A 113331-nucleotide genomic window follows, 5' to 3' on the forward strand; every position below is an offset into this window, starting at 1 on the left:
GCAAGCCATTGCACAAGCCAGCCAGTCGCTGGGCCAGGACCTGGCTCAGTTGATGGCACAAGGGCCTGCCGAGGCTCTGAACCTGACTACCAATACTCAACCTGTCATGCTGGCTAGCGCTGTGGCCATGTACCAGGCCTGGATTCAGGCCGGTGGCCCCGCTCCTGCCGTAATGGCCGGTCATAGCCTGGGTGAATACTCGGCCCTGACTGCTGCCGGTGCTCTGAGCCTGGAACAAGCAGTTCCGCTGGTTCGCATTCGTGCCGATGCCATGCAAGCTGCCGTACCTGTGGGTGTCGGTACCATGGCCGCCGTGCTGGGTCTGGATGACGATCAAGTGCGCGATGTGTGTGCTCGTGCCTCTGAGGGACAGCAGATTGTTCAGGCTGTTAACTACAATGCGCCTGCTCAGGTTGTGATAGCCGGGAATGTGGAAGCGGTAGATCGTGCATGTGCGCTGGCTAAAGAGGCCGGTGCCAAGCGTGCCTTGGTGCTGCCTGTATCGGCTCCTTTCCACTCCAGTCTGTTGGAGCCGGCAGCTGCTGTGCTGGCCCAGGCTCTGGCCTCGGTTCAAGTGCAGACGCTTGCTATTTCCGTGATCAATAACGTGGACGTAGCCGCGCCTACCGACCCCGAACAGATTAAAGATGCTTTGGTCCGTCAGGCCTGGCATCCCGTACGCTGGGTTGAGACAATCCAGGCCATGAAGGCCCAGGGAGTCACCCACGTGGTCGAGTGTGGTCCAGGCAAAGTGCTGACGGGTCTGGTCAAGCGTATTGACCGTGATCTGGTCGCCTTGTCGATCAGCGACCCTGCGTCCTTGCAGGCCACTTTGGAAGCCCTGGAGGGAGCATAAATGCAAGAGTTGGATCTAAGCGGCAAGACTGCCCTGGTAACCGGCGCATCGCGTGGTATCGGTCAGGCGATTGCTAAAGAGTTGATGGCACGTGGTGCCAAGGTGGTTGGTACCGCTACTTCCGAGTCCGGCGCACAGGCGATTTCCGCTGTGCTGGATCAGAATGGCAGCTACGGCCATGTTTTGAACGTGGACGACCCGGCTGCTTGCGAAGCGCTGATTTCGGCTTTGAGCAAAGAAGACGGTGGCCCGCACATTCTGGTTAATAATGCCGGTATTACGCGTGACAATCTGGCCATGCGCTTGAAAGATGAAGACTGGGATGCCGTTATCCAGACCAATCTAAGTGCCGTGTTCCGCCTGTCGCGTGCCGTTATCCGCCCCATGATGAAAGCCCGCTGGGGCCGTATCATCAGCATCACTTCGGTGGTGGGCGAGAGCGGTAACCCCGGTCAAGCCAACTACGCAGCTGCCAAAGCCGGTGTCGCCGGCATGAGCCGTGCCTTGGCGCGCGAGCTCGGTAGCCGTAACATTACAGTTAATTGTGTCGCTCCGGGCTTTATTGATACGGACATGACACGCTCTCTGACCCCTGAGCAGTCGGCGGCAATTTTGTCGCAAATCCCCCTGGGACGACTGGGCGCTGCTGAAGATATCGCTAATGCGGTAGCCTTCCTGGCCGGGTCGCAAGCGCAATATATTACGGGCAGCACCATCCATGTGAATGGTGGTATGCACATGTAAGGCTTGGCATCGCGCCCGGCTGAGGTAAAATTGCGGGATTATTTGGGGCCTATTGCTTGAGCCGGCGTTGTAAGAATAACGTTGGGCCTCATACAAGAACGCCGTTTTTTGTCATAGCTTATCCCTCTTAGCAGTATGGATTGGCTATAATTTGCGGGAATTTTTCCCAACTTGGAGAATCTGCATGGAAAGCATCGAACAGCGCGTCAAGAAGATCGTCGCTGAACAACTTGGCGTTAACGAAGCCGAGATCAAAAACGAATCTTCTTTTCTCGACGACCTCGGTGCCGACTCGCTCGACATGGTCGAGCTCGTGATGGCGCTCGAAGACGAATTCGAAACCGAAATACCAGACGAAGAAGCTGAGAAAATCACGACGGTCCAGCAAGCTGTGGACTACATCAATTCTCACAGCAAGCAGTAAGTTCAATTAAGAGGGTGGGCGGCATTGTGCACGCCCTCGCTCCAGAGCGGTTTCCAGAGAGTAGCCTGTGCCCGGCGGCTTTAGCTTGCAAGACGCAGTTATTCCCTTTAAACCGCTTTTTTTGTGTTTAGGAGTCATCCGTGAAACGACGTGTCGTGATTACCGGGCTGGGTATTGTTTCCCCGGTCGGCAACGATATTCCTACCGCGTGGGATAACATCGTCAATGGGCGTTCGGGCATCGGGCGTATTACCCGTTTCGATCCTTCGGCCCTAACAGCCCAGATAGCGGGTGAGGTCAAGGATTTTGATTTAACACCATACATTTCGTCCAAAGAAGCCAAGCAGATGGATACCTTTATCCATTACGGCGTGGTGGCAGGTATGCAAGCCTGGAAGGACTGCGGCCTGGACATCAACAGCATCAATGCTGAGCGTGTCGGCGTTATCGTAGGTTCGGGGATTGGTGGTTTGCCCCGCATTGAAGAAACCCAAAAAGATTATCTGGAACGGGGCCCACGTCGGATTTCCCCGTTCTTTGTGCCTGGCTCCCTGGTCAATCTGGTGTCTGGCCAACTGTCCATCGGCCTGGGCCTGAAAGGTCCTAGCTACGCTGTTGTGTCGGCATGTACAACCGGCCTGCACTCCATTGGTGACGCTGCTCGCTTGATCGAGTATGGCGACGCCGATGTGATGATTGCCGGCGGTGCCGAGTCCACCGTGTCCCCGCTGGGTATTGGCGGTTTTGCTGCCATGCGTGCTCTGTCCACCCGTAACGACGATCCTGAAACGGCATCGCGTCCCTGGGATATGGACCGCGACGGCTTTGTGCTGGGTGAGGGCGCTGGTGTGCTGGTGCTGGAAGAGTACGAACACGCCAAAAAACGTGGCGCACGCATTTACGGCGAGTTCTCCGGCTACGGCATGAGCTCTGACGCTCACCATATCACTTCGCCCGACCGTGACGGTCCGCGTCGTGGCGTGATGAATGCCTTGCGTAACGGTGGCATCAACGCTGACGAAGTTCAGTACGTCAACGCACACGGTACTTCCACGCCATTGGGCGATGTGAACGAGTCCGAAGCATTGAAACTGGCTTTTGGCGATCACGCTTACAAGCTGGTGGTCAACTCCACCAAGTCCATGACGGGTCACCTGCTGGGTGCGGCCGGTGGTATTGAAGCGGTGTTCACCACCTTGGCGGTGTATAACCAGATCTCGCCCCCAACCATCAACATCTTCAACCAGGACCCTGCCTGCGACCTGGATTACTGCGCCAACCAGGCGCGTGACATGAAGATTGATGTCGCTCTGTCCAACTCCTTCGGGTTTGGCGGCACTAACGGTTCGATGGTGGTTCGTCGTCTTCGCTAAGCTGGACTGCCCCACTCGTAACGCCCAGTCCTGGTCGATCGGAGCTCCGGCTCCGGTGCGCCGACTGGGCGCTTTTGTCTGTGCCTTGCTTGCAGCAGCCCTGGCCTGGACAATGTCTAGCTGGCAATGGCCCTGGGCCCTGGCAATATTGGCAGGTGCTTTGTGGGCTTATTTTTTGTATGCTCGCAGTCGTGGGGCATGGGATGAGCGCGCTACACTAGCGTATCGTGCAGGGCTATACTCCTTGAAGTGCGAGGGGGCTGCAAAGGAGTCCGTGCAAATAGAGCAGATCTGGCGTTGTGCCTGGTTCATGACCTTGCGTTTGCGCCGTGATTGCTCCAAGGCTTGCCGTACCGTGACCGTATGGCGCCGCGCCCAGTCGCAGCAGGACTGGTGGGCCTTGTCTTTATGTGCCAACCGACTGTCTCATCAGGTCCGTGCTCAGAATAAGGATTCTTAATGAGTGAACGCGATACCGATGCCGAACTAGTTGCACGTGTTCAGCGTGGGGATAAGCGAGCCTTTGACCTGCTGGTACTGAAGTACCAGCGCAAGATCATGCGTCTGCTCAGCCGCATGGTACGTGACCCGTCTGAAGTCGAGGACGTGGCTCAGGAAACCTTCATCAAAGCGTACCGAGCTCTTCCCCAGTTCCGGGGCGAGAGTGCTTTTTACACCTGGCTGTACCGCATTGCGATCAACACGGCCCGTAACTGGCAGGCCTCGGCCGCCCGACGTCCCAATACTTTGCAGAACGTCGAAACTGAAGAAGGTGAAACTTTTGACCGAATCGACAACCTAAGCGATATAAGCACGCCAGAATCGATGATGGTCAGTCGCCAGATTGCTGAAACGGTAAATACAGCGATCCAGGCACTGCCCGAAGAGTTGCGGACGGCTATCGTGCTACGTGAAATAGAAGGTATGAGCTACGAAGATATTGCTCAGACCATGGACTGCCCTATAGGAACTGTACGCTCACGCATCTTTCGAGCCCGTGACGCCATTGCTGCGCAATTGCGTCCCATACTCGATGGTGAAGATAGTGAACGACGGTGGTAAGGATTGATGATGCAAGCCCTGAAATCCCATTCCGATGATGATCAACTCAATGCCTGGGAGGCCGCCGTGTCTTCCTGGGTGGATGGCGAGGCTGAAATACGCCCCGAGGAACTGGACTCCCCCTACGGGCGTCAAGTCTGGGATACCTACCATTTGATTGGTGACGTCATGCGTACCGATGCGCTGGCGATCCGTACGTCGGATCGCTTTTACGCGCGTCTGTCCAAAGCAATTGACGAAGAGCCTACCGTGCTCGCCCCGAATGCCATGAAACGACCCTTGGTGCAGCGCTATGGTGTCAGCGGCCTGGCCGTGGTGGCTGCCGTGGCTGCCGCCTTGTGGGTAGGCCTGCCGTATATGGGGGTGAACTCCGTGCCAGGCACGCTGGTGGCCAGCGCCCAGGATGATCAGCTCTGGAATGATTACGCGGATTTGCACCGCGACTTTGTTGGTACCGGTCCGGTACGCCATGTTTCCTTTGAAAGTGGAGCCCTGGGTCAATGAGGTCTGTACGTATGCCGTCGCAGATGGGCTTGGCGCGTCTCTATAAGGGCTTGTTTGCCCTTTCTCTGGCGGTGCTGTGCACACCTGTACTGGCTCAGGATGCCAGCGGGCTGGAGCCCCTGGATCTGCCCTGGTTGCAGAAAGTCCATAAAGCGGCGCGTGACCTGGATTATTCCGGGGTCATTATTTACACCCAGGATCAGGCCAGCCAGTCCATGAAACTGGTCCACATTATTGATGGTACCGGCGAGCGCGAGCGTCTGGAGATTCTGGACGGCGAGCCGCGCGAGTTTCTGCGTCAGAACGAAGTCACCCAATGCCTGATTCCCGAAAAGAAAATGGTGGTGATCGAGCGTCGTGAAAACGAACGCTTTCCCAGTTTTCTGGTTGGTGATGTCAGCCAATTACCCAATTTTTACGATATGCGCCGCTTGCCATCGCGCGAGCGCGTGGCCGGTCGCCCTTGCGACCTGATCGAGCTGGTTCCCAAGGATGATCAGCGTTACGGCTACCGCGTGTGTGCCGATACCGATCATCATTTGCTATTGAAAATGCAGACTCTGGACCCACAACAAGAGGTAGTGGATCAGATCGCTTTTGCCTCTGTTGCCTTTGGCGAGCAGGTGGATTTGCAGGAACTGCGTACCAGTTGGAACCCCAGCAAGTGGGAAGTGGTCGAACCCGAAGTACGAAAAATAGATTTGAACGAGCTGGGTTGGCATCTGGCCATGCCTGCCGGTTTTACCTTGCGGTCCGAAATGCTCCGGCCCATGCGTGCGGGGCGTCAGGTTACCCATTTGATGTTGTCTGATGGTCTGGCTGCCATTTCCGTGTTTCTGGAGAAGGTAGGGACCCCTGAAGCAGAAGAAAACAGCCTGGGTGCCTTTCACCGTGGCTCCATGAATATGTACCGCAGTCGCATTAATGATTATGTTTTGACCAGCACGGGTGCCGTACCTGTACAGACCTTGCGCGCCTTGCTGGAAGGTACCCAGTTCACCCCTCTATCCCGGACACATTGACTATCGTCCACCAGGAGTCTTTGAATGGAAAAATCGAGTCAAAAAATGCGTATTCCTGTTCTCTCGGCCTTGACGGCGGCCGTGATGCTGGCGGCGGGTGCGCCTATGGCCTACGCGCAGGCTCAGCCTGTCACGACAACCGAGCAAGTCCAGAGCACGACGCTGGGGCTGCCTGACTTTACTGGCGTTGTTGCCAAGACCGAGGATGGAGTAGTCAATATCCGTACCACCGAGGCCGTCCGGGTGCGCTCCCCCGCCATGGGTCCGGGTTCGGATCCTTATGATATGTTCCGCTGGTTCTTTGGGCCCGATTTCATGCCGCCCGGCATGGCGCCGCAGCGCCCTCGTGGCGGTGGCAATGAAGGCCAGCAGCCTCAAGAGCGCACAGTGCCACGTGGTGTGGGTTCGGGTTTCATCATCTCTGCTGACGGCTACATCCTGACCAATAACCATGTGGTGGCCGACTCCAATGGCATTTTCGTCACGCTGAGCAATGGCAAGGAATATCCAGCCAAGATCATCGGGACGGACGAGCGCACCGACGTGGCCCTGATCAAGATCGAAGCCAAAGACCTGAAGCCCATGGTGATCGGTGATTCCAAGCAGCTCAAGAAAGGACAGTGGGTTCTGGCTATTGGCTCGCCCTTCGGTCTGGAATCCACCGTGACTTCCGGGATTGTCAGCGCCATCAACCGTGAAACCGGCGATTACCTGCCTTTCATTCAGACCGACGTGGCTGTGAACCCTGGTAACTCCGGTGGTCCGCTGATCAACCTGAATGGTGAAGTAGTGGGTGTGAACTCCCAGATCATTTCGCGTAGCGGTGGCTTCATGGGTATTTCCCTGGCCATTCCTATCGACGAAGCCATGAATGTGGTCGAGCAGCTCAAGTCTGACGGCAAGGTGACTCGCGGTCGTATCGGTGTGCAGATCACTCCGGTAGCCGATGATGTCGCTACCGCACTGGGTCTGAAAGACAGCAAGGGAGCCTTGGTCAGCAGCGTGGAAGAGGGCGGTCCTGCCGCCAAGGCCGGTATTCAGTCTGGCGACGTGATCCTGAAGTTCAACGGTCGCACCATTGATCAAATGACAGACTTGCCCCGTATTGTGGGAAGCACCAAACCAGGTCAAAGCTCCACACTGGAAATCTGGCGCAAGGGCAAGTTGCAGACCATCAAGATTGATGTCGAAGAAATGCCTTCCAGCAGCCCAACTGCTGCCGCCAAGGACGAGAAAGACAGTTCTGCTGCCAGCACGGCCGATGCCTTTGGCTTGAAAGTGACGGCAGTTCCTGCTGCTGATCTGAAGCGTTTGGGCGTTGAAAGTGCGGTTCAGGTAACAGAGGCCACGGCCCCTGCCAGCGAAGCCGGTCTGCAGCCTGGTGACCTGATTTTGCGTGTCAACGATAAAGACGTAGGGACGCCGGATCAATACGCTAAAATGGTGGCTTCCTTGGATAAATCCAAAGCAGCAGCCTTGCTGGTCCTGCGTGCAGGGCAGTCGCAATGGGTTTTGATTACGCCATCGAAATAAAAATTCTGTAAAACGGCTAAAATGGTAGTCATTGATGAACTCCGGCCAGGGGCCGGAGTTTTTCCGCCGCTATTCGCGGGGGCAGTTTGCCCCGAATGGATACTGGCTCCACGTGCGCCCGTCTGACAGGACGGGTCTTGCGTTTTCGGCGCGTGGACTGAAAAGGGGCGTCATGGGCGCCCCTTTCTTGTGCCGTCTCTCTGGCATTGCGCCTCAACATTTTCTTTGTTTATTAACGGGTTTATGGATCACATCCGCAATTTCTCTATTATTGCCCATATCGATCATGGCAAATCGACCTTGGCTGACCGCCTGATCCAACGCTGTGGTGGCCTGGCCGACCGCGAGATGTCGACCCAGGTTCTGGATTCGATGGACATCGAGAAAGAGCGTGGCATCACGATTAAGGCCCAGACCGCCGCTTTGCACTACAAGGCTCAGGATGGCAAGGTATACAACCTGAACCTGATCGACACTCCCGGCCACGTTGACTTCTCCTATGAAGTCAGCCGTTCCTTGTCGGCCTGTGAAGGTGCCTTGCTGGTCGTGGACGCTTCCCAAGGTGTGGAAGCGCAGACTGTAGCCAACTGCTATACCGCTTTGGATCAGGGCGTGGAAGTGATCCCAGTGCTCAACAAAATGGACTTGCCTTCGGCTGACCCGGATGCAGCTCGCCAGGAAGTGGAAGACGTGATTGGCATTGATGCCAGTGACGCAATTGCCGCCAGTGCGAAAACCGGCCTGGGTATCGACGAGATTCTGGAAACCATCGTGGCGCGTGTTCCGCCGCCAGTGGGTGACCCGACTGCTCCCTTGCAAGCCCTGATCATTGACTCCTGGTTTGACAATTACGTGGGCGTGGTCATGCTGGTGCGCATCGTCAACGGTGTGCTCAAGCCCAAGGAAAAAATTCTGCTGATGGCTACTCGTGCGACGCACCTTGTCGAGCATATCGGTGTCTTTACCCCCAAGTCTGAAAACCGTCCTCATCTGTCTGCAGGCGAGGTGGGTTTCATCATTGCCGGTATTAAAGAGCTGGAACACGCCAAGGTTGGTGACACCATCACTCTGGCCGGCAAACCGGCTGAAAAAGCCTTGCCGGGCTTCAAGGAAGTGAAGCCTCAGGTGTTTGCCGGTTTGTACCCGGTGGAAAGCAGTGAGTACGACCAGCTGCGCGACTCTCTGGAAAAGCTCAAGCTGAACGACTCGTCCCTGATGTTCGAGCCCGAAGTGTCCCAGGCGCTGGGTTTTGGTTTCCGTTGCGGCTTCCTGGGCCTGCTTCATATGGAAATCGTCCAGGAGCGTCTGGAGCGCGAATTCGACATGGATATCATCACCACCGCACCGTCGGTGGTGTACGAGGTCGAGCGTCGTGACGGCGAAGTCTTGATGATTGAAAGCCCTTCCCGCATGCCGGAAGTGGCCCATATCGAAGACGTACGCGAGCCTATTGTTGTGGTTTCGCTGCTAATGCCGCAGGAATACGTAGGCCCGGTCATGACCCTGTGTACAGCCAAGCGCGGTTTGCAGTTAAATATGACCTATCATGGCCGTCAGGTGAACCTGGTCTATGAGATGCCTCTGGCCGAGATCGTGCTGGACTTCTTTGACCGACTCAAATCGGTATCGCGCGGCTACGCTTCCATGGACTACGAGTTCAAGGAATACCGTTCGGCCGATGTGGTCAAGGTTGATATCCTGATCAACGGCGACCGGGTTGATGCCCTGTCCATGATTGTGCACCGTAGCAACGCCCGTTACCGTGGACGCGAAGTGGTCGCCAAGATGCGCTCTCTGATTCCGCGGCAGATGTTTGATATTGCGATTCAGGCTGCCATTGGCGCCGAAGTTATTTCTCGCGAAAACGTCAAGGCATTGCGCAAGAACGTGCTGGCCAAGTGTTATGGCGGCGATATTTCTCGTAAGAAAAAGCTGCTTGAGAAGCAAAAAGCCGGTAAGAAGCGGATGAAGCAAGTTGGGAACGTGGAAATTCCGCAGGAAGCCTTTTTGGCAATTTTGCAGGTCGAGGATAAGTAATGCTCTGGTCGGCAGCTCAAGCCGACCACAGCCAGGACTGCTTTAATTTCTTTAAAGGAAACCGATGAGCTGGGATTTCGCTCTGATTTTGTTTGTACTGCTGATATTGACCGGCGCAATCTGGTTTTTGGATCGTTTCTCCCTGCGCTCGCGCCGTCTGGCGCGTGCGCAGGCCGCGATGCAGGCGGTACCGGAAACGGCAGCTCAAGACCCTGAGCACTTGCAGCAACTGCGCCAGGACGCTTATGACCAGGCCAACCGCATGCCGTGGTGGATTGAGTATGGCGTCAGTTTTTTCCCAGTCATTCTGTTCGTGTTTGTATTGCGCTCTTTTATCATTGAGCCGTTTCGCATCCCGTCAGGCTCCATGTTGCCCACGCTGAAAAATGGCGATCTGATTCTGGTGAACAAATACGAGTACGGCATTCGCCTGCCCGTTAGCGGCACCAAGGTTGTGCCTTTGGGCCATCCCGAGCGTGGTGATGTGATTGTGTTCCGTTACCCCGTTGATACCACGGTGGACTACATCAAACGTGTGGTCGGTGTGCCGGGTGACCGTGTGGAGTACCGCGACAAGGTGCTGTCCGTCAATGGTCAAGTCATTACCCAAGTGCGCAGTGGCGATTACTACGAACCGGATCGCTCCGCCTACATTGGGCGCTATCTGGAAGAGCTGGGCAAAGTGCAGCACAACATCTTGCTGAACAAGACTCAGCCTCAGGGTTTGATGCCTATCGTGGCGTTCCCCAACCGCGACTCCTGTGAGTATTTCTCCAACGGTATCTCTTGTGTGGTGCCCGAAGGTAATTACTTCGTCATGGGAGACAATCGCGACAATAGTCTGGACAGTCGTTATTGGGGCTTTGTGCCCGATGAGAATATTGTGGGACGCGCCTTCTTTATCTGGATGAATTTCCGCGAACTTAGCCGTATAGGTCGCTTCCATTAATGAAACGTCTTGCTTTGCTTGAAGCCGCTATCGGCTACTCCTTCAAAGACACAGGCCTGCTTGAGCAGGCCTTGACCCATCGTAGCCACAGCGCTCGCCATAACGAGCGGCTGGAGTTCCTGGGGGATTCGGTCTTGAACTTCACGGTTGCGGCCTTGTTGTTCGACCGTTTCCAACGCATTGATGAAGGCGATCTGTCCCGCCTGCGAGCGAATCTGGTCAAACAGGCCGCTCTGGCGGAAATTGCTACTCGTCTGGGTTTGTCGGATTATTTGCGTCTGGGGGAAGGGGAGCTGAAAAGCGGTGGTTTCCGTCGTCCCTCCATTCTGGCAGACGCGCTGGAAGCCATTTTTGGCGCTGTCTTTCTGGACGCGGGCTTTACGCAAGCCCAAACCGTCATCACCCAGCTCTATGAGCCCATGCTGGTAGATGTGGACCCCAAAACCTTGGGGAAAGATCCCAAGACCTTGCTGCAGGAGCTGCTGCAAGGTCGCAAGCTGGATTTGCCGGTGTATACCGTGGTGGCCACCCATGGCGCAGCCCACGATCAGCTCTTCGATATCGAATGCACGATCGCCAAGCTCAACATCCATGTTCGTGCCAGTGGCAGCAGCCGTCGTGCGGCTGAACAAGCCGCCGCTACGCAGGCCATTGCTATTTTAGAAGCTGAATTTCCAGCCAAGACGACGCGCGCCAGTCGCCATCGTCGCCCCTCACAATTGACACTGCCTGTGGCAGTGTCGCAGGAAACAGAATGACAGAGACCCCTTTTCGCTGCGGCTTCGTGGCTATTGTTGGACGACCGAATGTCGGCAAGTCCACGCTGGCCAATGCCCTGATCGGCAGCAAGATTTCGATCGTGTCGCGCAAGGCGCAGACCACGCGTCACCGCATCAACAGTGTGCTGACGCGTGATCACGATCAAATGGTGTTTGTGGACACCCCCGGTTTTCAGACCAAGCACGGTGGGGCCATGAACCGCATGATGAACCGCGTCGTGACCCAGGCCCTGGCCGATGTGGACGTGGTGGTGCATGTGGTCGAAGCCGGCAAGTGGTCCGCTTCGGACGCCGAATTGCTGCCCATGCTGCCTAAAGGTGGCAAGACCATTCTGGTCATCAACAAGGTGGATGCCTTGAAAAGCAAGAATGACTTGCTGCCCTATATCGCCCGCCTGTCGCAGGAATTCGACTATGGTGCCGTGATTCCGGTCAGTGCTGCCAAGCGTCTGCAACTGGACCCTTTGCTGAACGAGATCGCCTCCCGCCTGCCTGAAGGCGAGGCCATGTTTGACGCTGACACCATTACCGACCGCTCGGTGCGCTTCATTACCTCGGAGCTGCTGCGCGAGAAGATCTTCCGCCTGGTGGGTGACGAGCTGCCGTACGGGTGTACCGTGGTTATCGAACAATGGGACGAGAACGAGCAGGGCGCGCGTATTTCGGCATGCGTGGTGGTGGAGCGTGAAAGCCACCGTCCGATTCTGTTGGGAGCGGGTGGCATGCACATGAAGCGCATTGCAACCGAGGCTCGCCAAGATATTGCCAAGCTGATCGACAAGCCTGTGTTCCTGGATGTGTATATCAAGGTGCGCAAGGGCTGGTCCGATCGTGAAGCGGTCCTGCGCGACCTGGGGTATGAGTAATCCCCGTCATCGCTTTCAGGACGAAGCGGGCTACATACTGCACACCAGTGCCTGGCGTGAAACGTCCCTGATCTGTCATGCCTTTACGCGTAACCACGGGCTGGTGCCCCTGGTCGCGAAAGGCGCTAAAAGGCCGCATTCCATTTTGCGGCCTGCTTTGTCTGTGTTTCAGCCTTTGTTATTGGCCTGGTCGGGCAAGAATGAAGTCAAAACGCTGACACGGGCGGACTGCGCCGGGATTCGCCCCTTGAAAGGTCGTGCCCTGATGTCGGCCTGGTACATGAACGAATTGCTGATTCGTTTGTTGCCGCGTGAAGACCCACATCCTGTTCTGTTCGATGCCTACGAAGAGGCTCTGGTGCACTTGGCCCAGATTCCTCGTCCACCCGTGGCGGGGGCCTTGCGGCGCTTTGAGTGGGTGCTGCTGACCGAAACCGGCTATGGCTTTGATGAAGCCACGCCGGACTTTGACGATCCTGTCGGCGAGCCGGAGTTGCGCATACGCTTGCGCGAACGCCTGAACAGCTTGCTGGGTCGCCCCTTGCATACCCGCTCCGTTCTCATGCAGCTGCAACGCTATTGATATGGCCGTCTCCCTTCCTTCCGTGCTGGTTCTGGATACCTGCGTACTGATCTCCAACGTACTGCGCCGCTTGCTCCTGGCCCTGGCTGACGAGCAGTTGTTCAAGCCTGTCTGGAGTCCGGTGATCGGGGACGAATGGCGGCGTAATGCGGGCAGGTTGTGGAAAGTCATGCCCACCTCTATCGAGGAGCAGTGGGAAGCGCTGCAACAGCGTTACCCCGAAGCCGATTTAGGCGATAGCAGCGAGTTCAAGAAGGACTTGCGCTACTCCGATGCCAAGGACTGGCATGTGATCGCCACTGCCCGTTTGGCACAGCAGCGTTATCACGGTCAGCCGGTGGGAATCTTGACCCGTAATCTGAAAGACTTTAATCGTTCCGAGCTGCGACGTCTGGGAATCAGCCTGTGGGAGCCGGATCAGTTTTTGGGTTTGCTCATGGCCGCTCATCCGGATGTGATGCAGCGCTTGCTGGATGGTTTGCCCGCTTTGATGCTGACGCCCGAAGCGCAGGCACTGGATACGCATACTTTGTTAAAGCGTGATCGTTTGTTCAGTGTGGGGCAGGCTTATTTGCGGCGTCAGAAAATGGATGAGGCGCACTCATGAAGCAAGGTGTATTGCTGTCGGTCCTGGCCTCCGCTTTATTTGCCTGCCTGTACTACTACGCTACCGTCTTGCACCCGCTCAGTGGCGAGCAGATTTTTGCCTGGCGCATTGTGCTGGGCTTGCCTGCCTTGGCTTTGGTGATCACGCGCGCACGACGCTGGCGGGAGGTACGTTGGGTTCTGCGACACTGGCCCGGTAATTGGCGCTATTTTGCCTTGCTCTTGCTGGCTGCAGCCCTGGTCGGGGTACAGCTCTGGATTTTTGTCTGGGCGCCTTTGCACCAGATGGCGCTGGACGTGTCCCTGGGCTACTTCCTCTTGCCGCTGATGATGGTGCTGGTAGGGCGGGTGATCTACAAAGACAGATTGAGCACTATTCAGTGGATTGCTGTGGCATTGGCCGGCGTGGGTGTGCTGCACGAGCTGTTCCGCGTAGGGAGCGTCTCCTGGGCGACAGCGGTGGTGGTTGTGGGTTATCCACCTTATTTCATGCTGCGCCGTTATCTGCGTCTGGGCTCGCTGGCTTCACTCTGGTTTGATCTGAGCTTCTTGTTCCTGCCAGCTTGCTGGCTGCTCTTTGTTCAAGACACGCAGATGTGGGGCCTGTTCGCGGATCAGCCTCGCTTGATCTGGCAGGTCCCGGTTCTGGGCCTGATCAGTTCCGTTGCACTGGTCAGCTATCTGTCTGCCAGTCGTCAGTTGCCTTTGGCCTTGTTTGGCATTCTGGGTTATGTGGAGCCGGTGCTCTTGTTCTGGGTGGCGTATTTGCTGCTGGACGAGCCCATGAGCGCGAATCAGTGGTGGACCTATATTCCGATCTGGATTGCCATTTCCTTGATGGCGATGGAAGGTTTCATCAAAATGTGGCGACCCGGACCCCCTGTGCCGCCTCCCAAGGCGTAAATTCTGCTAGTTAGTACCAGCCAGTGCCGAAGGGCAGTTAGCGTCTGCCCAGACGTTCTGGGGGCTTCCTGAATGAAGCAGAACTCCGATAGAAAACGACTCCTGAAAGACCCTCTCCAAAGTTGGATAGCTATCCATGCTTTTTGGAAGGACATGACAGGAGTTTTTTTTCTACATGGCTTTTCTAGAGGAGATAGTCCGGGCCGTACCAGACTGGGTCCTGCGCGATATAAGCAGGCTGCTTAGCGCAGTTTCTCCGGGCAGTCAGGTTGATTGCGCAACAAATTTGCCTGGGTCACCGAACAACCCGCTGGTACGTCTTCCGTAATCCAGACATTACCGCCAATCGTAGAACCTGCACCCAGAGTGACGCGCCCCAAGATGGTGGCACCCGCGTAAATAACCACGTCGTCTTCCACGATGGGGTGACGTGGCTGACCTTTCAGCAGCAAGCCTTTTTCGTCCTTGCTAAAGCGCTTGGCACCCAGGGTGACGGCCTGATAAATACGAACCCGCTTGCCGATGATGGCGGTCTCGCCAATCACAACGCCGGTGCCGTGGTCGATGAAACAGGAATGGTCAATTTGCGCGCCGGGGTGAATATCAATACCGGTCTGACTATGGGCCAGTTCTGCAATAATGCGCGCCGTCAGGGGCAGTCCCAGATTGGTCAGAGCATGGGCGATGCGGTGATGGATCATGGCCAGCAGACCGGGATAGCACAGCAGTACCTCGTCCACATTGCGGGCAGCCGGGTCGCCTTGATAGGCGGCGACCACGTCCAGATCCAGGGTGCGGCGCAGGTCTGGCAGCTTGTTGGCAAAAGCCTGTATGGCCTTGTGTGCCTGCTCTTCAATGGTTTCGCGATCGTACTTGTCACCACGGAGCAGGGCAGCGCGTTGCAGCTCGATACGCGCCTGTTGCAGCAGCGTATTGAGCGCCTGGCCCAGGTGGTGGCCGACAAAGTGGTCTTCATACTCGCGACGCAGCTCCGGGCTGCCCAGACGCATGGGAAACAGAATGCCTTTGAGCTGCTCGGTCACTTGAATCAAAGCTTGTACCGACGGAAATTCCTGGCCTTCAAGCTCGTTCAAGCGTTGATGCGCCTGTCGCCACTCTTCGCGGGCCCCGCGCAGATTGTCGACGATATGTTGAGTTTCAAAGACTGCCACCAGTGTTCTCCAAAGGGGAAATTTTCTACAAGGTTTACTATACCCGCGCGTCTGAGCAAGGACACGAAAAACAGGGCGCTGCGTCAGGGTGATTCCCTTTGCCATGGCTCAGGCCTGGTCGTGCCGCTTCAAGGCCCCATGAGCTTGGGGCAAGACCAAGCAGATGAGGGGCATGGTCAGGTTTTCAAGCCAAAGTGCTTGAGCGTGCGGATAATAAAAAAAGCCCCCTTCGAAAAGGGGGCTTGGGGAGTGTGGGGTTCGCGATCTTATTCGCGGTTACCGCCCAGCACGCCTAAAAGCACCAGCAGGTTGCTGAAAATGTTGTAGACGTCTAGATAGATCGCCAGGGTGGCCGACACGTAGTTGGTTTCACCACCGTTGATGACGCGCTGCAGATCAACCAGCAAGAAGGCCGAGAAGATACCGATAGCCATCACGGAGATGGTCAGCATCAGCGCAGGCAGTTGCAGGAAGATGTTGGCCAAGGCCGCAACCAGCAAGATAACGGCACCGACAAACAGGAATTTCTGCATGCCGGAGAAATCACGCTTGGTGGTGCTGGCAATAGTTGCCATGGCGCCAAAGACCGCAGCGGTACCGCCAAAGGCCAGCATGATCAGTTGTGCGCCATTACCCATGCCCAGGACAAAGCCCAGCAGACGGGACAGCATCACACCCATGAAGAAGGTAAAGGCCATCAGCAGGGCGACACCCAGCGAGCTGTTCTTGTTCTTTTCGATCAGGAACATCAGGCCAAAGGCACCGACCAGGAAAACAATGGCGCTCAGGCCTGGGCTGGCGCCCATAACCCGGTTAATGCCGGAGGACAGGCCCAGCAAGGCTCCCAGCACGGTGGGAATCATGGACAGGGCCAGCAGCCAGTAGGTGTTGCGCAGGACGCGATTGCGAGCAATCAGCGACTGGGCGCCCAGGGTGCCGTTATGCTCAGGCAAGCTTGATTGACGAAATTCGCTCATGATGAGTCCTTAGAATACAGAGAGATCAGTGGTCAAGAATAACTGACAACTACCTGAATAATCAAGAATCTTCTTTATTATTCAAGCACCCAGTTTATGGGCATGCACTTGGCAGCCCTGTGCCTGGTACACACGCCAGCGTTCGCGAGCCTGGGTACGGTCAGCTTCCCGTTCGGAGACAATTTCCAATATACGCGGGAATTGTTCAAAACCGGGCGGGCATTGGGCATCCAGATTCAACAGCCAGCTTTGCTCACCTGCGGGCACGGGGGCGGCACTGGTCAACAAAACAGGGGTGGTGGCTGCCAAGGGGTCTTCCACACCGACGTGCGGGACAAAAGCCGTGGATTCAAAACCCCAGAGCAGGCGATCGAAACGGGCCAGTTGGCGGGCATCGGAAAGATACACCACCACCTGACGGCCCGCCTCGTAGTGCTTGCGCACGACCTCGCAGGCCATACGCAAGCGATCTGGCGCGCCGAAAGCGAAATCGACGCGGCTCATGCTTAGCGACACTGATTAAGCAGGTACTGAACCAGCAAAGGCACGGGACGGCCTGTGGCGCCCTTGTCCTTGCCGCTGCGCCAGGCAGTGCCGGCGATGTCCAGGTGAGCCCAGCGGTACGCTTTGGTGAAGCGGGACAGGAAGCAGGCGGCGGTTACCGAACCGGCTGGTGGGCCACCAATATTGGCCATATCAGCAAAGTTCGAGCGCAGTTGCTCCTGGTAGGCGTCGTCCATGGGCATGCGCCATGCCGTGTCACCCGTTTGCTTGCCAGCTTGCATCAGTTCATCAGCCAGGTCGTCGTCGGTCGAGAACAGGCCGGTGTTGACGTGGCCCAGAGCGACCACGCAAGCGCCGGTCAGGGTGGCCATATCAATCACGGCAGCGGGTTTGAAGCGCTCGACGTAGGTCAGGGCATCGCACAGGACCAGACGGCCTTCGGCGTCCGTGTTCAGGATCTCGATGGTCTGGCCAGACATGCTGGTCACGACGTCGCCCGGTTTATTGGCGCGGCCGCTGGGCATGTTCTCGCAAGAAGCCACTACAGCGATCACTTCACGGTCGATGTTCAGTTCGGCAATGGCGCGCATGGTGCCTAGAACGCTGGCAGCACCGCCCATGTCGTACTTCATTTCGTCCATATTGCCGGCTGGCTTGATGGAGATACCGCCCGAGTCGAAGGTCAGGCCCTTACCCACCAGAACGATAGGACCGTCCTCGTGTTTGGTCTTGGTGTTGGGGGTATGGCGCAGCACGATGAACGCAGGCGGTTCATCCGAGCCCTTGGCCACCGACAGGAACGAACCCATCTTCAAGGCTTCGATCTGCTTGCGCTCCAGCACTTCGGCCTTCAGCGTCTTGAATTCCTTGGCCAACTGCTTGGCGGTTTTGCCCAGGTAGGTAGGAGTGCAGATATTGCCGGGCAGGTCGGCCAGCAAGCGAGTCAGGTTGACGCCGTTACCAATGGCCTGACCTTGCTCCAGACCGGCCTTGGCTTCGCTGGCTTGGGTGCGGGCCGTCCACAGCAGGAACTGGCTCAGCTGGGGAGCAGGTTCGGGCTTGCTGAACGTGGCGGTGTAGCGGTAGCTGGCGCGGCATACGGCCACGGCAGCGTCCTGAGCGCGGCTGCGCAAGGTGGTGCCTTTGCAATCAATGCTGGCCAGGGCAGAAACGGCTTCTTTCAGGTCTGCTTTCAGGCAGTAAGAAGCAAGGCAGGCCTGGGCTTGCGTATGAGTTGCTGCTTTGTATTCCTCTTGAGCGCCTAAGCCGACTAAAATAACGCGTTCGGCCTTAACACCGGGCAGATTGCGCAGCACCAGGTGGGTATTGGGCTTGCCTTTAAACTCGGCTTTGACAGCAGCGCTCACAGCTCCGTTGCTGGCGCGGTCGATAAGTTCCGCTGCGGGGCTTAGAATGCCCTCGGCAAAGACGCCTACGCCTAGTGCGGCCGTCTTAATTTGGTGCAAAGAAGCGGATGTCTGTGTGCTAAATTCCATTCAACTATCCTCAGTGTGTCGCAAATCGTACCTGCGATTATCTCGCAAATTCTCATATGTCTCTATTTAAACGCTCTGCGGTATCCGAAATCTTAAGTCACAGTGGCGTTGTACTGTCCACTTTGCTGATTGTGTGGCTTAGTGTACTTCTGGTGCGTTTGTTAGGCGAAGCGGCCAATGGCACGATTGGCCCTGACGTGGTGCTGGGTCTGGCCGCCTTTTCCAGTATTACCGCCTTGCCGATTATTCTGGCCGTTTCCCTGTTCATTGCCGTGCTCACTACGGTGACGCGCAGCTTTCGGGAATCCGAAATGGTGGTCTGGTTTGCCAGCGGCCTGTCCTTGAAAAACTGGGTAACGCCCGTTTTGCAGTGTGCAGTGCCGGTTGCCATTCTGATTGCCGTTCTGACCTTGCAGGCTTCGCCATGGGCTTATCGTCAGATTGCCGAGTACCGCCAGCGTTTTGAGCAGCGCTCGGACCTGAGTAAGGTGACCGCCGGGCAGTTTATCGAGTCCGATGATGGTGCCCGTGTGTTTTACGCCGACTCCCCAGAAAAAGAAGGGGATGAGCTGGGTAATGTGATCGCCCGCGTGATCGACCCGCAGTGGCTCAGCATTGTGACTGCGCAAAGTGCCCGCATGGAAGAGCAGCCCAATGGCGATCGCTTTCTGGTCTTGAGCGAAGGCCATCGCTACGACTTGAAGCCCGGTCAGGCTGAATTCCGTATGGTGGACTTTGAAAGTTATGGCATGCGTCTGGAGAGCCGTGATGCAGGCAATACCGCTGAAACGATCCGCGCCCGTGCCGAGCAGCAGATCAAGGCTCGTCAAACCACCTTGTTACTCAGTGATGACGATGCCGAGGCGCGCTCACAGATCATGTGGCGCTTGGCTTTGCCCCTGGCGGCACTGAATCTGGCCTTGCTGGCGATTCCTCTGGGAGCGGTGAATCCCAGGATGGGACGCTCAGGCAATATTCTGGTGGCTGGTCTGGTAGGTCTGCTCTATATGAACCTGATCAACCTCTCGCGCGGCTGGATTCGTAATGGCCAATTGGGTTTTGAAATCGGTTTGTGGCTGGTTCATGCCATCTTCTTGCTGATCATGCTCTTCATGATGTGGCGTAAATTGCGCATCAAGGCACCTAAACCGCCAGCAGTAAGCTGATCGGCAAAAGGGGGCGTCCAGCCCCCTTTTTGTGCCTGTCGAATGGCTTTTTGATCGGTTTGGCGGCTCAAGCCCCATCCAGCAAATCCTGCCGCTCTTCCACTGACTGCTTCAGAAAGTGCCACAGCCGAGTCAGGCTGGGGTTCTGGCGTTGCTCTTCATGACAGAACATCCAGAAGCGTCGACGCAATTGCACCTGGTCGGGTAGAACACAACGCAGGCGCGGATCGGTTTTTGCCAGGAAGCAGGGCAGAACGGCAATTCCTTGCCCCTGCAAGGTGGCCTGGTACTGCGCAATCACGCTGGTGCTGCGAAAGCGTACGGCGGCGGATCTGACGATTTCTTCCAGATAGCGCAGGCTGTCGCTGAACACCAGATCATCCACATAGGCAATAAAGCGATGCTGGGACAAATCCTGCACGCTTTCTATGGGCGGATGGCTGTTCAAATAATCCTGATGGGCATAGAGCCGCAAGCTGTAGTCTGCCAGGCGCGTACACCAGTAAGGGCCGCGTTGGGGGCGCTCCAGTGCAATGGCCAAGTCGGCATCCCGGCGTGACAGACTGATAGGGCGGGGTACAGGCAAAAGCTCCAGGGTCAGCTCTGGGTATTGGGCCTGGAAAATGCTGAGCAAGGGCGTCAGCACATAGCTGCCAAAGGCTTCGGTGCAGCCCAGGCGCAGCTTGCCGGTCAAGGGTCTGGCCTTGCCCGTAATCGCATCGCGAGCCGCCAGCAAGCGGCTCTCTACCGGCTCCATGCGTTGCTGCAGATTCTGCCCTTCGCTGGTCAGGCTATAGCCGCTGACCGTGGATTTGTGGAACAGCCGCAAGCCCAGCTCCTGCTCCAGCGCCTGGATACGGCGTGCCACGGTGCTGTGTTGAACGCCCAGCCGTTGAGCGGCAACGCTGATACGCTGGCAGCGGGCCACTTCCAGAAAGTAACGCAGATTATCCCAGTCCATCGTGATGGGCCCGCCCTGAAAAAGACTTGTGCATAAATGCCCAGCTCCTGTGCATTTTTCAACATGGTAAACGGGTCTTGAGGCTTCTACACTCGATGAGAACCCTCATACAAGTGGGATAACAAATAAGGCTTAGCCGCCTGAGCAATTCATTGGAGACATGCTATGACGGAAGTGGTTCGTGTACCTTTGCTGATCGATGGACAACATGTTCAATCCAAGAGCACCCGTTGGGACGATGTGCTCAATCCAGCCACCCAGGAAGTCGTGGCCCAAGTGCCTTACGCCACGATGGAAGAGCTGGAAACCATTATTGCCAGCTCGGCCAAGGCTTATGAGAGCTGGCGTCATTCCAGCCAGGGCGCGCGCATGCGCGTCATGCTGAATCTGCAGCGTCTGGTGCGTGAAAACAGTGCCAAGCTGGCTGAAGCCATCTCGCGTGAACACGGCAAGACTATGCCTGACGCTGAAGGTGAAGTAGGCCGCGGCCTGGAAGTGATCGAATACGCGTGTTCCATTGCTTCGATGCAATTGGGCGAATACGCAGAAAACGCTGCGGGCGGTATTGATGTCTACACCCTGATCCAGCCCTTGGGCGTGTGTGCCGGTGTGACCGCGTTCAACTTCCCGGTGATGCTGCCCTGCTTCATGTTCCCGCTGGCTGTGGCTTGCGGTAATACCTTCGTGCTCAAGCCTTCCGAGCAGGATCCTAGCGCCAGTCTGATGCTGGCTGAACTGGCTCTGGAAGCTGGCCTGCCTCCAGGAGTGCTGAACGTGGTCCACGGCGGTGCAGATATTGCCAATGCCCTGGTGACCCATCCTGAAGTCAAGGCTGTGTCCTTTATTGGTTCGACGGCCGTTGGCACCGAAATTCACCGTCGTGCCACTGAAGCAGGCAAGCGCTCGCAAGCCATGATGGGCGCCAAGAACCACTGCATTGTGATGCCTGATGCGGATCGTGATGTGGCGATCAACCAATTGCTGGGCGCTGCTTTTGGCGCGGCCGGCCAGCGCTGCATGGCGATCTCGGTAGCCGTGATGGTCGGCGAAACTGGCGAGTGGGTTGATGAACTGGTCAAACGTGCTGCCACCATGAAGGTCAACGTAGGTACGGACCGTCAGGCCGATCTGGGCCCCTTGGTCTCGCCGCGTGCTCGCCAGCGTGTGGAATCCTTGATTGAAGCCGGTGTACAGGAAGGTGCCAGCCTCTTGCTGGATGGTCGTGGCGTGAAAGTGCCTGGCTATGAAAGCGGTAACTTTGTCGGCCCAACCATCTTCAATGATGTGAAAGCCGATATGCGCATTTACGAAGAAGAAATCTTCGGACCCGTGCTGTGCATTGTGCGTGTCAATACGCTGGAAGAGGCGGTGCAGTTCATCAACCGCAACCCCAACGGTAATGGCGTGTCCATCTTCACCCAGGACGGCGGCCATGCGCGCTACTTCCAGAACCGTATTGACGTAGGCCAGATCGGTATCAATATTCCTATCCCTGTGCCGGTGGCCTGGTTCAGTTTTACTGGCTCGCGTGCGTCCAAGCTGGGTGATCTGGGTCCGAACGGCAAACAAGCCGTTCAGTTCTGGACACAGACCAAAACCGTGACGGCCCGCTGGCAAGCTCATGCCAATACGATGAATACAACAATCAGCATGACGTAATTGTTGAATCTATATATATAACTTAATGCAATAAGCGAGCTGTTCCTTATTACATATAATAGCCCTGTACCTGGGGCTATTAACATATGAATATTCAACAATTCCGCTTTGTCCGAGAGACCATCCGACGTAACTTCAATCTGACTGAAGCCGCTCGCTCGCTCTATACCTCCCAGCCGGGGGTGTCCAAAGCGATCATCGAGTTTGAAGATGAACTGGGCATCAAGATTTTTGAACGTCATGGAAAACGCATTAAGGGCTTGACCCGACCGGGCGAAGCTGTCGCCGAGGTGATCGACCGCATCATGCGCGAGATCGACAACCTCAAGCGTGTCAGCGACGACTTCGCCCGCCGTGATGAAGGCACCTTGGTGATCGCTTGTACCCACGCCCAGGCACGATATTTGCTGCCCAAGGTGATCCCTGAATTCCGCCGTCGCTTTCCCAAGGTCCATATGTCCTTGGCTGAAGGCAGCCCGCCTGTGCTGGCCCAGATGGTGATACACGAGCAGGCTGACGTGGCCATCGCTACCGAAACCCTGGCATTGACGCCGGGCCTGGTCGCTTTGCCGGTCTACACCTGGGAGCATACGGTGGTGGTGACGCCGGATCATCCACTGGCTGATCTGCCTGCCAACAAGCAGCTGTCCATTGAAACCCTGGCGCAGTACCCCATCGTGACTTATGACCATGCTTTCTCGGGTCGAGGTTCGATCGACGAGGCCTTTGCCAAGCATGGCATCACTCCGGATATTGTGCTGGAAGCTATTGATGCTGACGTGATCAAAACCTACGTTGATGTCGGTCTGGGTATCGGTATCATCGCAGGCATCGCGTTCGATCCGCGTCGTGACAAAGGTCTGGTGGGCCTGCCAGCGGGGCATTTGTTTGGCGCACACCACACCAAGGTGGCGGTGAAAGCCGGGGCTTTCCTGCGTGACTATATTTTTGAACTGCTGGAGATGCTGGCACCGGAATTGACCCGGGATGTGGTGCTGAGCGCTCTGGATGAGAAACAAGCTGGTGGCCCGTTGTAGAGCTAGCCGCTGTTTAGTTGGAAATACGGGCCATCGTGATTACACGGTGGCCCTTATTGTTTGTGCGGTCGGCGTGGTTTTGCAGGGCAGGTGAGAGCTTATGGTCAAAGGCTATAAGTAAAAACTGAAACAAGCTATCGACTCAATTGACTATGATAATAAGAATGATTATCATTATCCAACTTTCTTAGCCAATGGAGCTTCCTGTGTCTCAATACGTCAGTGCAGTCGTGGTTGGAGCAGACCGTCTGGGGAACATTCCCGACTTGCTCAAGATCCACAATATCTCGATCAAACATCATATTAGCGGGCGTGATCCAGCCCACCAGAAAAAAACCCTGCAGTTGCCTTCCGGCACCGATTTGCTGATTTTGCTGACCGACTTCCTGGGTCACAACGTCATGAAAACCTTCCGGGCTGCTGCCTTGAAGTCCGGTATTCGAGTAGTTGCCTGCCGACGCTCGGTTTGTAGCATGAAGCAAGCCTTAACCCAATGCGGCTATTGTGAATCTTGTCCGCTCGGTAAGTCCAAGAGCCACTAGATTGGCGGCATGACTTACTGGGGCAAAGAAGGAATCTTTACAGATCAAAAAAAAGCCACTGTTATGAAACAGTGGCTTTTTTGTGTGCTGCCGGTTTGGCAGCAGGGCGGTCTTATTTGACGCTACGCAAACGAGCTTCCGACTGCTGCGTATCGGCAGCCGCCAGACGGCGTGCGCCGTTATAGCGTTTTTTCCAGTAACCCACTTCCATGTTCTCGACGCGGACAACAGCGCCAGTGCGAGGGGCGTGGACAAATTTGTCATCACCCAGGTAAATGCCTACGTGAGAGAAACGAGCGCCACGAGTATTGAAGAAGACCAGGTCACCTTTGCGCAGCTCGCTACGGTTAACCGAAGTGCCTTCTTTGGCAATGTCCTTGGATTGGCGGGGTAGCTTCAGACCCAGGGACTTTTCAGCCACGTAGGACACCAGACCGCTGCAATCAAAGCCAGTGCTGGGAGCATCGCCACCAAAACTGTACTTCACGCCCAGGAAGTCCAGGGCGGCGTTGGCAAGGCCGTGGGTAGAGGAAGAAGCTTGGCTACTGCGGCTTTCGGCGCGCCCTTGGCGACGATCGCTGCTGTAAGCAATATTGATGTCGTTACGAGCGCGGTTGGCTAGATATGTACCCAGCGGGTCGGACTCGGTCTGGAATTCGTAGTCGGCGTAATAGCCGTGATCCAGTTCTGCACGATCTTTGTTCTGGCTGGACTGTTGAGTTCCAGTGGTGGCACACCCTGTCAGAGCGAGCGCGCCGGCTAACAAAAGATACTTGGCGCTGCGATAGGTAATGTGCAAAAGTGCGGGTGGATTCAGGTAATGTGGCGGCATGACCAGGGCTTTTTTAAGGACTTGGTGGGCAGCAGCACAACCTTGATGCCTATTTTTGCTGAAATTAGCAGCAATTGATGGGTATCAGGGCTGTAAGTATGGCTAAAAGCACCATACTTTGCCGGACGTTGCTGTGCGTTGAATGTTTGGCAGTGTACCGGATGATAATTGCACCGTAAAGCATTGTAGGAGTGTATTTTGCGATTGAATCATACTGTTGCAAAGTGCGGCTGACAGCGGTTTTCAGGCCCTGTGCATGGGTCCAGTGCTCTTCTTGCTGACTTGTTGAAAGTTAGCCGAAATAGAGCGAAGTTTTACTGTTTATAGGGATTGAATGATGCGATTTATGGGACAAGCCCTAGGGAAAGCCCTGAACGAAGGAGTACGGCTGCGCGAGTTGTGGGCTTGGGCTATGTATGATTTCGCAAACTCTGGCTACACCACCGTCATTTTGACCAGTGTTTACAGTGCCTATTTTGTTGGTGTCGTCGCCGAAGGCCGCAGCTGGGCTACCTTGGCGTGGACCTTGGCCTTGTCCGCTTCGTATTTGAGCATCATGTTGACCATGCCGGGGCTCGGTGCAAAAGCCGATGCACGTCAAGGCAAAAGGCGACTTTTGTTCAGCAGCACCATAGGCTGTGTGTCGGCAACCGTGATGCTGTATTGGGCCGGTCCCAATGACATCGTCTGGGCCCTGGTTTTTATCGCTTTATCCAATTATTGCTACTGCATAGGCGAGTCCATCATCGGCGCTTTCTTGCCGGAAATTGCCCGGCCTGACGCCTTGGGGCGTGTCTCCGGTTGGGGCTGGGGTTTTGGCTATTTTGGTGGCATGTTGGCCTTGGGCCTTTCCCTGGCTTTTCTTACCTGGGCGACATCGCAAGGATGGACGGCTCAAGAGTATGTGCCCGGTATCGCCCTGATTACGGCTGCCTTGTTTGCCTTGTCGGCCTTGCCTTCTTTTCTGTTTCTGCGCGAACGCAGTGCACCCAGCGGGGCAGAGCAGCAGGGCATGTTGTCGCGCCTGATTGCATCGGCGCGGGATGTGCATCAGCATTTTCCCGATTTCCGCACCTTGTTGTTATGTGGTGCTGCTTATCAAGCCGGGATTGCCGTCATTATTACCTTGTCGGCGGTGTACGCCACCGAGGCCATGGGTTTCACCATGGCGCAAACCATGACGCTGATCTTTACCGTCAATATTGCGGCCGCTGTGGGGGCTTTGTTGTTTGGTCATGTGCAGGATCGCATCGGCCATAGACGTGCTCTGGCACTGACGCTGTGTGCCTGGCTGGTCATGGTGGGCATTGCTGTCAGCACGCGTTCCCTGGCGGGGTTCTGGGCGGCGGCAGCCGTCGCCGGGCTATGCATAGGGAGTAGCCAAAGTGCGGGGCGAGCCATGGTTGGCCTGCTGGCTCCCAAGAGTCGTCTGGCTGAATTTTTCGCCTTGTGGACCTTTGCCATTCAACTGGCCGCAGTATGTGGTCCGCTGTCTTACGGTCTGGTGACTTGGCTAAGCGGCGGGAACCACCGCTTGGCTCTGGCCTGCACGGGATTATTCTTTCTGGCGGGCCTGCTGATCCTGTCGCGTTTGAATTTTCAGCGCGGCATTTTGGCCAAGAATCAAGCCGATCTCAGTTGTCAGGATTGAGTAAGTAAGGCGCGTTACGTTTATATAAAATTAAGCTGGGCTGCCCATGCGCGGCCCAAAAAAAACACCAAATCTGGAAAATAAAGGAGCCAACACCATGAGCGGTCCAACGTCTATTGAATCCGTCCTGTCGGAAAGCCGAGTCTTTCCCGTGTTCCCTAAACTGGAACGCGAAGCAAGCATTGCTGGCATGGCGGCCTACCAGGAGCTTTGCCAGAAAGCCGAGCAGGACAACCCCGGTTTCTGGGCGGAGTTGGCCCGTGATCGTCTGGTCTGGACCAAGCCTTTTACCCAGGTTCTGGACGACAGCAAGCCCCCGTTTTACAAGTGGTTCCATGATGGCGAGCTGAACGTCTCGGCCAACTGTCTGGACAAGCACCTTGGCACCCCCACTGAAAACAAAACTGCACTGATCTTTGAAGCCGACGGCGGTGAAGTCACCAAAGTGACCTTCCGCGAACTGTATGAACAGGTTTGCCAGTTTGCCAATGGTTTGAAAGCCCTGGGTTACAAGACGGGCGAACGTGCCCTGATCTACATGCCCATGTCGGTGCAGGCCATTGTGGCCATGCAAGCATGTGCCCGTTTGGGTATTACTCACTCCGTCGTGTTTGGTGGTTTCTCGGCCAAGAGCCTGCACGAACGTGCCGTGGACGTGGGTGCCTCCCTGGTCATTACCGCTGACGAACAGCGTCGTGGTGGCCGTGCCATCCCCCTGAAAAATGCAGTTGACGAAGCCCTGAGCGGCGGTGACTGCGAAGCCGTGCGTCACGTCATTGTGTACAAACGCACGGGCGGCCCCGTTGCCTGGCATGAAGGTCGCGATCTGTGGTGGGAAGATGCTGTCAAAGGTCAAGGCAGCGAGTGCCCAGCCGTGTCCGTGAATGCAGAGCACCCTCTGTTTGTTCTGTACACCTCCGGCTCTACGGGCAAGCCTAAAGGCGTGCAGCACTCCTCGGCAGGTTATCTGCTGGGTGCCATGCTGAGCGTGCAGTGGACCTTCGATGCCAAGGACAGCGATGTGTTCTGGTGTACCGCCGATATCGGTTGGGTAACAGGCCACACCTTCATCACTTACGGCCCTCTGGCTGCTGGCGTGACGCAGGTTGTGTTTGAAGGCGTGCCTACCTACCCGGATGCTGGCCGTTTCTGGAACATGATTGAACGCCACGGCGTGACGGTGTTCTACACCGCACCTACCGCTATTCGCTCCTTGACCAAGGCAGCCGAAGCGGACGAGGCCATTCATCCCAAGCAATACAATCTGGATACCCTGCGCATCATCGGTTCGGTGGGTGAACCCATCAACCCCGAAGCCTGGATGTGGTATTTCAAGAATGTGGGCCGCGAGCGTTGCCCTATTGTGGATACCTGGTGGCAAACGGAGACCGGCGGTCACGTCATTACTCCCTTGCCTGGCGCCACTCCCCTGAAACCCGGTTCCTGCGGCCTGCCGTTCCCCGGCATGGACGTTGCCATTGTGGACGAGGTGGGTGAAGAAGCGGAACGCGGCAATGGCGGCTTCCTGGTCATTCGCAAGCCTTGGCCCAATATGATCCGTACCATCTGGGGCGATCCAGACCGTTTCGTGAAAAGCTACTTCCCCCCCGAGCTGAAAGGCTATTACCTGGCCGGTGACGGCGCACAGCGTGATACTGACGGTTACTTCTGGGTCATGGGCCGTATCGACGACGTGCTGAACGTTTCGGGTCACCGCTTGGGCACGATGGAAGTGGAGTCTGCCCTGGTGGCACACCCGCTGGTCGCTGAAGCCGCTGTTGTGGGCAAGCCTGACCCAACGACAGGTGAAGCCATTGTGGCCTTTGTGGTGCTGAATGGCGATCTGCCTTCCGGCGAAGAGGCCGACAAGGTTGCCACTGAGCTGCGCAATTGGGTAGGCAAGGAAATCGGTCCTATCGCCAAGCCTCGTGAGATCCGCTTTGGTGAAAACCTGCCCAAGACACGTTCGGGCAAGATCATGCGTCGTTTGCTGCGCTTTGTTGCCAATAACGAGCCGATCACCCAAGACGTATCCACGCTGGAGAATCCGGCCATTCTGGATCAGTTGTCCGAAGCACACTAATTTTTTTGGTAGTTCCTGTTTGACCCTGGTTTCTTTGCAGAGCCAGGGTTTTTTTATTTCTCCTGATTATTTTGTTACTGAAAACCTGCGCAGTGTGGAATTAGCCTAGCATTGAGTCCGTGGCCAAAACATCGGTCCATGAATTCAAAGAAAAGGGGAAAGGTTTGAGCGGGGAACAGCAGGCAGACAGGGGTGCTTTGGCGCTGATGGGCTTGGTGGTACTGACCTGGGGCATGAGCTGGGTCGTGATGAAGGCGATGACTGTCTACATCGGGCCAGTGGATCTGATTGCAGCACGTTATGCGGTGGCATTTGTTTTTTTATGGCTGGTGCTGCGTCTTAAAGGCGGGCATTTACGGCCTACGCCATGGAAGCTGAGCCTGGGTGTTGCCATTTTCCAGACTACCGGCTTTCAACTGCTTAGCCAGTTTTCCTTGCAAGCCGGTGGGGCAGGCAAGATGGTGGCCCTGGCCTACACCATGCCAATCTGGATTCTGCTGTTGTCCTGGCCCATGTTGGGGCAACGACCTCAGAAACGTCACGTAATGGGTATGGTGCCCGCGATTTTGGGCTTGATGCTTCTGATTGCGCCCTGGGAAGGAATGGGCGGCATACTTGGTTCGGTTCTGGCGACATTGAGTGGCGTGAGCTGGGCCTTGGGGGCGGTTTTCTCCAAACAGCTATTTGAGCGTCATCGAGTGGAGCTGCTCAATGCCACAGTCTGGCAGTGTCTTCTGGGGATTGTGATTGTTCTGCCCTTGAGCTTCCTGATTTCCCAGCGTCCTATCGTGATGGAATGGCAGATGTTCAGTGGCGTTCTGTACCTGGGCGTGATTGCAACTGGGGTAGGTTGGCTGCTGTGGATGGCGGTAGTCAGTCGTGTCAGCGCGACCTTGGCGGGGATGTCCAGTCTGGGCGTGCCTGCACTGACTGTTTTGCTGGCCTGGCTGTTGTTGGACGAATGGCCAACTCAACTGGAGTTAATGGGGACAGGCCTGATTCTATTGGGGCTGTTCGTAGTGAACTGGCCCAGCCGATCTCGCAAGTCATAGAGCAAAAAAAAAGCCACCCTGAGGGGTGGCTTTTTCGACATTAATACTTCTGGCCTTGGCGGTGACACCAAGGCCAGATTTGTTTTTACATGCCGTTGTACACCGGACCTTCGCCGCCTTGCGGGGGAACCCAGACGATATTCTGGGTGGGGTCCTTGATGTCACAGGTTTTGCAGTGCACGCAGTTCTGTGCATTGATCTGCAGCTTGTCGTCGCCGGTTTCAGTCTTGATGAACTCGTATACGCCAGCCGGACAGAAACGGGCTTCGGGGCCACCGTAGCGAGCTAGGTTCACCGCCACAGGAACGGACGGATCTTTCAGCGTCAGGTGGACAGGTTCGTCTTCTTCGTGGTTGGTGTTTGAAATAAACACGGAGCTGAGACGATCGAAGGTGATCTTGCCATCTGGCTTGGGGTAGTCGATACGCGCGCATTCGGCTGCAGGCTGCAAACAGGCGTGGTCAGGCTTGTTGTTGCGCAGTGTCCAAGGCATTTTTCCTTTGAACAGGCCTTGCTCCACAAAGGTCATGACGGATGCAATCGAGCGGCCTTTCTTGAACCATTGCTTGAAGTTGCGGGCCTTGTTCAGCTCCTCATGCAGCCAGGACTGTTTGAACTTTTCGGCAAATTGTGACAGCTCGTCTTGCTTGCGTCCGGCTTGCAAGGCTTCAAAAGCGGCCTCAGCGGCCAGGGAGCCGGATTTGATCGCAGCGTGGCTACCCTTGATGCGCGAAGCATTCAGGAAACCGGCATCACAACCGACCAAAGCACCACCGGGGAAGCTGAGCTTGGGCAGCGCCAGCAGACCACCGGCGGTCAGGGAGCGAGCCCCGTAAGCAATGCGCTTGCCGCCTTCAAACGTGGCGCGCAGGGCAGGGTGGGTTTTGTAGCGCTGAAATTCTTCAAAGGGAGACAGCCAGGGGTTGGCGTAATCCAGACCGACTACCATCCCGACCATGACCAGATTGTTATCCAGGTGGTACAGGAAAGAGCCGCCGTAGGTGTCCGAATCCAGTGGCCAGCCAGCGGTGTGGATCACCAGGCCGGGCTGCGATTGGGAGGGGTCTACTTCCCATAATTCTTTAATGCCAATGCCGTAGCTTTGGGCATTGCGGGACTCGTCCAGCTTGAAACGCTCGGTCAGCTCACGGCCCAGGTGGCCACGCGAACCTTCGGCAAAAATGGTGTAGGACGCCAGCAGTTCCATGCCGGGTTGATAGTGGGCGGTGTGCGTGCCGTCGCGGGCCACACCCATATCGCCCGTCAGGACGCCACGGACCGCGCCGTTGTCGTCATACAGAATGTGGGCAGCGGCAAAGCCGGGGAAAATATCCACGCCCAGGGCCTCGGCCTGTTCACCCATCCATTGCACGACATTGCCCAGGCGAACAATGTAATTGCCATGGTTTTTAAAACAGTCAGGCAGCAACCACATCGGGGTGCTGCGTGCGCCTTTTTCGGTCAGGAAAAGGAATTTGTCTTCAGTCACTTCTACCGAAATAGGAGCGCCTTGCGCTTTCCAGTCTGGCAGCAGCTCGTCCAGGGCGCGCGTGTCCATGACAGCGCCTGACAGGATATGGGCACCCACTTCAGCGCCTTTTTCCAGGACACAGACGCTGATTTCTTGTTCTTTTTCTTGGGCGAGCTGTTTAAGACGTATCGCGGTGGCCAGGCCTGCAGGGCCAGCGCCGACGATAATAACGTCATATTCCATCGATTCACGTTCAGACATTGCTGCTGATCTCCTATTACGGCTTAGCGCTTTGTTCTTGATTGTTGGCGGGTGAAATTCGTGTACTGTGCGTACGGTCGATTGTATTGTAGTCTGAGCAATCCCGTTTTGAGTTCAGAGGCCAGAGGCAGTGCCCCTTGGCTTCCGGCTTCATCAGTAAATATCAGTAAGGAGAGCATGTAATGACACAAGTAGTAGATTCTGGTGCAGGAGCCACTTTTGATATTGCCGTGCGCTGGGGCGATCTGGATGCCATGAATCATGTTAACAATACGGTCTACTTTCGCTACATCGAGGAAGCCCGTGTCCAGTTAATGATGAAGCTGGGCATGGTGCCACCTTCTCCACGTACCGGGGTGCTGGCGCACGCCAGCCTGGATTTCCTGCGTTCGGTCCTGTATCCGGCCACTGTGCGGATTGTGCACAAATTGCTGAAAGTCGGTGGCAGCAGCATTGAGTTGGAAGTCTTTGTATGTGACGCAAATCAAGCTGATGTCATTTATGCACGTGGCCGCTGTGTGCTCGTGTCCATTAACCCCCAAGGCGGCTCACAACCTTGGACCGAAGATGAGCGTAAACAGATACACTCGGTTTTTCAGGGTTAAGCTTTACGTATACGGAAAGCATAGTCAAGTCGTAGAATGCCTGATAGCACTGTATGGTGCATAGCGGCATTATTGGACAAAGTTTGCTGTTTAGGCCAATTAAAGAGTTATTGGAGAGTCAATTGAATAAAGTCTATCCAAGCGCCAAGGAGGCGTTGCAGGGGGTCGTTGCCGACGGACAGACAGTCGCTGTAGGTGGATTCGGCCTGTGCGGAATTCCCGAAGCGCTGATTGCTGCGCTGCGCGATAGCGGAGTCAAAAACCTGACCTGCATTAGCAATAATGCCGGGGTGGATGGCTTTGGTCTGGGTCAGTTGCTGGAAACACGCCAGATCCGCAAGATGATTTCCTCCTATGTGGGCGAAAACAAGGAGTTCGAGCGCCAGTATCTGGCGGGCGAGCTGGAACTGGAGTTCACTCCTCAGGGCACACTGGCTGAAAAGCTGCGTGCCGGTGGCGCAGGCATCCCTGCGTTCTTTACCGCAACGGGTGTGGGCACTATCGTGGCTGACGGTAAGGAAATCCGCGAGTTCAACGGTCAGCAATACGTGATGGAAGAGGCCCTGGTGCCCGATGTATCGCTGGTTAAAGCTTACAAGGCCGACCGCAGCGGCAACCTGGTGTTTCGCAAGACCGCGCGCAACTTCAACCCGAACGTGGCCATGGCTGGAAAAATCACCATTGTCGAGGTCGAGGAAATTGTCGAGACCGGCAGCCTGGACCCGGATGATGTGCATTTGCCCGGTATTTATGTGCACCGTATCGTGCTCAATGCCCAGCCCGAAAAGCGCATTGAACAGCGTACCGTTCGTTCTTCCTGATTAGCGAGGCAAGATAATAATGGCTTGGAATAGAGATCAAATGGCGGCACGCGCCGCTCTGGAGCTTCAGGACGGCTTTTACGTCAACCTGGGTATCGGTTTGCCTACGCTGGTTGCCAACCACGTGCCCGAAGGTATTGAGGTCTGGCTGCAGTCGGAAAACGGTTTGCTGGGTATCGGCCCCTTTCCGACTGAGGACAAGATTGACGCTGACCTGATCAACGCAGGCAAGCAAACCATCACCACCTTGCCCGGTTCGTCCATCTTTTCCTCGGCAGACTCGTTTGCCATGATTCGCGGCGGCAAGATCAATATCGCGATTCTGGGTGCCATGCAGGTGTCGGAAAAGGGTGATCTGGCCAACTGGATGATCCCCGGCAAGATGATCAAGGGTATGGGTGGTGCCATGGACCTGGTCGCTGGCGTTGGCCGTGTCGTGGTTCTGATGGAACACGTGGCCACCAAGAAAGACGGCACAGAAGACCTGAAAATTCTGCCTTCTTGCACCTTGCCCCTGACGGGCGTGGGGGTAGTTGACCTCATCATTACCGATCTGGGGGTGATGGAAGTGACGGAAAATGGTTTAAAGTTGCTTGAGTTGGCACCAGAAGTCAGCCTTGAGTACATTCAGTCCAAGACAGGCGTCCCGCTGGACGTCAGTGCTTTGGCCTGATCGGTCTCTCTGGCTAAAAAAGCTTCGGCGCGAGTCGGAGCTTTTTTTATGCTTGATCGGTGCGTGAACGCTGTTTATGTAAAGGAAGTTGGCATGGCCCATCCCCCCGTTGCCGCACGCTTGCAGGCGCTGCGCGAACAAATGCAATTTCAGTCCGTGCAGGCAAGTATCTGGCCTACATCTGACCCCCATCTGTCTGAATACCTGCCCGATCGCTGGAAAAGCCGTCAGTGGCTAAGCGGATTTGTCGGGTCGGCCGGGCTCCTGGTGGTGACGGCAGATTGGGCCGGTTTGTGGACCGATAGCCGTTATTGGGAACAGGCTGCCAAGGAGCTGGAAGGTAGCGGCATTCAATTGCAACGTGCGGGCGAGGCCGGGGTGCCGGAGCCAGCCAACTGGCTGGCGGAACATTTGCCTGCCCAGTCGCGAGTCGCACTGGATAGCCAGTCGGTGTCGGCACAAAGTCTGCTGGCCTGGCAAAAAGCGACGCCAGAGCTGGAATGGGTTCTGGAGGCTGACTTGCTCAGCCCTATCTGGACGGAGCGACCTGCTGCACCTGTTGGTCAGGTGGTGGAGCATTTACCCCCGTTTGCCTGCCGCACTCGTCAGGAAAACTTGAGCAGCACGCGGGCGGCCATGCAGGAGCAGGGGGCACATTGGCATTTGCTGAGTGCGCTCGATGATATTGCCTGGACCTTGAATTTACGCGGCAGCGATGTGTCCTATAACCCGGTGTTCCTGTCGTACCTGCTGATAGGCCCGGATCAGGCGTTTCTGTTTGTGGATAGCAACAAGCTGTCAGCAGGCATACAGGAGGCGCTGGCTGTGGATGGCGTGCAAGTTCAAGGCTATACCGAACTGTCCTCCTTCATGCGCGCCTTGCCGGCATCCATGCCCATCTTGCTGGATATGGCTCGGACCACGGCCTGGGCCGCCCAACTGGCTGCGCATTTGAATGTGGTCGAACACATCAATCCCGCTCAATTGCTCAAGTCCTGCAAGACCGATGCCGAGCTGGATCATGTGCGTGAAACCATGGAAAAAGACGGCGCTGCCTTGTGCGAGTTCTTTGCCTGGTTTGAACAGCAAAGCGATGTCAATGAGCTGGATGTGGACGAACATATCTGCGCGGCGCGTGCTCGTCAGGAAGGTTTTGTCAGCCCCAGCTTTGGCACGATTGCCGCCTATAACGCCAATGGTGCCATGCCGCACTATCAGGCTTCCCAGCAGTCCCATGCCCACATCGACGGCAATGGTTTATTGCTGATCGACTCGGGTGGGCAGTATCAGGGCGGGACGACCGACATTACCCGTGTAGTGCCGGTAGGTCAGGTGTCTGCCGAGCAGATTCGTGACTTCACGCTGGTGCTCAAAGGCATGGTGTCCTTGTCCATGCTGGTGTTCCCGGAAGGCATTGCCGGTCAGCAAATTGATGTACTGGCCCGTCAGCCTTTGTGGGAGCAGGGCCTGGACTTTGGTCATGGCACTGGCCATGGCGTGGGTTACTTCATGAATGTGCATGAAGGCCCGCAGTCCATTTCCTGGCGCGGTCGTATCGGGCCTCATTCCGCCATGCGTGCCGGCATGATTACCTCCAACGAGCCTGGCTTGTACCGTCCCGGCCAATGGGGCATTCGCATCGAGAATCTGGTGGCGGCGGTTCCGGCCCTGCGCAGCGAGTACGGGCAGTTCCTGCGTTTTGAAACCCTGACCCTGTGCCCCATTGATACGCGTTGTATAGATGCCGCACTACTGACGGCTGCCGAGCGTAACTGGCTCAATGAATATCATCAGCAAGTGCGTGAACGTCTCTTGCCTCGTGTTCAGGGGGATGCACGCAAGTGGCTTGAGCAAAGGACGCAGGCGATCTGATCGCCACCCTCTGCTCTTGTCAATAGCTGCAAGGGCTAGTGGTATTTCCGCTGTGAAATGCCACTAGTCGGGTCGCCAAGCATGGGCGCTTGCCGTTATAATCCAAATTTCCCGCTATCGCCTGATTTGACCTCAGGCGCCTTTTATAATGACCACCAAATATGTATTCGTAACGGGAGGCGTTGTGTCCTCCCTGGGCAAAGGTATTGCGGCTGCATCCCTGGCTGCCATCCTGGAGTCCCGCGGTTTGCGCGTGACTATGCTCAAGCTGGATCCCTACATCAACGTAGATCCGGGCACCATGAGCCCCTTCCAGCACGGTGAAGTGTTTGTTACTGAGGATGGTGCGGAAACCGACCTGGACCTGGGCCACTACGAGCGCTTTATTTCCGCTCGCATGCGCAAGGTCAACAACTTCACCACGGGCCAGATTTACGAATCCGTGCTGCGCAAAGAGCGTCGCGGGGACTATCTGGGCAAGACCGTGCAGGTTATCCCGCACATCACCAACGAAATCCAGGATTTCATCATTCGTGGCGCCAAGGCTGCCTACAATGGTGAGGCCGATGTTGCCATCGTCGAGATCGGCGGCACAGTGGGTGATATCGAATCCCAACCTTTCCTGGAAGCTGCTCGCCAGATGAATCTGCGTCTGGGCCGCAACAACACCGCTTTTGTTCACCTGACGCTGGTGCCTTTCATTGCATCGGCAGGCGAGCTGAAAACCAAACCTACCCAGCACTCGGTGCAAAAGCTGCGTGAAATCGGTATTCACCCACACGCTTTGCTGTGCCGTGCGGATCGCGTCATTCCTGACGACGAACTGGCCAAGATTTCGCTGTTCTCCAACGTGCCCATGGACGCCGTGATTTCGGTGTGGGACGCGGATTCCATCTACAAGATTCCAGCCATGCTGCACAAGCAAGGTCTGGACAGCCTGGTGTGCGATGCACTGGCGCTGTCGCCTCCACCGGCTGATCTGTCCATGTGGGATCGTCTGGTACAGGCCCTGGAAAATCCGGAGCACGAAGTGCGTATCGGTATGGTCGGCAAGTACGTAGACCTGACCGAATCCTACAAGTCGCTCAGCGAAGCACTGGTTCACGCCGGTATTCACACCCGTACCCGTATCAATATCGAGTACCTGGATTCCGAAGTCATCGAGAACGAAGGCACCGATTGCCTGAAAGGTCTGGACGCCATTCTGGTGCCAGGCGGCTTTGGCAAACGCGGTACCGAAGGCAAGATTCGCGCCATTCAATACGCTCGTGAAAACGGCGTGCCATTCCTGGGTATCTGCCTGGGCATGCAATTGGCGGTGGTTGAATTTGCTCGCAATGTGGGCAATCTGGTGGGCGCGAACTCGACCGAATTCGATCCATCGGCCGTGCACCCGGTTGTGGCCTTGATTACCGAATGGGCAGACCGCGAAGGCAAGATTGAGCACCGTGATGGTTCCTCCGATTTGGGCGGCACCATGCGCAAGGGCGCACAGCGTTGCCCAGTGAAGCCAGGTTCGCGTGCTGAAGCCATTTACGGTCCGGAAGTAAATGAACGTCACCGCCACCGTTTCGAAGTGAATACCTTGTATGTGCCACGTCTGGAAGAAGTGGGCATGGTGATTTCCGCTCGTACTCCTACCGAGAACCTGCCAGAAATCATGGAATTGCCTGATCATCCCTGGTTCATGGGCGTGCAATTCCATCCGGAATTCACTTCCACTCCGCGTGATGGCCATCCGCTGTTTACCAGCTATATCAAAGCTGCTCTGGACTACCAGAAAAAATCAGCCTGATAATTTGGTATGACTGAAAAGGCCCGCGCTACGCGGGCTTTTTCATTCGGGGCGACAGAGTGTGTTGCCCGCTTTCCTGGGGGTTGTCATGATCGAACAGCTGGATCATTTGGTGCTCACCTGTACCGACCCGCAAGCCACAACCCATTTCTATACACAAGTGTTGGGCATGAAGCAGGAAGTCTTTGGGCAAGGACGCATTGCCTTCAGCTTTGGCTCGCAAAAGATCAATTTGCATGTGCGTGGGCAGGAGTTCGAGCCCAAGGCGCATTTGCCGGTGCCGGGGGCGCTGGACCTGTGCTTTATTGCCAGCATTCCGCTGGAGCAGGTGATCGCGCATCTGCAGTCACAAGCTTGGCCCATTATTGAAGGGCCGGTGCAGCGTACAGGAGCTACCGGCCCGATTCGCTCAGTCTATGTGCGCGACCCGGACTTGAACCTGATCGAAATCTCCGAACGATTGGGCTGACAGGCTTGCTGCACTGCGGTGCAGCAGCGCCGTCAGGAATGTGGGAGAATGCAGAAATACTGAAACGAGGTCTATTATGGATTTATGCGGTTACGACGTTGGCCTGGATCGGCCCTTTTTTCTGATCGCTGGCCCTTGTGTGATTGAATCGCGTCAAATGGCGTTTGATACAGCGGGCCAGCTTGCTGAGATTACTTCGGCTCTGGGTATCCCCTTTATCTACAAAAGCTCGTTTGACAAGGCCAACCGGAGTTCGGACAAGTCTTATCGTGGCCCCGGCATGGCCGAAGGCCTGCAGATTCTGGCGGATGTGCGCTCGCACTACAAAGTGCCGGTCCTGACCGATGTGCACGACAAGGACCAGGTCGATGATGTGGCGGCCGTCGTGGATGTGCTGCAAACCCCGGCTTTCCTGTGCCGTCAGACCGACTTTATTCAGGCCTGCGCTGCTACCCTGAAACCCGTGAATATCAAGAAGGGCCAGTTCCTGGCTCCTCAGGATATGGTGCAGGTGGTGGCAAAAGCACGTGCGGCAGCGATGGAAATGGGCGGAGATGGCTCCACCATCATGGTCTGTGAGCGTGGTGCTTCCTTTGGCTACAACAACCTGGTGTCCGATATGCGGTCCCTGGCGATCATGCGCGCCACGGATTGCCCGGTCGTGTTTGATGCCACGCACTCGGTACAGTTGCCGGGCGGGCAGGGCACGACATCGGGTGGTCAGCGTGAGTTTGTGCCCGTCCTGGCGCGTGCTGCTGTCGCAGCGGGTGTGTCGGGCGTGTTCATGGAAACTCACCCTAACCCGGACAAGGCCTTGTCTGACGGCCCGAATGCTGTCCCTCTGTCGCAGATGGCAGACTTGCTGCGGACATTGCAGCAGATCGATTCGATTGTTAAAAACAGCGGTGCCTTGCAGCACGGCTATTAAAAGTAGTTTGGAGACACTATGTCCGCATTTTTGATTGCTAATGTCGAAGTAACCAACCCCGAGCAGTACAAGCAGTACCAGGAGTTTTCCAGCATTGCCATGAAAACCCACAACGTGAAAGTGTTGGTACGTGGCGGTGAAACGGTCACTCTGGAAGGCAATGCGCCTTTGCGTACCGTGGTTATGGAGTTCGACACACTGGAACAGGCCCAGGCGTTCCACGATTCCGAGGAATACCGCCGTGCTCGTCAAGCACGTGAGGGTGCTGCCAACATGACGATGTACGTGGTGCAGGGTCTGTAAGAAGCGGACTACGCCATGTAGTCAGGCAGGAAAAAGGGAGTGTGAAAACACTCCCTTTTTTGATGCTTGCAGGGACACAGCCCGACCTTCTTGAGCACGATGGCAGGAAGGAGTTGTGTGGCTGTTTAGAAACGCGGATCACGCAGGGCTGGTAGGGTCAGCTCGCGTATGAAGCTGGCGGGAGACAGTTGCAGCAGGCTACGCACAATCGTGAGCACGTCATGCACTGGAATCGTCTCGCCCTGGTCACGCTCTGCGGCGGCGTGCAGTGGCACATCCAGGCCGTCTTCCGTATTCAGGTAGCCCAGTTGCAGGCAAGTGACGGCCAGGCCTTGATCTCTATAGCCTTCACGCAGACTGTCTGCCAAACCATTCAAGGCAAATTTTGTTGCTCCGAAGGCAACTTCTGGGCGACCGCTTTGACGCAGACCCGAGGTGGAGCCAGTCAGAATCAGGCGGGGCTGTTTGCTGCGCAGTAAATGAGGCAGCAGATGACGTATGGCCAATAAGGCTCCAGTCAGATTCACATCGATCAGACGACGGATGGCCTGATCGTTTTGCGACAGAAAATCGTAATCCTCACTGAAGGCAGTGTCTTCCCAAATCCCAAGGTTATAAATCAGCACGTCCAGTGATTCCGGGCAGGCGGCTGCTAATTGGCTGGCGGCGTCAGGCTGGGACAAGTCGGCACTGATCCAGTGTTGATTGATGCCGGGATCGGGACTGAGCGGGCTGGCCGATGGCGCGGGTGTCCGGCGAGCCACGCCATAAAGCGTGTTGCCGTCTTGGGCCAGGCCGTCCATCAAGGCGCGTCCCAGCCCCATGCTGGCACCGACAATCATGATATTCATACTGTTTTCCTGTGGGGGGGATGTGCTTGGAAAGCGGTGCTTTCCGGATGGTCGCTATTGTGTACCGGGATGCCGGGATATGGGTTGATTCAGACAGCGCTTGTCAGGTTTTTATCACTCTCGTAAAATTGTTGACTAGGCAATAGTTGCATGGTCAATGGAAATGGTAAACGTATCGGAAACAGCACAAAAGACGCCGGGGCGGGTCTTGTCAGTCACAGAATCCATACTGGCGATGATGGGGCTGTGCTTTGTGGTGATGTTGGTGGCAATTGATCAGACCGTGGTCGGGACAGCCTTGCCCACCATTGTCTCCGAGCTGCATGGTTTTGAACTGTATGCCTGGGTGGCAACGGCGTATTTGCTGACTTCAGTGATTACCGTGCCTATCTTTGGCCGTCTGGGAGATTTTTATGGACGCCGCCGTTTTGTGCTGGTGTCCATCGTTTTGTTTACCCTGGCTTCCGTGCTCTGCGGCATGGCGCAAAGCATGTTGCAGCTGGTACTGGCACGTGCCTTGCAAGGGATTGCGGGGGGCATGCTGGTGGGGACCGCATTTGCCTGTGTGCCTGATCTGTTTCCTGACCCCCGTGTGCGTTTGCGCTGGCAAGTCATGCTGAGCGCTTCCTTTGGGATTGCGAACGGGATAGGGCCCTTTCTGGGCGGAATTCTGACCGAGCATTATGGCTGGCGCTCCGTGTTTTATGTGAATCTGCCCGTGGGTTTGTTAAGCCTGTATTTTGTCTATCGCTATTTGCCGCAGATCCGTCATTTTCGTCAAACCCAGGTCCGCATGGATTACTTGGGTGCTTTCTTGTTGATGGTCGGTTTGGCCTGTATCCAGTTGCTGGTAGAGTTGCTGCCGCAATATGGGGGCAGCTATTTGATGGTTTTGCTTGGCCTGTGCAGTGTGGCTGCTTTTGTTCTGCTGGTGACCTGGGAGCGACGGGTGGCAGAACCTTTGCTGCCCCTGGTCTTGTTCAGTAGCCCAGCCCAATTCTCTTTGCTTGTTTTGTCTGCGGGCTTGGGCTTTATTCTGTTTGGTCTCTTGTTCTATGCGCCCTTGTTGTTGCAAGGGGGGTATGGCCTGCGACCACAAACCGCCGGTTTGTTGATCACACCCTTGGTCGTGTTCATTACGGTGGGCAGTATCATTAATGGCCGTACGATTACACGCCTGCGTCGTCCTACCTTGATGCTGTATCTGGGCCTGGTGCTGTTGACGATTGCCTGCCTAGGTATGGTGTTCATCAAGAAGACCGATCCGCACTGGCATTTTGTGATCTATGCCACTATTGCTGGCACCGGGGTCGGTTGCATCATGCCCAATCTGACGGTATTTGCGCAGGAAATTGTGGAACGCTCCATGCTGGGCATTGCCACGGCCATGCTACAGTCCATGCGCATGGTGGGTGGCATGTTGGGTACTGCTGTGGTCGGAACCCTGATCAATTATCAGTATGGGGAGACCATCCGCACGCAATTGGCGGCTTTGCCCACAAGCCTGGTCAACTCCCTGCAAGATCCGCAAGTTCTGATGAGCGCGAGTCAGCAGACGCAGTTTCTGGAGCAGGCCGGGCAGGAAGGGCTGGTGTATCTGGGCTTGGCCCGCGACGCCCTGGCACATGCCGTCAATATGGGGATGGCCGTGACCTTGCTGCTGATAGTCTGGTGTTTTTATTGGGTACGCAAAGTGCCACCGATACGTTTTAATCGTCAAGAACAGTCTTGAACATGATGAATGAATTTCCGCAACTTCAAGCGGCTCAGCAGCTGGGGCGCACGTATCGCAGCCTGATGGCGGCATTTGACCAGCAGTTGGGGATGCCCTTGCCACGCTGGCGCATCCTGATTTCCCTGTACCAGGAAGAGGGCAGTCTGTCTCAAAAGCAGTTGGTGCGTCTGCTGCGCATTGATCCGGCTGCAGTGACACGGCAGCTTAAAAGCATCGAGTCCCTGGGACTGGTCGAGCGTTTCACGGATGAGCAGGACAACCGGCTGACCAATGTGCGTCTAAGCCCCGCTGGCCGCGAGCTGGTGGAAGCTACCTTGCCCCGGCGTCGTCGTCTGGTGGAAGCCATGCTGCAAGACTTCTCTGATCAGGATCTGAATCAGTTGATCACCTTGCTGGGCAACTGGGAAAGCGCCTTGTTGAAAGCGGCCGACAAAGATTTACTTTGAGACGTATCGGTACTTTTTGTATTTACAGAGACGCCGCCTAGTCTCGGAGTTTCTGGTGATAATAAACACGTGCCGGTTTCGATCCGGATGAAGGCAGGGTCTTGAATCCAGGCTTTTTTCCAGCTTTCGGGACCAGACATGGCACGGCTGTGTCATGGGCAGGTACAATCCTGTTTTAGCAGGAGGGCAGGGGGCGCTGATTGCACTATAGCTGTCGCGCTTGCTGATCTTTTCAACTTCCAGGCTAGGCGCCTTTTCAAGCTGATTTTCACATCGGCTTACGGCGATATGCCCGGCAGCAGGATTGTTTAACTTATCTAGCTTAATGCTACTTCAGGCAGGACTGTCAAAATCATGAGTGCAATCGTAGATATTATTGGCCGCGAGATTCTGGACTCCCGTGGTAATCCAACGGTGGAGTGTGATGTATTGCTCGAATCGGGCGCTATGGGGCGTGCCTCCGTTCCATCTGGTGCATCCACTGGCGCTCGCGAAGCGTTGGAGCTGCGTGATGGTGACAAGAGCCGTTACCTGGGCAAAGGTGTTTTGCGCGCTGTCGAGAACCTGAACACAGAAATCTCCGAAGCCTTGATGGGCTTGGATGCTCAAGAACAAACCTTTATCGATCGTACCCTGATCGAGCTGGACGGCACCGAAGACAAGAGCCGCTTGGGCGCTAACGCCATGCTGGCTGCCAGTATGGCTGTGGCCCGTGCCGCTGCTGATGATTCGGGTCTGTCCCTGTACCGCTACTTCGGTGGCAGTGGTGCCATGGCCATGCCCGTGCCAATGATGAACGTCATCAACGGTGGTGCACACGCCAACAACACCCTGGATCTGCAAGAATTCATGATCATGCCCGTGGGTGCCAAGAGCTTCCGCGAATCGCTGCGCATGGGTGCAGAAGTATTCCACACCCTGAAAGGCCTGATCCACGATCAAGGCATGTCCACCGCTGTGGGCGATGAGGGTGGTTTTGCTCCTAACGTGGCCAACCACGAAGCCGCTATCGAACTGATCCTGCGCGCTATCGAACAAGCTGGCTACGAACCCGGCACCCAGATCGCTCTGGCCCTGGACTGCGCCGCTTCCGAGTTCTACCGCGACGGCAAATACCACCTGGCCGGCGAAGGCGGCGTGTCCCTGAGCTCGCAAGACTTTGCCAATCTGTTGGCCAACTGGTGCGACAAGTACCCCATCATCTCCATTGAAGATGGTATGGCCGAAGACGATTGGGATGGCTGGCGCATTCTGAGCCAGCAACTGGGCGACAAGATCCAGTTGGTTGGTGACGATTTGTTTGTAACCAACACCAAGATCTTGAAGAAGGGCATCGAGCTGGGTATCGGCAACTCCATTCTGATCAAGATCAACCAGATCGGCACCCTGACCGAAACCTTTGCTGCCATCGAAATGGCCAAGCGCGCTGGTTACACCGCCGTGATTTCGCACCGCTCGGGTGAAACCGAAGACTCCACGATTGCGGATATCGCTGTGGCTACGAATGCCATGCAGATCAAAACAGGCTCCCTGTCCCGTTCCGATCGCATGTCCAAGTACAACCAGTTGTTGCGTATTGAAGAAGAATTGGCAGAAGTTGCTACCTTCCCAGGTCGCGAAGCGTTCTATAATCTGCGCTAATTCTGTTTGATGAACCGGGTCGGAAGACCCGGTTCTTATATCGCCATGCGCCTTATCGTCCTGCTTCTGCTGTGCCTGACCCTGGTAACCCATTACGCTTTATGGTGGGGCAAAGGCGGTTGGCTGGATGTACGGCAAATGCAGACCAAGCTGGTTGCGCAAAAAGAAACCAATGAAGCCCTGACGGCGCGTAATAACGCCTTGCTGGCCGAGGTTCAGGATTTACGCTCGGGTACCCACGCAGTCGAAGAGCGCGCCCGTAGCGAGTTTGGCATGATGCGTGAAGGCGAGATCTTTGTGCAAATCGTGCCTCCCGGTGGTTCGGCTGCCACGACAAGCAGCCCACGTTAAGAAGTAGCGCGCAAGGCGCTGCTGGAACTGCCGATCGGCCAGTTCATTTCTGATTACTCTTCTACCTTATGTTTGGATCGTTGATCCGGGCTTTGTTGCGCCCTTTGTATGTGGGCCTGGATCGGGCTTGGTTATAAGTCGCAGGCATTTCAGGGTCGGAGTGGTGGCAGAGTAGCTATCGAGTTCCTTTGGCTTTGTTGGTTTTGTGACGGCCTTATCCGTGCTTTCCTTCTCCTTGTTCCCTTCACTGCCCCGACTACGGCCACAAGAGGCTGTAACTCTGTCTACCACTTGTGGCAGGAATGCGTTTATAGCGTCCTATGCTGCCGACTCCTGAAGCCGCCCCGAATAGCGCGGCAGTTAGTAGCAGGCAGGGTTTGGGGGCGGGGATTCAGCTCCTCCTGAGTCTGGGGTGGGTACGGCTGGTTCTGGAGAGGAGGCGCTAGCACCAGGCCCTTGAATAGAGTCACTCCATGAGGGAAGACGAGCACTCCCGTCCGTTGATGGTATTTCCGCTGGCTCTATATCTGCTGACCAGCCTGTTTGGGAAACTGGCAAGGCTAGCTCGTTTTCAGTCTGCTGGGCATAGACGACCCGACCGTCAGCCAAGTCATCCCACTGCACGGCATCGGACTGCATAGGGTGTCTGATTTCCAGGCGTAGCCAGACCGCTGCCGAACCTGAAGGGCCAGGCATGCTGGCAGCAAGCTTGGGTAGCAGGCGAAGCAAGGAAAGAGGGCCCGGCTTATGGGCATAGAGCAGGTACAAGTGCAATGTGTTGGCCTGGTAGATGCTGGGGCCGCCGTGGCTGGCTTGATCCGCTTGTTGTGCCTGCCAGCCCTGGGTAATGCTTGTACGCCCCTCATGAAGCCGGGAAGGCCTGCCATGCAGCATAAAAGCCTGTGGTGAGGGCGACAGAATCTGGATCTGCCATTGATCGTGCAGTGGCACTTTGGCAGCAGCCAGGGTTTGGCTGAATGCCAGGGCAATGGTTTCAGGCCGGGCATGCTGCACACTGGCCTGGCGAGCCGCCTGCAACAGGCCATGCTGCAGGCGTACGCGCAAGGAGTACAGCGTCAGCACGTCCAGCACCAGCCAGCTCAGCAGGATGATTGCAAGCAGGGCTCCCATGATGTGAGCGCCAGCCAAACCAGATTGAGGATGGGGTGAGGAAAAAGAATCAGCCATGATGTTGCCATCATGGCTGAGTGTCTTTTAGCTTGGTAGAAGGACTTGTGCGGGTGTAGTCCTTCGTAGCGGTTTCTGCTTAGTGCAGGGTATCGTCACCAGGCTGGGTATCGCCCTTGTCGACAAACAGGGACGCGCAGTCAATTGCATCGTACTGATAGGGCTTGCCGCAGAAGTTGCAGGACACATTGATGGTGTCTTGTTCTGCCAGCATTTGCTCGATTTCTGCCCGGCCCAGCATGCGCAGCATATTGCTGACGCGTTGACGGGAACAGGGGCAATGCCAGCGCACGGACTGAGGTTCAAAGACTTGCAGGTCTTCTTCCCAGAACAGGCGATGAATCAAGGTGTCGCTATCGAGTTGCAGCAATTCTTGTGTCTGGACGGTGGAGCCCAGCGCCAGGGCGCGTTCCCAGGTGTCCAGATTTTGCGCCAGGCTGTGGCCGCCTTGGGGCGGGATACGTTGCAGCAACAGCCCTGCACAACGGTTTTCGTCGGCGGCCAGCCACAGGTGGGTATCCAACTGCTCGGAGGTGCGCATATAGGTTTGCAGAACCTCGGCAACGGTCTCGCCTTCCAGAGGCACCACGCCTTGGTAGGGGCGGAAATCCTTGCTGCTTTGACGCGGGGCCAGTACTACGGTGAAGCGGCCTTGGCCTTGGGGGTTGAGCAGGGTTTGCAAGGTGCCGGTTTGGGGCACGGGATGGTTCTCACGCAGCGACACCGTTGCGCGTATGTCCATGTCGGACGTGCATTCCACCACCAGCAAGGCGATCGGGCCGTCGCCCTGGATTTGCAAAATCAGGGAGCCGTCAAACTTGAGGTTGCCCGCCAGCAGTACCGAAGCGGCTACCAGCTCGCCCAGCAAGTCGCGGATGCAGGCAGGATAGTGCTGGTGTTCCAGACCCATTTGCCAGGCTTGCTCAAGATGAACAATCTGGGCTCGTGTGCTTTGGTCGGCGAACAAGTATTTTTTTAAAATGTCAGTCATGACTTTGCTGTACTACTAAAAAATGAAGAGGCAGCCTGCCTGCTCAGGTGGCTGCCGAAGTAACACGGGTAGGGCGCGCATCGATCAGGCGAGTCTTGCTAAGACGGTCGTGCAGGAACTGCTGGTCTTTGTCGAACCAGGTCCAGATGAAGTTCAGAAAAGGCGTAAACACGATAAGCAGGTCCGTGGACGCATAGCCTGTGTAGCCAGACAGAAGCTGAACCAGCAAAGCTCCCAGCAAGGGCAGGGGCCATAGCAGAATATAACGCAGCAGCAGGGTACGCAGGGCAGGAATCTGACCTTGCTCGTCTACCAGTCGCATATGCCAGGTTTTCATGGGCAGGGTCTGTCCCACTTTGCGCCAGCACAGCACGAAATAAATCCCCAGCGCAATAAATAGAACGACCTGACGCACATGACGCAGATCCAGGCCGCTACGGCTTTGGGTCAAGGTATCAAACAGATAGCCGGTGGTGAAAATAACGCCAAACAGCAGGATGGATTCATACATCATGCAGGCAAAGCGTCGCCAGCGGCCAGGAGTAGTGAAAGTGGGTGTCATGGTGCGTCTTGAGGCAGGGAAGACTGCCATTATCGCGTATATCGCTGCCTAACGGAATGCTGCCAGTTCAAGGCTGGAACAGAAGGCATGGAGTCGGGCGGGCCCCAGAAGGGTAGAAAAGTAATCAAGATATGGGGGGCTTGTCCCAATAAACAAGGGCCAAGCCATTTTCATGGACTTGGCCCTTGTCGCCTTGTGCAAGACGGCTTGACGCTTATTCGGCGCTGGCTGAGTCTTCGCTGGCGTCCGAGGCTGTCTCGTTATTGCGATAACTGGCCGGAACCATGTCAAAGCAGAACAGACGGCAATCCAGAGCACCGTTGTACAGCGGGTAACGACGCTTGGGCTTGAGGCGCATATGACGTGGCAGCTCCAGGTCGCTGCTGATCATGTTCACACTCCAGTTGGCGAAGTTTTGCTTGAGGTTGCTGGCCCAGTTGGGCCAGAAATCCTCGTCCTGATGTTCCAGGCGCTCGCCGTAAGGAGGATTGGTGACAATCCAGCCGGCTTCCGTTTCGGGACGAATCTTCAGGGCATCGCCTTGCTCGAAGCGAATCGTCTCCAGCGTCAGGTGCGAGCGTTCCAGGTTGGAACGGGCTGCATCCAGAACGGTGGGGTTGATGTCGTAGCCAATCAATGGAGTATCCAGACGAGGAGCGATCATGGAGCGCGCTTCGTCCTTGATGTCACGCCACAAGCGCTGGTCGTGGCAGCGCAGACGCTCGAAGTGGAAGGGGCGCCAGATGCCGGGAGGCGCTCCCAAAGCCATCCAGGCGGCTTCGATCAGAATCGTGCCACTACCGCAGAAGGGGTCGATCAAAGGCTTGCTGGGGTCCCAGCCAGACAGGGCCAGCAGGCCCGCTGCCAGGTTTTCACGCAAAGGCGCATCGCCCTTGTCGTGACGCCAGCCGCGCTTGAACAGAGACTCGCCACTGGTATCCAGGTAGAAGGTGGCACTGGTCTCGTCCAGGAACAAATGCACCTTAGCATCCGGGCGTACGGTATCGATGGAAGGACGTGCGCCTTCCAGATCACGCAGGCGGTCACAAATCCCGTCTTTGGCGCGCAGATTGCAGTACTGCAAGCTTTGCATGGGGCTGCGTATGGCCGAGGTGTCGACACGCAGTGTCTGCTCGGGGCCAAACCAGCGTTCCCAGGGAGTCACCCGAGCCAGGGCCAGAATGTCCTCTTCGTTGGTGACAGGAGCGTGCGAGACTTCCAGCAAAATGCGTGTCGCCAGTCGCGAGGACAGGTTGGCACGCATGACACCGATCCAGTCCGCATCAAAATGGCAGCCCGCACGGCCGGTTTGGACGTTCTCGTAACCTAGTGCTTGCAGTTCCAGCGACAGCGCTTCTTCCAGCCCTTGTGGGCAGGGAGCAAACAGACGGTAGCGTTCCCCTTGCAGAGCCTTGACCTGGACGCGCTCGTTTTGCTCGATATTGCTATCGGGCAGGCGCTGACCGGGCTTGGGGGCCTGGGGGCTGTCTACACGCTGAATAGGCGAGACATATTGAGGAAAGGCATCGGAGTCACCGGCCGGGCTAAACAGCTTGCTGGGCATTTTGCCGGCAGGGGTACGCTCCGAAGATTCCTTGTCGCCCTTGAAGGCGGGACGCTCGCGGCGTTCACCCGAGAAATTGCGGCGCTCGCCTGTTTGAGGGCGGCTGTCGCGGTCACGATTGAATGCAGGGCGTTCACGACGTTCGCCCGATTGCGGACGGCTGTCACGGTCACGGTTGAATGCGGGACGCTCACGGCGTTCGCCGTAGAATTCACGACGTTCGCCCGATTGGGGACGGCTGTCACGGTCACGGTTGAATGCGGGACGCTCACGGCGTTCACCGGAGAATTCACGACGTTCACCCGATTGCGGACGGCTGTCACGATCGCGGTTGAATGCATGACGTTCACGACGCTCGCCGGAGAATTCACGACGTTCGCCCGATTGGGGACGGCTGTCACGGTCACGGTTGAATGCAGGACGTTCACGGCGCTCGCCGGAGAACTCACGACGTTCGCCCGATTGGGGACGGCTGTCACGGTCACGGTTGAATGCAGGACGTTCGCGGCGCTCGCCGGAGAACTCACGACGTTCGCCCGATTGCGGACGGCCGTCGCGGTCACGGTTGAATGCGGGACGCTCACGGCGTTCACCGGAGAATTCACGACGTTCACCCGATTGCGGACGGCTGTCACGATCGCGGTTGAATGCAGGACGTTCACGACGTTCACCGGAGAATTCACGACGTTCGCCCGATTGGGGACGGCTGTCACGGTCACGGTTGAATGCGGGACGCTCACGGCGTTCACCGGAGAATTCACGACGCTCACCCGATTGTGGGCGGCTGTCGCGGTCACGGTTGAATGCAGGACGTTCACGGCGTTCGCCCGAGAATTCCCGGCGTTCACCTGAGAACTCACGACGCTCCCCCGATTGTGGACGGCTGTCGCGGTCACGATTGAATGCGGGTCGTTCACGACGTTCGCCCGAGAATTCCCGACGTTCACCGGAGAACTCACGACGCTCGCCCGATTGTGGGCGGCTGTCGCGGTCACGGTTGAATGCGGGTCGTTCACGACGTTCGCCCGAGAATTCCCGGCGTTCACCGGAGAACTCACGACGCTCACCCGATTGTGGGCGGCTGTCGCGATCACGGTTGAATGCGGGACGCTCACGGCGTTCGCCTGAAAATTCGCGACGCTCGCCCGATTGAGGACGATCTGCGCGGTCGCGGTTGAAAGCAGGGCGCTCGCGGCGGTCCTGGTCACGTTTCTCTACGTAGGGGCGGGCCTCGCGCTTGGGGCCGCCCAGGCGGTCTTGCTGCAGGCTGGCTGCACGTGCGCGCGCACCCGAGCGCACGCGGGGTTCCGCATTGCTGGCTTTCTTTTTAGCGCCTGGGTTCAGGCTTAGTGTCTTGCGTTCAGATTGGTCTGACATGAATAAGGTATTAGAAGGGTTTTATAACCACCAGGATGAGGACCAGCAGCAGAACGATGACCGGAATTTCATTGAACCAGCGGAAGAATACGTGTGAGCGGCTTTGTTGCCCTTGCTGGAACTGCCGCAGATAGCGTCCGCACACACCGTGAAAGGCAAACAGGATCAAGACCAGGGTCAGTTTGGCGTGCATCCAGCCCTGTCCTTTGCCTATGCCGTAATACAAAAACAATCCCAGGCCTGTCAGCAAAGTCAAAATGGCCAGAGGAGCCATAAAGCGATACAGGCGCCGGGCCATGCCCAGAAGCGTTTCATAGGTCTTGGCATCTTGCTCCTGGGCCAGATTGACATAGATGCGGGGCAAGTAGAACAGCCCTGCAAACCAGGAGGTCACAAACAAGATGTGAAATGTTTTTAGCCAAAGCATGATTTAACCACGCATTTGGCCATTGCCGTGCAAGACCCATTTGTAGGTCGTCAGGCCTTCCAGGCCGACCGGGCCACGGGCATGAAGACGGTTGGTGGAAATGCCGATTTCGGCACCCAGGCCGTACTCGAAGCCGTCGGCAAAACAGGTAGGCAGGTTCACCATGACGGAGCTGGAGTCTACTTCGCGCTGGAAGCGTTCGGCCAGGCTCAGGTTTTCCGTCACGATGGATTCGGTGTGCTCGGAGCTGTACTGGGCAATATGGTCCATGGCCTGGTCCATGGAGTCCACAATGCGGATTGCCAGAATGGCCGCGGCAAATTCGGTTTCCCAGTCTTCCTCGGTAGCAGGGGCCACATTGGCAACCAGGGCACGGGTCTGCTCACAGCCACGCAGTTCCACCCCTTTTTCCTGCAATTGGCGGGCCATTTCTGGCAGGAAAGCGGGTGCAATGCTGCGGTGAACCAGCAAGGTTTCCATGGTGCCGCAAATACCGTAGCGGTAGGTCTTGGCGTTGAATACGATGCGGGTCGCTTTTTCCAGATCGGCAAATTCGTCCACATAGACGTGGCAGTTGCCGTCCAGGTGCTTGATCAGAGGAACCGTGGCTTCGGCGCTCAGTCGTTGGATCAGGCTCTTGCCACCACGCGGGACAATGACGTCCACGTAGTCGTTCATGGTTACGAGCAGGCCAACAGCATCGCGGTCCGTGGTGGGAACCACTTGCACGGCTTCTTTGGGCAAACCAGCACGTTCCAGGCTGCTGGAGATGATCTGCGCCAGGGCCTGGTTGGAATGAAAGGCTTCGCTACCACCGCGCAGAATCGTGGCGTTGCCCGATTTCAGGCACAGGGCAGCGGCGTCAATAGTCACATTGGGGCGCGACTCGTAAATGATGCCGATGACACCCAAAGGGACACGCATCTGAGCCACGCGCATGCCATTCGGGCGGGTACGCGAGGCGCTGATCTGGCCAACCGGATCGTCCATATCGGCAATTTGACGCAGGCCGGTGGTCATGATCTCCAGGGCGCGGTCGGACAGGACCAGACGCTCGATCATGGCCGGGGCAATCTGACGTTCACGTGCCGCTTGCAAGTCCAGCTCGTTGGCTGCTTGCAACTGGGCTTTTTGCTCAATCAGGGCATCAGCCATATAGCGCAGGGCGTCGGCCTTGGCTTTGCCTGTGGCCGCGCGCATACGACGGGCAGCAAGCTGGGCGCGCTTGCCCAAATCTTGCATCATGGAAGACAGATCGCCGACCTGGGTGGCGGCAGAGGACTGGGTGATATCGTTCATAGCCGTGTAACTCTCCGGTTCAAGAGAGCATTATCGCAACAATTAAGAAGTTAAGGGGTATCGGACGCTTAGCGGCGGGGCGCTTGTGTCGCGACCGCGATACGCATGGTCAGGCGGCGCATTTCTTCCCACGGGTCTTGCTGACGTCCGTTAGGGTGCAGGCCTTTGATCAAACGGTCTATATCGTGTGCATGCAGAACCGAAGCGGGCCAGCTTTGAGGCGGGATACGGTCCAGGGCCTGACGAACGAGTTTTTCACGCGGGCCAAAAATGCGGTATTGGCGAAACAGGTTGGACAGATCCTGCCCTTGCTGACGCGCTTGTGACAAGCGGGCCAAGGTACGCACTTCTTCGCCTACAGCCCACAAGACCAGCGGTAGGGCTTCGCCTTCTGCCTGCAAGCCATCAAGCACCGTCAGGGCGCGTTGACTGTGGCCTGCCAGCATGGAGTCACGCAGATCAAACACGCTGTAGCGAGCTACGTTCAGAACCGCGTTTTCCAGTTCTTCCTGGCTAAGCTGGCCAGGTGGGTAAATCAGGGCCAGTTTCTGTATTTCCTGATGGGCGGCCAGCAGGTTGCCTTCAACCTTGTCAGCCATCCATTCCAGGCTGTTGCGCTCCAGGCTTTGGTCCTGGGCTTTCAGGCGTTGGGCAATCCAGCCTGCCAGAGAGTTGCGGTTGATGGGCTGAATGTCAACCCAACAGGCCACCTGCTCCAGAGCCTGACACCATTTACTGTTGCGCGTGGCCTTGTCCAGCCGGGGAAGTTGAATCAGAAAGCTGGTGCCATCCATTTGCCCCCCGCTGATCAGCTCGCACAGCTTTTGCAGGGCGTCGCCGCCTGGCTTGCCAGGTTTGCCGCTGGGAATATTGACATCCACCAGTTTTTGATCGCCAAACAGGGAAATGTTCTGGGCTACAGCAAACAGCTGCGACCAGTCGGCCCGTGCATCCAGGGTAAAACTGCTGCGTTCGGTAAAGCCGTCCTGGCGGGCGCGGGCGCGCACCGCATCCGCCGCTTCAACCAGCAACAGAGGCTCGTCACCGGACACCACATAAAGCGGTTGGAAAGCGGCGGTTGGCGTGGCCAGCTCGCGCAGCAAGGTGTCGTGGTCGGCCCTGCGTCCCATTCTTACAGCGGAGCCTGTTGTCGATTGGGCAGCAGTTCCATCTCTTCCATGGAGCTGGCCTCTGGTTGGCTGCTTATGTAATGGTAGGCACTGGTGACGTCGGGCGAACTCAAGCGACGCACAATGCGATTGATCAGAGACTGTTCCATGTCGCGGAAAATCATCTCGATTTCGCTATCTTTGGCTTGCACGGCCTCGGCATCGTACGGCACTTCACGAATGACATTCAGTGTTGTGGGCGGCAGGATCACGCGGCCTTTGGCGTCCAGCAGCTCGAACACAAAGGTCAGTTGCAGTTCGTACTCTTCCACCTGGCCTTTGGCGTTGATGGAAATTTCGCGTTGATTACGGCTGTGGGAGAGCTGTTGCAAGATGGCTTCAGCGTCTTGCGGGCGCTCCACAAAGCGGGTTTGCGGTGAACTGGCCGACAAGGTTCGACGCAGATTCGCGCCAAACGCACTGTTGTCCGTAATGTTGGTGTAAATCGTGTCGAACGGCAGCGGGGCCACCCCTTTCAGGTGAAAGCCACACGCTGTCAGAACAACACTGAGCAGGATCATCAAGCCCGCCAGTCCCCAGAACCTGGGTGCAGGAACAGACAAGGAGCTGGAAGGAAGCAGGCGGGCTAGGTGCATGATTAACCTACGACGTTAACGAGTTTGCCAGGCACCACAATGATGCGCTTGGCGGGGCGGCCTTCCAGATACTTGAGCACGGCAGCGTGTTCGGCTGCGGCTTGTTCAATGGCGGCTTTTTCCGCTCCCTGAGGCACGACCAATGAACCGCGCAGCTTGCCATTGACTTGCAGCATCAGCTCCACTTCGTCAGCAATCAGGGCTTGTTCATCCACAGCAGGCCATTGGGCGTCGAGCATATCGCCCAGGCTGTCTGCCCAACCCAGTTCACGCCACAACTGCCAGGTGATGTGAGGGACGACAGGGTACAGCACGCGCAACAGAATGGACGTGGTTTCAGCCAGTGCACGTTGTGCGGCGGGAGTGTCTTCCCATTGAGTCTGCTCCAGGGTGTTGAGCATCTTCATGCAAGCCGAAACCACGGTGTTGTATTGAATACGCTCGTAGTCGTAATTGGCTTGCTTGAGCAAGGAGTGAATTTCCAGACGGGTACGCTTGGCGGCCGCATCCAGATCGCTCCAGTCGGTGGCTTGTTGGGCGTTGCCAGCGCGCAGAGCATCGGCGTGGTTATAGCAGAAGGCCCACAGGCGACGCAGGAAGCGGTTGGCGCCATCCACGCCCGAATCCGACCACTCCAGGGTTTGCTCTGGGGGGCTGGCAAACATGATGAACAGGCGGGCGGTATCCGCGCCCAGCGTGTCGATCAGGGATTGGGGGTCCACGCCGTTGTTCTTGGACTTGGACATGGTGCCGATGCCGTTGTACTGCACGGGCTGACCATCGCTCTTCAAACGGGCACCGATAATCGCGCCTTTTTCGTCGTAGACGTTTTCGACGGTTTCAGGCCAGAAGTACTCGATACCACCTTGAGGTGTGCGGCGGGTGTAGCTGTGGTTCAGCACCATGCCCTGGCACAGCAGGCGGGTGAAGGGCTCGTCAATCTTGACCAGGCCCATGTCGCGCATGACTTTGGTCCAGAAGCGGGCGTACAGCAAGTGCAGCACAGCGTGTTCGATACCACCGATGTACTGATCCATGGGCATCCAGTAGTCGGTGCGTGGATCGGTCATGGAGCCGTTCAGTTTGGGCGTGGTGTAGCGCAGGAAGTACCAGGACGAGTCCACAAAGGTGTCCATGGTGTCCGTTTCGCGACGTGCAGGCTTGCCGCAAGAAGGGCAGGTGCACTTCAGGAAGGCTTCGTGCTTGTTCAGCGGGTTGCCGCTGCCATCGGGAATCAGCTCTTCGGGCAGAACCACGGGCAAGTCTTTTTCCGGAACAGGAACCGGGCCGCAATCCTCGCAGTGGATGATCGGGATCGGGGTGCCCCAGTAACGCTGACGGGAAATGCCCCAGTCGCGCAGACGGTAGGTGGTTTGTTTCTCGCCCAGCTCTTGAGCATTCAGGTCTGCCGCAATTGCGTCCACGGCGGCGGCATGCGCCAGGCCGTCGTACTTGCCGGAATTGATGGTTTGGCCTTGCTGCTTGTCGCCGTACCAGTCTTGCCATTGAGTGGCGTCGTACTCTTTGCCTTCAACGCCAATCACTTGTTGAATAGGCAATTGGTATTTCAGGGCAAAGGCGAAGTCGCGCTCGTCGTGAGCAGGCACGCCCATGACGGCACCGTCGCCGTAGCTCATCAAGACGTAGTTACCGACCCAGACAGGAACGTCTACACCGGTCAGTGGATGCTTGACGCTCAGGCCGGTAGGCAGACCTTCTTTTTCACGGGTGGCCATGTCGGCTTCCGTGGTGCCGCCTTTCTTGCATTCTTCAATAAAGGCAGTCAGCTCGGGATTGTTGCGGGCAGCCAGGGCGGCCAGCGGGTGTTCAGGAGCAACAGCACAGAAGGTAACGCCCATGATGGTGTCCACGCGGGTGGTGAACACATACAGACGACCGTCCTGAATCAGTTGGCCTTGCTCGTCACGAATATCGTGAGGGAAGGCAAAGCGTACACCCTGGCTCTTGCCGATCCAGTTTTCCTGCATCAGGCGGACGCGCTCGGGCCAGCCGGGCAGGCCGGTTTTCACGGTGTCCAGCAGCTCTTCAGCGTAGTCGGTAATGCGCAGGTAATAGCCGGGGATTTCACGCTTTTCAACCAGCGCGCCCGAGCGCCAACCTCGGCCTTCAATAACCTGTTCGTTGGCCAGAACGGTTTGATCCACCGGGTCCCAGTTCACGGTCTGGGTCTTGCGGTAGGCAATGCCTTTTTCCAGCATCTTCAGGAACAGCCACTGGTTCCATTTGTAGTATTCGGGATCGCAGGCACACATTTCACGCGACCAGTCGATGGCCAGACCCATCGCCTGCATCTGCTTTTTCATGTAGGCGATGTTGTCGTAAGTCCACTTGGCGGGCGGAACCTGCGATTTGATGGCGGCGTTTTCAGCGGGCATGCCAAAGGCATCCCAGCCCATGGGCATGAGAACGTTAAAACCGCGCATGCGTAGCTGGCGCGCCATCATGTCGTTGATGGTGTAGTTGCGCACGTGGCCCATATGTAGCTTGCCACTGGGGTAGGGCAGCATGGAGCATGCGTAAAACTTGGGTTTGAGCGAGCCATCGGGAGCGGTGGCGTTTTCGACGGCGCGATAGGCGTCCCGATCGGTCCAGTTTTGCTGAGCGAGTTGTTCAACCTCGCTGGGGTTGTAACGTTCCTGCATGAGTGGCAATACCGTTTTAGACAAAAGTAAAGGAGTATCCGCCATTATACGGGGCAAATCTCGCTGTGGACGGCTGCAAGGTGGGCAGTGTGCATGAGCGTAATGGCAGACAGGAGGCAGGCCTGTCACAGCAGCCTGTGAAGGGCAAAAAAAACCCCTGCAGGGCAGGGGTTTTTTTTGAAAACCAATTCGCTGCAGGAGCGGTGCGCGAATTAACGCAACTTGGTTTCTTTGTACTCGACGTGCTTGCGAACGACGGGGTCAAATTTCTTGATCACCATCTTTTCAGGCATATTGCGCTTGTTTTTGGTGGTGGTGTAGAAGTGACCGGTGCCGGCGGACGATTCGAGTTTGATTTTTTCGCGTATACCTTTAGCCATGATGAGCTCCTGGTTAAATGTTTAAGAAGCGCAGCTTAGTATTTTTCGCCGCGGGAGCGCATTTCGGCCAGAACGGAGTCGATACCGTTCTTGTCGATGGTGCGGATAGCGTTAGCGGAAACGCGCAGGCGAACCCAGCGGTTTTCACTTTCAACCCAGAAACGACGGGACTGCAGGTTTGGCAGGAAGCGACGCTTGGTTTTATTGTTGGCGTGCGAAACATTGTTGCCCGACATTGGGCCTTTTCCGGTCACTTGGCATACGCGTGCCATGGTCATACCCCTTGAGATCTAAATCAGCCTCCGCTAAACGAAAAAAGCCGCGGGCGATTGTAAAATTAGGATCGTGTTAACCCCAGTGCTGGGGTACAAAGAAGATTATTCTAATATGGAAAAATCACTTAGATCAAGTTTTACCGTGCTTTCCTTGCTGCGTTGCGGCCAAACAGCCACGATAAGACGGCACAACTGGCCAATACGGCGGTCAATGGCAAAGCATTGGAAGAGGACCAACTGCTGACCGCAAAACCGGCCAGTGCACCACAAAGCATTTGCAAAGCGCCCATCAGGGCTGAGGCCGTTCCCAGGCGATGGCCTTGTTCAGACAGGGCAAGGGCCGCGGAATTGGGGTTCACAAAGCCTTGGCACGCCATAAAGCCCATCAGCGTCACCATCAGCCAGGCCAGGTCCAGTACGCCCAGCAGGGTCAGAATGGCACCCAGCAGGGTAAAGATCACTTGCAGTCCCTGTGCCACGCGCAGCAAAGTGGGCGGGCTGTACGTATTGAGCAAACGGGCGCTGACTTGAGAGAAAACAATCAGACAGGCGGCATTCGCGCCAAAATAAAAACCGAAATGGCGCGGCTCGACTGCAAATAAATCAATAAAGACGCGTGGCGATCCGGCGATATAGGCAAACATGCCTGCAGAACTGAAACCGGCGGCCAGCGAATAAAACATGAAAGGCCGGTCGCGTAACAGGGCACTGTAATTATGGGCAATCAGTTTGGGTTGCAGTGGCAGGACTCGTTCGGGGGTCAGGGACTCTTTCATGGTGAAAAAAGTCAGCAGCCACAAGAGCACGCCACAGCCGGCCATGAAGTAGAAAATACCGCGCCAGTCGCTAAACAGCAGGATCTGACCACCGATCAGCGGGGCCAGAATAGGCATGACGCCCATAATCAGCATCAGCATGGACAGGGCGCGGGCGGCTTCACGGGTCTCGAAACGATCCCGGATCACGGCACGGGGAATAGCCATGCCAGCGGCACCACCAAAGGCCTGCACAATGCGCCACACGGTCAATTCATCAATATCGCTGGCGCGTGCACAGAAAAAGGAAGCGGTGGTGAAAATCAGCACGCCCAGCAGCAAGGGCAGCTTGCGCCCGAAGCGGTCGGCCATGGGGCCGTACACTAATTGAGCCACGCCCACACCCAGCAAGAAACCCGCCAGCGTGCGCTCTACCATGCCCGCCGAGGTGTTCAGGCTCTGGGCCATTGCCGGGAAGGCGGGCAGGTACATATCAATGGCCAGTGGCCCCAGGGCAGTGAGCAGCCCCATCAAGATGAGCCAAGGGGGAAATGCAGGGGAGTGGTTGCGTGTCATCGGGCCAAGTATTAAGGTGGGGCAGATCCTGGCCGAGAGCCTGAACCCACTACCCTGTGCCGAGCATCAATGCAAACCGATGCAATGGGCCAAAGGCAGGCAGTTTAGCATGGGGCAAGCTCAACTCCGGTCTAAGTGCTTTAGGTGTAAAGCATATGATTCGTGACTTTGACGCAACGGATTCAGGGGCTGATTGTATTAGGCTACAGGATTGACAGCTTACGGGCGGTGTGTCGAAAGAGGCGACACATTGTCATCTTTGTTTGTTTACATACAAGGAGGCGAAGTTGAGTTCAATTTCATCAATGGTCCAGGCCAAATTAGATCAACTCAGCATTCCGGTTCGGCTGACCTTGCCCAACGGCGAGCAAGTTGGCCCGGCTGATGCAGCGGTTCATCTGATCATTAAAGATAATGCCACCTTGGCGCAGCTGGCCGCCGGGCAATCCGGGCAGTTGGGAGAGGCCTACGTGGAAGGGCGTATGGACTTTGAGGGCTCCATGCGGGATCTGATGCAGCTGGCAGCGGATATTTTGCCGGGCTCCCCGGTTGACGCTGCCCAGGCAGGCTGGCTGACTTCCATCGTCAAGCATCTGACTTCCGTCTGGCGCCATTCCCAGGAAAGGGACGCCAAACAGATCCAGTTTCACTACGATTTATCGGATGATTTCTACGCCTTGTGGCTGGACCCGCGTCGGGTCTACTCCTGCGCCTATTACCGCGAACCGGACATGACGCTGGCGCAGGCTCAGGAAGCCAAGCTGGACCACATTTGCCGCAAGCTGCGTCTGCAATCGGGCGAGCGCTTTCTGGATGTGGGAGCCGGGTGGGGCGGGCTGCTGATATGGGCGGCTGAAAACTACGATGTGGACGTGACGGGCATCACCTTGTCCCGTAACCAGCATGCCTATGTGAACGGGCTGATCGAGCAGAAAGGTTTGTCGGGCCGGGCCCGCATGATGTTGCTGGATTATCGCGAGCTGGATGAACTCAAGCCTTATGACAAGCTGGCCTCGGTCGGGATGTTCGAGCACGTGGGCCGCGCCCAGCTTAGTGCCTATTTCGACAAGTTGCGCCGTTTGGTCAAGCCCGGTGGTTTGATTCTGAATCACGGCATTACAGCCGGTGGCGTGGACAATAGCCAGCTGGGTGCCGGGATGGGCGACTTTATCGAGAAATACATTTTCCCCGGTGGAGAGCTGACCCATATCAGCCATGTGTTGCGTCATCTGGCTGAAGGTGGTCTGGAAGGCCTGGACATTGAGAATCTGCGTCCGCACTATGCACGCACGTTGTGGGCCTGGAGCGATGCCTTGGAAAGTCAGTTGGACAAGGCCAAGGCCACGCTGGATTCCGAGCAGGGTCAAAAATCCTTGCGTGCTTACCGGGTTTATCTGGCTGGTTGCGCCATGGGCTTTGAGCATGGCTGGATTGCCTTGCACCAGGTTCTGGCTCAGGCGCAAAGTGCTGGGCGGGCACAGGAGCTGGATTACGCGCCAGACCTGGTGTATCCATGGCGTCGGGACTATATGTACCAGCGTTAGAGGGCGCGGTCTGGAGGGGCAAATGACAAGGCTTTATGCCTTGTCATTTGTCTTTTTTGGGGCTGCTTTTACGCCACTCCATCAATTCTGAATTAATAGGTAACAAAAAAAAATTTAGAAAAACGCTAAAACCACGCCAAACAAGGGTTTTGTTGCGTTTTTGCCATTGACATATTCCAGAATTTTGATGGTTTTTCGAGGTAAGAATTTGTTTTTGATTGCAAAGGCCCGTAGAATGGCCTCCTTACCAGATTCATCAATTCGATCTAGAACCGCCTGAAACTGCGTGTTCTATTCGCACCAAATCATCGCCCCGCGCGGTGTAACCCTGGCCCAGCCGTTTTGTTTCGGTCAAGGCAGCGAACAGTACAAAAAGGGCTCAGCCCTGAATATTGTTCCGGGTTTTTCGTGAGTGCCTGGCACTCGCTCTATACGTAGGTATGTATTGGCGATAAGAGCATCGTCTTCCGCACACCCCTTTAGCCTTGGCGCCGACTGATCATGCAGGACGCGTCCACAGTAACTCAAGGAGGAGCATCATGTCTTCATACTTCCCTCACGCCGGTGCCAAGTCGCGCTTGCACCGCTTTCCCCTGATTCAAGCCTCTGTGCTGACCAGCGTGTTGCTGGGTTTGTCGTCCGCCGCACAAGCCGCTACCCCGGTTGCCTGCGAACTGGACCGCACGGTTCGCTTTGGCGGCATGAATTGGGAATCCAATCTGGTCCTGACTGAAGTCGAGCGTTTTATCGCTGACAAGGGTTATGGCTGCAAGACTGAGGTCATCTCGGTCGAGACGCTTCCGGCCTTGGCCGCATTGGAGCGAGGCGACCTGGATGTCAACACTGAAATCTGGCTCAACAGTGTGGCTGATCCCTGGAAACAGGCTGAAGCCAAGGGAAACGTAAAACGTATTGGTGATATTTATATGGGTGGCGAAGCCTGGTTCATTCCACGCTACACCGCCGAGCGCCTGCCTGAACTGAAGTCCGCAGCGGACCTGCCCAAGTTCAAGGATGAATTCAAGGACCCTGAAGAACCCGGTAAAGGCCGCTTCTATGGCTGCCCGGCAGGTTGGGGTTGTGAAGTGGTCAGCGGCAATCTGTTCAATGCCCTGAAACTGGGTGATACCTTCACCTTGTTCTCGCCCGGTACTGGTGCCACGCAGAAAGCGGCTCTGACCTCTGCTTATCAGCGCAAGGAAAACGTGGTGTTCTACTACTGGTATCCGACACCGCTGGTGGGCTCCATGGATCTGGTCAAGCTGGAACTGCCCGCTTATGACGAGAAAAAGCACGGGTGTCTGACGGACCCGGATTGTGCCAATCCAGAGCCTAGCGATTACCCCGAAAATCCGGTGTTCACTGCTGTGAATACGGAGTTCTCCAAGCAGGCTCCCGAACTGACGGCCTTCCTGGCCAATGTCAGCATGCCCCTGGAGCTGATGAACGACACCATGGCCCACATGGAAAAAACCGAAGGCGAGCCTGAGGATGTGGCGCACTGGTTCCTGAAAGAGCACGAGGACACCTGGTCTAAGTGGGTGCCCATGGAAGTGGCTCAGCGCGTAAAAGCCGCTCTTTAGTATTCGTGTCGTTGTAGGGCGAGGCCGGCCTCGGTGACTGCACCCCATGCGGGTGCGGGTACTGAGTCGTACCTCGCTTTTCTGCCTGGTCCCATTGTGGCCGGCAGGCTCATGGCCGGGCGATATGCCCGCGCCGCATGCACGAGTTTTACGGAGTGTTTTTTATGTTTCCTGAGTTGATTGATCCGCGCGCCTTACGTTTGCCCATCGATCAGTTCGTGGGTGATCTGGTTGCCAATTATTCCAGTACCTTGCGCACCATGACCCAGCCTTTGCTGGACATGCTGGTCTTTATGGAGTCCATCTTGCGCAGCAGTCCCTGGTGGGCCGTTGTGCTGGTGGTGGTCGTGCTGGGCTGGGCTGCCAGCCGTCGCGTCCTGTTTTCCGTGGCCATGGGTGCCATGCTGTTCGTCATTGGTTTGATCGGCCTGTGGGATGCTGCCATGCAGACCCTGGCGCTGATGATCGTGGCCGTTTTCCTGTCTGTCCTGATAGGCATACCGCTAGGTCTGTTGATGGCCAGCTTCAACTGGCTGCGCCGCATCATGATGCCGGTGCTGGACGTGATGCAAACCATGCCCAGCTTTGTGTATCTGATTCCGGTAGTGATGCTGTTCAACCTGGGCAAGATCGCCGCCCTGATTGCCACCATTATTTACGCCATTGCGCCGGTGATTCGTCTGACCGATTTGGGTATACGCCTGGTCGACAGCGAAGTGCTGGAAGCCTCGCGTTCTTTCGGGTCCAACCGCTGGCAGCAGCTCTACGGGGTGCAATTGCCATTGGCCATGCCCAACATCATGGCGGGTATTAACCAGACAACCATGATGGCGCTGGCCATGGTAGTGATCGCCTCCATGATCGGTGTGCGAGGTCTGGGCTACGAAGTGCTGCAAGGTATCAACCGTCTGCAAGTAGGCCGTGGCCTGATGGCCGGTTTGGGTATTGTGCTGCTGGCTATTCTGTTTGACCGTATCACACAAGAATTTGGCCGCCGCTTTCAGACACGGGAGGCCTCATGAGCAAGATTGAAGTTCGCAATATCTACAAGATCTTTGGCTCCCAACCCGAGCGCTGGCTGGAAGAGGCCCGTAACGGTGTCCGCAAGGACGAGCTACTGGCCAAAAGCGGCCACACCTTGGGGCTACGTGACATCAGCCTGTCCATTGAGCATGGCAGCATTTACGTCATCATGGGTTTGTCCGGTTCGGGCAAGTCCACCCTGATCCGCCATTTCAACCGCCTGATCGAACCGACAGCCGGGCAGATTCTGGTCGATGACGTGGATGTGATGAGCCTGGATGGCAAGGCGCTGATGCAGTTCCGCCAGCAAAAGATCAGCATGGTCTTTCAGCGTTTTGGCCTGTTCCCGCATCGCACGGTGCTGGAGAACGCGGCTTACGGTCTGCAAGTGCAGGGCATAGGACGTGCCGCCCGAGAAGAGAAAGCCACTTACTGGCTGGAGCAGGTAGGGCTTCAAGGCTTCGAGAATCAGTATCCGCATCAGTTGTCTGGCGGTATGCAGCAACGTGTGGGTCTGGCGCGTGCCTTGGCCACCGATGCCGACATTCTTCTGATGGACGAAGCCTTCTCTGCGCTGGATCCGCTGATTCGACGTGAAATGCAGGACCAGTTGCTGGAACTGCAGGCCCGTCTGAACAAGACCATTGTGTTTATTACGCATGATCTGGACGAAGCGCTGCGTCTGGGCAACCGGATTGCCATTCTTAAAGATGGTGAACTGATCCAGGAAGGCTCGCCCGAGGATATTCTGCTCTCGCCCGCCAGCGATTATGTGCAGGCCTTCTTGCAGGATGTGAACCGCAGTAAAGTGCTGAACGCTGCTCATGCGGTGCGCGATTCCAGCAAGACGCTGACCTTCACCATGCGTACCCGTGCTGTTCATGCGCTGGAGCGCTTGAGCGAACGGGGCGTGCGTTATGCCCCTGTGCTCGATGGCAAGCGTCTGGCCGGTGTCTTGATGCGTTCCAGTGCTCAAGAGGCGGTGCAGCAAGGTGCACGGGATATTTCCGGCTTTGTGGACGAGATGAGTTCCGTGCCCGCCACCATGGGTTTGGATGAAATCCTGGGGCAATTGCTGCGTAGCAGCGAACCTTTGGCCGTCACTGGCGAGAACGACGAGTTCCTGGGCCTGCTCTCGCGCAGCAAGGTTGTGGACCTGGTCAGCCCGCTGATTGATGCGGTGGAGGAATCGCCAGATGCGGCTGCAGGGTCGACTCCGGATGATACGGCCAAGATCGTGGAAGCCATTGAAGGCAGTAAACCTGCTGCCTGAGTTAGCCTTGTCTTGCTAAAGCGATAAAGAAAACGGGTCCTGTTGAATAACTGGCCCCGTTTTTTTTGTTTGTGCTTTCACGGTTTGGCTTATTTTGGCCTTAGGCTTTTAGTGCTGAGCAATGAGCCGCTGGATGTCTGAGTCTGCCATGGAGCTGAATGCCAGCAGCTCATGCTTTGCTTGTTAGGACGCCCGCGCCTTGCGTCTTGCCGGATTGTAGATACGTAGAATATGGTTGTACCAGAACAGCAGCAGCAAGGCCGAGGCCCCCAGGCCCAGGCTGGACATGGTCCACAAGCTGGCCGCACCCACAGGCGCACCCGGCGCCAGCCACTGAATAACCCCTTCCAGGGATCCGGCTGCCGGTCCAAACCCTAACCACCAGCCACCGCCCAGACCCAACACGCTTAAGGCAAAGAACTGCAGCAACATGGGAACAAAAGCTACTTTATAGGCGCGCAGCAAATAGGAAATCAGGCACTGGAACGCGTCGAAAAAGTGGAAGAAGGGCAGCAGTTGCAGCAAGAGCAGGGCGCGCAGGGCTACGTCGGCATCGTCGGTATAGGCATGGGCCAAGGTAGGGCGCAGCAGAACCAGCAGGCTGATCGTCAGCGTGACCCCGGCCAACACAATCCCCAGACTTAACATTCCCACATGGCGGGCACGATGATATTGCCCGGCTCCAATGGCTTGAGCGCTGACCGAGGCCGCAGCAACACCGACGGCCATGGGCACCATAAAGCAGACAGCAGCTAGATTGGCCATGATCTGGTGTGCACCCGAAGCAAAGACCCCTTCGCGGGCTACCAGCAAAGCCATGAAGCTGAAGGCGCAGATCTCGATCAGGTAAGAGCCGCCCATGGGCAGGCCCAGGCGCAGCAGTTCTTTCTGCGCCGTCCAGCTAGGCAGGCCCAGTCGCAAGCTAAAGGGCTTGTAGAAGTGGTCGGCGCGCAGCAGCCACAGCCCAGCAGCCAGCATTAGCCAGGAAACCACGGTAGTCGCCAGGCCTGAACCGACGGCTCCCATGGCTGGCAAACCAAACTTCCCGAAAATCAGCATCCAGTTGAACAGGGCCTTGAAGGCCACGCTGAACAGATTGATCAGCATGACGGCTTTGGGGCGAGAGGTTGCCGTGCCCAGGCAGTAAATCGTTCGGAAAACCAGGGAGGCGGGCAGGGCCAGAATCAGGCTGCGCAAATACCAGGTCACCCGGTCGTGAACCTCAGGGCTCAAATCGCCCGACCAGCTTAGCCAGATATTGGGAAAGGCCAGCGCCAGGGTGCCGATCAAGGTCAGCAACAGGGCCAGCCACACGCCTTGCCCCCACCAGCGGCCTACTTCAGTCAGGCGGCGCGCGCCAAATTGCTGCGCAATGATAGGAATCAGGGCGTGGATGACACCCATCAAGCCGATAAAGACGGTGATGTAAATGGATACGCCCAGGCCCATGGCCTGCAAGTCGACCGGACTGCTGTGGCCGACCATAACGGTATCCAGCACCCCAAAGGCGATACCCGCCCAGGAGCCGACCAGCACAGGCCAGGCCTGACGCAGGATTTGGCCTGCCTGGCCTTTCCAGTTGTGATGAAACACGGAGGACATGATTGAAACTTACTGAGCTTGTACTCGCAGCAGACGGAAAGCCTCGTGACGATCTGGCCCGCGTTTACCTTGCCAGAGCTGGACCGCATTGTCAGGAATGGGGGCCTTGCCATCTTGCAGGTCGCGCAGGGAGAACTGTTCCAGCACCAAAGAGCAGCGGTTGTCGAAATTGATCTTGATGTTGTTAAACACCAGGAAGGAGGCTCGTTGTCCCGAACCCAGGCCCCAGGAGCGCAGGCATTCGCCGGGCTGTCTGTGTTCGCGCAGGGCGGCGGACAGTTCACCGGAGACGTCTCGGTAACTACGTACGTAGTCCAGCGAGGGCATCCACAGGGTAACCAGCAGGAGCCAGGTCGTAATCAGGCCACCTGCAGACAAGACCGTGCCGCGCAGCAGCCCTGGCGGGTTGGTGGACAGGCGCCAGCGTACCAGGGCGATCCAGGCGAGCGTACCTAGCGCGGCAATAATCATGACCGGCCAGGAGATAAAGGTGTCATAACCTTGAGTCTGGCGGGCGATATTGTGCGAAATCTGACGTGGCCAGCCGGTTTGTTGCGCAATCCAGCCCAGCCAGACCGTGGTTGCCGTCAGTGAGAAGCACATGATGGCAAACCAATCCAGCGTATTGACCACGCCACGCCGCAAGGTGGGCAGCGAGAACGCGGCCAGGACGGCGCAAGGTACGACCAGCAGGGCGTATTCAGGCTCGAAGGCATCGCGGATAAACAGCAGGCTCAGCAGCGGGACCAGCAGGCTGATGGCAGGCACATAAATATGCGGGGCCTTGAACCAGCTACGCCACTGCCACAGTGCCAGCAGTGCCAAAGGCCAGGTCGGCCAGAGGAACCACAGCAAGTCACGCAAATTATTCAGTTGTTCCTTGAAACCCGCCCAGCCCCAGGCGGCTAGATGCCATAGACGCCACTGTTCAGTCCAGTACACACTGACGCGTTTGGCGGGAATCCACCAGGCCATGATGATGGCCAGGGTCAGGACGGCACTGAGGGCCAGCCATTGGCTGTGCTGACGCAAGGGGCCGCGTGGAATGAAGCACAGAACGGTGGCCAGCATGATGGGGCCAGCGCCCAGCCAGCCACGGGTCAGGAAGCAGGCGCCCAAAGACAGGCCCAGCATGATCGCACCGGAAGCGGGACGGTCAAACATGCGCACCAGGCTGTACAAAGCCAGAGCCTGGAAGGCAATGATGGCTGGTACTTCCGAGGTTTCGTGCATACGCCAGAGGATGCCGACCGTGGCTACCGTCAGCAGCAAGGTGGCGTCGGCAATCATGCGCCCATAGTCCGTGGGCGAGGGCTCGCCCCCAAAGGGCAGGCGCAGCGGTTGGGCCTCAGGGCGTCGAGCCAGCCAGTAGGCGCTGTGCCAGACCGAAGCCGCCAACATGCCGAACCACAGCAGGTTAGGCAGTCGGGACGCCACAATATTGGCGTTCAGCTCAGAGGTAAAGAGTTTGAGCAGTGGCGCAAACAGCGTAATGAACAGGGCACCCAACCAGGTGGTCAGCGGCCCGTCCTGGGCATGTGCCAGATCGCCCACCTGCGGCAACAACAAGGCCTGACCGCTGGGATCTGACAAAGCGGTAAGCATGGTTGCAAGCCCGATGACATCGTCTGCCTTCCAGGGATCGCGGAAAAACAGACCCGCAAGAATGTAAATAGTCCCAACGACCAGCAGGACCAATCGGGGAAGTTTGACGGCAGCGGTAGCAGTCAGGCGAGCAGGGGTGGAGGTGGGTATGAGGCTGGATGACACGTCTAGGGTAAAACAGTCTGTTGATTCGCCCTATCTTAATGCAAAGGGGGCGCCTTGGCCGGGAAATGTGCGGTAAAAAAAAGGCAGCCGAAGCTGCCTTTTTTGCGCTGAACGCGGTATGCCGAGAAAGAGAGCTTATTCGCCTTTCTTGACGGTACCAGCCGTACGGGCAAAACGGGCGCGGAATTTTTCAACGCGGCCAGTTTCCACGATACGGGTTTGAGCGCCCGTGTAGAAGGGGTGCGACTCGGACGTCACGTCACACTTGAACAGCGGGTAAGTCTGACCGTCTTTTTCGGTGGTTTCGCGAGTCTGGACAGTGGAACGGGTGATAAAGGAGTTGCCCGTTTGCAGGTCCAGAAACACCACGTCACGGTATTCTGGGTGAATGCCTTCTTTCATGATGATTCCTGTTTTGACAAATAAGGACCGCCAGCAAGGCACGTATTTACAAAAATAAAGCTGCGCAGGGCAGATTTCCAATCTTTTGTAAGTACCGGCACTAAAAAGCTAGAGGGCTGTTTTTTTAACCGGGTTTGGGTTTTGACATCCTGCCCGATTGAATAATGCCTAAAGACTTTTTGCCACGTATCCGATGAAGCCTGAAATTTTAGCATTGAGCCGCCGCTTTTCAAAGAAAACTCCATCAAAGCGCGGCACAAGTGCAACAAGAAGCCGCCTAATGATAGGCCTCAGGTCCCGAAACCCGGAGATTGTCAGGGTTCGGGGCGTCTTGCTTGATGGTCGATAAGGTCGTCAGTCGATCTGTTTGCGCTTGCGGAAAGACAGAATCCAGATGCCGACCGCCAGCTCAAGTGCCGCAATAATCCACAAACCGCTTTGGAAATTACCGCTGGCGTCTTTCAGGGCACCCAACATGAAGGGCGCGCCAAAGCCGGCCAGGTTGGCGACCGAGTTGATGAAGGCCACGCCAATAGCTGCTGCCGAGCCTGCCAGAACGGCGTTAGGCAGTTGCCAGTACACCGGAATGCAACCCATGGTGCCGGACACGGCAATAATCAGGCTGATGAAGGCCATGCGCAAGGGTGCTGCTTGTCATGGGGTGTCTCCTTGTGTGGTACAGCGTGTTATGGCTGATCTGGGGGCAGGCGCTCGGCCATAAGCTCGCAGGCAGCAATGATGGGATTGATCACCGGCACAGCCAGCCTGCTTTGCAGGGCCTGGGCGCTTTGGGCCAGTGGGCCGCCGCCGATGATGACGGCGCGGGCACCGTCCTGTTCGATACACGCCGCGACGCTATCGGCCAGTTCCTGATCCTGACGATCAGGGGCCTGGGCCAGATCCAGCGGGGCGGTAGGGGTCAGGCGCAGGCCGGAGAATTGTTCGCTCCAGCCATAGCGCTGTACCTGATCCAGAATGGATTGCTTCAGACCGGGGGTGGTGGTGGCAATGCCAAAAGGCGTGCCTGCTCGGGCAGCCAGCATCATGGAGGCCTGACCGATGCCGATAACCGGAACCGTGAGGCGTTCAGTCAGGGCTTGCAGGCCGGGATCTCCAAAAGCGCCGACGATGATGCCGTCAACGTCTTGCGCCTGGGCTAGCACCTGCGGGTGCCTGGATATGGCGGCGGCCTGCTCCAGCTCTTCCATTTCGGTCAACATGCCCGGTCCCTCAGGGGCGGTCAGTCCCCGGACCTGGATGTCGCGGCGCTGCAGGCTCTGGAAACAAGCCTGGGCAAGCGCCACCATCATGTCCGTGGTGGGACGGGAAGTATTGGGGTTGATGAGCAGTACGGTATGAGACATAAATACAAGGGCCGCAGCAAGGCGGCTTTTCAAGTGAATCAGGTATCCAGGGGGCGACCAAAGGTTTCGGGCGCCAACTGCAGGACAGCGGCAAAGGTGATGTACATGCCCGCCATCAAGGTGAACATGCCGGCTACACCATAGCCTTCCAGCACCCAGCCGCTAAGCGTAGGGATAAATGCGCCCGCCAGGGTGCCTAGTGCCAGAATGAAGGCGGTGCCAAAGGCGCGGACGCGGGTGGGATACAGTTCGGGGGAGAAAATCCAGATCGTGGTGTTGAGCAGCAGCACGCAGAACTGGAAAGCTGCACCGAACAGCAGCACCAGGTAGATATTGAAGCTCAGGAAGCCAAAGGCCAGACCGCTGGCGCAAGCCAGTAACGCTCCGTAGGTGAAGACGCGCTTGCGAGGCACGCGGGAGCCCAGGTAAGAGGCGGTCAAGGCACCCAGCAGGCTGCCCGACTGCATCAGGATTGTGAAGGTATAGCTTTTCACCAAAGAATAGCCTTGCTCCACCAGCAGGGTAGGCATCAGGGTCAGAACCGTCAGCTGTGCGCCATAAGTCATGCACACGGCAATGCCGGTCACTAGGGTGCGCATGGCCAGCGGGCCTTGAAAAATCTCGTTCAAACGCACCCGCTCTGCTTTTTGTGCCTGCGGGCCGCTGTGCAAATAAGGATAGGGATTGGCAACGTGACGGCCCAGCTTGCCCGAGGCCAGAATATTCAAAACCTGATTGGCCTCCTCGATACGCCCTTGCGACACCAGGAAACGGGGCGTTTCAGGAATGTAGCGACGATAGAACAGCACCATGAAGGCAGGCATGACCAGCAGGCCAAACACCCAGCGCCAGCTTTCTGGGCCGGGAAAGAGGGTGAAGACCAGCAAGCCGAAGGCCGGGGCCAGCATATTGCCCAGACCGCCACCTGCGACGTTGATCGTGCCGACAGCCGTGCCGCGAAAGCGTGAGGAGCAGAACTCGGCCAGCATGGTGACGGCAATCGAGATTTCGCCACCCAGCCCAAAACCCACAATCATGCGACCCAGGCCCAGTACCCAGTAGCTGGGAGCCAGGGCGCAGATCAGGGCGCCCAGCGTGAACAGGGCCAGATTGATGGTCAGCATGACACGGCGACCGTAGTGGTCGGCGATATAGCCGGACAGCAAACGCCCCAGGGCGGCGGCAGCGAAGGTCAAGGTGTTCAGAAACCCGACATCACGAGGCGTCAGCCCCCAGTGTTCCTGCAGCAGCGGACCGACCAGGCCCACGGCATTTTGCTCGAGCACGTCAAACAGGACGCCCAGCAAAATCAGGGCCAGCACTTTGCGGTGCGAGTTGGTGACGCCTATGGTTTCCAGCGAGTTTTCCAGTTGCTGCTGAACCGTGTGATTGTTGGCCGTAGAACTGGCCTGTGCCTGCCCGGTATCGGCTGGCAAGGGTTGCTGCTTGCTAGACATGGTTTCTCCTCGTTTCAGGGCGTGTATGAGCCCAGCATTATTTTTTCAATCATTATTGTCGTGAAAAAATATTTTCAAAACTAGGGTAAACGAGAAAGATTTTGCAGTGTCTACTGATTGACTGAGCAGGGCGTTGATATACAAGGATTTTTAATAAAAAAAAAGGATCATCGCCGTTTGCGTAGGATCCTTATCTGATTCCAGCCATGAAACTTCTGGGCTGGCTTGACTACGGAGTGCCTGATATGGGCCTGCAATACGAGAGTAGCGGTCTACAGCTCCAGAAAGCTGTCGTGGAAAGCCTCCACCAAGCCTAGATGACGACGCCCGGCAGGACCGGCCTGATCCATCACCTGGCTCAGGATCAGATGGCACAGCCCGATCACCGCCACGTGGTTATCCAGCACACCGGGTGACTGGACATCACAGCGCAGAGTCCAGCGACAAGTACTTTTCTCCGGGCTGAGCTGGTCAGTGATGTGCAACACATTCGGGTTCAGCTGCGCCATCTGCCCGATCAACTGATCCATATTGCGCACCCGGCGACGCAGGGCAAAAATCACTACGACATCGTCAGCGTGTATGCCTGCCAGATGTTCCCCCATGGTCTCGCCAGGGCCGGGAATCAGTTGAGCCTCAGGGACGATTTGCAGCAACTGCCAGCGAAAGTAATTGGCCAGGGCATGGCTGGATCGAAACCCGAGAACCCATACTTTGCGCGCACCCAGAATGGCCTGGGCGATTTCTTTCAGCAACGAGTCGGGGATGCGTCTATAGGTAGCGGCCAGGTTGTTCTGACTTTGCTGCAAGTGTGTGGCCAGCGAGCGCTCGGCTTCCGTTTCAGTGGCTGCCAGCAACAGGGGTGAACCTGCTTTCTTTTCGGAGCGCACTTGTTTGCGGGCGGCCTCGTAATTGCTGTAACCCAGGCGTCGAATAAAGCGGGTGACCGTCGCATTGGACACATTGGCCAGGGAGGCCAGCTCCGAGGCGGTGTAGCCGGCCAGGTCGCCCGGAAAGTCCAGGGCAAATTCCGCCAGACGTCGCTCTGATGGGGATAGATCGTGAAGAATGTCACGTACGCGTCCAACAAAGGACTTGACGGCGGGATCAGACATGGCGCTCCGTACTCTTGTAGTGTGTTCTGGATTTTACGGGGAAGCTCATGGAACTGTATCAAAAATAAGGTGGCATTCATCGCCCTGAATCGTCTATAGATCTCCGCGCTCGGCCATGGAGACAGTCTGGCTGGGCGTGACAATAATGTGGTCCAGCAAGCGTATATCAACCAAAGCCAGTGCCTGGCGAATGTGCCGGGTCAGCCGGATATCGGAGGCGCTGGGATAGGCGGCACCGGAAGGGTGATTGTGCGCCAGAATAATGGCGCAGCTGTGGTGACGCAGGGCGGCGCGCAAAATCTCCCGTGGGTAGACTGAAGCCTGGTTGACTGTGCCCCGGCTGATCTCCTCGGCGCAGATCAGTCGCAGCTGATTGTCCAGAAACAGGGCCAGGCAATGCTCCACGGGTAAATGTCCAATATGGGCCAGACAATATTCGCGCACCTTGTCCGCCTGGTTCAGCACCGGCAAGTCCGTGAGTGATTCCAGGGCGCAGCGGCGTTGCAGTTCCCGGATAACCAACAGTTCCGCACATTTGGCCGGCCCGATGCCGTCCAGTTGGCGCAGGGCAGATGCATCAGCCGATAATAATCCTTTGAGTCCGTTAAAATGGTCCAGCAACATCTGGCCCAGCTCGACAGCATTGCGCCCGCGTGTACCGGTGCGCAGGACAATGCCTAGCAGTTCCGGGGTGCTCAGACAGGCAGGGCCGTGCGCCAACATGCGCTCACGGGGCCCTTGGCGGCGTAAAGTGGATGTGGCCATAAGAAACGCTAAAATGCGGTAATTGAATGATTTTCTATAGTGAGCGATCGTGAGTAACTCTGCTAGTTCCGAGCTTGGAATTGTCCGTCAGGATTCCTACCTGACTTTGCACTATCGTATAGAGCTGGCCAGTGGCCCGGCGGCAGGCTCTGTATTTGCGGATACCTTTACCGGCCGCCCGGCGACCTTGCAACTGGGCAATGGTCAGTGGGCCCCCGGTATGGAAGAGAAACTGCTGGGTCACCGTGAAGACGAGCGCTTTCAGCTCGACATTACTCCCGAGGATGCATACGGCGCCCGTAATCCGGACCTCTTGCAGCGCATCACTCGCGAAATGCTGGCCAGCAACGCCGCCGAAGGCGCGGAATTCGTGCCCGGTGATATGGTGGAGTTTGCCGCCCCTAATGGCAGTCGCTATTCGGGCGTGCTCAAGGAAATCGACGACAAGACTGCCTTGTTCGATTTCAATCATCCTTTGGCCGGTGTGGCTTTGCGCCTGGATGTTCATATTTTGGGGATTCTGTAATGAGTCAAGCTACTCCCGTTCAGAACGCTGAGGTTGTTCTGGCCCAGCCCCGTGGATTCTGTGCTGGGGTCGACCGCGCGATTGATATTGTCGAACGCGCTTTGGAATTGCACGGCGCACCCATTTACGTGCGCCATGAAATCGTCCATAACCGTTACGTGGTGGAAGACCTGCGCAATAAAGGGGCGATCTTTATTAAAGAGCTGGACGAGGCTCCCTCGGGTGCAATCGTTATTTTTTCGGCTCACGGCGTATCGCGTCAGGTGCGTGACGATGCCGAAAAGCGTGGTCTGAAAGTCTTTGACGCCACGTGCCCGCTGGTGACCAAAGTGCATATCGAGGTCTCTCGCATGCGCGCCGAAGGCCGGGAGATCATCATGATTGGTCACGTCGGACACCCTGAAGTCGAGGGTACGCTGGGGCAGGCTGACGGCGGCATGTACCTGGTGGAAACGCCCGAGGACGTCGCTAACCTGAAAGTGGCCGATCCCGACAAGCTGGCCTTTGTGACGCAAACCACCTTGTCCGTGGACGATGCGGCAGTTGTGGCCCAGGCCTTGCGCGAGCGCTTCCCCAATATTGTGGAACCCAAGAAAAGCGATATCTGTTATGCCACACAGAACCGTCAGGATGCGGTCAAGATCATGGCTCCACAGTGTGATCTGGTCCTGGTGGTGGGCAGTACCAATAGCTCCAACTCCAATCGTTTGCGCGAAGTCGCCGAACGCAAGGGGGCTGAAGCCTATCTGCTGGATAAACCGGAAATGATTGATCCGGCCTGGCTGGTCGGTAAAAAGCGCGTGGGTGTGACGGCCGGCGCTTCTGCTCCGGAAGTTCTGGTGAATCAGGTGATTCAGCGCTTGCAGGAACTGGGCGTAGGCAAAGTGCGGGCCTTGGATGGTGTGGAAGAAAACATTGCCTTCCCGCTGCCCCGAGAACTGTCGCGCAAGATTGAAAGCCTGAACAAATAAAAAACGATTTTTGCAGGGTGGACAGGAGACAAGATGATTCTGTATAGCTACTTTCGCAGTTCCGCCGCTTACCGGGTGCGGATTGGTCTGAACCTCAAGGGGCTGGACTACCAGATCAAGCCTGTACACCTGCTCAAGGATGGTGGTCAGCAACATCAGCCTGATTATGTGCAGGTCAATCCCGTGCAACTGCTGCCTGCTTTGGATGATGATGGTCTGATCATCACGCAATCCCTGGCCATCCTGGAATATCTGGATGAACGCTATCCTGAACTGCCTTTGTTGCCCAAAGCGTCGGCAGAGCGGGCTTGGGCACGTTCCATGGCCCAAACCGTAGCTTGTGATATTCATCCGCTGAATAATCTGCGCGTGTTGCAGTATTTGAAAAACGAACTGCACGCCCAGGAGGATGCTCGCAATCAATGGTATCGCCATTGGGTCAGCGTAGGGTTGGAAGGCCTGGAAGCCTTGGTGCAGCGCCATGGCAAAAAGGATCATGACTTTATTTTTGGTGATACTCCTGGTCTTGCCGAAATCTGCCTGATTCCTCAAATGTTCAATGCCCGTCGTTTTGACATTGATCTCAGCACATTTCCACGCCTCTTGGCTGTGGAGGAAAAATGTCTGGAGCTGTCCGCCTTTCAGGAAGCGGCCCCCGACCGCCAGCCCGACGCGGCTTGAGTATCAGCATAAGGGCGGTCCCTTGTTGGGCCGACCAGACTTCACCCGCCTGACAGGCGGGTTTTTCTTGCCCCGCTTCAATTGGCTGGATGATGTTGGGGGCGTAAAGGACGAGACATGAATATTGGTTTTTGTGGTTTGGGCCGTATGGGTCAGCCTATGGTGCACCGCTTGTTGAAGGCCGGTCATCAGGTTCGTATCTGGAATCGTTCCAAAGACAAGGGGCAAGCCCTGATCGAAGCCGGTGCCCACTGGTGCGATACCCCGGCGCAAATGGCCGAGCAGTGCGAAGCCGTTTTCCTGTGTGTCTTCGATGCACAGGCGGTGCACGACACGGTCCTGGGCGAGCAGGGCCTGGCGTCGATACAGGGAGCCTTGCGGATTGTGGTGGACCATTCCTCGATTCCTCCACAGGCCACACGCGAGATGGCTGCCCAATTGCAGCAACGTTGCGGGGCTCATTGGCTGGATGCTCCGGTATCCGGTGGTGTGGGCGGAGCAGAACAAGGCACGCTGGCCATCATGGTGGGCGGGCAGGCGGCGCAGCTGGATCGTATTCGTCCGGTGCTGGCCGCGTATTCGCAGCGCGTCACCTTGATGGGGGCGGTAGGGGCCGGCCAAGTAACAAAGTTATGCAATCAGACCATTGTGGCCACCACCTTGACCGCTATCGCCGAGGCCTTGAGCCTGGCCAATGACAATGGCGTGGACGCCTCCAAAATCAGTGAGGCCCTGGGGGGCGGTTGGGCCGATTCGGTTTTGCTGCAATTGTTCGTGCCGCGCATGACTACGCCCGACAATCAAGTAAAAGCGTCGGTCGATACCATGTTGAAGGATTTGAATACCGTGGCGGAGCTGGCCAGTGCCAGTCACACCAGCATGCCAGTGGCTCATGCAGCCCAGCAAACCTATCGTGCGGCCCATCGTTTGGGCTTGGGCGCAGACGATGTCGCTCGCATTACACATGTGAATAGTTACAATTACGGGGAATAAACTACCATCAGTCAAACTTAGTTTCGGTATTATGTCGGCTATTTGAAGTTGGGACTGTAGGTCTACAAAAGGGAAGTCATGAAGAAAAGTACAGGGCTGGTCACACTGGTTGTCGTGTTAGCGGCCGCATACGGCGGTTCGACCTGGTACACCGGTAAGAAAACTGAAGCGCTGGTGGGTGAGAAAGTGGCCCAGTTCAACACCCTGGCTGCCGAGCAGATGCAGCAAATGGGCATGAGCGAGTCGGTCGTCATGAACGTGGTGGACTACCAACGTGGCGTATTTTCCTCTACTGCTCGTTACACCATCACCATCAAGCCTTCCGACGCTGAAGAGAAGCCTCTGGAGCTGACTTTTGATGACAAGATCAGCCATGGCCCGCTGCCTATGTCGGCAATGGCTCTGGGCAACTTCACCCCTGTTGCCGCCTTGTCGCACAGCACTCTGGTCAAGACCAAAGACACCGAAGGCTGGTACAAGCTGACGGGCGACAAGACCCCTTTGTGGGCGGACAGCCTGGTCGGTTTTGACGGTGCCGTGGACTCCAATGTGCATTTTGAAGCCATCAAGCACCAAGGCGACGAAGTCAAAGTGGACTTCAGCGGTGGTCAATTGCGCACCAAAGCCGGTGGCAAGAGCAAAGATATTGTTGTGACCGGCAGCTTCCCCAAGCTGTTTGTTGACGACATCAGCGCAGATCCCTTGAAGCTTGAGGCCTCCAACTTCGTGGTGGACTTCAAGCAAGACGGTGACATCAATGTCAGCGGCACCCAGGTCGGCAAGCTGAGCGTTGATGACGTCAAGATGCAATCTGCCGAGACCGATGGCATTACCTTCAAGCAGATCGCCATCAATTCCGATGCGGTCACCAAAGACTCCGTCAGTGATACCAAGGTTGTTTACGCGCTGACTGATCTGGTGTTTGAAGACAAGGTCAAGCTGGGTTCGGTTGAGCTGTCGATGAACTTTGACCGCGTTTACGCACCTGCAATCTCCGCTCTGTCCAAGCTGATTTCCGATTCCAATCTGCAAAACGATATGGATTCGGTAGATGGCCCAACGGCTCAGAAGATGATGGAACTGGTGCTGCAGGCGCTGGAGCACAAGCCTGTGCTGCGTGTTGAGCCTCTGCGTTGGTACACCGCCGCTGGCGAGTCCAAAGCCACGCTGCGCATGGACTTCCAAAAGCCCAATGCGACCTTGCAAGAGCTGCAAACCAGCCCTGAAATGTGGATCGAAGCCATTCCTGCTGCTCAGCTGGATGTTTTGATTTCCAAGCCCATGCTGCGTGGCCTGGCTGCCGAGATGGACAAGGCTGAAGGCCTGTCGCCTGAAGAAGGCAATGCTGCCATGCTGGACATGATTCTGGATGCGGCTGTCGCTCCCTACGCCGAATCCAATATGGTCAAGAATGACGAGAACGGCATTTCCACGACCATCAAGTACGAGGGCAAGGATCGCGTGTTCGACATCAACGGTCAGCGTTTCACTTCCGAGCAATTGCTTGGTCTGGTCCTGATGGGCATGATGTAATTCGTCTGGGCCTGGTCCAGCGTAAAGCCCACCGAAGTTCGGTGGGCTTTTTTTTACTGCCGGGCCGTCCCAGGGTGGAGCGCAAGCCGAAGGCGCAGCGTGGGGGCCTTTTTTATTTAATCAGCGAAGGGAGCCAGATTTTATGGCCAGCTTATCGGATCAGCTGTCTCGGCTGGTGTACAGCACAGAACAAGGGCGTATGTGTCCTGATTGCGGGCAGCCACAAAAGCAATGTCGTTGCGAGGAAAATCGGCGCGAGCAAAGCCTGTCTCAGGCTCAGGGGCCGGTGCGCTTGAGTCTGGAAACCAAGGGGCGAAAAGGGAAGGGAGTGACCGTGGTCACGGGCCTGGTGATGCCCGAGGAGCAGCTCAAGGCGCTGGTCAAGGAACTGAAGAACGCCTGTGGAGCGGGCGGGACGCTGAAAGAGGGAACGCTGGAGATTCAGGGCGATCATCGAGCCGTTGTGCAGGCACGCCTGGAGCACAACGGCTTGACGGTCAAGCGGGTCGGCAGACCCTGACAGGAATTTAGAAGCTGTAGCCCAAGCCTACGCCACCAAAGACGCTGCTTTTCTTCTCGACCAGCGGGCTGTCTTTGGCCTCTTCACCCAAGGTGTTCACGCCTAGCAGACCTTGCAGGGACCAGCTTTCGCTGATCTTGTGGGTGTACTGGCCGTACAAGGCATAAGAGCGCAAACCAGCGTCAGGGCGGTAGGTGCGCAGTTGTCCATTGCTGCCAGCGGCTTCATGCGACTTCACGCCAAAGTAGGTGCGCATGGCTTTTTCGTTGGACCATTTCAATTCGGCACCCAGCGAGAAGCTGCTGTCCTGATCATTCCAGAGGCGGTAGCTCAAATCCAGAACGGCCGTGGCGCCATAACCGCTTTTCAGTGCCTGGTAGTAGCTGCCTTCAATCTTGGCATTGCCCAGTTGGTAAGCAGTAAATACACCCAGATTGCCGTGACGATCAATATCATCAGTTCCGTACAGGCGGTCGGCATCACCGGATTTACGGGCACGGGCCAGAGCGGCGTAAGTACCGATAGTCCAGTTGTCTGTCAGATTGGTTTGCAGACCGATGGCAGGCATGCCTGCTTTGGGGGCCAGGAAAAAATGGCCGTTACGGTGCGAGAGCAGAGGGTAGAAACGGCCGTCGTAGCTGTCAGCCCCTTCGTACTTGGGGGCAAAACCAACACCGACACCCACGGTAGTTTGCTGTGCAAGTGCCTGGCTGGTTCCTAAAGCACATAAAGCCAGTAAAAGGCAGGGACGCAGAGCAGAACGGACGAGGGTGGGCATGACAGATTCCTTGTGATACGGGTAAAAACAGGCCCGCTTGTCGCGAGCTTAGCTATCGTATCAAGGTTTGGGTGGGGGCAGGCAGAATCATGACCGGCCAGTATGGTCTGTTGTTCTGGCCCTACACCCCATCAGGCTCGAATGTAAATCCAGTTTTCCGCCTGCAGTTTCACCAGGGCAGTGATGGCCCCTTGCTCCAAGGTTTGGAAGCGTTCTGGCGCACTGAGGGACTGATTGCGCAGCGTGTTGGGGCACAGGTAGGTGTAGGCGTCGCAATCGTGTTCCGCGCCTTCTACGCAAGCTTTAACGGCCTGCGCATTGGCGATGATGCGAATCTGGGCATCCGGTATGTCCTTGAGCAAGTTGCGCGCATTGCTGCGGGCGCGCTCCAGGGCATGAACGGTGGGGGCATGCAAGAGAACACGAGTGCTCATGAATAAACGTCCTGCTTGAAATTAGCGTGGGCCAAAAACGCGTTCGGTAATATCGGGTGAAGCGCCGGTCTGCATTTGAATGCGACCTTGCTCATCCTGCCAGACCATGGCGGGGGTGGCACGCAAATCCCAGCCCATCATCAGATCTTCATTGCGGGTCAGATCGGCTTCAATATCACTGGGCACGCTGTCCAGGCCTTTCACTCCGGCGCTGCGATCTTTCAGCATGGCCAACGAGTGCTCGTTCAAGGCCTTTGTGGGATCCTTGGCAGCCAGGATGGCAGCCGATTTCAGGCTGCTGCTGGGGGCCAGAATGCCCACCATGACGTGGCGCAGCTGTACTTTGCCGGACTCAACCCAGGGGCGAGCCATTTGCCAGAACTGCATGCAGTAAGGGCAATTCGGGTCGGTAAACACGTAGACCACGCGTGGGGCCTTGTCGTCGCCATCCTTGATCCAGCGGGATTTTTCCAGTTTGCCCAGCATGTCCTTGGCAATGGCGGGTTGCACCAGTTCGTCCAGACCGGCCGGGCGTACCTCTTCACCCTTGGCATCGATCATGGTGCCCACCATCATGTGCTGCCCGTCGGGCAGGTTATAGATGGCCAATGCGCGATTCCCGCTATACGCACCCCAGGCTTTCAGACCACCGGGAGCATCAAATTCGCCCACAATGGATAGCCCTTGCTCTTCCAGGGCCTTCAGGGCAGCGGGGCGGTCGGCGGCTTGGACGACGGTGCTGACGCACAGTAAACCGGCCAAGGCAAGACGGATCGAAAAAGAGGAAAGCGGCATGGTGGTTAATCCTGCAAAACAGTCGGTGAATGTATATATCCAGAAAATATATACTAAGATCAAAATTGAATAAAAGAATGGGACTAGGCCTTGCCTGGATAGTTCCCCATTCCTGTTCTGATCAGGTTGTTTCTCTGCATTAGCCGGTCTTTAAGCGCGGATCTTCAGATTGGCCAGTTCCAGCAAGCGGTAGGTTTCGTGAACAGGCAAGCCCATTACGCCGGTATAGCTGCCACTCAAGTGGCTGATAAAGGCACCGCCCAGACCTTGAATGCCATAGGCTCCCGCTTTACCCATAGGCTCGCCGCTGGCGCAGTATTCCGCAATTTCTTGTTCGTTCAGAGTTTTGAAGCTGACTTCGCTGATGCTGATACTTTCAAACTCCACACCACCTACGCCCAGGGATAAGGCGGTCATCACTTTGTGACGGCGGCCCGAGAGCTCGCGCAAGATACGTGCGGCATCGGCCAGATCAGAAGGTTTGCCAAATATGGTCTCGTCCATGCAGACCGTGGTGTCGGCACTCAAAATAGCGCGCTCCTGATCCAGACTGCTGTACTGTGCCCGCCATTCCAGGGCGCGCAGCAGCTTGTCGCGAGCCGTGCGACGGACATAATCCAGCACCGCTTCCTGTTCCAGACGCGGTTCATCCTCGCCCGGAGGGCTGGGCACATGCAGGACTTCATGAGTGATCTGGATGCTGTTGAGCAGATCGTGGCGACGTGGACTGGCTGAGGCCAGATAAATGGGCTGAAAAGGCATAAGAAACCAGGACTAAAAGAAGGTTCAGGCGCGGTGGTAAGGATGCCCGGTCATGACGGACCAGGCGCGATACAGTTGCTCGGCCAGAAAGATACGTACCAAGGGGTGGGGCAGGGTCAGGGAGGACAGACGCAACATGCCGTGGCAGCTTTGCTTGAGTGCCGCATCCAGTCCGTCCGGGCCACCGACCAGAATGGCAATATCCTGACCGCTGCTGCGCCAACGCTCCAGCTCCTGAGCCAGCTTGACGGTGGTCAGGTCCTTGCCGCGTTCGTCCAGGGCGATGCGCATCGCCTGGGCGGGAATGGCCGCTTCAATGCGTTTGGCCTCGGCCTGCATCATCTGGGCAGGCGTCTTGCCGCTGGTACGGGGTTCGGCCTTGATTTCGCGCAGTTCTATGGCGCAGTCCTGGGGCATGCGGCGAGCATATTCCTGCCAGCCTTGTTCCACCCAGTCGGGCATGCGCTGACCTACCGCGATGACAATGAGTTTCATGGAATGTCGTAAAAGAAAAAAGGCCGCATCGTAAGCTGCGGCCCGGGTATTGCCGACAGGACAGTGGAAGGGCTTAGTCTTCGTCTTCGTCGGCGCTGGCGAAAAAGCCAGCCGGTGGAACCTGGCGCGATTGCGGCAGCAGTTCCACTTCGACAGGGCGTTCGCCCCAAAGTTCTTCCAGGTTGTAGTACTGGCGGATGGCCGGCTGCATGCAATGCACCACGATGTCACCCAAATCCAGCAACACCCATTCGCCGGTGTCCTCGCCTTCATGGGCCAGGACTTCGACCTTGTTTTGGCGTGCCTTGTCAAACACGCTCTGGGCCAGAGCGCGGGTTTGCCGGTTGGAAGTACCACTGGCAATGACCACACGATCGAACAGGCCGGTCATGTGGGTAGTGCTAAAGACCTTGATGTCTTGAGCTTTGACGTCCTCGAGGGCATCGATGACGAGTCGTTGAAGTGTTTCTATATTCATAAAAAGAACTATACAGGGCGCGCCTGTGGGTGGGAAAGATAGAGCCGTTTTTTGTCAATGTATTGAGCGACTTCTTCCGGGACCAGGGCGGTGATGTTGTCACCGCGCTGCACTCGCTCCCGAATCTGGGTGGCCGAGATGTCCATGGGCAGAAAGTCAATCTGATGCAAACGGCGCTGAAGTCGACTCAGTTCCTGCTGCAAGGCGACGGGCGTCTCCAAAGGACTGCCGGGGCGCTGGGCAACAGCCAGTTCGACGTATTCAAGAATTTCTTGCCAGTCGTTCCAGCTGCAAAAATTATGCAGTTGGTCGCTGCCTAAAATCCAGTAGTAGCGCGACCCGGCGGGCAAGCTGCGCACCGTGTCGATGGTGTAGGTTGGGCCACCGCGCTCGATCTCTACGGGGTTGACCTGCAAGCCCGGATGGCTTTGGGCGGCCAGCTCGGCCATGACCAAACGATCCTGGGTGCTGGCACCCAAGGCGTCGCGTTGCCAGGGCTGGGCAGCGGGCAGCAACTGAACCTGGTCCAGCTGCAGCTGGTCGAACGCGGCAAGCGCCAGCGCCACATGAGCTTTATGGATGGGGTCGAAACTGCCACCCAGGAGCCCGACACGCTTTAAATCCATTCGCGAGGCACCAGGTATTGCGCCAGGGCCGCTTCTGGTGTGCCGGGTTCGGGCGACCAGTTGTAGCGCCAGCTCGCCTGGGGTGGCATGGACAACAGGATGGATTCCGTACGGCCACCCGATTGCAGGCCAAACAGGGTGCCACGGTCAAAGACCAGATTGAATTCGACATAGCGGCCGCGACGAATGGCCTGGAAGTCTCGATGCGCCTGGGTGTATTCCTGATCCATGCGGGCACGCACGATAGGTGCATAGGCATCGGTAAAGGAATTGCCCACGGAGCGGGTCAGGGCAAAGCTGGCTTCAAAGCCGGGCTCGTTCAGGTCGTCGTAGAAAATGCCGCCAATGCCACGGGTCTCGTTGCGGTGCTTCAGATAAAAATATTCGTCGCACCAGCGCTTGTAGCGCGGGTAGTAATCCGCACCGTGCGGCGCCAGAGCATCGTGGCACACCTGGTGGAAATGGCGGGCATCGTCTTCGTGCAGGTAGTAGGGCGTCAAGTCCAGACCGCCACCAAACCAGAACACATCCTCTTGATCCGCTGTCTGGGCCTGGGCCACAAACATGCGCACATTCATGTGCGTGGTGGGTACAAAGGGATTGCGCGGGTGAATCACCAGTGAAACACCCATGGCCTCCCAAGGGCGTCCGGCCAGTTCAGGGCGGTGGGCGCTGGCCGATGGAGGCAGGGTGTGGCCTTTGACATGGCTGAACAGAACGGCAGCCCGTTCAAAAACAGGGCCGTTCTCCAGCAGGCGGGACAGACCGCCACCGCCTTCTGGACGATCCCACTGGTCCGACTCGAAAGGCGTGCCATCCAGCTGCTCCAGAGTGTCCACGATGTGGCTTTGCAACTGACGGAAATAAGCCTGGACGGTATCAATGGGTAAAGACATGAAAAGACCTTGCTGCGACAATCAGGATTCACTGCTGGGCAGAGCGCGCCAGCCGATATCGGTGCGAAATTGCTTGCCGTCGAAATGCGTTTGGGAAATGGCCTCGTAAGCGGCTTCCTGAGCGCGACGGATGGAGTCGGCCATGGCGGTGACACACAGTACCCGACCACCCGTGGTGACCACGGTGCCGTCTTTCATTTGCGTACCTGCATGGAAGGTGATGCACTCGTCGGTGTCTTTCGCAAATTGCGTGATGGCATCACCAGTACGAGGCTCTTCGGGGTAGTTGGCCGCGGCCAGTACCACGCCAATGGCAGTACGACGATCCCATTCGATAGTGGCCTCGTCCAACTTGCCAGCCAGAGCCAGTTCGAAGGTTTCGGTCAGATCGCTCTTGATGCGCATCATGATGGGCTGGGTTTCAGGGTCGCCCATGCGGCAGTTGAATTCCAGCACCTTGATGGGGCGGGTAGCGTCCGGGCCATCGTCAATCATCACGCCCGCGTACAGAAAGCCGGAGTAGGGCAAGCCTTCCTTGGCCATGCCTTGCATGGTGGGGTGAATGACTTCGCGCATGATTCGGTTATGCAGCGTGGGGCTGACGATAGGGGCGGGGGAGTAAGCACCCATGCCGCCTGTGTTCGGGCCCTGGTCGCCGTCTTTCAGGCGTTTGTGGTCCTGGCTGGTAGCCATGGGCAGCACATTCTTGCCGTCGCACATCACGATGAAACTGGCTTCTTCGCCGGTCAGGCATTCTTCCACGACCACGCGGGCACCGGCGGCACCAAAGCGACCATCACCCAGAATGTCGTCAATGGCGCCCAATGCTTCTTCCAGCGTGGTGGCCACAATCACGCCCTTGCCAGCGGCCAGGCCATCGGCCTTGACCACAATGGGAGCGCCTTGCTGACGGATGTAATCCTTGGCGGCGTCCGGATCGGTAAAGGTCGCGTAGGCCGCCGTCGGGATGTTGTGGCGCACCATGAAGGCTTTGGCATAGTCCTTGGAGCTTTCCAGCTGCGCGGCAGCCTGGGTGGGACCAAAGATTTTCAGACCGGCCGCACGGAAGGCGTCCACAATGCCGGCGGCCAGCGGTGCTTCCGGGCCGACGACAGTGAAGGCAATTTTTTCTTGCTTCACAAAGGCAATCAGTTCCTGGATATCGGTGATGGCCAGGTTTTCAATACGTTCGGCACGCGCGGTACCGCCATTGCCCGGGGCAACGTAGACAGTCTGCACGCGTGCAGATTGGGCCAGGCGCCATGCCAAGGCGTGTTCACGGCCGCCGCTGCCGACAACAAGTAGCTTCATAGTGATGAGTCGGGCAGGGCCCGCAAAGAGGAGTTTTCAGAAATAGCTTATTCGGCTTCGTCCATGACGGCGGTGGTGTAGACCTCTTGAACATCGTCCAGGCCTTCCAGTGCGTCCAGAAGTTTTTGCATCTTGACGGCATCGTCGCCGCTCAGTTCCGTTTCGTTCAGGGCTTTCATGACCACGCCTTCCACTTCAGGCGTCAGGCCAGCGGCCTGGAACGCGGCTTGCACAGCCGGGTAGTCCGTAGGAGCGCACAGCACTTCGATCAGGCCTTCTTCGTCGGTCACGATATCGTCGGCACCAGCTTCCAGGCCGATTTCCATAATCGTGTCTTCCGAAGTGCCCGGAGCGAACAGAAACTGACCGCAGTGGCGGAATTGAAACACGACCGAGCCGTCCAGACCCAGATTGCCGCCATTTTTTGTAAAGGCGTGACGCACATCCGAGACCGTACGCTGACGGTTGTCGGTCATGCAGTCCACAATCACGGCCGCGCCGTTAATACCGTAGCCCTCGTAGCGAATTTCTTCGTAGTTGGCATCGTCCGCGCCGCCTGCGCCGCGCTGGATGGCGCGCAGAATGTTGTCTTTGGGCATATTGGCAGCGGTTGCCTTGTCCCAGGCCATGCGCAAACGTGGGTTGGACTCGGGGTCAGGGCCGCCGGCACGTGCGGCCACGGTGACCTCACGAATGATCTTGGTCCAAAGTTTGCCCCGTTTTGCGTCTTGACGACCTTTACGGTGCTGAATATTCGCCCATTTACTATGTCCGGCCATAAAGTATTACCAATTCAGTAGACTACGTTCAAAGAAAAACAGATCTATTTTAACCTGTCTGCGCGACAAGGCCCGAGCTTGGGCGAAAGTCGCTAGAATCTAGGCACTTGGCATTCTATCCGGAAGAGAACAAACAATCATGGCTGATCCAATTTTGCTTGCTCAGAATAGCGATACTCCCATTTACCTGTTGCCTGCGCTGGCCAATCGGCATGGTTGTATTACGGGGGCTACCGGGACGGGGAAGACCGTCACCTTGCAGGTTTTGGCCGAAGCCTTTTCCCGCCTGGGAACGCCGGTTTTTCTGGCCGACGCCAAAGGCGATTTGAGTGGAATTTCTCAAGCCGCCCAGCCTAATCCGAAATTGCAGGAGCGCCTGCAAAAGCTGAGCCTGCCCGAGCCAGCCTGGGGGGCGAACCCGGTCACCTTCTGGGATATTTTTGGCGAGCAGGGTCATCCGGTCCGGGCCACGATTTCCGACATGGGGCCTTTGCTGCTGTCCCAGATTCTGGAGTTGAACGATACCCAGGAAGGGATTCTCAATATCGTCTTTCGTCTGGCAGACGACGAGGGCCAGTTGATTCTGGACCTGAAAGATTTGCGCGCCGTGCTGCAAGACGTATCGGACCGTGCTGCCGAGCTGCGCAATCAGTATGGCAATATTGCGGCAGCCAGTGTGGGGGCAATCCAACGCGCCTTGCTGCGCCTGGAAACGCAGGGGGCGGATCGCTTCTTTGGTGAGCCAGCGCTGGATGTGATGGACTGGATTCGTACCGACTCGGCCGGGCGCGGCATGATCAATGTGCTGGCAGCCGACAAGCTGATGCAGTCCCCCCGCTTGTATGCGGTCTTCCTGCTGTGGATGCTGGCCGATCTGTACGAGCGCCTGCCGGAAGTGGGCGATCTGGACAAACCGCGTCTGGTTTTCTTCTTTGACGAAGCCCACTTATTGTTTACAGGTGCACCAAAGGCCTTGCTGGAAAAAGTCGAGCAGGTTGTGCGTCTGATCCGCTCCAAAGGTGTGGGTATTTATTTCGTGACACAAAACCCGCTGGATATTCCCGATACCGTTCTGGGTCAGCTGGGTAATCGAGTACAGCACGCCTTGCGCGCCTTTACACCGCGTGATCAGAAAGCCGTCAAGACAGCAGCGCAAACCATGCGCCCCAATCCCGGTCTGGATATTGAAGCGGCCATTACCGAATTGGGTGTGGGCGAGGCCCTGGTGTCCATGCTGGATGCCAAGGGGATTCCCACGCCTACCGAGCGTGCCTGGCTGGTGGCTCCGGGTAGCCGCATTGGCCCTGCTACCGATGCGGAGCGGCAAACGGTACGACAGGCGTCCTTGTTTGGCTTGAAGTACGACCAGGCAATTGACCGCGAATCCGCCTACGAGGTGCTGGCCAAAAAAGCGGCTGATGCGGCTGCCAATGGTGCCGCGGGTGCCACGCAGCCGGGAGCGGCGGCAGGCAAGGACGAAGGCCTGATGGGTGTCGTCAATGACTTTCTGTTTGGATCAACCGGGCCGCGTGGTGGCAAGAAGGACGGCTTGGTGCAAAGCATGATCAAAACCGAGACCAAACGGGCTGCCACCAAAGTGCTGCGTGGGGTATTGGGTTCTTTATTTGGAGGTAAACGTTAATGCCCACGCAACTGCCTCATTTAATTGTTGCCACCACAAGGCCATCAGAAACAACACGTTGGGCGGATGAATTCCGCAAAGCCTATCCCGATTGGAAAGTTGATGAGTTTGTAGCGGGTCAGCCCAGCACCGGGGCGACCTACGCCATCGTCTGGCAGCCGGATGCGGCCTTGTTCAAGCAAGAACCCCATTTGCGCGCCACCTTCAATCTGGGGGCGGGCGTGGATGCCGTCGCAGGGACCATCCCGGCCGAGATGCCTTTGTACCGCTTGGAAGATGCGGGCATGGCCGAGCAAATGGCCGAATATGCCTTGTATGGCGTGCTGCGTGCGGTAGGCCGTTTTCAGCCCTACGAGGAACAGGCGCGTGAAGGAAAGTGGAAAGCCTACCGTCCGATCGACCGCCGCCAGTGGCCAGTCGCTGTGCTGGGGCTGGGCGCGATTGGCAGCAAGATTGCCAAGGTCATCGCCAGTCTGGGCTATCCCGTACATGGCTGGTCGCGTCGTCTGCACGAAGCGGACTTCCCTTGCTATACCGGTGAAAAGGGCCTGAAAGAGTGCGTCTCTGCCAGCCGTATCCTGGTCAACGCCTTGCCACTGACTCCGCAAACAGAAGGTTTGATCAACCGCGACGTATTGTCGAATTTGCAGCCTGGTGGCTATTTGATTAACGTCGCTCGCGGTGGCCACTTGGTCGATGCCGATGTGCTGGATGCTCTGAAGAGCGGTCATCTGTCAGGCGCTTTGCTGGATGCCTTTACCCAGGAGCCGTTGCCAGCCGATCATCCGTATTGGGGTATTCCTTCTGTGATGGTTACGCCTCATATTTCGGGTATCACCGTTCGTGAATTGGCATTGGAGCAAATTGGCTCGCGCATCGAGCTTTTGCAGCAAGGCAAGCCTGCGACTGGTCGGGTGAATCACAGTCAGGGCTATTAATCCTTAACCGATTTGGACTGGCCTGCCGGCACCGTGGAAGCTGGCAGGCTAATTGCTGTTTTGTGAACAGAGCAGCGTCTTTTCAGAATAAGGCCGTGGAGGCCATGTAAAACCACAAGGAAAGAGGAATGAGTAAAGTTCATCGTATTGCCGTGATCGCAGGAGATGGGATCGGCAAGGAAGTCATGCCTGAAGGGCTGCGTATTCTGGAAGTGGCCGCTCGCCGTCACGCCATCAATTTTGATTGGAAAGTTCTGGACTGGAGCTCGGACTACTACCAGAAGCACGGCACCATGATGCCTTCGGACTGGAAAGCCCAATTAATGGATACCGAGGCCATTTTCTTTGGCGCCATGGGCTGGCCTGATCTGGTTCCCGACCACGTTTCGCTGTGGGAATCTCTGTTCAAGTTCCGTCGTGAATTTGATCAATACATCAACTTGCGTCCTGTGCGTTTGATGCCTGGTGTGCGTTCGCCACTGGCAGGTCGTGAGCCCGGTGATATCGATTTCTTTATCGTGCGCGAGAACACCGAAGGTGAATACTCCAATAGCGGCGGCATCATGTTTGAGGGCACGCAGCGCGAAGTGGTGATTCAGGAAAGTGTCTTTACCCGCACGGGTACGGACCGAGTCTTGAAGTTCGCTTTTGAACTGGCTAAAAAACGCGGTAAACACGTGACTGCTGCGACCAAGTCCAACGGTATTTCGATTTCCATGCCCTGGTGGGATTCCCGCGTGGCCGCCATGGGCGAGCAATACCCGGATGTAAAGTGGGACAAGTATCACATCGATATTCTGTGTGCACACTTTGTGCAGCACCCGGACTGGTTTGATGTTGTTGTAGCTTCCAACCTGTTTGGCGATATCTTGTCCGATCTGGGCCCGGCATGTACCGGCACCATCGGCATTGCACCCTCGGCCAACCTGAACCCCGAACGCGTATTCCCCTCCTTGTTTGAGCCCGTGCACGGCTCGGCACCGGATATTTATGGCAAGGGCATTGCCAACCCGGTCGGTCAGATCTGGAGTGGTGCCTTGATGCTGGATTTCCTGGGCTACCCCCAGGCAGCCGCCGAAGTAGTGCAAGCCATTGAGCAGGTTCTGGCCAATGGCCCACGTACCCCTGATTTGGGTGGTCAGGCCAGCACAACACAAGTAGGCGAGGCTATCGCCCAAGTGTTGGAAGCGATGGCCTAAGCCATCAGTTGGACTTGGGTGGGCGCAAGCCTGCCCAAGTGATGGCTCCAATCATGATGGCGCCACCCAGCAGCGCACGGCTGCTGGGGTATTGAGCGAAAAGCAGCGCCGCAAAAGCGATGGCGTAGACAGGCTCCAAGGCGATCACAATCCCGGCACTGCGGGCATTCAAAACGCTTAGCGCAGAGACCAGCAGGTAATGCGACAAGGCCGTACAAAATACCCCCAGCAGTGCAATCCATACCCAGTCCACCAGCGTGCTGTCGCCCAGCAGCGGTATGGCAAAAGGCCAGCACATCAGGGCGACAAACAGGTTTTCCCACCAGGCCACTTGCTGTGCCGACAAGTGCTTGGCTGCGCGTCGGTTGATGAGGGTGAACATGGCGAAAGTAAAGCCGGAGGCAATGGCCCAGGCCAGGCCAATGGTGGATTGATCCTGGAAATCAAAAGAGGGGGTCACCAGCAACAAGCCCACGGTGACCAAGGCCAGAATGATCCACTCCGATACGGTAACGCGCTCGCGCAGTACGGCCCATTCACACAAGGTAATAAAGGCCGGGAAGCTGGCAAAGCCCAAGGTGGCAATGGCCACGCCGCCCACTTTAACGGCCACAAAAAAAGTGGCCCAGTGAATGGCCAGCATGATGGAGGCCATTAGCAGGGTGCGAAAGTCCGCTGCTTTCATGCCCTGACCTAAACCGCGCCCTTGAGAGCGAATGCTGATAAACAAGGCCAGGACTGCAAAGCTGGCTCGGCCCGCGGTGATCAGCATGGCGCCGACCTGAATGAGCTCACCAAAAATGCCAGTCAGTCCGAACAGAACGGCGGCCACATGAATGGCAGCCAGAGCACGTCCATGCGTCATGGAAAGCGATCCGAAAAAAAGGAGTCAATTTAGGCTATTCTGGTGTTTTATATCAGCCAGTGATAGGGCTAGTGGGTCGGGCAGGCAATAAGAGCAAGGCATTATTCTAAGACATTGCTAGGGGCCCCTCATCAAAGGAGTAAAACAATGACGCAGACGGTTAAGGCGATACGGATTGAGCGTAATGGTGGCCCGGAGGTATTGCAGTGGGCTTCGGTAGAGCTGCCCGTTCCTCAGGAGAAGGAAGTCACCATACGCCAAAAAGCAGTGGGCTTGAACTTTATCGACATTTATTTCCGTAATGGCCTCTACAGCAATCCCTTGCCGCATGGTTTGGGTTTTGAAGCGTCCGGCATTGTGGAAGCAGTCGGTTCGGGTGTCACGCATCTGAAAGTGGGTGACCGTGTTGCCTACGGTCAAAGCCCGCTGGGTGCGTATGCCGAGGCCCGTAATGTGCCTGCTGATCGTGTGGTACGCATTCCTGATGGCGTCACTTTTGAGCAGGCGGCGGCCATGATGCTCAAAGGTTTGACGTGCTGGTATTTGCTGCGCCAGACCTATCGCGTGCATGAAGGCCAGACGATTCTGTTTCATGCCGCTGCGGGTGGCGTGGGCTTGTACGCCTGCCAATGGGCACGTGCTTTGGGCGTGAAGTTGATCGGTACGGTGTCCAGTCCCGAGAAAGCCGCTTTGGCGAAAGAGAACGGTGCGTGGGAAGTGATTGATTACTCCCACGAAGACGTGGTGCAGCGCGTGCTGGAACTGACCAATGGCCAGAAAGTACCTGTCGTATATGACGGCGTGGGCAAGGATACCTGGGAGCGCTCGCTGGATTGCTTGCAGCCGCGTGGCCTGATGGTCAGCTTTGGCAATGCCTCCGGCCCGGTAACCGGTGTGAATCTGGCGACGCTGGCATCGAAGGGCTCCTTGTATGTGACCCGTCCTGTGCTGGGGGCTTATGTGCCTACACAGGAAACCATGCAAGATGCCGCTGACGAAATGTTCGAGCTGGTGCTGCAAGGCAAGATCAAGCCGCTGATCGGTCAGCGTTTCCCGCTGGATCAGGTTGCCAAGGCCCATGAGGAATTGGCAGGGCGTCGTACCACGGGCTCGACGGTGTTGACGCTGGATTAAGGCGGATTATCGGGTAAGAAGGGGGACGAACAGCTAGCCCTTGCTCAGCGCTGCGCTTGATATAACAGGTGTAAGTCAGGCATCCACTCTTCTGGCGTTGCTTGTTTTTCCTGATGTCCCGATTTGCATGTCAGGTATTTTGAAAGCCCGATAAGCACGCAGCCCCAATAGTTCTACTTATAAAAAATGGCCTCCTTAGCGGAGGCCATTTTTATTTAGCAGTGCGGCAGCCGCTGAGATTCAGCGGACAGGAATCAGCCTTGCTCGTGGTACTGACGCACGCGCTCGACTTCATTGCGCGAACCCAGAATCACGCCAATGCGCTGGTGCAGCTCGGTAGGTTGCACGTCCAGAATACGCTGTGTACCGTCAATCGACATGCCACCGGCCTGCTCGACCAGGAAGCTCATGGGGTTGGCTTCGTACATCAAACGCAGCTTGCCCTTGCGACCGGAGGCACGGGCATCGCGCGGGTACATGAAGATACCGCCACGGGTCAGGATGCGGTGTACATCGGCCACCATGGAGGCGATCCAGCGCATATTGTAGTTTTTGCCCAGTGGGCCGTCCGGGCCAGCCAGGCAGTCGTCGATATAGCGTTTTACCGGGGCTTCCCAGTGACGCATATTGGACATATTGATGGCGAACTCGGAGGTGTCCTCGGGGATGGTGATGCGCTCGGTGGTCAGCACCCAGGAGCCCATTTCCTTGTCCAGAGTGAAGGCGGCGACGCCGTCACCGACAGTCAGGACCAGCATGGTTTGCGGGCCGTAAATGGCATAGCCGGCGGCAACCTGACGCACGCCGGGTTGCAGGAAGTCTTGCTCTTCGATGACGCGATCACGTGCTTCAGGTGGGACGCTCAGGACCGAGAAGATCGTGCCGATGGACACGTTCACGTCAATATTGGACGAGCCATCCAGCGGATCGAACAAGAGCAGGTTTTCGCCCTTGGGGTAGTAATCGGGAATGCGGTGCAGGGTATCCATTTCCTCGGAGGCCATGGCCGCCAGGTTACCGCCCCATTCATTGGCTTCCAGCAGGATTTCGTTGGACAGCACATCCAGCTTTTTCTGAACTTCGCCCTGGACATTCTCGGAGTCCAGAGAACCCAGAACGCCGCCCAGCGCTCCTTTGCTGACGGCATGGCCAATGGCCTTGCATGCGCGAGCCACTGTTTCCAGCAGCAGGCGCACGTCGGCGGTGACCGTTTTCTTCTGGCGCTGTTGCTCCACCAGATACTGAGTAAGGTTTTTCTTCAAGACAGACTCCGAGGTCAAAGAGTTAATGCTTTATGTACGATTTCGGCCACATTACCCGACAGGCCAGGTTCGGCCTGAATACGCTCCAGCGCTGCCTTGAGCAGGTCGCGGGCTTCGGGTTCAAAGCGGGCCCAGTTATCAAACACACGGGCCAGACGGGCAGAGATTTCCGGGTTGAGCTTGTCCAGGGCAATGACTTGCTCAGCCCAGAAGGCATAGCCTTCCGGCGTGTGTACAGCCTGCATATTATTCATGCAGAACTGGAAAATCAGAGAGCGGGCGCGGTTGGGATTGCGCATCGAGAAAGCGGGATGCAGCATCAGGGCGCGCACCTGGGCAACTTGCGTGCTGGGGGCGGTGGCCTGCAAGCTGAACCAGCGGTCCAGCACCAGAGGATTGTCCTGCCAGCGCTGGAAAAAGTCATCCAGGCCGTCTTGACGATCCTCTGGGTCACCGTAATTCACCAGAGCGCTCAAGGCACCCATGCGATCAGTCATATTGGTGGCCTGATCGTATTGATTGCGTGCCAACTGCGGGCCGGTATTTACACCGGCAACCAGCAGGTAATTCAGGGCCAGATTGCGCAAGGAGCGCTGGCCAGCCTGCAAGGCGTCGGGGCTGTACGGGGCTTGTTCCAGGCTCAGGTACTGATACAGTTCCTGCCAGTAGGGAGTCAGGGCCAGGCCCAGCTCACGTTGCAGCTGACGACGGGCCTGAACCACGGCGCGCGGGGTCATGGGCTTGGTTTGTTCCAGCAATTCGCGCTCGCTGGGCAGGGACAGGATGCGCGCCTTGTAAGCAGGGCTCAAGGCCGGGTCTTGGACCAGCGCATGCCAGGTTTGCACCACGGTCGCCAATTGTGCGGCCGACGGTGTGCGTCCCGATGCCGAGGACAAGATCAGACGGGTCGCTAGCAGTTGAGCCGCTTCCCAACGTGCAAATGGATCCGTGTCGTGACGGGCCAGCAAAGCCAGCTCGGAATCCGGACGGTAGTAGTCCACCCGCACAGGCGCAGAGAAATTGCGCAACAAGGATAGGACGGGCGCCTCAGGAATCTGCGTGAAGGTCCAGCTTTGTTCGGCTTGCGTGAAATCCAGTACCAGCGTATCGCCTTGCTGACCATCCAGGTGCAGGGTCAGTGGTGCGCCTTGCTGATCCAGCATGCCCAAGGCAAAGGGGATGTGCAAAGGTGGCTTGGGTGTGGATTTGTTTTCGATCCCGGCGGGCGCATTGCTTTGACGCAGGGTCAGCGTAGCGGTTTGAGTGGCAGGGTCGTGCTGCAGGCTGACCTGAACGCGTGGTGTTCCCGCTTGCTGATACCAGCGGCGGAACTGTTCCAGGCTTTGGCCGGGTTTGACCTGGCGATACACGCTGTCCATGCTGTCCACGAAATCGTCGCAAGTGACTGCCTGGCCGTCATGGCGCTTGAAGTACTCACGAATACCAGCCTGGAAGTTTTCTTCACCCAGCAAGGTGTGCTGCATGCGAATGACTTCCGCACCTTTCTCGTAAATTGTGGCGGTGTAAAAGTTGCTGATTTCCTGATAGCTCTCGGGGCGGATGGGGTGAGCCATTGGGCCGGCATCTTCAGGGAACTGGGCCGCGCGCAGGACGCTGACATCATCAATGCGTTTGACGGCGCGGGCGCTGGCGGCTTGAGCGCCGTCCAGCCCTTGAGCCAGCATGTCAGCCGAAAACTCCTGATCGCGGAAAACTGTCAGACCTTCTTTCAGGGAAAGCTGGAACCAGTCGCGGCAAGTGACGCGGTTGCCGGTCCAGTTATGGAAGTACTCATGGCCAATAACTGCTTCCACGGCGTGAAAGGACGCATCGGTAGTGCTTTGTGCATCGGCCAGCACGTAGGCGGCATTAAAGATGTTCAGGCCCTTGTTTTCCATCGCGCCCATATTGAAGTCGCGAGCGGCCACAATCATGAAGCGGTCCAGATCCAGTTCCAGCCCAAAACGTTGTTCATCCCAGCGTACCGAATGTTCCAGGCATTCCATGGCCCATTCTGTTTTATCGCCGTCACCACGATCGCAATAAACCTGCAATAGGGCAGGCTGGCCATTGGCTTTTTTGATTTCGCGCTCGCGCACATCAAAGTCGCCAGCAACCAGTGCAAATAAATAAGAAGGCTTTGGAAATGGGTCTTCCCAAATGGCCTGGCTGCGTCCATCGTCCAGCGTAGTGCTTTCCAGCAAATTGCCGTTGGACAGCAGATAAGGGTAGAGCTTGGCATCGCCGCGCAGGACCACTTCATAACGGGACATCACATCAGGACGGTCCGGGAAGAAGGTAATACGACGAAAGCCCTGGGCTTCACATTGGGTAAACAGGTTCTGGCCCGAGACATACAAGCCCATCAGCATGGTGTTGTCTTGGGGGCGGCAACGGCTTACCAGCACCAGATCACATTCTGCGGTCTGGGGCGAGAGCGTCAGGCCCTGTTCATCAAGCTGGTAATCCTGGGCGGTCAGGGCGACCCCGTTGAGGCTGACTTCAAGCAGTTCAATGTCTTCGCCGTCCAGTACCAGGGGGCGGATCTGGCCGTCCCGGCTGCTGGCTCGAAAAGCCAGACGAACCAAGGTTTGCTCGGCCGCCAAATCAAATTCCAGCCGTACCTTATCTATTTGATAAGGGTAGGGCTGGTAATCGTGGCGGGAGATCGTAGGTAAGGTGTCTGTGCGCATGTGATCCTGGTCCGACAATCGAAAAAGATGGTCTATTGTAATGTTGTTTGAACGCCCACACTGGACGCCAGAAACAGGCAGTAAACTAATTGTTCGTCGGCGCTACGGCGCTGCCATTAATCGGGCTTGAACGTGCAAGCGAAAAACAAGCAAGGGTGAAACTATGACGTTATTTTCTGAAGGGTTTTCCTGGCGCGCCCTACGCCTGATGAGCCTGGTATTGGCGGTTTTGACCACGGCTTGCGCTGCGCCTAGCTGGTCCGCCAAATTGACGCGTTATCAGCAATGGCCCACGGCGACCAGTGGCGATACCTATTACATCAAGTCCTCGCCGGACAAAAGCAGTAGTCTGCAATACCAGTCTTTTGCAGATTCTGTACGGGCTTCTATTGGTGTGACCGGACTGGTGCAAGCAGCGGATCTGAAGTCTGCGCGTTTTGTGGTGCAAATGGATTATGGCAATCCGCAAGAACAAAGCTGGGTGCCTCAATTTGCAGATAGTTTTTATGGTCCATCGGCGTGGGGAATCGGGCGCGGCTATTATGCGCCAAATGATGGTTGGGGCGGAGGTTTCTTTTATTCTCCGAATGTAGTGAATGTTCCTGTCACTGTGTATAAAAATTATCTAAATGTAATCATTACAGATAATCAAAACTCGGGCGCAGAAGTGTATCGCGCCACCGCCGTGTCTTATAGCCATTCCGACAACCTGGACCAGCAGATGCCGTTTTTGTCCCAGGCCATATTTGATGGTTTCCCGGGTAATAATGGACAAGTGATTGATATCCGATATCCATTAGCTCGGGATTGAGTCGCCAGAACCCCGGCATTATGTAGGGGATTTATATCAATAAGAAAGGGACCGCTTTTTCAAGCGGTCCCTTTCTTTTGTTTGGTTCCCAAAACTTATTTGATAAGGAACTCTTCACGGCTGCGACCATTGGCTTCAGCATCGATAATCCAGCGTGGTGGGCGGCCACGGCCCGTCCAGGTGTCCTGGGTGCCGGGGTGGCGGTATTTTGGAGGCAGGCTGGTTTTAGGGCCGTTGGAACCAGCACCAGCGCCGCGGCGGGCGGAATTTTCCAGCGCTTCAGCGACTTCTTCAATCGTGATCTCGTTATCTTGCATGGACTTGACGATAGACGCGATGACAGGACGACGCTGTTTGACTCGAAGGGATTTCATCTGCTTTTGCAGACGCAGAATCTCTTTTTCTATCTTTTGCTTCGCGGAGCTGTAAGTTTCGACTGACATATGGGATTCCTGTTTCATGATTGTAGTTATCTGATAAACCCTGCCTGTACAAGCTCGTGTTTATCATGCGAAAACAGTGTACTTTGATTTTCTTGAAAAGATAAGTGGTTTGGATAAAAAATAAACGCTTAATCAAAAAGGTGTTTGGTTTTTGTAATTATTTAAGGTCATTAGACAATTCAATGGCTCTTGATTATTTAATCTAATCAGGGGTTATCATGAATTTGAATGGGTTCATATCAAAACCATATAGGTGGGTTTCTAATTAGGAAGATTTTAAAATAGTTTTAATTCCGTATCAGAAAATGTCGTAATTGGAATTTTTGAACCTATTAGTTCAACAGGCTGATTCATGGTTCTGAAAGCCAGGAAACTGCCCGATCAGTACGTCGGCATCGCATACGGGGGCACATTCTGTTTTAATGCTCAGATGGACGGAAGCCAAGTTGATGTCAGCACGTCTTTTGGTACCCATTTTCGTCCCTTGCAGCCATGGGTTTGCCGGGGATCTGTCAGTAGGAATAAACGATGAAGTTAGTTGATCCGGCTATCAATGCCCTGGAATGCGCCCGTGGACTGTTGCTTGAGCCCTGGGGCTTGAATGAAAGCCATTTGTCCGGCGCGCTCGGTGAGATCTTCACCCATCAGGCTGACTATGCCGACCTGTATTTTCAGTACACCCGCAGCGAAGGCTGGGCGCTGGACGAAGGAATCGTCAAAAGCGGCAGCTTTTCCATTGAGCAGGGCGTGGGTGTGCGCGCATTAAGTGGCGAGAAAACCGCCTTTGCCTATTCGGATTCCCTCAGCCCCGAGGCTTTGCTGTCTTCGGCCCGCGTGGTGCGCTCGATTGCCCGCCAGGGCGGTTCAGGCAAAAGCGGCATTTTGGTGCCAGCCGACATGCAGCGCCCCACCTTGTATACGGGCACAGACCCTATTGCCAGCCTGCCTGCTCCTGAGAAAGTAGCCCTGTTGGGGCGACTGGATGCCTTGGCTCGTGCAGCGGACCCGCGCGTGGTGCAGGTCATGGCCAGTCTGGGTGCGGAATACGATGTCGTGCTGGTAGCTGGTAGCGATGGTCGTCTGGCCGCCGATGTACGCCCCTTGGTGCATTTGTCCTTGTCGGTCATTGTTGAACAAAATGGCCGCCGTGAACGCGGCTCGGCGGCAGGTGGTGGACGGGTTGATCTGTCCTACTTCTCCGACGATATGTTGCGCAGCTACGTGGATAAGGCCGTGCGTTCGGCCATGACGAATCTGGAAGCCAAACCCGCACCTGCCGGTCAGATGACGGTGGTTCTGGGCCCAGGTTGGCCAGGGGTCATGCTGCACGAAGCCGTAGGCCACGGTTTGGAAGGGGACTTTAACCGTCGTGGCAGCAGCCTGTTCTCGGGTCGTATTGGCCAGCGCGTGGCGTCCAAGGGCGTGACCGTCATTGACGATGGCACCCTGGAAAACCGCCGTGGCTCCTTGAATATGGATGATGAGGGCAATGCCACACAACGTACCGTCTTGATTGAAGACGGTATTTTGAAAGGCTATTTGCAAGACACTCATAATGCGCGTCTGATGGGCGCTGCCATTACGGGCAACGGTCGACGCGAGTCCTACGCCAGCCTTCCTTTGCCACGCATGACCAACACCTTTATGTTGGGTGGCGATAAAGACCCCCAGGAAATTATTGCCTCGGTTAAAAAGGGTTTATATGCCGTAGACTTCGGTGGCGGCCAGGTCGATATTACTAGCGGTAAGTTTGTTTTCTCGGCCTCGGAAGCCTGGGTGATTGAAAACGGCAAACTGATGTATCCCGTCAAAGGCGCCACTTTGATTGGTAGCGGCCCCGATGCCATGAACCAAATCAGCATGATCGGTAATGACATGCAGTTGGATTCAGGAGTGGGGACTTGCGGTAAAGAAGGTCAAAGCGTTCCGGTTGGAGTCGGTATTCCTACCGTGCGGATGGAAAATCTGACCGTAGGTGGAACCGCCTGATTTAATTTGCTGGCTAATCAAAATAGATGAAAAGAACCGCCCCCCTTAATTCAAGGTTGGGCGGTTTTTTTATGCTGTTTTTATTGCAGTGCAGCAAATAGAATTTAATTTTGATTTTTGCTCATCAGGCACAGCCGTGCCCGGATTAATGAATAGGGTTTTTCAGGTAGCACTTTTCGTTCGCCTGGGTTTGCGGACCCGGATGGCCAGCCAGCACAACAAGGCGCCCGAACACACCATGGCCGAGCCTTGCCAGAAGCTTGGCGTCAAGGGAGCCTGCAGCAAAAAAGTAGACAGGGCGGCTGACAATACTGGAATGAAGTAGGAGGCGCCGGCCAGTATGGTGACATTGCCGTGCAAAATACCCACGTTCCAGGCCGCATAGCCAAAGCCCATCGCCATGGCCGCCAGCAGCAAGTAGATCAGTGCTGGAAGGGTAAAGGTCATTGCAGGTGCCCCTTGGCCTAGATATTTCATCCACAAGACGGTGGCTGTCAGCATGAAAAACAAGGTAATGCCATTTTTGCCCTGGCCGATGCGTGCAGTCATGGTGCTGTAGCCCGCCCAGATCAGTGCGCCACTAAAGGCCAGGCCGTAGCTCAAGGGGTTGTCCTGCACATTCAGCCAGATGCTGTGCAGACTCAAACCTTGCTCACCGCCCAGAATCCAGCTGATACCCATCATGGACAAGAGCAGGCCTGGCGCGATCAGCCAGTTGGCTCTTTGCTTGTTGAACAAAATAGCGGCCACGATGGTAAAGGTGGGCCACAGATAATTAACCATTCCCACTTCAATCGCTTGCTGGCTGTTGTGAGCGTAGCCAATAGACAGAGCCAGGCACAGCTCATAGCAGACGAACAGAACGCTGCCCCAGATCAGGTAGCGGCGCGGAAAGTCGCGCAAGCGTACCCAGCTAAGCGATAAAAGAAGAAAGACAGAGGCCAGGGTGTAGATCAGTGCGGCGCCGCCAGTCGCACCCAGGTAGTCGCTAACGCTGCGTATCAGGCCGACAATCATGCTCCAAAGAACAATGGCGATCAGACCAATCAGGGTTGCCTTATCAGATTGCTTCATGCGGGTTTCAGTGTCTGCAAGGCACGGCGAGAACAGGAGCAGACTTTACTTGGCCAAGAGACTTATGGGTTAATGGACCGGGTTTGTATCAGGCTGTGCCGGTTTGCAAGCAGGGCTGTGACGCGGCACACCCGGTCTTGAGTGAAAACCGACAGGCCCCCACGGCAAGGGCTCGTGGCAGTTTACTGTAAGCGGCGTGTCGGCTCGAGCCACTCATGGCGAAAAGGGGAGCAGGCAGGGTATTTTCTGCGCCTTGCTGGTCCGCCCCCGTAAGCCAGGATACTTACATTTTTTTGGACTTTGAGTCAGAACCTCTTGTTTATGCTCTCTATGATTTTGAGTGTAAATCGGTTTGACTTGAATCTTTTCTAGGCATATCATTTCAACACGAATTAATCGTGCTGAATTATTTTGTTTGGCTAATTAAATGACCACAGATCAACACTACGATTTACGAATTTTGCGGGCTTTGCGCCAGATCACGCGCTCGATTGCCCTGCATTCCAGGCAGCTGTCGGCGTACAGCAATATCACCGCGCCCCAGTTGATCTGCCTGCGCACCATTATCGAAAAAGGCCCGTTGACGGCCACGGCCATCAGCCGCGAAATGCACGTCAGCCCCAGCACCGTGGTTGGTATTCTGGACCGCCTGGAAGACAAGAAGCTGGTGCTGCGCGAGCGTGGTCGTGAAGATCGACGCATTGTATTTGTCAGTGCGACACCAGAAGGGGAGACCCTGGCACGCGATACGCCGTCCCCCTTGCAAAAGAAGTTGTCGGACGCCTTGAAAGAGTTGCCCGAGCTGGAACAGGCCACCATGACCTTGTCCCTGGAGCGCATTGTGCGCTTGCTCGATGCTGACCCGGATGTTGTGCTGGAGGCCGACGATACGGCCTCGCCTATTCTTGAGGTCCCGGAAGGGGATGTACCCCCCGAATCCGGGTTGGTGGTTTGACGGACCGACCTAGTCCGGGCAGCTCGGCAGGCAGCAAGACTGCCGCCGACCCTGCCCCCAGTGACCCGGCGCTGACACTGCGTGCGCCCCTGTTGCGTGATGCGGCCGCAATCCATCAGCTGATTGCCGATAGCCCGCCACTGGATCTGAATTCTGAATATCTCTATTTGCTGCTCAGCGAGCACTTTTCCCGGACCTGCGTTGTCGCGCAGCGTGGGGAACAAATAGACGGTTTCATCTCTGCCTACTTTCTCCCCGACCGTCCTGATGTGCTCTTTGTGTGGCAAGTGGCCGTGCATGAGCGCGCCCGTGGGCGTCGTCTGGGGCAGGCCATGCTGGAGCATCTGCGACAGCGTCTGCGTGGCCGCTCCCTGCGCTATCTGGAAACGACGGTCAGCCCCGGTAACCGGGCTTCGCGTGGCCTGTTTGCGGCCATGGCCCGGCGTTGGGGCGCCCCCATGCAGGAACAGGAATTCTTTGATACCGCCTTGTTTGCCGCACAGGCTCACGAGGCAGAACCTCTATTACGAATCGGCCCCTTGGACTCTGGATAAGAGGGGACTTTACGCAAATGAACGGTAGAGCCGGTCTGGTTCGCTGATTGTTGTTTGTCGGCTCAAGACACGCCGTTCTATAACCAGGAGAGGAAATATGACTGATTTAAAAATATTCGACCGGATGGAGTCTGAAGTAAGGGGCTACGTCCGGTCCTTCCCGGTCATTTTCAACAAAGCCCGAGGCTCGGTTTTGGAGGACGAGTCAGGCAGGCAATACATCGATTTTTTCAGTGGAGCCGGTACGCTCAACTATGGGCATAACAATCCCCACCTGAAAGAAAAGCTGATTGAATACCTGAACACCGACGGCTTGGTACACGGTTTGGACATGGCCACCAGCGCCAAGAAATACTTTCTTGAAACGGTGGACAAAGTGCTGCTCAAACCGCGCGGGTGGGACTACCGCTTGCAGTTTACGGGGCCTACCGGCACCAATGCCGTGGAGGCGGCGTTAAAACTGGCACGCCAGGTCAAGGGCCGCCAGAATGTGATTTCCTTTACGCACGGTTTCCACGGCGTCAGCACGGGTTCCCTGGCAGTGACGGCGAACTCCAAGTTTCGTAGTGCAGCGGGTGTGGCCCTGGGCAATACCTCGTTCATGCCCTATGACGGCTACTTGGGACCGGACGTCAATACGATGGCTTATCTGGAGCGCTTGCTGGAAGACCCCAGCAGTGGTCTGGACCATCCTGCCGCGGTCATCGTGGAAACCGTGCAAGGTGAAGGGGGCGTGAACGTTGCTACACAGCGCTGGCTGCGTGAACTGCAACGTCTGTGCCGCGAGCACGACATGCTGCTGATTGTCGATGACATTCAGGTCGGTTGTGGTCGCACGGGCCGTTTCTTCAGCTTCGAGCAGGCCGGTATCAGCCCTGACATCATCACCTTGTCCAAATCCTTGTCCGGTTTTGGCTTGCCCATGTCTCTGGTTTTGTTGCGTCCTGAACTGGACGTATGGAAACCCAGCGCCCATAACGGCACCTTCCGTGGCAATAACCTGGCTTTCGTGACTGCGGCTCAAGCTCTGGAAAGCTACTGGGCCAACGAGGACTTTGAAGCCGAGATCCAGGGTAAGGAGCGTCAAGTGCGCGACTGGCTGGAAAACCTGGTGCACAGCTATCCAGATCGTGGTTTGAGCGTACGCGGTCGCGGCCTGATCCAGGGCCTGGTGACGCCGCCCGGTGCCGGTCTGGCCAATGAAATTGCTGCACAGGCTTTCAAGCAAGGTCTGGTGATTGAAACCTCGGGCGCCCACGACGAAGTTCTGAAGCTGCTGCCTGCCCTGACGATCAGCAATGAAGAGCTGACTCAAGGCCTGGACATTATTGAACGCAGCGTGGCCCAGTGCCTGTCCAAGCGCGGCAGCCAGGCCAAGATTCTGAAGATTGGAGGAGCACGCTAATGTTGGTCAAGAACGTACAAGATGTGATTGGAACCCGTGACGAGGTGCGCACGGACACCTGGGTCAGCCGCCGTGTTCTGCTCAAGAAAGACGGCATGGGTTTTTCCTTTCATGAAACCGTTATTTTTCCTGGCACCGAGACTCACATCCACTACCAGAATCACCTGGAAGCGGTGTGGTGCATCGAGGGCGATGGCGAAATCGAAACCGTTGCCGACGGCAAGAAATACGATTTGGGCCCAGGCGTAGTCTATGCCCTGGACCAGCACGATGAGCATTATCTGCGCGGTGGCAAAGAGCCGCTGCGAGTGATCTGCGTGTTCAATCCGCCCCTGACCGGTCAGGAAGTTCACGATGAGAAAGGGGTTTACCCAGCCATCGTGGAAGACTGAAGACCTAAGGAGAGCATGATGACAGTGACCATGAGCGATCTGTACACATCCCGTACAGAACGAACGGCGGCCATCGTCAGCCGCCAGGAGCCGGTGGTGTATCCGGATCCGGTAGGTAGCCAGCCTTTGAACAAGTCCCAACTGCGGGAGTACGAGGACAATGGCTTTTTGCTGCTGCCTGATTTGTTCAATGCGCAGGAAGTGCAAGCCTTGCTGGGCAATGTGGAAGCCATGAGCACCGATCCCGGCATCTTGTCGCGTGAAGAAGCGGTGGTGGAAAAGGGCAGTCAGGCCGTGCGCTCGATCTTTCGTGTGCATGAGTTAAGTGAGCTGATTGCCCGCCTGGTGCGCGATCCGCGTGTACTGGATGTGGCCCGCCAGATTCTGGGCTCGGAGGTGTATGTGCATCAGTCCCGTGCCAACCTGAAACCGGGCTTTACCGGCAAGGAGTTTTACTGGCATTCGGATTTCGAGACCTGGCATATCGAAGATGGCATGCCGCAAATGCGCGCCTTAAGCTGCTCGGTGCTGCTGACGGACAATAATGTGTGCAATGGCCCCTTGATGCTGGTGCCGGGCTCACACCGTCAGTTCATCTCTTGCACAGGGCAGACACCGGACAACCATTACAAGGAGTCCTTGCGCAAGCAGGAGTATGGCGTACCCGATCCGATCAGCCTGCGTTTGCTGGTGGATCAGGGGGGTATTGAAGCCATTACTGCCAAGGCCGGTTCGGTGATCTTTTTTGACTGCAATACCTTGCATGGCTCGGCCAGCAATATCTCGCCCTGGCCACGAGCCAATGTGTTTACGGTCTATAACAGCGTGGAAAACTGCGTGGGTGATCCCAAGCAGGGGCTGACACCCCGTCCTGCGCATGTGGCCACTCGCGGGCAGTTCCCTGTCCTGACGCCGTTGAACGGACCGCTGCTGGAGTCCTAGGCAGAAAGAAGGTTTGCGCCTTGTGCGCAGACCTGGCCGGATAAGACGCTCCCTGGATTTATTTCAGGGGGCGTTTTTTTGTGGGCTCAGGATTGTGAAGAAGAGGGGAGCGGCCAGCGTCTGGGGGCGGGCGTTGGTAAATGACGGGTCTGCACCGTACTGATTGGCCGGCGTCCGGAAAAGCTGTTATCGGAGATGCTCATCAGATATGACTCGGCATGTCCAGGAGTCCTTGTGATGGCTGCTGGACGGGATCAACTGTGTTAATGCACCCGATTAGCAACAATCGCTTATTTATATCCGGGTAATATTGACGGATTAATATCATCCGGGTAAAAATAGAGCCTTCTTACTTGAAGCTCTGGTTTTGACATGAAAACGACTTACCCCAATACCTACACCAGCTTTATGGGCCACCGCCGTATCGCGTCCGGTCCCATGCTGACAAATGTGCTGGCCGTGAAGAAAGTGCTGGAGAGCCGGGTTAACGATCCCGTACTGATCTTTGACGATGTGACAGGCCGTTTTGTGGATGTGAACACCCAAGGGACGGACGAAGAGCTGGCGCAACGCTATGCGCCAGTGGATGCTCCTGAAGTAGAGGTCGAGCAGACAGAGAAAGAGGCTCCACGAGGCCGAGGTCGTCCTAAGCTGGGCGTTGTTCCCCGTGAAGTGACCTTATTGCCACGTCATTGGGACTGGCTGGCGACTCAACCCGGCGGCGCATCGGTTGCGCTGCGCAAGCTGGTTGAAGAGGCTCGCCGTGCCAGCTCCGCCAAAGATCAGCGTCGCCAGGCGCAGGAGCGGACCTATAACTTCATGACCGCGATTGGTGGCGATTTGCCCGGCTTTGAAGAAGCCATGCGAGCCTTGTTTGCCGATGAGCTGGAGCACTTCAAAACCCTGCTGGCTGACTGGCCGGAAGATGTGCGGGACCATGCTATCAAGCTGGCTGAAACTCCGGCGACACCCTTGGCTTAATAAGGCCTGGGGACTCCCGCCTGCTGCCTTTGCAAGAGATGGGTACCTCTTTGACAAAAGCTGCTTGAACGTGGCTCAGCTCAGAACCACGTTCAAGTGACGCAGACCGCAAGTGCTCAGGCCGCCTGAATAAAGTTGCTCAAGAACGCCTGCGTCCGCGCTTCCTGCGGATGGCAGAACACTTGTTCGGGTGGGCCGGATTCCACGATCACGCCTTTATCAAAGAAGCAGACGCGGTCCGAGACTTCCTTGGCAAACTGCATTTCGTGGGTCACCAGCAGAATCGTCAGATCCTGTTCCTGACTCAGCTTTTGAATCACGCCCAGCACTTCGCCCACCAGTTCGGGGTCCAGAGCCGAGGTAGGTTCGTCAAACAGCAGAATATTGGGTTCCATCGCCAGGGCCCGGGCGATGCCCACGCGCTGTTGCTGTCCGCCAGAGAGCTGGCTGGGGAATTTGTCGGCATGGTCGATCAGGCCCACCAGATCCAGATATTTGGTGGCCCGTTCGCGCGCCTGTTCTTTGGACAGGCCCAGCACATGGGTGGGCGCTTCAGTCACATTGCGCATCACCGTCATATGCGGGAACAGGTTGAACTGCTGGAACACCATGCCCATTTCCTTGCGCATCTCGCGCAAGTGGTTCTGGCTGGCGGGCACCAGCTTGTCATCGACCCGCTCGTGCCAGAGGGGTTTGCCCGCTACCGTGATGACACCTTCGTCGATGGTCTCCAGCGTCATCAGAATGCGCAGCACGGTGGATTTACCGGAACCGGAAGGGCCGATGATGGTGACTTTTTCACCTGGTTCCACCTGAAAGTTCAAGGCGTCCAGCACGGTGACATCACCAAATTTCTTGGTGACATTGTCAAATTGAATGATGGGGTTCGTAGAGTCAGTCATCGCAGGGGGATTCCTTGCTTGGGCAAACGCTGGTCCAGCGCTCGTACCCCAGCGGATGCCAGGAGGGTCAGCAGCAGATACAGGCCGCCCACCATGGACAGGGGAATGATGTAGTTAAAGGTACGGTCACCGATAATCTTGGCCACATTCAGAACTTCCAGTACCGATACAACAGAGAGTACAGGTACGTCCTTCATGATGGACACCAGATAATTACCCATGGCCGGAATGATGCGCGGGATGGCCTGGGGCAGAGTGATGACCATAAAGGTACGCAGCGGGGAAATATCCAGTGCGCGGGCTGCTTCAGTCTGGCCATGGGTAACGGACTCCAGACCGGCTCGGTAGACCTCGGACAGATAGGCGCTGTATTGCACACCCAGTGCCAGTGCGCCGGTCAGAAAGGCGGGCAGCACAATCCCGTAGTCCGGTAGCACGTAGTACAGGAAAAATAATTGCACCAGCAAAGGTGTGTCGCGCAGGAATTCGGTCAGCACATAGGCGGGCCAGGAAATCAGGCGCAGACGCACACTTTTCAGGCCTGCCAGAATCAGTCCCAAGATAGCCGCAACACCAAAGCCCAGCACGGCGGCCTGGATGGTGACCCATAAGCCTTTAAGCAAAATAGGCAGGATAGACAGCGCAAATGCTCCGTTGCTGCTGGTGTCCCATTCAATACCAAACAGCATGTTCAGCTCCTTTGCGCACGCCAGCGGCCGGTTGCGCGTTCCAGCAATTTCATCAGGACGGTCAGCACCAGTGCCATGCCGAAGTACATCAGCAAGAGCAGGGTATAGATGGTGGTGCTGTCCTGGGTGAAGTTGCGTATTTGTTCAGCTCTGAAGCTCAAGTCGCCCAGACTGATCAGGGAGACCAGGGCAGTGTCTTTCAGATTTTGCACGGCCAGATTCCCGAAGCTGGGCATCATCTCGGGGATGGCCTGGGGCAGGCTGATGCGCCACAGGGTTTGGCGCTCTGTAAAGTCCAGGGCCTTGGCCGCTTCCAGTTGGGAATGTGGCACGGCCTGGATGGCACCGCGCACCACTTCGGCACCGTAAGCGCCAATGTTCAGGCCCAGGGCCAGGGTGCCGGCCACGACCGGGTCCAGACGCCAGTCCAGACCCATGGACTCGCCCAGAATGGGCAGGGCAAAGTACAGCCAGAACAGCTGTACCAATAAAGAGGTGCCGCGAAAAACTTCAATAATCGTGACGGACAGCGAGCGCAAGGCGACCGAGTGGGATAGCCTGCCTATGCCCAGGGCAAAGGAGGCGATGGCTCCCACCACGGTTGAATACAGGGTGAGCTGTATGGTGACCCAGGCTCCGTCCATCAGGGCCGAGCTGTAACTTAACCAATCCATATCAGGTTCCAGACAAGGGCAGGCGGTACACCTTCAGTGCGCTGTCGGCCTTTGCAAGGGGCCGCGCAGGCCCGTGCGGCCGCCTTACCCGCAGGTGAAGGATCAGGCTTTACACAGCTGTTCCGTGGATTTCTCAAATGAGTGCTTGGCGTCTTCTTCGGTAAAGCCGTGCTTGCTCAGGATGGCTTTCCATTCATCGGTTTTCTTGAATTCGGCCAGTTCCTTGTTCACCGCGTCGCGCAAGTCTTCGGATTCCTTGGCAAAGGCAAAGCCGCCCCAGCTACGAACCGGGTTGCCATCAATGATAGGGTCCTTGAACTCGGCGGCCAGCTCGACTTTGCCGCCCCCTTTGGAGGCCAGATCACTGGCGGTCTGGCCAGTTGCGGCATAGGCATCGGCACGGCCGGTTGCCACGGTGGAGATTGCATCCGCGTTGTTGGAAATAGTGATCATGCGGTTATCGGGCACGCCCAAGGCCTGCATCATTTCCAGTTGATCGGCACCGGCCATGATGGCGATCTTGTGATCAGTCTTGGCGAAGTCTTCGTACGAGTGAATGTTCTTGGGGTTGCCCTTGGCGACCAGCAGGCCTTCACCGTAGGAGCTGTTGGGCTCGGAGAACAGCACGGTATTGCAACGTTGCGGCAGGATGGCCATTTCAGCGGCCACCATATCAAAGCGTTTGGCTTGCAGGCCGGGGATCAGGGAACCGAAATTAGCGGTTTCCCATTTGATTTCTTTGACGCCCAGACGCTCCATGATGGCCTGGGCCACTTCGGGGCCAGCGCCTTGGGCTTTGCCGGACATGTCCATGTATCCGTACGGAATTTCATTAGCAACGGCGACGCGAATCACGCCGCGCTCTTTGACTTGTTCCAGCGTGACTGCCTGGGCGCTGGAGGCGGCAGCCAGGGTGCCCAGCAGGGCAAAGGCCAACGCGCAGAGGGGCTTGGATTGTAGTTTCATCATGAGTCCTTTTCTCGCCTATACCATTTCGTTATGAATGATTTGTTTTACGAAAGATTTGCAGAGAAATCATAGCGCATAAAATCATTCGTACTCAAATTAAATGGATAGAAACTATCGCTCAAAAGAACTGATTAGAGTTTATATATAAGTGAAAAGTTTGGTCTTAGGGAAAATGCGTGGTGCCTTGAGTACGTGTTTTCACTATGCTCCCAAGGATTAAAGAGCGCTTGTCCTCTCAAAAGCGCCTGGCTTATGCCTACCCCAGATTGATTCATGAATGAGTTCGGCGCGCCTTCGGGCGCGCCGACACCCTTTTGGAAAGTGCGCTTTGGCGCTCTTTCAAACCCTGCTGGTTCGGGAAATGCACGGTACCAAACGACTGTGCTGACCCCGCAAGAACGCCTGCCACACTCGGTATTGCGTCTCTTGTGCTGGCAGCTGGCGACTTCTTCAGATCAGAAGTGCGGCCAGAAGAAAAAGTTGGTGACAGACTTACTTAATGCAAAATCGTGGAGGCTCTATGAGCAGAGAAGAGGGCGGTTTTATAAAACAGCATCTGATTTGGGTGCTGGTTGCAGTGCTGGGGGCCTTTGCCCTGGGAACGGTGGCACTAAGCCGAGGGGAGAGCATCAATGCTCTATGGATCGTAGTCGCCGCAGTCTGCGTCTATTTAATTGCCTATCGTTATTACAGCCGTTTCATTGCTCGCAAGGTTTTTGAGCTGGACGCGACCCGCATGACGCCAGCGTGGCGTCATAACGATGGTCTGGACTACGTACCGACTAATAAACACGTGCTTTTTGGGCACCATTTTGCCGCCATTGCAGGGGCTGGCCCCTTGGTCGGGCCAGTGCTGGCGGCGCAAATGGGCTACCTGCCCGGCATGCTCTGGATTCTGGCCGGTGTGGTATTTGCGGGGGCGGTGCAGGACTTCACGGTGCTGTTCATCTCCATGCGCCGCGACGGGCGTTCGCTGGGGGATCTGATCAAGTCTGAACTGGGCACGGTGCCCGGTGTGATCGCCTTGTTTGGCGCTTTCATGATCATGGTCATCATTCTGGCTGTGCTGGCGCTGATTGTGGTCAAGGCCCTGATCAATTCGCCATGGGGCACCTTCACGGTAGCAGCGACGATTCCGCTGGCTATCTTCATGGGGATTTATCTGCGTTTCCTGAGGCCGGGCCGTATTGGCGAAGTCTCGGTGATCGGACTGATCTTTCTGCTGGCCGCGATTGTGTATGGTCAGGACGTAGCGGCGCACCCGACCTGGGGCCCGTTCTTCACCCTGAATGGCGAAGAGCTGACCTGGGCACTGATTATTTACGGCTTTATTGCTGCTGTGCTGCCCGTGTGGCTGCTGCTGGCTCCACGTGACTATCTGTCCACCTTCCTGAAAATTGGCACGATTGTGGGTCTGGCCATCGGGATTGTGATTGTGGCGCCCGAGCTGAAAATGCCAGCGACCACCAAGTTTATTGATGGCACAGGTCCGGTCTGGTCCGGGAGCTTGTTCCCCTTCCTGTTCATTACCATTGCTTGTGGTGCCGTGTCCGGTTTCCACGCTTTGATTTCCTCGGGCACCACGCCCAAGATGATCGAAAACGAAACCCAGGCGCGCTATATCGGCTATGGCGGTATGTTGATGGAGTCCTTTGTGGCCATCATGGCCCTGGTTGCGGCTTGCGTGATCGAGCCTGGCATTTACTACGCCATGAACAGCCCAGCCGCTTTGATTGGCACCACGCCTGAGCAGGCCGCGCAAGTGGTGTCCAGCTGGGGCTTCCTGATTACTCCCGCTGATCTGACCCAAATGGCCAGCGACGTGGGTGAAAACAGCATTATTTCCCGTGCCGGTGGTGCTCCTACCCTGGCGGTGGGCATGGCCTTCATCTTGCATAACGTCATCGGCGGGCCGGCGATGATGAGCTTCTGGTATCACTTCGCCATTCTGTTTGAGGCCCTGTTCATTCTGACGGCGGTAGATGCCGGTACGCGTGCAGGTCGCTTCATGCTGCAAGACTTGATGGGTACTTTTGTGCCGGGCTTGCGGCGTACGGAGTCGCTAGTCGCCAACTTGATTGCCACATCCTTGTGCGTGGCGGCGTGGGGCTACTTCCTGTATCAGGGTGTGGTCGATCCACTGGGTGGTATCAACACCTTGTGGCCTTTGTTCGGTATTGCCAACCAGATGCTGGCAGCGGTGGCATTGGTACTGGGTACGGTGGTGCTCTTCAAAATGAAGAAAGACCGCTACGCATGGGTGACCGTGGTTCCCACTATCTGGCTGCTGATTTGCACGCTGGTGGCAGGCTTTCAGAAAATGTTCCACCCCGACCCCAAGATCGGCTTTTTGGCCCACGCCAAGGTTTATCAAGAAGGGTTGGCGGAACAAACTGTCATGGCGCCGGCCAAATCTCTGGAGCAGATGCAACAGGTGATTTTCAACGATTACGTGAACTCCACCTTGTGCGGTCTGTTCATCTTTGTGGTCTTGAGCATGGTGTTCTTTGGCATCCGTTGCGTGCTGAAAGCACGTCGCAGCATGGAGCCGCATTCTGCCGAGACTCCGTACGAGCCATTGCCGGCTCAAGCGGCAGCAGGAGCTTGATATGAAAGGATTATTGACAGGAGCCATTTCGCGCAGTGCCCAGGCAGGGCGGGGCACCGGGCGTTATCTGGCCACAACCTTGCGTCTGATGGTGGGCGTGCCTGATTACGAAACCTATCTGAATCATATGCGGGTGAACCACCCGGATCAGAAACCGATGGAGTACGCCGAGTTTTTCCGGGAGAGACAGCAAGCCCGGTATGGTGGCAAAGGGCGTATAGCCTGCTGCTAAATTAGGCGGCTAAGGGCCAGAACCCAGTGTTCTGGCCCTTTTGCATTTGTGCCTGGCAGTGTGCCATCAGGTTTGTATGTAGATGTAAAAATAAGACAAACAAGGCATCTAAACGATTTATCGTGGTTTTTCGCGATAACACGAAACAAAAGGGCCAATAAAAAACTCAAAACGAAACAATGATTTCGTTTGATGGTGCTTTTTAGGGTCCTGTTGGTATAAATATTTTGTTGTTCTGCGTTTTTGTGGATGAATCTTGCTGGTTTTGTTGGCGGCGCGTCAGGAACTGTGTTAGGATTTTTCCCATGACTTTCGCAACCCCCGTTTTCTTCTTTTATTTTTATGCTTTTCCGATGCCGCTGGTGGAGGAAAGGACGGGTTGCACCAAACACAAGTAAGACCTAAATCCTGAAATAAGCCGCCAGCATAGACCGGGCGGCTTTTTTTTCGTTTGCCCCCGGACCTGGCAAACCAACTGGAGTTCAATCGTGTCGCACAATACTGATGATTTACGGATTCGTGAAATTAAGGAGCTGTCTCCCCCATCCCATGTGATGCGCGAGTTCCCGTGTACCTCTGCTGTATCGACGACGGTTCACAAGGCCCGCCGCAGCATTCACAAGATCCTTCACGAACGCGATGATCGTCTGGTGGTCGTGGTCGGCCCTTGCTCCATCCACGATACCGAAGCCGCCATGGACTACGCGCGTCGCCTGACGGTCGAGCGCAAGCGCTTTGCCCCCGAGCTGGAAATTGTGATGCGCGTGTACTTCGAAAAGCCACGTACCACCGTGGGCTGGAAAGGGCTGATCAACGATCCCTTCATGGATGGCAGCTTCAACATCAATCAGGGTTTGCGTACGGCGCGTGAATTGCTGCTGGCCGTCAACCAGCTGGATTTGCCCGCTGGCTGCGAGTTCCTGGACATGATTACTCCCCAGTACATTGCTGATCTGGTTTCCTGGGGCGCCATTGGTGCTCGCACGACAGAGAGCCAGGTTCACCGCGAACTGTCCTCCGGATTGTCCTGCCCCGTCGGCTTCAAGAATGGCACGGATGGCAATATCCGTATTGCTCTGGACGCGATCAAGGCCGCTTCCCAGCCGCACCATTTCCTGTCGGTCACCAAGGGTGGTCACTCCGCCATTGTGTCCACCGTGGGCAATAACGATTGCCACGTGATTTTGCGCGGTGGCAAGACGCCGAACTACGACGCTGAAAACGTTGAGGCAACCAGCCAGGCCATGATCAAGGCCGGCATGGTGCCGCGTGTGATGGTCGATGCCAGCCACGCCAACAGTAATAAAGACTACCGCCGTCAGCCCGAAGTGCTGGCCGATGTTGCTGGTCAGATCTCGGGCGGCGATATGCGTATCTGCGGCGTGATGATCGAAAGCCATCTGGTAGGCGGCCGTCAGGACGTGGTGGAAGGCAAGCCTTTGACCTACGGCCAAAGCATTACCGACGGTTGCATCGATTGGGATGACACGGTGGCGGTTCTGGAAAAACTGGCTGAAGCGGTGCGTCAGCGTCGCCAGGCACGAGTCGCTCTTGAAGAGGGGGCACTTAGCCACTCATAATAGGGTTTTGCCTTTTTGGAATGCTCATGAATGCTCCCGGTCATGCCGACCTAGCGCGGCGCCCTTTACCTGAAGGTTTTGTAGAAGCCTTGCAGGCTCAGTTCCAAGAGCGTTGCTCGCTTTCGCACGCCGTGCGTGAACACCATGGACGGGATGAATCGCCGTATCCACCCATGCTGCCTGATGTGGTTGTTTTTGCTCGCAGCACAGAAGAAGTGGCCTGGGTGGCACGTCATTGTCATGAGCACCATGTGCCCCTGATTCCTTACGGGGCTGGCTCCTCGCTGGAAGGGCATTTCCTGGCGATTCAAGGCGGTGTCAGCCTGGATTTGTCCGGTATGGACGAGATCGTCGCAATCAACGCCGAGGACTTCACCGCCACCGTGCAAGCTGGCGTGACACGCATGGCCTTGAACGAGCATATCCGTGATACGGGCTTGTTTTTTCCCATCGACCCCGGTGCGGATGCCAGCCTGGGCGGGATGGCCGCAACGCGTGCGTCGGGTACCAATGCCGTGCGTTACGGCACCATGCGCGAAAACGTCCTGACTTTGAAGGTTGTGACGGCAGATGGCCGCATTATTGATACGGCTAACCGTGCCAAGAAATCCTCCGCCGGTTACGACCTGACCCGCTTGTTCATCGGTAGCGAAGGCACGCTGGGCATTATTACCGAAGTGACGGTGCGTCTGTACCCGCAGCCCGAAGCCATTTCGGCGGCTATCTGTAATTTCCCCGATCTGCGCTCTGCCGTGCAAAGCGTGATCGAGGTCATTCAAATGGGTATCCCGATTGCGCGTGTCGAGTTCATGGATACGGCCGCAGTACGGGCCACCAATGCCTACAGCAAGCTGACACTGAAAGAATCGCCCTTGCTGCTGTTTGAGTTCCACGGCAGCCCCAGCGGTGTGCAGGAACAAGCTCAGGTTGTCCAGGAAATTACCCGTGATAACGGCGGCATGGACTTTGAGTGGGCCGACAAGGCCGAGGATCGTTCCCGCTTGTGGACGGCTCGACACAATGCTTACTTTGCCGGTTTGCAACTGCGTCCTGGCTGCCGCTCCAGCACCACGGACGTTTGTGTGCCTATCTCCGCTTTGGCAGAGTGTGTGGCGCAAACCGCGGCCGATATGGATCAGGCTCCGTTCCCCTATACCATTGTGGGTCACGTGGGCGATGGCAACTTCCACGTCCTGATGCTGCTGGACGCCGATAGTCAGGAAGAGTGGGACGAGTCCGAGCGCTTGAACCATCGTCTGGTAGAGCGTGCCATTGCCATGCAGGGCACCTGCACTGGCGAACACGGTGTGGGCTTGCACAAGATGGAGTTCATGCTGGCCGAGCACGGTCAGGATGCACTGGATGTGATGAGCAGCATCAAGCAGGCGCTGGATCCTCACAACATCATGAATCCCGGCAAGATGTTGCCCCCGCGTCCTCTGGACTGATTCTGCGGTAGTCGCCTTGAAAGCCCAGACCATGTCGTCTGGGCTTTTGTGTCTTGGGCAGCACAGTTTTCCAGAAACCCCAGGTACGGACGGTGTCTGCCTGTACATGTGTCAGGGCAGGCGTACAATGCCTTTTTTAGTTAGTCAGGTGCGCACTGGGCGCAAAGCCCAGCCAATGCGGCACCTCTCATCATCACTGCAATGACTATTTCCACCAAAAAAGGTCGCGTCGTTATCGGAATGTCCGGCGGCGTGGACTCCTCTGTCTCGGCCTGGCTGCTTAAAGAGCAAGGCTATGAAGTCGTGGGCCTGTTCATGAAGAACTGGGAAGACGACGATGACTCCGAATTTTGCTCTTCGCGCCAGGATTGGCTGGACGCGGCCAGCGTGGCCGATCTGGTCGGGGTCGAGATCGAGGCGGTCAACTTCGCTGCGGAATATAAGGACCGCGTGTTTGCGGAGTTCTTGCGGGAATATTCGGCAGGTCGCACCCCGAATCCCGATGTTCTGTGCAATGCGGAAATCAAGTTCAAGGCCTTTCTGGATCACGCCATGACCTTGGGTGCCGACTGGATTGCCACCGGCCATTACGCCCGTGTGCGTGGCGTGCCCATGGCCGGGGGCGGCACCGACTACCAGTTGCTGAAAGGTCTGGATGCGTCCAAAGACCAAAGCTATTTTTTGCATCGCCTGAACCAGGCGCAACTGTCGCGCACCTTGTTCCCCTTGGGCGAGATCAATAAGCAGGAAGTGCGCCGTATTGCCGAGGAACTGAAGCTGCCCAATGCGGCTAAAAAAGACTCGACCGGCATTTGCTTTATTGGCGAGCGTCCTTTCCGCGAGTTCCTGAATCGCTATCTGCCCACTCAACCCGGTCCTATCAAAACACCGGAAGGGCAGGTATTGGGTCAGCACGTGGGTCTGGCTTTCCACACCTATGGTCAGCGCAAGGGTTTGGGCATTGGTGGTGTCAAGGGCAAGCAGCGCGAAGACGGTACCGCCGACGCCTGGTATGCCGCCCGCAAGGATCTGGCCACGAACACGCTGTATGTGGTGC

The 113331-nt window shown here is 56.5% G+C and carries 110 protein-coding genes (2 of these 110 running past the window's edge); 62 read left to right on the top strand and 48 right to left on the bottom strand.

Features of this window, described 5'->3' with window-relative positions; all coding sequences use genetic code 11:
• From fabD to rarD, 16 genes are all read left to right on the top strand, one after another.
• On the top strand, positions 1-856 hold the 3' portion of the coding sequence (fabD, locus tag WFM49_RS01545) for an ACP S-malonyltransferase (protein ID WP_336971331.1). The gene continues 83 nt to the left of window position 1, outside the view; the window shows 856 of its 939 coding nt (coding positions 84-939); its start codon lies beyond the left edge, outside the window; it ends in the stop codon at positions 854-856.
• Positions 857-1600, top strand: coding sequence for a 3-oxoacyl-ACP reductase FabG (gene fabG / locus WFM49_RS01550; protein WP_021446870.1), 744 nt, complete (start codon positions 857-859; stop codon positions 1598-1600).
• Between the two features lie 184 nt (positions 1601-1784).
• Positions 1785-2024 carry an acyl carrier protein gene (acpP, locus tag WFM49_RS01555; RefSeq protein ID WP_003800961.1) on the top strand — a complete coding sequence of 80 codons (240 nt, stop codon included), beginning with the start codon at positions 1785-1787 and terminating at the stop codon, positions 2022-2024.
• Between the two features lie 140 nt (positions 2025-2164).
• Entirely contained in the window at positions 2165-3397 is a 1233-nt protein-coding gene (gene fabF / locus WFM49_RS01560) for a beta-ketoacyl-ACP synthase II (RefSeq protein ID WP_021446869.1), read from the top strand.
• Positions 3398-3671: 274 nt separating this feature from the next.
• A complete protein-coding gene (locus WFM49_RS01565) occupies positions 3672-3857 on the top strand; it encodes a hypothetical protein (RefSeq protein WP_235484275.1) in 186 nt (61 codons plus the stop codon).
• Positions 3857-4459, top strand: coding sequence for an RNA polymerase sigma factor RpoE (gene rpoE, locus WFM49_RS01570; protein ID WP_009456579.1), 603 nt, complete (start codon positions 3857-3859; stop codon positions 4457-4459). Before WFM49_RS01565 ends, rpoE begins: the two co-directional genes overlap by 1 nt.
• Before the next feature lie 9 nt (positions 4460-4468).
• Positions 4469-4963, top strand: coding sequence for a sigma-E factor negative regulatory protein (locus tag WFM49_RS01575; protein ID WP_021446868.1), 495 nt, complete (start codon positions 4469-4471; stop codon positions 4961-4963).
• Positions 4960-5985, top strand: a complete 1026-nt coding sequence (locus WFM49_RS01580) for a MucB/RseB C-terminal domain-containing protein (protein ID WP_230940648.1) — start codon at positions 4960-4962, stop codon at positions 5983-5985. The genes WFM49_RS01575 and WFM49_RS01580 overlap by 4 nt, the downstream gene beginning before the upstream one ends.
• Positions 5986-6009: 24 nt before the next feature.
• Positions 6010-7518: a DegQ family serine endoprotease gene (locus tag WFM49_RS01585; protein WP_009456573.1), complete on the top strand. Its 1509-nt coding sequence runs from the start codon at positions 6010-6012 to the stop codon at positions 7516-7518.
• A 243-nt stretch (positions 7519-7761) separates the two neighbouring features.
• Positions 7762-9555: a translation elongation factor 4 gene (gene lepA, locus WFM49_RS01590; protein ID WP_009456571.1), complete on the top strand. Its 1794-nt coding sequence runs from the start codon at positions 7762-7764 to the stop codon at positions 9553-9555.
• A gap of 64 nt (positions 9556-9619) precedes the next feature.
• Entirely contained in the window at positions 9620-10504 is an 885-nt protein-coding gene (lepB, locus tag WFM49_RS01595) for a signal peptidase I (protein ID WP_009456564.1), read from the top strand.
• Complete coding sequence (gene rnc, locus WFM49_RS01600) at positions 10504-11262, top strand: ribonuclease III (protein ID WP_009456563.1); 759 nt, start codon at positions 10504-10506, stop codon at positions 11260-11262. The genes lepB and rnc overlap by 1 nt, the downstream gene beginning before the upstream one ends.
• Positions 11259-12149 (top strand): GTPase Era, encoded by an 891-nt coding sequence (gene era, locus WFM49_RS01605; protein ID WP_009456562.1) that lies wholly within the window; start codon positions 11259-11261, stop codon positions 12147-12149. Before rnc ends, era begins: the two co-directional genes overlap by 4 nt.
• Positions 12142-12732: a DNA repair protein RecO gene (recO, locus tag WFM49_RS01610; protein WP_026483095.1), complete on the top strand. Its 591-nt coding sequence runs from the start codon at positions 12142-12144 to the stop codon at positions 12730-12732. Before era ends, recO begins: the two co-directional genes overlap by 8 nt.
• 1 nt (position 12733) lies before the next feature.
• On the top strand, positions 12734-13339 hold the full coding sequence (locus WFM49_RS01615) for a PIN domain-containing protein (RefSeq protein ID WP_336971339.1): 606 nt from the start codon (positions 12734-12736) through the stop codon (positions 13337-13339).
• Positions 13336-14241, top strand: a complete 906-nt coding sequence (gene rarD / locus WFM49_RS01620; protein WP_250755912.1) for an EamA family transporter RarD — start codon at positions 13336-13338, stop codon at positions 14239-14241. The genes WFM49_RS01615 and rarD overlap by 4 nt, the downstream gene beginning before the upstream one ends.
• A gap of 242 nt (positions 14242-14483) precedes the next feature.
• On the opposite strand, the gene epsC is transcribed toward rarD, so the two are convergent.
• From epsC to WFM49_RS01640, 4 genes are all read right to left on the bottom strand, one after another.
• The gene (gene epsC, locus WFM49_RS01625) at positions 14484-15413 is read right to left on the bottom strand and encodes a serine O-acetyltransferase EpsC (RefSeq protein ID WP_021446866.1); all 930 of its coding nucleotides are present in this window, start codon (positions 15411-15413) and stop codon (positions 14484-14486) included.
• A 266-nt stretch (positions 15414-15679) separates the two neighbouring features.
• Positions 15680-16390 (bottom strand): Bax inhibitor-1/YccA family protein, encoded by a 711-nt coding sequence (locus tag WFM49_RS01630; protein ID WP_009456559.1) that lies wholly within the window; start codon positions 16388-16390, stop codon positions 15680-15682.
• An 81-nt stretch (positions 16391-16471) separates the two neighbouring features.
• Positions 16472-16894 carry a DNA polymerase III subunit chi gene (locus tag WFM49_RS01635; RefSeq protein ID WP_009456558.1) on the bottom strand — a complete coding sequence of 141 codons (423 nt, stop codon included), beginning with the start codon at positions 16892-16894 and terminating at the stop codon, positions 16472-16474.
• A gap of 2 nt (positions 16895-16896) precedes the next feature.
• Complete coding sequence (locus WFM49_RS01640) at positions 16897-18390, bottom strand: leucyl aminopeptidase (protein ID WP_009456557.1); 1494 nt, start codon at positions 18388-18390, stop codon at positions 16897-16899.
• A gap of 56 nt (positions 18391-18446) precedes the next feature.
• Here WFM49_RS01640 and lptF point away from each other — a divergent pair, with 56 nt between their 5' ends.
• On the top strand, positions 18447-19556 hold the full coding sequence (lptF, locus tag WFM49_RS01645; protein WP_021446865.1) for an LPS export ABC transporter permease LptF: 1110 nt from the start codon (positions 18447-18449) through the stop codon (positions 19554-19556).
• Positions 19557-19623: 67 nt separating this feature from the next.
• Here the strand turns inward: lptF and WFM49_RS01650 are convergent, their stop codons facing one another.
• Positions 19624-20517 carry a LysR family transcriptional regulator gene (locus WFM49_RS01650; protein ID WP_336971342.1) on the bottom strand — a complete coding sequence of 298 codons (894 nt, stop codon included), beginning with the start codon at positions 20515-20517 and terminating at the stop codon, positions 19624-19626.
• 165 nt (positions 20518-20682) lie between these two features.
• Here WFM49_RS01650 and WFM49_RS01655 point away from each other — a divergent pair, with 165 nt between their 5' ends.
• The 3 genes from WFM49_RS01655 to WFM49_RS01665 all read left to right on the top strand — a co-directional run bounded on the left by WFM49_RS01655 (position 20683) and on the right by WFM49_RS01665 (position 23755).
• A complete protein-coding gene (locus WFM49_RS01655; RefSeq protein ID WP_009456555.1) occupies positions 20683-22176 on the top strand; it encodes a CoA-acylating methylmalonate-semialdehyde dehydrogenase in 1494 nt (497 codons plus the stop codon).
• Positions 22177-22262: 86 nt separating this feature from the next.
• Positions 22263-23213 carry a CysB family HTH-type transcriptional regulator gene (locus WFM49_RS01660; RefSeq protein WP_009456554.1) on the top strand — a complete coding sequence of 317 codons (951 nt, stop codon included), beginning with the start codon at positions 22263-22265 and terminating at the stop codon, positions 23211-23213.
• A 194-nt stretch (positions 23214-23407) separates the two neighbouring features.
• Positions 23408-23755 carry a DUF2325 domain-containing protein gene (locus WFM49_RS01665; protein WP_259672468.1) on the top strand — a complete coding sequence of 116 codons (348 nt, stop codon included), beginning with the start codon at positions 23408-23410 and terminating at the stop codon, positions 23753-23755.
• Between the two features lie 112 nt (positions 23756-23867).
• Here the strand turns inward: WFM49_RS01665 and WFM49_RS01670 are convergent, their stop codons facing one another.
• The gene (locus WFM49_RS01670; RefSeq protein WP_031232602.1) at positions 23868-24587 is read right to left on the bottom strand and encodes a C40 family peptidase; all 720 of its coding nucleotides are present in this window, start codon (positions 24585-24587) and stop codon (positions 23868-23870) included.
• Positions 24588-24933: 346 nt separating this feature from the next.
• Between WFM49_RS01670 and WFM49_RS01675 the strand changes: the two genes are divergently transcribed.
• From WFM49_RS01675 to WFM49_RS01685, 3 genes are all read left to right on the top strand, one after another.
• Complete coding sequence (locus WFM49_RS01675; protein ID WP_026483086.1) at positions 24934-26238, top strand: MFS transporter; 1305 nt, start codon at positions 24934-24936, stop codon at positions 26236-26238.
• 97 nt (positions 26239-26335) lie between these two features.
• Positions 26336-28321 carry an acetate--CoA ligase gene (gene acs / locus WFM49_RS01680; protein WP_026483085.1) on the top strand — a complete coding sequence of 662 codons (1986 nt, stop codon included), beginning with the start codon at positions 26336-26338 and terminating at the stop codon, positions 28319-28321.
• A gap of 164 nt (positions 28322-28485) precedes the next feature.
• Positions 28486-29373 carry a DMT family transporter gene (locus WFM49_RS01685; protein ID WP_031232600.1) on the top strand — a complete coding sequence of 296 codons (888 nt, stop codon included), beginning with the start codon at positions 28486-28488 and terminating at the stop codon, positions 29371-29373.
• 85 nt (positions 29374-29458) lie between these two features.
• On the opposite strand, the gene WFM49_RS01690 is transcribed toward WFM49_RS01685, so the two are convergent.
• Positions 29459-31105 (bottom strand): electron transfer flavoprotein-ubiquinone oxidoreductase, encoded by a 1647-nt coding sequence (locus WFM49_RS01690; protein WP_035272529.1) that lies wholly within the window; start codon positions 31103-31105, stop codon positions 29459-29461.
• A 182-nt stretch (positions 31106-31287) separates the two neighbouring features.
• On the opposite strand from WFM49_RS01690, the gene WFM49_RS01695 reads away from it, so the two are divergent.
• The 8 genes from WFM49_RS01695 to WFM49_RS01730 all read left to right on the top strand — a co-directional run bounded on the left by WFM49_RS01695 (position 31288) and on the right by WFM49_RS01730 (position 38571).
• The gene (locus WFM49_RS01695; RefSeq protein WP_009456536.1) at positions 31288-31710 is read left to right on the top strand and encodes an acyl-CoA thioesterase; all 423 of its coding nucleotides are present in this window, start codon (positions 31288-31290) and stop codon (positions 31708-31710) included.
• Between the two features lie 122 nt (positions 31711-31832).
• Positions 31833-32531 carry a CoA transferase subunit A gene (locus tag WFM49_RS01700; RefSeq protein WP_009456533.1) on the top strand — a complete coding sequence of 233 codons (699 nt, stop codon included), beginning with the start codon at positions 31833-31835 and terminating at the stop codon, positions 32529-32531.
• A gap of 19 nt (positions 32532-32550) precedes the next feature.
• Entirely contained in the window at positions 32551-33204 is a 654-nt protein-coding gene (locus tag WFM49_RS01705; RefSeq protein ID WP_009456529.1) for a CoA transferase subunit B, read from the top strand.
• Positions 33205-33297: 93 nt separating this feature from the next.
• Positions 33298-35076: an aminopeptidase P family protein gene (locus WFM49_RS01710; protein ID WP_336971350.1), complete on the top strand. Its 1779-nt coding sequence runs from the start codon at positions 33298-33300 to the stop codon at positions 35074-35076.
• A gap of 148 nt (positions 35077-35224) precedes the next feature.
• Positions 35225-36871 (top strand): CTP synthase, encoded by a 1647-nt coding sequence (locus WFM49_RS01715; RefSeq protein WP_336971352.1) that lies wholly within the window; start codon positions 35225-35227, stop codon positions 36869-36871.
• Between the two features lie 88 nt (positions 36872-36959).
• Entirely contained in the window at positions 36960-37340 is a 381-nt protein-coding gene (locus WFM49_RS01720; RefSeq protein WP_009456523.1) for a VOC family protein, read from the top strand.
• Between the two features lie 76 nt (positions 37341-37416).
• The gene (gene kdsA / locus WFM49_RS01725; RefSeq protein ID WP_009456521.1) at positions 37417-38268 is read left to right on the top strand and encodes a 3-deoxy-8-phosphooctulonate synthase; all 852 of its coding nucleotides are present in this window, start codon (positions 37417-37419) and stop codon (positions 38266-38268) included.
• Positions 38269-38286: 18 nt separating this feature from the next.
• Positions 38287-38571: a DUF1330 domain-containing protein gene (locus WFM49_RS01730; RefSeq protein ID WP_009456520.1), complete on the top strand. Its 285-nt coding sequence runs from the start codon at positions 38287-38289 to the stop codon at positions 38569-38571.
• Positions 38572-38696: 125 nt separating this feature from the next.
• Here WFM49_RS01730 and WFM49_RS01735 read toward each other — a convergent pair whose 3' ends face one another.
• On the bottom strand, positions 38697-39422 hold the full coding sequence (locus tag WFM49_RS01735; protein ID WP_254498981.1) for an SDR family NAD(P)-dependent oxidoreductase: 726 nt from the start codon (positions 39420-39422) through the stop codon (positions 38697-38699).
• Positions 39423-39585: 163 nt separating this feature from the next.
• Here WFM49_RS01735 and WFM49_RS01740 point away from each other — a divergent pair, with 163 nt between their 5' ends.
• The 4 genes from WFM49_RS01740 (at position 39586) to ftsB (ending at position 43595) form a co-directional block, all read left to right on the top strand.
• Positions 39586-41154, top strand: coding sequence for an MFS transporter (locus WFM49_RS01740; RefSeq protein ID WP_442893018.1), 1569 nt, complete (start codon positions 39586-39588; stop codon positions 41152-41154).
• 2 nt (positions 41155-41156) lie between these two features.
• A complete protein-coding gene (locus tag WFM49_RS01745; RefSeq protein WP_052159446.1) occupies positions 41157-41603 on the top strand; it encodes a MarR family winged helix-turn-helix transcriptional regulator in 447 nt (148 codons plus the stop codon).
• Positions 41604-41957: 354 nt separating this feature from the next.
• Entirely contained in the window at positions 41958-43244 is a 1287-nt protein-coding gene (gene eno / locus WFM49_RS01750; protein WP_009456510.1) for a phosphopyruvate hydratase, read from the top strand.
• A 45-nt stretch (positions 43245-43289) separates the two neighbouring features.
• Positions 43290-43595, top strand: coding sequence for a cell division protein FtsB (ftsB, locus tag WFM49_RS01755; RefSeq protein ID WP_026483075.1), 306 nt, complete (start codon positions 43290-43292; stop codon positions 43593-43595).
• 360 nt (positions 43596-43955) lie between these two features.
• Here the strand turns inward: ftsB and WFM49_RS01760 are convergent, their stop codons facing one another.
• The 12 genes from WFM49_RS01760 to WFM49_RS01815 form a co-directional block, all read right to left on the bottom strand.
• Positions 43956-44783, bottom strand: coding sequence for a hypothetical protein (locus WFM49_RS01760; protein ID WP_021446858.1), 828 nt, complete (start codon positions 44781-44783; stop codon positions 43956-43958).
• A gap of 79 nt (positions 44784-44862) precedes the next feature.
• Positions 44863-45774 carry an Hsp33 family molecular chaperone HslO gene (gene hslO / locus WFM49_RS01765; RefSeq protein WP_009456504.1) on the bottom strand — a complete coding sequence of 304 codons (912 nt, stop codon included), beginning with the start codon at positions 45772-45774 and terminating at the stop codon, positions 44863-44865.
• A 43-nt stretch (positions 45775-45817) separates the two neighbouring features.
• Positions 45818-46336: an RDD family protein gene (locus WFM49_RS01770; protein WP_026483072.1), complete on the bottom strand. Its 519-nt coding sequence runs from the start codon at positions 46334-46336 to the stop codon at positions 45818-45820.
• 214 nt (positions 46337-46550) lie between these two features.
• On the bottom strand, positions 46551-49277 hold the full coding sequence (locus WFM49_RS18595; protein WP_442893019.1) for a THUMP domain-containing protein: 2727 nt from the start codon (positions 49275-49277) through the stop codon (positions 46551-46553).
• A 10-nt stretch (positions 49278-49287) separates the two neighbouring features.
• Positions 49288-49704, bottom strand: a complete 417-nt coding sequence (locus WFM49_RS01780) for a CopD family protein (protein ID WP_035272539.1) — start codon at positions 49702-49704, stop codon at positions 49288-49290.
• Between the two features lie 3 nt (positions 49705-49707).
• On the bottom strand, positions 49708-51003 hold the full coding sequence (locus tag WFM49_RS01785) for a glutamate-5-semialdehyde dehydrogenase (RefSeq protein ID WP_088450488.1): 1296 nt from the start codon (positions 51001-51003) through the stop codon (positions 49708-49710).
• 68 nt (positions 51004-51071) lie between these two features.
• Positions 51072-52133, bottom strand: a complete 1062-nt coding sequence (gene holA / locus WFM49_RS01790; protein ID WP_035272542.1) for a DNA polymerase III subunit delta — start codon at positions 52131-52133, stop codon at positions 51072-51074.
• A gap of 2 nt (positions 52134-52135) precedes the next feature.
• A complete protein-coding gene (locus WFM49_RS01795) occupies positions 52136-52768 on the bottom strand; it encodes an LPS-assembly lipoprotein LptE (protein ID WP_336971361.1) in 633 nt (210 codons plus the stop codon).
• A gap of 2 nt (positions 52769-52770) precedes the next feature.
• Positions 52771-55431 (bottom strand): leucine--tRNA ligase, encoded by a 2661-nt coding sequence (leuS, locus tag WFM49_RS01800; RefSeq protein ID WP_336971363.1) that lies wholly within the window; start codon positions 55429-55431, stop codon positions 52771-52773.
• Positions 55432-55643: 212 nt separating this feature from the next.
• Positions 55644-55811, bottom strand: a complete 168-nt coding sequence (gene rpmG, locus WFM49_RS01805) for a 50S ribosomal protein L33 (protein WP_003802781.1) — start codon at positions 55809-55811, stop codon at positions 55644-55646.
• Positions 55812-55846: 35 nt separating this feature from the next.
• Entirely contained in the window at positions 55847-56083 is a 237-nt protein-coding gene (gene rpmB / locus WFM49_RS01810; protein WP_003802782.1) for a 50S ribosomal protein L28, read from the bottom strand.
• A 140-nt stretch (positions 56084-56223) separates the two neighbouring features.
• A complete protein-coding gene (locus tag WFM49_RS01815) occupies positions 56224-57372 on the bottom strand; it encodes a Bcr/CflA family multidrug efflux MFS transporter (protein ID WP_336971365.1) in 1149 nt (382 codons plus the stop codon).
• A gap of 350 nt (positions 57373-57722) precedes the next feature.
• On the opposite strand from WFM49_RS01815, the gene WFM49_RS01820 reads away from it, so the two are divergent.
• The 4 genes from WFM49_RS01820 (at position 57723) to WFM49_RS01835 (ending at position 62840) form a co-directional block, all read left to right on the top strand.
• Positions 57723-58961, top strand: a complete 1239-nt coding sequence (locus WFM49_RS01820; protein WP_009456482.1) for a class I SAM-dependent methyltransferase — start codon at positions 57723-57725, stop codon at positions 58959-58961.
• A 539-nt stretch (positions 58962-59500) separates the two neighbouring features.
• On the top strand, positions 59501-60544 hold the full coding sequence (locus tag WFM49_RS01825; protein ID WP_009456480.1) for an ABC transporter substrate-binding protein: 1044 nt from the start codon (positions 59501-59503) through the stop codon (positions 60542-60544).
• A gap of 164 nt (positions 60545-60708) precedes the next feature.
• Positions 60709-61566 carry an ABC transporter permease gene (locus WFM49_RS01830; protein WP_336971366.1) on the top strand — a complete coding sequence of 286 codons (858 nt, stop codon included), beginning with the start codon at positions 60709-60711 and terminating at the stop codon, positions 61564-61566.
• Positions 61563-62840 (top strand): quaternary amine ABC transporter ATP-binding protein, encoded by a 1278-nt coding sequence (locus WFM49_RS01835; RefSeq protein WP_250755905.1) that lies wholly within the window; start codon positions 61563-61565, stop codon positions 62838-62840. Before WFM49_RS01830 ends, WFM49_RS01835 begins: the two co-directional genes overlap by 4 nt.
• Positions 62841-63023: 183 nt before the next feature.
• Here the strand turns inward: WFM49_RS01835 and WFM49_RS01840 are convergent, their stop codons facing one another.
• The 9 genes from WFM49_RS01840 to radC form a co-directional block, all read right to left on the bottom strand.
• Entirely contained in the window at positions 63024-64442 is a 1419-nt protein-coding gene (locus WFM49_RS01840; protein ID WP_336971370.1) for an MATE family efflux transporter, read from the bottom strand.
• Between the two features lie 9 nt (positions 64443-64451).
• Positions 64452-66047 carry an ArnT family glycosyltransferase gene (locus WFM49_RS01845; RefSeq protein WP_022983305.1) on the bottom strand — a complete coding sequence of 532 codons (1596 nt, stop codon included), beginning with the start codon at positions 66045-66047 and terminating at the stop codon, positions 64452-64454.
• Between the two features lie 300 nt (positions 66048-66347).
• Positions 66348-66614, bottom strand: coding sequence for a type B 50S ribosomal protein L31 (locus tag WFM49_RS01850; protein WP_009456467.1), 267 nt, complete (start codon positions 66612-66614; stop codon positions 66348-66350).
• Entirely contained in the window at positions 66611-66859 is a 249-nt protein-coding gene (locus WFM49_RS01855) for a hypothetical protein (RefSeq protein WP_152978310.1), read from the bottom strand. Before WFM49_RS01855 ends, WFM49_RS01850 begins: the two co-directional genes overlap by 4 nt.
• Positions 66860-66968: 109 nt before the next feature.
• The gene (locus WFM49_RS01860; protein WP_009456465.1) at positions 66969-67250 is read right to left on the bottom strand and encodes a hypothetical protein; all 282 of its coding nucleotides are present in this window, start codon (positions 67248-67250) and stop codon (positions 66969-66971) included.
• 50 nt (positions 67251-67300) lie between these two features.
• On the bottom strand, positions 67301-67978 hold the full coding sequence (locus tag WFM49_RS01865; RefSeq protein WP_250755902.1) for an aspartate/glutamate racemase family protein: 678 nt from the start codon (positions 67976-67978) through the stop codon (positions 67301-67303).
• A gap of 38 nt (positions 67979-68016) precedes the next feature.
• The gene (locus tag WFM49_RS01870) at positions 68017-69435 is read right to left on the bottom strand and encodes an MFS transporter (RefSeq protein WP_022983306.1); all 1419 of its coding nucleotides are present in this window, start codon (positions 69433-69435) and stop codon (positions 68017-68019) included.
• A gap of 272 nt (positions 69436-69707) precedes the next feature.
• Positions 69708-70550, bottom strand: coding sequence for a MurR/RpiR family transcriptional regulator (locus WFM49_RS01875; RefSeq protein WP_254498988.1), 843 nt, complete (start codon positions 70548-70550; stop codon positions 69708-69710).
• A gap of 93 nt (positions 70551-70643) precedes the next feature.
• Complete coding sequence (gene radC / locus WFM49_RS01880) at positions 70644-71315, bottom strand: RadC family protein (protein WP_022983307.1); 672 nt, start codon at positions 71313-71315, stop codon at positions 70644-70646.
• 49 nt (positions 71316-71364) lie between these two features.
• Between radC and WFM49_RS01885 the strand changes: the two genes are divergently transcribed.
• The 6 genes from WFM49_RS01885 to WFM49_RS01910 all read left to right on the top strand — a co-directional run bounded on the left by WFM49_RS01885 (position 71365) and on the right by WFM49_RS01910 (position 76539).
• Positions 71365-71841: an FKBP-type peptidyl-prolyl cis-trans isomerase gene (locus WFM49_RS01885; protein ID WP_230940668.1), complete on the top strand. Its 477-nt coding sequence runs from the start codon at positions 71365-71367 to the stop codon at positions 71839-71841.
• Complete coding sequence (ispH, locus tag WFM49_RS01890) at positions 71841-72812, top strand: 4-hydroxy-3-methylbut-2-enyl diphosphate reductase (RefSeq protein WP_009456459.1); 972 nt, start codon at positions 71841-71843, stop codon at positions 72810-72812. The genes WFM49_RS01885 and ispH overlap by 1 nt, the downstream gene beginning before the upstream one ends.
• A gap of 33 nt (positions 72813-72845) precedes the next feature.
• Positions 72846-73493 (top strand): maleylacetoacetate isomerase, encoded by a 648-nt coding sequence (maiA, locus tag WFM49_RS01895; RefSeq protein ID WP_009456458.1) that lies wholly within the window; start codon positions 72846-72848, stop codon positions 73491-73493.
• A gap of 117 nt (positions 73494-73610) precedes the next feature.
• Positions 73611-74486, top strand: coding sequence for an NAD(P)-dependent oxidoreductase (locus WFM49_RS01900; RefSeq protein WP_336971380.1), 876 nt, complete (start codon positions 73611-73613; stop codon positions 74484-74486).
• A 78-nt stretch (positions 74487-74564) separates the two neighbouring features.
• Positions 74565-76019, top strand: coding sequence for a YdgA family protein (locus WFM49_RS01905; RefSeq protein ID WP_009456455.1), 1455 nt, complete (start codon positions 74565-74567; stop codon positions 76017-76019).
• Positions 76020-76161: 142 nt separating this feature from the next.
• The gene (locus WFM49_RS01910; RefSeq protein ID WP_009456454.1) at positions 76162-76539 is read left to right on the top strand and encodes a hypothetical protein; all 378 of its coding nucleotides are present in this window, start codon (positions 76162-76164) and stop codon (positions 76537-76539) included.
• A 7-nt stretch (positions 76540-76546) separates the two neighbouring features.
• Here WFM49_RS01910 and WFM49_RS01915 read toward each other — a convergent pair whose 3' ends face one another.
• The 10 genes from WFM49_RS01915 to WFM49_RS01960 all read right to left on the bottom strand — a co-directional run bounded on the left by WFM49_RS01915 (position 76547) and on the right by WFM49_RS01960 (position 83893).
• Positions 76547-77317: a MipA/OmpV family protein gene (locus tag WFM49_RS01915; RefSeq protein WP_009456452.1), complete on the bottom strand. Its 771-nt coding sequence runs from the start codon at positions 77315-77317 to the stop codon at positions 76547-76549.
• 131 nt (positions 77318-77448) lie between these two features.
• A complete protein-coding gene (locus WFM49_RS01920; RefSeq protein ID WP_009456361.1) occupies positions 77449-77751 on the bottom strand; it encodes a DsrE family protein in 303 nt (100 codons plus the stop codon).
• A gap of 21 nt (positions 77752-77772) precedes the next feature.
• Positions 77773-78546, bottom strand: a complete 774-nt coding sequence (gene dsbG / locus WFM49_RS01925) for a thiol:disulfide interchange protein DsbG (protein WP_336971385.1) — start codon at positions 78544-78546, stop codon at positions 77773-77775.
• A gap of 150 nt (positions 78547-78696) precedes the next feature.
• Positions 78697-79308, bottom strand: a complete 612-nt coding sequence (locus tag WFM49_RS01930) for a Maf family protein (RefSeq protein ID WP_336971387.1) — start codon at positions 79306-79308, stop codon at positions 78697-78699.
• A gap of 24 nt (positions 79309-79332) precedes the next feature.
• Positions 79333-79803, bottom strand: coding sequence for a 23S rRNA (pseudouridine(1915)-N(3))-methyltransferase RlmH (gene rlmH / locus WFM49_RS01935; RefSeq protein WP_009456141.1), 471 nt, complete (start codon positions 79801-79803; stop codon positions 79333-79335).
• Between the two features lie 73 nt (positions 79804-79876).
• Positions 79877-80281, bottom strand: a complete 405-nt coding sequence (gene rsfS / locus WFM49_RS01940; RefSeq protein WP_009456142.1) for a ribosome silencing factor — start codon at positions 80279-80281, stop codon at positions 79877-79879.
• 8 nt (positions 80282-80289) lie between these two features.
• Positions 80290-80907, bottom strand: coding sequence for a nicotinate (nicotinamide) nucleotide adenylyltransferase (nadD, locus tag WFM49_RS01945; RefSeq protein ID WP_009456143.1), 618 nt, complete (start codon positions 80905-80907; stop codon positions 80290-80292).
• Positions 80898-81803, bottom strand: coding sequence for an oxygen-dependent coproporphyrinogen oxidase (gene hemF, locus WFM49_RS01950; protein ID WP_022983308.1), 906 nt, complete (start codon positions 81801-81803; stop codon positions 80898-80900). The genes nadD and hemF overlap by 10 nt, the downstream gene beginning before the upstream one ends.
• Before the next feature lie 21 nt (positions 81804-81824).
• On the bottom strand, positions 81825-83114 hold the full coding sequence (purD, locus tag WFM49_RS01955; RefSeq protein WP_022983309.1) for a phosphoribosylamine--glycine ligase: 1290 nt from the start codon (positions 83112-83114) through the stop codon (positions 81825-81827).
• 47 nt (positions 83115-83161) lie between these two features.
• Entirely contained in the window at positions 83162-83893 is a 732-nt protein-coding gene (locus WFM49_RS01960; RefSeq protein ID WP_026483044.1) for a YebC/PmpR family DNA-binding transcriptional regulator, read from the bottom strand.
• Positions 83894-84032: 139 nt separating this feature from the next.
• Here WFM49_RS01960 and WFM49_RS01965 point away from each other — a divergent pair, with 139 nt between their 5' ends.
• The 3 genes from WFM49_RS01965 (at position 84033) to WFM49_RS01975 (ending at position 87672) form a co-directional block, all read left to right on the top strand.
• Positions 84033-85535 carry a helicase HerA-like domain-containing protein gene (locus tag WFM49_RS01965; protein WP_250755898.1) on the top strand — a complete coding sequence of 501 codons (1503 nt, stop codon included), beginning with the start codon at positions 84033-84035 and terminating at the stop codon, positions 85533-85535.
• Positions 85535-86473 carry a 2-hydroxyacid dehydrogenase gene (locus WFM49_RS01970; protein WP_336971393.1) on the top strand — a complete coding sequence of 313 codons (939 nt, stop codon included), beginning with the start codon at positions 85535-85537 and terminating at the stop codon, positions 86471-86473. The genes WFM49_RS01965 and WFM49_RS01970 overlap by 1 nt, the downstream gene beginning before the upstream one ends.
• A gap of 128 nt (positions 86474-86601) precedes the next feature.
• Entirely contained in the window at positions 86602-87672 is a 1071-nt protein-coding gene (locus tag WFM49_RS01975) for a tartrate dehydrogenase (RefSeq protein ID WP_009456162.1), read from the top strand.
• Between the two features lie 4 nt (positions 87673-87676).
• On the opposite strand, the gene WFM49_RS01980 is transcribed toward WFM49_RS01975, so the two are convergent.
• Complete coding sequence (locus WFM49_RS01980) at positions 87677-88537, bottom strand: DMT family transporter (protein ID WP_115633896.1); 861 nt, start codon at positions 88535-88537, stop codon at positions 87677-87679.
• 147 nt (positions 88538-88684) lie between these two features.
• On the opposite strand from WFM49_RS01980, the gene WFM49_RS01985 reads away from it, so the two are divergent.
• A complete protein-coding gene (locus tag WFM49_RS01985; RefSeq protein WP_336971396.1) occupies positions 88685-89671 on the top strand; it encodes a quinone oxidoreductase family protein in 987 nt (328 codons plus the stop codon).
• Between the two features lie 254 nt (positions 89672-89925).
• Here WFM49_RS01985 and WFM49_RS01990 read toward each other — a convergent pair whose 3' ends face one another.
• Both WFM49_RS01990 and pepN read right to left on the bottom strand, forming a co-directional pair.
• A complete protein-coding gene (locus WFM49_RS01990) occupies positions 89926-90951 on the bottom strand; it encodes a class 1 fructose-bisphosphatase (RefSeq protein WP_009456167.1) in 1026 nt (341 codons plus the stop codon).
• The gene (gene pepN / locus WFM49_RS01995) at positions 90948-93626 is read right to left on the bottom strand and encodes an aminopeptidase N (RefSeq protein WP_336971399.1); all 2679 of its coding nucleotides are present in this window, start codon (positions 93624-93626) and stop codon (positions 90948-90950) included. Before pepN ends, WFM49_RS01990 begins: the two co-directional genes overlap by 4 nt.
• A 163-nt stretch (positions 93627-93789) precedes the next feature.
• On the opposite strand from pepN, the gene WFM49_RS02000 reads away from it, so the two are divergent.
• Positions 93790-94437: a DUF4136 domain-containing protein gene (locus WFM49_RS02000; RefSeq protein ID WP_026483038.1), complete on the top strand. Its 648-nt coding sequence runs from the start codon at positions 93790-93792 to the stop codon at positions 94435-94437.
• A 95-nt stretch (positions 94438-94532) separates the two neighbouring features.
• Here WFM49_RS02000 and WFM49_RS02005 read toward each other — a convergent pair whose 3' ends face one another.
• Positions 94533-94880 carry an H-NS histone family protein gene (locus WFM49_RS02005; protein ID WP_009456182.1) on the bottom strand — a complete coding sequence of 116 codons (348 nt, stop codon included), beginning with the start codon at positions 94878-94880 and terminating at the stop codon, positions 94533-94535.
• Positions 94881-95408: 528 nt separating this feature from the next.
• On the opposite strand from WFM49_RS02005, the gene tldD reads away from it, so the two are divergent.
• Positions 95409-96869: a metalloprotease TldD gene (gene tldD, locus WFM49_RS02010; protein ID WP_060186908.1), complete on the top strand. Its 1461-nt coding sequence runs from the start codon at positions 95409-95411 to the stop codon at positions 96867-96869.
• A gap of 162 nt (positions 96870-97031) precedes the next feature.
• Here the strand turns inward: tldD and yddG are convergent, their stop codons facing one another.
• Entirely contained in the window at positions 97032-97943 is a 912-nt protein-coding gene (yddG, locus tag WFM49_RS02015) for an aromatic amino acid DMT transporter YddG (RefSeq protein ID WP_254498991.1), read from the bottom strand.
• A gap of 427 nt (positions 97944-98370) precedes the next feature.
• On the opposite strand from yddG, the gene WFM49_RS02020 reads away from it, so the two are divergent.
• The 6 genes from WFM49_RS02020 to WFM49_RS02045 all read left to right on the top strand — a co-directional run bounded on the left by WFM49_RS02020 (position 98371) and on the right by WFM49_RS02045 (position 103172).
• Positions 98371-98898: a MarR family winged helix-turn-helix transcriptional regulator gene (locus tag WFM49_RS02020; protein ID WP_009456186.1), complete on the top strand. Its 528-nt coding sequence runs from the start codon at positions 98371-98373 to the stop codon at positions 98896-98898.
• On the top strand, positions 98895-99452 hold the full coding sequence (gene ectA, locus WFM49_RS02025; protein WP_336971403.1) for a diaminobutyrate acetyltransferase: 558 nt from the start codon (positions 98895-98897) through the stop codon (positions 99450-99452). Before WFM49_RS02020 ends, ectA begins: the two co-directional genes overlap by 4 nt.
• A 97-nt stretch (positions 99453-99549) precedes the next feature.
• A complete protein-coding gene (gene ectB, locus WFM49_RS02030) occupies positions 99550-100857 on the top strand; it encodes a diaminobutyrate--2-oxoglutarate transaminase (protein WP_009456189.1) in 1308 nt (435 codons plus the stop codon).
• Positions 100857-101249 (top strand): ectoine synthase, encoded by a 393-nt coding sequence (locus tag WFM49_RS02035; protein WP_009456191.1) that lies wholly within the window; start codon positions 100857-100859, stop codon positions 101247-101249. The genes ectB and WFM49_RS02035 overlap by 1 nt, the downstream gene beginning before the upstream one ends.
• Positions 101250-101267: 18 nt before the next feature.
• On the top strand, positions 101268-102191 hold the full coding sequence (gene thpD / locus WFM49_RS02040; RefSeq protein WP_035272589.1) for an ectoine hydroxylase: 924 nt from the start codon (positions 101268-101270) through the stop codon (positions 102189-102191).
• Positions 102192-102563: 372 nt separating this feature from the next.
• Positions 102564-103172 carry a DUF2239 family protein gene (locus tag WFM49_RS02045; protein WP_254498992.1) on the top strand — a complete coding sequence of 203 codons (609 nt, stop codon included), beginning with the start codon at positions 102564-102566 and terminating at the stop codon, positions 103170-103172.
• A gap of 116 nt (positions 103173-103288) precedes the next feature.
• Here WFM49_RS02045 and ehuA read toward each other — a convergent pair whose 3' ends face one another.
• From ehuA to ehuB, 4 genes are all read right to left on the bottom strand, one after another.
• Complete coding sequence (gene ehuA, locus WFM49_RS02050) at positions 103289-104074, bottom strand: ectoine/hydroxyectoine ABC transporter ATP-binding protein EhuA (RefSeq protein WP_009456195.1); 786 nt, start codon at positions 104072-104074, stop codon at positions 103289-103291.
• Complete coding sequence (gene ehuD / locus WFM49_RS02055) at positions 104071-104763, bottom strand: ectoine/hydroxyectoine ABC transporter permease subunit EhuD (protein WP_009456197.1); 693 nt, start codon at positions 104761-104763, stop codon at positions 104071-104073. The genes ehuA and ehuD overlap by 4 nt, the downstream gene beginning before the upstream one ends.
• A gap of 2 nt (positions 104764-104765) precedes the next feature.
• Positions 104766-105437, bottom strand: a complete 672-nt coding sequence (gene ehuC / locus WFM49_RS02060; RefSeq protein WP_009456199.1) for an ectoine/hydroxyectoine ABC transporter permease subunit EhuC — start codon at positions 105435-105437, stop codon at positions 104766-104768.
• 102 nt (positions 105438-105539) lie between these two features.
• Entirely contained in the window at positions 105540-106406 is an 867-nt protein-coding gene (gene ehuB, locus WFM49_RS02065; protein WP_035272602.1) for an ectoine/hydroxyectoine ABC transporter substrate-binding protein EhuB, read from the bottom strand.
• Positions 106407-106926: 520 nt separating this feature from the next.
• Between ehuB and WFM49_RS02070 the strand changes: the two genes are divergently transcribed.
• The 5 genes from WFM49_RS02070 to mnmA all read left to right on the top strand — a co-directional run.
• Positions 106927-109014 (top strand): carbon starvation CstA family protein, encoded by a 2088-nt coding sequence (locus WFM49_RS02070; RefSeq protein WP_336971408.1) that lies wholly within the window; start codon positions 106927-106929, stop codon positions 109012-109014.
• Between the two features lies 1 nt (position 109015).
• A complete protein-coding gene (locus WFM49_RS02075; RefSeq protein ID WP_009456207.1) occupies positions 109016-109246 on the top strand; it encodes a YbdD/YjiX family protein in 231 nt (76 codons plus the stop codon).
• Positions 109247-109731: 485 nt separating this feature from the next.
• Positions 109732-110826 (top strand): 3-deoxy-7-phosphoheptulonate synthase AroG, encoded by a 1095-nt coding sequence (aroG, locus tag WFM49_RS02080; RefSeq protein WP_279630670.1) that lies wholly within the window; start codon positions 109732-109734, stop codon positions 110824-110826.
• Between the two features lie 26 nt (positions 110827-110852).
• Entirely contained in the window at positions 110853-112274 is a 1422-nt protein-coding gene (locus WFM49_RS02085; RefSeq protein ID WP_022983265.1) for an FAD-binding oxidoreductase, read from the top strand.
• 201 nt (positions 112275-112475) lie between these two features.
• Positions 112476-113331: the 5' portion of a tRNA 2-thiouridine(34) synthase MnmA gene (gene mnmA, locus WFM49_RS02090; RefSeq protein ID WP_009456210.1), read on the top strand. The gene runs 260 nt beyond the window's last position; the window shows 856 of its 1116 coding nt (coding positions 1-856); the start codon lies at positions 112476-112478; the stop codon falls past the right edge of the window.

The organism is Alcaligenes sp. PF14 (genome assembly GCF_037150615.1).
GTDB classification, from domain to species: domain Bacteria; phylum Pseudomonadota; class Gammaproteobacteria; order Burkholderiales; family Burkholderiaceae_B; genus Alcaligenes; species Alcaligenes phenolicus.

Bases quoted from the DNA above. Each gene is read 5' to 3' on its own strand.
- WFM49_RS02075 (WP_009456207.1), top strand. From the start codon at position 109,016: ATGAAAGGATTATTGACAGGAGCCATTTCGCGCAGTGCCCAGGCAGGG.
- WFM49_RS01920 (WP_009456361.1), bottom strand. From the start codon at position 77,751: ATGAGCACTCGTGTTCTCTTGCATGCCCCCACCGTTCATGCCCTGGAG.
- WFM49_RS01635 (WP_009456558.1), bottom strand. From the start codon at position 16,894: ATGAGCCGCGTCGATTTCGCTTTCGGCGCGCCAGATCGCTTGCGTATG.
- WFM49_RS01930 (WP_336971387.1), bottom strand. From the start codon at position 79,308: ATGCCTTTTCAGCCCATTTATCTGGCCTCAGCCAGTCCACGTCGCCAC.
- WFM49_RS01845 (WP_022983305.1), bottom strand. From the start codon at position 66,047: ATGCTTACCGCTTTGTCAGATCCCAGCGGTCAGGCCTTGTTGTTGCCG.
- rlmH (WP_009456141.1), bottom strand. From the start codon at position 79,803: ATGAAACTCATTGTCATCGCGGTAGGTCAGCGCATGCCCGACTGGGTG.
- WFM49_RS01640 (WP_009456557.1), bottom strand. From the start codon at position 18,390: ATGGAATTTAGCACACAGACATCCGCTTCTTTGCACCAAATTAAGACG.
- WFM49_RS01690 (WP_035272529.1), bottom strand. From the start codon at position 31,105: ATGTCTGAACGTGAATCGATGGAATATGACGTTATTATCGTCGGCGCT.
- WFM49_RS01850 (WP_009456467.1), bottom strand. From the start codon at position 66,614: ATGAAAGAAGGCATTCACCCAGAATACCGTGACGTGGTGTTTCTGGAC.
- WFM49_RS02070 (WP_336971408.1), top strand. From the start codon at position 106,927: ATGAGCAGAGAAGAGGGCGGTTTTATAAAACAGCATCTGATTTGGGTG.
- WFM49_RS01825 (WP_009456480.1), top strand. From the start codon at position 59,501: ATGTCTTCATACTTCCCTCACGCCGGTGCCAAGTCGCGCTTGCACCGC.
- kdsA (WP_009456521.1), top strand. From the start codon at position 37,417: ATGGATTTATGCGGTTACGACGTTGGCCTGGATCGGCCCTTTTTTCTG.
- ehuC (WP_009456199.1), bottom strand. From the start codon at position 105,437: ATGGATTGGTTAAGTTACAGCTCGGCCCTGATGGACGGAGCCTGGGTC.
- rpmB (WP_003802782.1), bottom strand. From the start codon at position 56,083: ATGGCACGCGTATGCCAAGTGACCGGAAAAGGCCCAATGTCGGGCAAC.
- WFM49_RS01585 (WP_009456573.1), top strand. From the start codon at position 6,010: ATGGAAAAATCGAGTCAAAAAATGCGTATTCCTGTTCTCTCGGCCTTG.
- recO (WP_026483095.1), top strand. From the start codon at position 12,142: ATGAGTAATCCCCGTCATCGCTTTCAGGACGAAGCGGGCTACATACTG.
- WFM49_RS01660 (WP_009456554.1), top strand. From the start codon at position 22,263: ATGAATATTCAACAATTCCGCTTTGTCCGAGAGACCATCCGACGTAAC.
- fabG (WP_021446870.1), top strand. From the start codon at position 857: ATGCAAGAGTTGGATCTAAGCGGCAAGACTGCCCTGGTAACCGGCGCA.
- WFM49_RS01855 (WP_152978310.1), bottom strand. From the start codon at position 66,859: ATGGAGTTTTCTTTGAAAAGCGGCGGCTCAATGCTAAAATTTCAGGCT.
- WFM49_RS02005 (WP_009456182.1), bottom strand. From the start codon at position 94,880: ATGTCAGTCGAAACTTACAGCTCCGCGAAGCAAAAGATAGAAAAAGAG.
- WFM49_RS01695 (WP_009456536.1), top strand. From the start codon at position 31,288: ATGACACAAGTAGTAGATTCTGGTGCAGGAGCCACTTTTGATATTGCC.
- WFM49_RS01630 (WP_009456559.1), bottom strand. From the start codon at position 16,390: ATGAGCGAATTTCGTCAATCAAGCTTGCCTGAGCATAACGGCACCCTG.
- acs (WP_026483085.1), top strand. From the start codon at position 26,336: ATGAGCGGTCCAACGTCTATTGAATCCGTCCTGTCGGAAAGCCGAGTC.
- era (WP_009456562.1), top strand. From the start codon at position 11,259: ATGACAGAGACCCCTTTTCGCTGCGGCTTCGTGGCTATTGTTGGACGA.
- WFM49_RS01835 (WP_250755905.1), top strand. From the start codon at position 61,563: ATGAGCAAGATTGAAGTTCGCAATATCTACAAGATCTTTGGCTCCCAA.
- acpP (WP_003800961.1), top strand. From the start codon at position 1,785: ATGGAAAGCATCGAACAGCGCGTCAAGAAGATCGTCGCTGAACAACTT.
- WFM49_RS01820 (WP_009456482.1), top strand. From the start codon at position 57,723: ATGGTCCAGGCCAAATTAGATCAACTCAGCATTCCGGTTCGGCTGACC.
- WFM49_RS01915 (WP_009456452.1), bottom strand. From the start codon at position 77,317: ATGCCCACCCTCGTCCGTTCTGCTCTGCGTCCCTGCCTTTTACTGGCT.
- ehuD (WP_009456197.1), bottom strand. From the start codon at position 104,763: ATGCTGTTTGGTATTGAATGGGACACCAGCAGCAACGGAGCATTTGCG.
- WFM49_RS18595 (WP_442893019.1), bottom strand. From the start codon at position 49,277: ATGTCAGACCAATCTGAACGCAAGACACTAAGCCTGAACCCAGGCGCT.
- dsbG (WP_336971385.1), bottom strand. From the start codon at position 78,546: ATGCCGCTTTCCTCTTTTTCGATCCGTCTTGCCTTGGCCGGTTTACTG.
- WFM49_RS01840 (WP_336971370.1), bottom strand. From the start codon at position 64,442: ATGTCCTCCGTGTTTCATCACAACTGGAAAGGCCAGGCAGGCCAAATC.
- WFM49_RS01985 (WP_336971396.1), top strand. From the start codon at position 88,685: ATGACGCAGACGGTTAAGGCGATACGGATTGAGCGTAATGGTGGCCCG.
- ehuB (WP_035272602.1), bottom strand. From the start codon at position 106,406: ATGATGAAACTACAATCCAAGCCCCTCTGCGCGTTGGCCTTTGCCCTG.
- rnc (WP_009456563.1), top strand. From the start codon at position 10,504: ATGAAACGTCTTGCTTTGCTTGAAGCCGCTATCGGCTACTCCTTCAAA.
- WFM49_RS01910 (WP_009456454.1), top strand. From the start codon at position 76,162: ATGGCCAGCTTATCGGATCAGCTGTCTCGGCTGGTGTACAGCACAGAA.
- leuS (WP_336971363.1), bottom strand. From the start codon at position 55,431: ATGCAGGAACGTTACAACCCCAGCGAGGTTGAACAACTCGCTCAGCAA.
- WFM49_RS01760 (WP_021446858.1), bottom strand. From the start codon at position 44,783: ATGGCTGATTCTTTTTCCTCACCCCATCCTCAATCTGGTTTGGCTGGC.
- lepA (WP_009456571.1), top strand. From the start codon at position 7,762: ATGGATCACATCCGCAATTTCTCTATTATTGCCCATATCGATCATGGC.
- WFM49_RS02045 (WP_254498992.1), top strand. From the start codon at position 102,564: ATGAAAACGACTTACCCCAATACCTACACCAGCTTTATGGGCCACCGC.
- rsfS (WP_009456142.1), bottom strand. From the start codon at position 80,281: ATGAATATAGAAACACTTCAACGACTCGTCATCGATGCCCTCGAGGAC.
- WFM49_RS01785 (WP_088450488.1), bottom strand. From the start codon at position 51,003: ATGAACGATATCACCCAGTCCTCTGCCGCCACCCAGGTCGGCGATCTG.
- WFM49_RS01740 (WP_442893018.1), top strand. From the start codon at position 39,586: ATGGTAAACGTATCGGAAACAGCACAAAAGACGCCGGGGCGGGTCTTG.
- WFM49_RS01745 (WP_052159446.1), top strand. From the start codon at position 41,157: ATGATGAATGAATTTCCGCAACTTCAAGCGGCTCAGCAGCTGGGGCGC.
- WFM49_RS01795 (WP_336971361.1), bottom strand. From the start codon at position 52,768: ATGCACCTAGCCCGCCTGCTTCCTTCCAGCTCCTTGTCTGTTCCTGCA.
- WFM49_RS01900 (WP_336971380.1), top strand. From the start codon at position 73,611: ATGAATATTGGTTTTTGTGGTTTGGGCCGTATGGGTCAGCCTATGGTG.
- WFM49_RS01730 (WP_009456520.1), top strand. From the start codon at position 38,287: ATGTCCGCATTTTTGATTGCTAATGTCGAAGTAACCAACCCCGAGCAG.
- rpoE (WP_009456579.1), top strand. From the start codon at position 3,857: ATGAGTGAACGCGATACCGATGCCGAACTAGTTGCACGTGTTCAGCGT.
- rarD (WP_250755912.1), top strand. From the start codon at position 13,336: ATGAAGCAAGGTGTATTGCTGTCGGTCCTGGCCTCCGCTTTATTTGCC.
- lptF (WP_021446865.1), top strand. From the start codon at position 18,447: ATGTCTCTATTTAAACGCTCTGCGGTATCCGAAATCTTAAGTCACAGT.
- WFM49_RS01960 (WP_026483044.1), bottom strand. From the start codon at position 83,893: ATGGCCGGACATAGTAAATGGGCGAATATTCAGCACCGTAAAGGTCGT.
- WFM49_RS02020 (WP_009456186.1), top strand. From the start codon at position 98,371: ATGACCACAGATCAACACTACGATTTACGAATTTTGCGGGCTTTGCGC.
- WFM49_RS01580 (WP_230940648.1), top strand. From the start codon at position 4,960: ATGAGGTCTGTACGTATGCCGTCGCAGATGGGCTTGGCGCGTCTCTAT.
- WFM49_RS01665 (WP_259672468.1), top strand. From the start codon at position 23,408: ATGGAGCTTCCTGTGTCTCAATACGTCAGTGCAGTCGTGGTTGGAGCA.
- WFM49_RS01830 (WP_336971366.1), top strand. From the start codon at position 60,709: ATGTTTCCTGAGTTGATTGATCCGCGCGCCTTACGTTTGCCCATCGAT.
- WFM49_RS01675 (WP_026483086.1), top strand. From the start codon at position 24,934: ATGGGACAAGCCCTAGGGAAAGCCCTGAACGAAGGAGTACGGCTGCGC.
- tldD (WP_060186908.1), top strand. From the start codon at position 95,409: ATGAAGTTAGTTGATCCGGCTATCAATGCCCTGGAATGCGCCCGTGGA.
- WFM49_RS01655 (WP_009456555.1), top strand. From the start codon at position 20,683: ATGACGGAAGTGGTTCGTGTACCTTTGCTGATCGATGGACAACATGTT.
- ispH (WP_009456459.1), top strand. From the start codon at position 71,841: ATGAGTCAAGCTACTCCCGTTCAGAACGCTGAGGTTGTTCTGGCCCAG.
- WFM49_RS01980 (WP_115633896.1), bottom strand. From the start codon at position 88,537: ATGACGCATGGACGTGCTCTGGCTGCCATTCATGTGGCCGCCGTTCTG.
- hslO (WP_009456504.1), bottom strand. From the start codon at position 45,774: ATGACTGACATTTTAAAAAAATACTTGTTCGCCGACCAAAGCACACGA.
- WFM49_RS01815 (WP_336971365.1), bottom strand. From the start codon at position 57,372: ATGGGGCTGCTCACTGCCCTGGGGCCACTGGCCATTGATATGTACCTG.
- eno (WP_009456510.1), top strand. From the start codon at position 41,958: ATGAGTGCAATCGTAGATATTATTGGCCGCGAGATTCTGGACTCCCGT.
- rpmG (WP_003802781.1), bottom strand. From the start codon at position 55,811: ATGGCTAAAGGTATACGCGAAAAAATCAAACTCGAATCGTCCGCCGGC.
- lepB (WP_009456564.1), top strand. From the start codon at position 9,620: ATGAGCTGGGATTTCGCTCTGATTTTGTTTGTACTGCTGATATTGACC.
- WFM49_RS01710 (WP_336971350.1), top strand. From the start codon at position 33,298: ATGGCCCATCCCCCCGTTGCCGCACGCTTGCAGGCGCTGCGCGAACAA.
- WFM49_RS01970 (WP_336971393.1), top strand. From the start codon at position 85,535: ATGCCCACGCAACTGCCTCATTTAATTGTTGCCACCACAAGGCCATCA.
- WFM49_RS01650 (WP_336971342.1), bottom strand. From the start codon at position 20,517: ATGGACTGGGATAATCTGCGTTACTTTCTGGAAGTGGCCCGCTGCCAG.
- WFM49_RS02035 (WP_009456191.1), top strand. From the start codon at position 100,857: ATGTTGGTCAAGAACGTACAAGATGTGATTGGAACCCGTGACGAGGTG.
- WFM49_RS01575 (WP_021446868.1), top strand. From the start codon at position 4,469: ATGCAAGCCCTGAAATCCCATTCCGATGATGATCAACTCAATGCCTGG.
- WFM49_RS01735 (WP_254498981.1), bottom strand. From the start codon at position 39,422: ATGAATATCATGATTGTCGGTGCCAGCATGGGGCTGGGACGCGCCTTG.
- nadD (WP_009456143.1), bottom strand. From the start codon at position 80,907: ATGGATTTAAAGCGTGTCGGGCTCCTGGGTGGCAGTTTCGACCCCATC.
- WFM49_RS01975 (WP_009456162.1), top strand. From the start codon at position 86,602: ATGAGTAAAGTTCATCGTATTGCCGTGATCGCAGGAGATGGGATCGGC.
- WFM49_RS01870 (WP_022983306.1), bottom strand. From the start codon at position 69,435: ATGTCTAGCAAGCAGCAACCCTTGCCAGCCGATACCGGGCAGGCACAG.
- ehuA (WP_009456195.1), bottom strand. From the start codon at position 104,074: ATGACTGACTCTACGAACCCCATCATTCAATTTGACAATGTCACCAAG.
- thpD (WP_035272589.1), top strand. From the start codon at position 101,268: ATGACAGTGACCATGAGCGATCTGTACACATCCCGTACAGAACGAACG.
- WFM49_RS01875 (WP_254498988.1), bottom strand. From the start codon at position 70,550: ATGTCTGATCCCGCCGTCAAGTCCTTTGTTGGACGCGTACGTGACATT.
- WFM49_RS01965 (WP_250755898.1), top strand. From the start codon at position 84,033: ATGGCTGATCCAATTTTGCTTGCTCAGAATAGCGATACTCCCATTTAC.
- purD (WP_022983309.1), bottom strand. From the start codon at position 83,114: ATGAAGCTACTTGTTGTCGGCAGCGGCGGCCGTGAACACGCCTTGGCA.
- WFM49_RS01770 (WP_026483072.1), bottom strand. From the start codon at position 46,336: ATGACACCCACTTTCACTACTCCTGGCCGCTGGCGACGCTTTGCCTGC.
- WFM49_RS01705 (WP_009456529.1), top strand. From the start codon at position 32,551: ATGGCTTGGAATAGAGATCAAATGGCGGCACGCGCCGCTCTGGAGCTT.
- maiA (WP_009456458.1), top strand. From the start codon at position 72,846: ATGATTCTGTATAGCTACTTTCGCAGTTCCGCCGCTTACCGGGTGCGG.
- WFM49_RS01905 (WP_009456455.1), top strand. From the start codon at position 74,565: ATGAAGAAAAGTACAGGGCTGGTCACACTGGTTGTCGTGTTAGCGGCC.
- WFM49_RS02085 (WP_022983265.1), top strand. From the start codon at position 110,853: ATGAATGCTCCCGGTCATGCCGACCTAGCGCGGCGCCCTTTACCTGAA.
- yddG (WP_254498991.1), bottom strand. From the start codon at position 97,943: ATGAAGCAATCTGATAAGGCAACCCTGATTGGTCTGATCGCCATTGTT.
- holA (WP_035272542.1), bottom strand. From the start codon at position 52,133: ATGGGACGCAGGGCCGACCACGACACCTTGCTGCGCGAGCTGGCCACG.
- ectB (WP_009456189.1), top strand. From the start codon at position 99,550: ATGACTGATTTAAAAATATTCGACCGGATGGAGTCTGAAGTAAGGGGC.
- WFM49_RS01865 (WP_250755902.1), bottom strand. From the start codon at position 67,978: ATGTCTCATACCGTACTGCTCATCAACCCCAATACTTCCCGTCCCACC.
- WFM49_RS01860 (WP_009456465.1), bottom strand. From the start codon at position 67,250: ATGGCCTTCATCAGCCTGATTATTGCCGTGTCCGGCACCATGGGTTGC.
- WFM49_RS01720 (WP_009456523.1), top strand. From the start codon at position 36,960: ATGATCGAACAGCTGGATCATTTGGTGCTCACCTGTACCGACCCGCAA.
- WFM49_RS01780 (WP_035272539.1), bottom strand. From the start codon at position 49,704: ATGCTTTGGCTAAAAACATTTCACATCTTGTTTGTGACCTCCTGGTTT.
- WFM49_RS01670 (WP_031232602.1), bottom strand. From the start codon at position 24,587: ATGCCGCCACATTACCTGAATCCACCCGCACTTTTGCACATTACCTAT.
- WFM49_RS02000 (WP_026483038.1), top strand. From the start codon at position 93,790: ATGACGTTATTTTCTGAAGGGTTTTCCTGGCGCGCCCTACGCCTGATG.
- WFM49_RS01615 (WP_336971339.1), top strand. From the start codon at position 12,734: ATGGCCGTCTCCCTTCCTTCCGTGCTGGTTCTGGATACCTGCGTACTG.
- hemF (WP_022983308.1), bottom strand. From the start codon at position 81,803: ATGTCTTTACCCATTGATACCGTCCAGGCTTATTTCCGTCAGTTGCAA.
- pepN (WP_336971399.1), bottom strand. From the start codon at position 93,626: ATGCGCACAGACACCTTACCTACGATCTCCCGCCACGATTACCAGCCC.
- WFM49_RS01715 (WP_336971352.1), top strand. From the start codon at position 35,225: ATGACCACCAAATATGTATTCGTAACGGGAGGCGTTGTGTCCTCCCTG.
- ftsB (WP_026483075.1), top strand. From the start codon at position 43,290: ATGCGCCTTATCGTCCTGCTTCTGCTGTGCCTGACCCTGGTAACCCAT.
- radC (WP_022983307.1), bottom strand. From the start codon at position 71,315: ATGGCCACATCCACTTTACGCCGCCAAGGGCCCCGTGAGCGCATGTTG.